We start from the raw sequence: 105,678 nt of genomic DNA, 5'->3' as shown, positions 1-105,678 counted from the left end.
TGTCAATGGCCACGAAGTTCTCCCCGTAGGCGGCCAGTAGTTCTCCCCGCTGGTGGCCACGGGTTCTCCCCGGTGGCGGCCAGTTGTTTTTCCCCACCCGCTTTCTGATTTGGGTTAGCTGAAGGGCTTCACCCCCTTGCCGGTGGTGGCTTCGGTGAGGCGGAAGGAGTCGCCGTCGGTGACGACGACGTGCGCATGGTGCAGGAGCCGGTCAACGGTGGCGGTGGCCAATGTTTTGGGCATGATCTCGTCGAAGCCGGAGGGGTGCAGGTTGCTCGAGACGGCAATCGCTCGGCGTTCGTAGGCAGCGTCGACGAGGCGATAGAATCCTTCGGCGGCGTCTTCAGAGACCGGGAGCAGACCGATGTCGTCGACGATGATCAGGTCGGAGCGGATGATCCTCGTCAGGGCTCGGGCGATGGAGTCGTCGGCACGGTGCCGGCGGACCAGGGCACCGAGGTCTTCGATGGTGAACCAAGACACCGCCAGCCCAGCTTCGACTGCGGCCTGCCCGAGTGCCTCGGTGAAGTGAGACTTGCCAGTTCCCGAAGGCCCACAGACGCAGAAACATTCACGCCGCCCGACCCACTCCAGGGTGCGGAGCGCGTCCTGGGTGGCGCGGGGAATCGACGATTTCGTTTCGTCCCAGTCGCCGAAGGTCTTGCCGGTAGGGAAACCCGCGCGTTTGCGGCGAGTGTGCAGGTTCGCCCGGTCCCGGCCGGCGGCTTCCTCAGCGAGGAGAACCCGCACGACTTCGGCGGGGTCCCAGCGTTGGGCTTTCGCGGTCGGGATGATATCGCTCAAGGACCTGCGGATATGGGGCAGTTTCAGGCGTTTAGTCAGGTCGATCGCCTCGGCCAACGGGTCGCCGTTAGCGCTGGTAACAGTGCGCAAAGGGGTGCTCATCAGGCGTCATCGCTTTCATCGTCAGTAGTGGCTGGGCTGGCCGGCGCTGGTGTCTGGCCGAAGGTGGACCAGGCGGCGGTGCCCGGTTGCAGAGTGTGGTTCTCGCTGCGACGGACCGGATCAGCGTGTTCGTGGGTGACTTGGTAGTCGAGGATCGAGATCAGGTCCCGATCGGCGAACCGGCCGGTCATCGCCGCCGTCCCCAACGCTCTGTCGACTGCGTCCGGGGAGTGCAGCTTCGAAAGGTCCACGGCCTCGGCCATCTTCGCCCTGATGCGGCGCGCTCCCGCGGCGGCAGCCTCGACCAGCCAGCTGTTGGCACCCTGGCCCAACTGTAGGAAGGCGAGCTCGGCGGCGGTACGAGGCTTGGGCACCCGGTCGGCGGCGTCGCGGTCTGGGCGGGGTGGGTAGTGGTCGTTGTCGAGGACCGGTGAACCGGGTTGGCCGCGGCGGTGCCGCGCGACTTCGACTGCACCGCCATCATTGTCGACGGCGGTCACGATCAGCTCCTCACCATGGAAGCGGGCCCAGACCCGAGTGTCGATCAACGTGTGCGGCACCGAATACCGCACCCCTTCCACCGAGATCGTCGACTCCCAGTTCACCCGCCGGGTAGTGCCGAACACCGCGGTGAACGGAGATTTCGGCAGCGGATGCAGCCGCTGCAACTCTTCGGCCAGCCGCTCGACCGGCCGCCGCCGAGTAGAGCTGTGGACGCGGGTGTTGACGTCGGTGCAGAACTGCCGGCAAGCCGACTCGAGCTCACCGAAAGAGTGATACTGCTCGCGCAGGTTCACCTCCTTCGGCAACAGGTCGGCTTTGGCGATCCGCACCGTCGCCTCACTTCCTCCCTTCGACTCCGGATCAGCAGGTAAACACGTCCGCAGCGTCGTGCCGTAATGCCGTGCCACCTCCACGATCTCCGGATTGCGGACCGCGATCCCGGCCACGTGATCGATCGTCGCGGTCTTCTCGTTGTCGGTGAGGACATAGACCGGAACCCCGCCCAAGCGGCGGAATGTCGCATCCAAACACGCCGCCACCGTCGGCAATGTCTTGTCCCAGATCGGGATCACCACCCGAAATCGCGACCACGCCAACCATGCGCAGAACAACGTCGTCTTCCGGCCGGAAATCGTTGGCCCGTCACCGAAGTCGTACTGTAACCACAGCCCAGGTTCGGTTACCCACGGCCGATACACTCGCCGCCGACCAGCCCGAAACTGGGCCTTCGCCTCCGCGACCGTCCGGCGCGTGGTCCGCTCACCGCCGGTGAACCCCAGCGCGACGATCCGTTCGTGGATGACATCCGCGCGGACCTTGCCCTGCGAGCGGACCACCAACTCCTCGATCTTCGGCAGAAAGTCGTCGATCGCCCGCGCTCGATGCCGCCGGCGGTCCGGCGGCTGCCCCGCAGCGCGCATCTGCACATACCGGGCCACCGTGTGGTGATCACACCCAGCCAGCTCCGCCGCCGCCCGATAACTACCCGTGAGGTCGTACGCCTCCAAAATTTCCATGATCTCCCTGCTCGATTTCATCCACCCAGCGTTGCCGGGACCGAATCTGACTCACAGCAGGTGGGGAACTATCTGGCCGTACGCGGGGAGAAACCATGGCCACAAAATGCGCCATAAATGGCCGCCAGTGGGGAGCTTACGATGGCCGTCGACACGCAGTAGCGGATCCAGCACCGTAGTGCTCAGGTAAGTGAGCGCGATCGGAATCCCCACGCCGAGTACCCCCGCCTGAGCGACTCGATAACGAGGCCAGATGCGAGGCAGCGCGAAAATCCCCGGCGGGGGAATCTCATGCAGGAATTCTCGGCGGTGTTCGGGAAAGAACGTGACGCCGGGGAGGAGAACCAGATACAAGAACACCAGGGCGATCGGCACCGCGCTGGCCGCCAACCAGGGATTAACCGGTTGCTGTCCCGCCCCGGTCAGAACCATCGCGCACATCAATCCGGCAAACAGGACGGCTACAGACCGCCACACGACCACTCCGAGTGGCAAAGACGATGAGGCAGGACTGTGCAGGACATCGATGCGAGTCACCGACATATTGGACCATCCCGCTACGACGCAGAGTTAGGTCTGCGACCTCTCCTAACTCCTGGTTCGTGTCTCCTGACCTGCTGATTCGTGTGGTCAGGCTCTCTGCGACGACATCTGTACCAAAGCTGCACTACTGACGTACCCTCGGAGGTATGACAGATGTACGCCACAGGGAGCCGCAGGACGAGAAGGTGCTCGCACAAGTAGCTGCCGGCCCGTCGATCGACGATGCCCAGGCTCAGGCGCTTCTGGACAAGCACATGAGCCGCTGGTCGACACTGCTCGATCGCCTCAAATAGTGGCCACGCACTACCTCACCGTTCAACAGCTGATCGACATCAACGCCGCCCAAGAGGGCGGCGTTGGTGTTTCGAGCATGGCCGGGGTGGAGACGAACGCACATCGACCCCAGTCTGGGTTCGGTGACCGCGACACCTTCCCCGATGTGTGGTCGAAAGCAGCGGCCTATCTGCACGGGATCGCCAGCACCCAGTACTTCACGGACGGAAACAAGAGAACCGCCTGGCTTGCGGCCGTGATCTTCCTCGACGCGAACGGAATGGAGTTGCCGTTCGTCGCCGACATCGAGTCCGAAGCGCTGGTGCAAGCGGTGGCGCAGAAGATCTTCGACACCGACGAAAACCCTGACCGCACCGTCGAGATCGCGGCCGAGTGGTTCCGCTCGAAGTGGGAGCACGCCAACGAGTTCGGGCGCAGCGACCGCGTCGACTGGGCAGTCCTCGGAATGGGATTCACCCCGCACGCCGCATCAGATGGGGCGGTTCTCGATGCTGACATGTTGGGAATTGCACTGATCGGAGTAACCGAGGTGCCCGGCGAATTAGAGGTGCATCTCGCAGTGCGCTGTCACTTCACCCCTGTCGACGTCGGTGTTCCGCAGGAATTCGACGTCAAGATCGAGCACTCCCGTACGGACATCGCCAGTATCACGAGCTATCAGTTCCCCCGCGAATTCGGTGTGCCGATGCCAAGTGGTCACGTCCACCACCCGCATGGGTTGATGCCCGTGACCTTCGCCGGGGGGATCAAATTCGATGTTCGAGGTGAAGGTTTGATTCGATTCGTCGTCACTCGCAACGGGCGGTTGCTGACGAAACTGCCGCTGAGCATCAAACTCGTGCCTGAAATCGAAACCATCGCTGGCAACAAGCCTTTGACTGTCCCGGATTGGCAATAGTCCGCGCGCCGCTACTTCGAGTCAGGGCATCCTTCTCCGTTAGGCGGAAAGGTATGCCCGCGCGGACTGGCGGCGCTGATACTTCTCAAGCCAACGAGCAACTCGAACTGAGGCATTGAGAAACTAGGGGTCGGGGCGGATCACAATGTCGGTCGCTTCTCGATTGGTGTCAATGTACTTTTCTCGTTCGTTTCGCCACTGTGCGAGAACGGCTTCGAGCTCAAAGCGGGAACGTGGTTTTGACAAATAGTCGAGCGTCCCGGCAATCCATGGAAAGTAGTGTCGGTGGGCCTGCCGACTTGTCGCGGTTTGAGGAGCGAAGATGTCTTGGAATGCCAATCCTGCACGGTCGTTCGCAATACGGTCCCTTAATCCCTTCTGATCGACCACCGTAGGCGATCGTCCTTTCCTGGATCTGCCGACCTTCGGTGTACGGCGTATGGCCATCTCACTGCGGTGACCGATGGCATCGACCGTTTCTTCTGCAGCGGTGACATCGAGGCCATCAGGCAGCGCCGCCAGCAATTTCGCGGCTTGCTCTTCAAGGGGGCCGAAGCCTCTGTCTCCCGTGATGTACCAGTAGGTCATAGCCGCTGCATGCTCCCACTGAAAGGCCAGCTGTCGTTCCACGCGGGGAAGACGTAGCGCGGCCGAGAAGAAGTGTGTTCGTGTTTCTTTTGCTCGCATCCGGACGGCAGACCATCGTGGATCCTCCGGGTCGATGGCCGCTGTGACATCGCGGACGTCGATCAGCTGCTCGCGCAGGGTCGCTGAGGTAGCGGCAACATCCACACGTAGTGCGTAACGGCTCGGCTTCGAGCGGAGCATCCAGATCATCTAGCTACCTTATCTTTTGGCCGACATCTGTCTTCTTGTGTTTCACGACTTGTCCTTTGCATACCGATGGGCAATGCGGGTGACGTCGCCGAGTTGGTCGAGGAGGACCGCGAAGCAACCCGCTATCAGTGCGACCGGCGCAGCCGCTGCACTGGGCCATGCCACCGCTCGTCGGTTCATCTGTCCGTCTCCGGGGCGGAGGAAGGTTCATCGTCGGAGGGGACGGGGTCCGTCTCTGCCAGCGGGTCGAGGGGTCGGCCTGCGGACTGTCCGAGGTTGATGACCCGCCCGCCCATCGCCTCGATGGCCGCGGTGTAGTTGCCGCCTACGAAGTCGGCCGTAACCGCCGGGCCGCCCGCTGCTCCTACTGCCGTCGCCGACGAGGTAGGGGACGGAATATGTATCGGAAGTGATCTGGTCGAGGAGTGGAGTTCGCGTAAGGCCTGGCCGGCCACCGCCTGGACGAACGGCGGGGCCGTGGAAGGGAGGACGTCGTTGACGTTGACGGGTGGAAGCAGCCACGGGTGCAATCCCCGGGCTCGAAGCGAGGACGTCTCGACGGGGGCGGGGGTCTCAGCCTTAGTGCGAGTGAAGAGGTGTGTCAGTGAGCGAAAGCGAGATGTCATGTCGGAACTCCTTGTCGAAGGTTTCGGGCATCATCAGCGCGAAAGATGTTCTGGTGGTGGGCAGCGAACTCGGACGGGCGGCGACAGGGCGAGCGTTCACCGGTACTACTTCGGGTTCGCGGTGTCGTCGGTGGTCGGCGCGGTGGACGCTTCCGTCATGGCGCCCATGCTCACGCCGGGGAAACATGCGACGGCCCGTTCCCGGCTTGCACAGATGAGGAGGTACACGACGCCCACCGTTGAGAGGACGGTGAACGCGAAGACACCGAACGGCCACTGTCGCTGGAGAGTGAGTGCCGTTGCCGGTGCACGGCTGATCATGTCGGTCAGGAACCAGATCCACACTGCGGCTGCCAGCATCCCGCCGGCCAGACGCAGCAGGTTCCGGGGGCGACTTACCCAGGGTGCGATCTTGCGCCGGTGCCTGTAGGCGCTGATGATCACTGTCGCGGAGAGTACGACGACCGCCGTGCCCCCGGCCCAGGACGACAGAGTCAGGAGGGTCGGCAACAAGCGCACACCGGTCTGTATGTTCGGCAGAGCGGACGGTGATCCGTTGGGGAGGTTCATGATTCGTCCTTGCGGACGGCCGCGATGCGAGTGATGTCCCCGAGTTGGTCGAGGACGACTGCGGAACCATCGTCGGTCACCAGCCAGGGAACGGCTGCGCCTTCGGTCAGTGAGACAACTTCGCCACGGCCCGTCCACTGCGCACGCACGGTGCTGCTACTGGTGACCAGTGACCCGAAGATGTTGCCGGAGGTGGCATTCGACGGTTTCCAGGCAGGGGCGAAGACGGTTTGCTGTGTGCTGGAGTCCGCGAGGACGGGTCCGGCGCTGAGTAACGTACGGTCTTCGGAGACGACGGTCGGGAGCGGGTTGTCTGTGACTGCGGCCGGTACTTCCTTCGCGGCGAGAACTTCTCCGCTGCGGGCATCGTGGAAAGCGACGATCCGATTCTGCGGATTGTCGGTGTTCCACCACGCGGCCACGACACCGCGCACGGAGGACACCGCGTGGGGCGCACCCACCGCTCCACCCGGAGAGGTGACGCTCACTGTGGCCGGAGGCTGGTCACCAGGGCGCAGGATCGACCAGGGTCCTTCTGCGGGAGATACCACGGCAGTGTCGTCGTCGAGAACCTCGTAGACGGCATTGCCCGCCGGGACGGTGAGAGGGGCGACTGCACGATCAGTGGTCAGTATCGCCGGGGCAGCACCTGCATCGGTGACAAGGATTCCTTCGCCGTTGCTGGTCAACGTCGCGGACGGGGTACTTGGAATCGACGTGGGACTCAGGTGCGCACCAGATCCCGCGAGCGGAAGCACCTCGATCGCCGTGCCGGCTTTTGCGGCCACGATCGCCTTGTCCCCGGATCCTCCGACGACGGGGGCGGCGCTCGCAGCTGTCAGCGGTTGCGATTCCCAAACGAGAGCGCCGCCGTTGGCATTGACCGCCCGGAGTGTCGCTTGCGGTGTCAGATACAGAATCCGGTCCCCGGAGGTGACCGGGGCGAAGTCACCGACGGGGGAGATATCCCAGTTCACGTGAGAACTCCAGCCGTCCGGTGCAATCCGAGCAAGATTCGGTAGCGGCGTCGCAGAACTCGCTGGAGCGGTATCGTTTCCGCCGCTGATCACGACCCCGACAATGCCGAAGGTGGCGAGAGCAAGTGCTCCTGCGACGACGTATCGGTTCCGCAATGCGAGGTGCTGCGTCCACCGCGAGCGAGAAGCAGAGGTGGGGGATCGACGCTGTGCTGCAGCAGGATCGATGACCGGACGCCGCAGGCCCCCGTCACGCAAAGCGTTGATGGTGCTGACGCCGCCGTCCGCCCGGTGAACGCGCACAACGGTATCGACACCGCTGGCCTGAGCCTTCTCGGCGATCTCGGAGAGAATCAGACGCAGCGCAGCATCAGGCGGCCCGTCGAGTTGCTGTCCGTCATGGGTGAGAGTTCCGTCTGCGTTGAGATACACGTCCACAATCGCGGGCATAAGTAACGTCCTTAGAAAGTCGAACGCGCCTGGCAGGAGCGCAAAGCCCCTGCCAGGCGCGAGGGTGAAAGTCAGGCCGGGACGAGCCCTGCCTGTACTGCTGCGAGTGCATCGAACACAGGCGTGCTGACCCCTGCCAGTGCGGTGTTCACATCGGCAGCAGCCTGGTCAGCGGCTGCGACGATCTGCTCCCCGCCAGGCTGATCGAGAACGGCCGCACGAACATCACCAGCAGCCTGCTGGGCTGCAGGAGGAACGTCGGCAACAGCGGTGCGGACGGTCTCGACGACCTCGGTACCACCGGGAACCGATTCCACCTGTGCCACGGTCTGAGCTGTGGCTGCGGTGATTGCCGGTGCGTCGACGACGATCGGTGCCGGTGCCGATGCCGGGGCGGCTGCGGGTTCTTCGGTGAACGGCAACTCGAACTCGATGTCGCCGTTGTTCGTACCTGCACCGAGCGCGGTGGCGGCCGCGAACCCGGTTACGCCGCCAAGCCCTGCCCCGACGACGGCTCCAGCGCCGCCGAGTGTGAGCGCACCGATACCCGCACCGACACCGGCGGCGGGGAGGAACCCGATGGGAGTCAGCACCGGTGCCAAGGGTGCTGCGATCGCAAGTCCGGTGAGAGCTCCTACCCCTGCCAGCGGCGCGCCGACTAGCAGGGCGCCCCCGGCCGCGCCCAACGCTGTCGCTGCCACGGTTGACGCAGCCTTGCGATCGGCCTCACTCTCGATGACACCGGTACTGGTGTAGAAGGTCGCGATCTGTGCGGTCGCTACCGATGCCTGATTGTTGATCTTCTCGGCCTCGGTGGGCGGCACCCAGTACGGGCGCTTGGCGATCGCGTCTCCGAGCCGGATGAAACCTTCCTCGGCCTGGATCGGTACCACTGGTGTGACAGTCGGGTCAGGCAAGTGCAGGGGTCCCTGTTCGGGTTCTGCCGGAGCGGTGTTCTGCGCCGGGACAGACTCCGTGTTCTGCACCGGGGTGGACTGGGTGTTCTGGCTCGGCGCGGGACGCCACTGCTGCGGGTTGTACTCCGGAGCAGGTTCGACGTAGAACGGTCGAGGTGCTGGTGGTTCTTCTACGACCGGAGCAGGTGCCGGTGCTGGTGCCGGTGCCGGTGCGGCCGGGGTGGGTGAGGTCGGTGTCTGGGGGTCGAGGTTCGCCGTATTGGACGGACCCGGGGTCTGGGGGTCCAACTCCGGCGCAGCATTGGCTACTGCTGCGTTGCCGGCAGCGAGCACGACTGCGCTCATTGTGGCTCCCGCGATGACGCGGGCTTTCATCTTCGTTCGCATGAGCTGTTTCTTTCTGTCAAAGCGGAAGGGTGTTGGTGGCTCTGCCACGATCCGGCGGGTCTGCGTCGTCGTGGCCTGTGCGGTTTTCGTTGTGTCGCACCGTCCTCGTCTCACTCACATCGAGTGTATCTAATGAGTGGAGTGTATCGAGTAACTCGATACCTGGCTACCGTGAATGGTCGCCGCGCGATTGCGGCATGCCATCAGGGGGTTCGGATCGAGGGTGCTGATGGCCCCGCTGGGGAGAAGGAACATCAGCACCCTCGTGGGCAGCCGCCGCGCAGGCGGGCGATCTGGGAGTGTGCCTGCGCGGCGGCACGTCATGGGTTCATTCCGGGCCGCCGGCAGGGTTCTCGCTCCACGGTGGGTCGGCGGACGGAAGGAACGGGCTGTTGTTGTGGTGGTCGACCGAACAGCCGTAGAACGGGCCGGTTTCGGAGGAGAGGGCGTTCATGGTCGGGTCGAAGCAGTCGCGGAAGTATGCGGTCATTGCTGCGCCCGGCTCGGTGACAGCCTCGAGCCACGCTCGGCGTAGCGCCCACAGGCGTGTGATGGCTTCGGGGTGTTCGAGCCACCACGGGCACCAGTGAAATCCGTCGCTCGCGCTGCCGACGGTTTTGCGTTGCGCCCAATTGCTGATGTGATCGCCGACCCATGCGTACAGCACCACGACGTCGAGGGGTTCGGGTCCCGGCGGTGGTGCCGGGGCGGGGTCTTCCTCCGGCGTGGCCTGGGCGGCGTCGGAGAACTTCTGCGCCGCGACGGTCAGTTGCTCTTCGAGGTCGTCGAGTCCTTGGACCGCGCGGTTCGCGGTGTCGGCGGTCCGCTCCTGGTTGGTGGCCAGGGTGCTGAACTGGCGGCGCAGGGCCACCAGTTCAGCGGCGAGTTCGGCGACAGGGTCCACGTCGGTCATACCTGCTCGGGCGCAGCGGCTTTGGTGGAGGCTGCATGCAATGCTCGTGCAACAGGATTGTCGTTGCCGAGTTCGGCGATGGCAGCATTGCGCATTTCGGTCGTGGCGATTTTGCTCAACGCAGCGATGTCGCCGGCATCAGGTTCGTTGTACCAGGGGATCAGGTCCATGAGCACAGGCTTGGCGCCGGGACGAATCAGAAGCGCGTTCTCCTTTTTGATGGCCGCGACATCTTCGGGGGGCATGATCGGCTCTCGCACCTTGTGTTCGGAGGTGGAGCCACCACCGCGACCACTCGAATAGGAGTGTTCGGTGATCTTGTGTGTACCGATCAGGCCGGAGAGTTCTTCGGCGAATCCCTTGTCTTGCAGGCCTGCACCGCAGATCTTCACGGTGGCAGCGAGCCACAGGGCCTGGGCGCGGTCGTGGCCCCACACGGCCTGCATCTGGGCTTTGGACTGGAAGATCGCATCGACGCTGATCGACTTCGATCCCAACCACGACGCCAGCTCCGGGAGTTGTTTGATGCGGCAGATGTTGGCGCACTCGTCGAGCACGATCGTGATCGGCGGATCCACACGGCCACCGAGGGCGGAGGAGGTGAGGTTACCGATCTCGAAGATCCGAGTGACCATTGCTGTGAGAAGCGGGCCAGCTGAGCCGGAGCCTTCCTGCGACATCAGGTACAGGGTGGGGACGTTGCCCTCCTCGAACGCGAACAGTGACCACAGATCCAGTTCCTCGATCTCGGCAGCGCCGTCGACGAACTGTTCCCAACTCTGCGGTGGAGTGACCCAGCGCAACGTGTCTTCGTCCTGAATGCATGCCAAGGCTGTGTTCGCTCCGCCGTAGACGCCGCCCTTGGTGGTGTTCGGCAGTTCGAGAACGGTGGTGTACGAGAGAGTCATTCGTTTGAGCCCGTGCGCGCGCAGGATGTCTCGCGGCCGGTCGGAGAATGTGCTGATCCAGATGAGCACATCACGCATCGTGCATCCGGGTTCGATCGCTGCGGCCAGGATCGTCCAGGCGAGAAGATTGCGGGCGGTCGGGGTGAAGAACGCGTCTTCTTTCGACTTGTCACCCCCGCTGGTGTCGTCCATGAACGTATCCGCGAGGGAGACGGCATCCTTGAGTTTGCGGACGTGGCCGAGAATGTTCCACCACCAGGTCTGCGGGACAAATGCGATGTTGCCGGGGTCGAAGGCGTAGACAGGGCCGAGCGCGGCCCGCAGCGCGGACGTCAGAATCCACAGGTCCGGTTTGTTGGAGGTGCTGACCACCGCGCCAGGGGCGGAGAGAATGCGGGGAACAGCGACAGCGGAGGTCTTGTTCGAGCGCGGTCCCATGAAGACGAGCGTGAATTCCTCGAACGACTTGTACAGAATCGTCCGGCCGATCCGGCCGATCACCGACGCCAGTTGCCTCATGTCGACGGACTTGGCGAGCTTGCGCACGTTCGCGTTCGGGACCCCGCCGATCGACGCTCGGAGTTTGACGCCCTTCTCTGCTGCGTCGCGGCCGATCATGTCGCTCAGATTCTCGGTACTACGTAGCTTCGCGTGGGCGCTACTGCGCGGCCAGAACTTGCGGGCCAGCACCGCCAATACGATGAGAACGACCAGAACAGCGACGACGATGACGATCAGCATCCACATCGGGGTTCCGTTGCGGTACATCGTCCGTAGGCGCACCACACCGAGAAACGCGAGGAGCGCGGCGGTGGCCGCGAGCGGGGCGTAGGCGTCGCGGTTCATCGCCGGCCTCCTTTTCCGTAGGTGCCGAGTTCGACGATCGTGGTCGGATGGGCGCATTCGGCAGCGCAGAGGCGCAGCTCTTCGACCAGGGCCGAGGTGATTTCGCGCCACGGCGACGAGACCGGGCGCACCACGTGCACGGTGGCGGCCGCCGACGATGATGCCCCGGCAGGCCCGTGCAGTGTGCCGAACGGTGCGGGTGCGTTCCTGCGGCCGGAACCGGGTCGGGAGAGCGCGTCGAACACCGCGTCGGTTGCCAAAGGGGTCAGCGCCATCTGCATGGTCTCCCACACCGATCCCTGGGTCAGCTCGTCCTGCGCATCGAACGCGAGAACGTCTTCGTAGGCGTCGATTTCGCCCGTTTCACGCAGCGCGTGTGCCGCGTCGGCGGTGTTCTCGGAGCCGACCCACCCGAGAACAGCACCGAACGGCAGACCCGTGCGTGAGGCGGCGAGAAGCATGTTCGCGGTCAGCAGTGATGCCTCAGGGAGGAAGAACGTGGCGAGGCGGTTGTCGAGGACCGGGCGCAACAGATGCTCGGTGATTCTGTCCGCAGCCGGGGCGTCGGTGACCGCGCCGAGCAGATCCCACGAGCATGTGGACCCGACGACGCCGACGGCGTCGGGGTTCCACAACAGATCCGGATCGGACGAGGCGAGGTCGGTGGCCGAGGGCAGATCGTCACTGACGACGAGAACTCTCACAGGTTCCTCCGATGCGACCGAACGAGCATCGCTGTCATGTTGTGCGATAACGGATTTCATGATGATTCCTTTCCTGTGGGAGTGGGATTTCCTACGCTGCATGGTGGCCACCGGATTTGATGTGATCGAACGCGCCGTCGGTGTTGTAGAGCGCGATTTCTTCCGGGTCGAGGGTGACGCTGACGGGCAACCCCATCCGGGATCCGGATTTGATGAGGTACTTGCCACGACCGGGGTGTCGTTGTCCGGGGACCCACGTCGGGGGTGCGGACCAGCGGACGACCATTTCGCGTTCTTTGGAGGTGAACGCGGTGATCGCGTGCAAGCGGTCGACTTCCGCGTCGTCCATGCCGCCGAGCAGTTTGACGCCGTTGCGTGCCGCCATGCCTTTGGCTTTGGCGCGGTCGGACTCGGTAGGCAGAGCTTCGAGGTCGGTGATCGAGTGAGTGGACTGCAAACTGACCACACCGCGGTGCCGGTTCAGGCGTGTGATGCGGTCGGACTTTTCCACCAGACCCGGAGCTGCGCGTAGCGAGCGCCACAACTCGTCCTGGATCTGGAAGACGTTGCGCCGAGACCCGGCGGCCTGGCGACCTTCGATGACGCCGGCCGACCACGTCCAGGCGCAGAGCATCGCGGCCGCGACGACATCGTCTTCGTCGTCCTCGACTGCGGAGAGCGAGAGCGAGAGTGCCGGGCTGCTGGCCCGTGCCTCGAACGAGGACGGGCGGTCGAACATCCCGGAAATAGGGCCGCTGACCAGCAAATCCAAGGTGTTGACGAACTCACGGATTTCGCGGGCGTACTCGAGGTCGGTGTACGCGACCATGATTCTGCGCAGCGGGTCGGGACCGGCTTTGATCACCTCGACCACATCGGGGATCGTGGGGTCGGGAAGACCTGCGCGGTGGTGGCTTTCTTCTGCGATGTCCACGGCTGTGGCCAACAGCAGACGATAGGTCGACGTCAGGGCGGCACCGCCGATGATCGTGACCAGCGATTCGAGCAGAGCCAGTCGTCGACCGCGGGAGATGGAGAGCAGCTGATCTCGTTTGGTTCCGACCGATGACATGATCGCTTCACGCATCGGACCGAGGTCGAGCGGGTTCAACGAGTGCAAGCCGCGCCCGATTCTGAAGACCTCACCGCCCATTTCGTCGACGATGGCGCTGTACTCGTCTTTGAGGTCGCCGGGAATGATGCCGGCGAATCCGTAGGCGACCAGCCCCACCAGCAAGCGTTTGGCAGCGGTGGACTTACCGACACCTGGTTGCCCCTGGACCCAGATTCCGGTGTTGGTGACCAGTCCGTCGACGAGCCACTGAGAGGGGTCCACGCCGATCGGTTCCGCCGTGTGCAGGTGCCGTCCGAACGGGACTCCACGTACTCGCGCGCCTGATGACGCAGGGAACGGATAGATGCCCTTGACCTGAGCGGTGGTGCCCGAGAACAGTTTTCCAGCGTCGACGTTGTGCGCGTAGCCGCCGAACTCGCGCTTGTCTCCGCGAGCGGGCGGTACCGGACCCAGTTCGGTGAACGGCATGAACGGATTGGAATGGGTATAGGCGGGAGCGTCGGGATCGAAGGACTGGGCCTCGATCTCCTCCTTACGCCACGCCGGGACGATACCGAGCTTGGCGAGCCAACGCTCCGCCACACCGGCCTGAGCGGCGGTGCGCTGGTGCTCGCGCACCTCACGATCTTCGAGGCCGATACTCATCGCGTAACTCCCAGCGCCCTGGCCGAGCCGAGGTGTTCGAGAGGGTGTGTCATGTCGTGTCCTTCGAGGAGTGAGGTTTCGGAGGTGTGAGCGTTCGATTTCGCGTGCCGAGGCGCAGGGCGAGAAGGCTCTACCCGAGCCATCTCGTGTTCGCGTTGCGGCTCAGCGCGGATGTCGGATCGATACCGAGACCGAGGGACGCCGCGAACGTCGCTTCCTGTGCGCCGCGCGCTCGGCGGAACCGGAATTTGGTGTTGCCGCACCGTTCTTCGACGTCAGCGCATGCCGCTGCGAGGGTGGCCTCGTTGCGGACTGTGGTGGTGACGTACATCGTGAATTGCCCGAGACCTGCGCCGAGGGATTCTTCCTGAGCTGCCTTGCGGCTGCGGACACGGTCGTCGTGATCGCGCTGTGTCTCGTCCTTTTTCGTCTTGGAGTTGAAGATTCGGCGCAACGTTCCACCGGCGATTTCCTTCTCCACGATTTCCGATGCCTGCGCTGCGCTGAACGGGCGATACACCATCGAGAAGCGGCGGTAGTACTTGCCCGGGGAGACGAGGGGAAGCAGAACATTCTGGCGGACAATGCCATTGGGGACCGAGCGCAGCACCCATGACACCGAATATCCGGAGTCGTGCTTGTAGACGTCGGTCTTCTTGTTGCCGTCGGTGCGAATCGGTCCCGCATCGCGCCACGCGATCAACTCGTCCTCTTCGCTGTCACCTTCAGCGAGGAACATCCGGATGGCGGGGTCGAATGCGGCGCGGATACGGCGGATCAGGAACGGCGTCGTGGCCCTGCCGGTGACCGTTGCCCCGGATGCAGCCAGTGAGGACTCGATGCCGGGGAGCCAGCGCACCACTTCGGCGGCACCTTCGAGAAGTGTCTGCGGTTCCGTGCTCGCTTTGGAGAGGTCGAAGTTGATCGTGACCACGGTGCTCACGTCGGCGGTCGAGGACCGTGATGCCAAGGCCAGGTTGCGCATGATGCGGGTCGCGACCTCGGGGGCGTCGTCCTCGATGCGGTCGAGGACGTACTCGCGCTGGTTCACCCCGCCGGTCGGGGAGGATTCGACAGTGAAGACGATCGAAGAGATCATCGGCCGGTATCCCAGGTCAGCGAGCCAGGCGCCGTATCCGTTCATCCAAGCGATCGCATCAGCTTCGTCGGCGAGAGTGATTCCGACCGGTGAAACCCGCAAGAACGCGGACACGATTCCCGTGCGGCGGTTCCAGACCAAGCACTGTTTGCCACCCAACCCGTCGTCGACGGTGACCGGCTGCAGCGGTGCGAGAACTCCAGGCAGATGATCGTTTCCCGGAACCTCGGTCAGCACGTCGGAGGAGAAAGCGTCGGTATTGGTGGCGTTCCCGCGCCAGCTCTTCCATTCCCACGCCAGATGCCCGACGGCAGTGCGTTCGGATCCACCGAACGGCACCACCGTCAGTGCCAGGACCGGCACCGCGAGAAGAATGAGCCAGACCATCAGCATCAGTGAGAATTGTGAGCTGATTGCGATCGCCATGACTGTGGCGACGATGATCGCTGTGCCTGCGCCACCGATCTTGCCGACTCCGTACCCCCTGATGGGACGGTATCCGCCGAATCCTGGTGCCATGATGTTCTCCGTTCGATAGAGATGAGGGGAAGCCGATGTCGGCTTCGTTGGAGCGGAAAGAGCTTGTGGGGCGGGCGTATCGGGGAGTTACTGCATATCCGGCCCCGTGTCTTGAGACATTTCCGAGGCGGCACCTTCGACGGCGTCGAGAGCTCCGTCGACCGCTTTGAGAGCTGCTCCCGCTGCTAACGTCGCACCGCCCGTCGCGGCGGCTGCCCCGGCTCCACCGGCCGCGGCCGCGCCCTCTCCGGCCCCTGCTGCACCGCCTAGATCCGGGCCGATCGAGCCGGGATCGGAGGGGGTTTGCGGCCCGCTGGCGTCCGGGTTCTCCGTGGTTCCGGGTCCGAGATCGGCGTCCTGTTCCCCGCCGGAGGTGTCGGCTCCGGCTCCGGTTCCGCTACCGGCATCCGAACCGGAACCAGTGGCACCCTTCTCGGCGGGCGCTTCACTGAGACCGCCGCTGTTTCCGGGGCTGGGATCGACTTCGGCAGAAGAGGAATCGGGGCCGGTAGCGTCCATGAAGCTGGACTGCTCGTCACCGCCGGACTTTCCCGAGCCCCCTCCTCCACCCATGTTGTTGGCCAGTGCGGCAGCTCCCAAACCTCCGGCAATTCCGCCAGCGAGCACTGCGCCGGCCCCCGGACCTCCGGCCACTTTTGCTCCGGTGAAGGAGAAGAACGCCATCATCGACGGCAGGGCGATGACGGTCAGAGCGATCACCATCAGCCCGGTGACCAGGGTGGACATGGACTGGTCGGTGCCGATGAGTTTGAAGCCGATCGAGTAGCACATCGCGGCGATCGGCTTGAAAAGCACCAACGCGATACACGCGCCGGCAATTCGGGGGAACCACTGCTTGCCCCAGGTGGTCAACTGTCCGGCCGCGGCGAAGAGGATCAGCGCGTAGAGCACTACGATTCCGGCTTGCCGGATGAAGCCCATCACCCACTGGATGAACGAGAGCAGGGCAGCGAGGAGCCCGAGGAACAGAACACCACCGGGGTTGCCGATGACGGAGGTGCCGAGCATCAATTTGATGCGTTGGCCGAATTCGTTGGCGCCGTCCTCGACCATCTGTTTCGCGAAGTCGTCTCCGGCGTGCAGTGCGCCGGAGAGCACCACCATCGACAGTGAGGAGATCAAAATGTATTTGACTCCGCCGACGAGGATGTCGGCGGCGGGTTCGGTGCGGCGCGAGATCATCATCACGATCGCCATCGACAAGATGCCCGCCATCATGATGAATCCGATGACCTTCTGCACCGGCGCTTTTCCTGCGAGCACGTTCGCGTAGCTGATGTCGATCGACTCGGTTTTGATCCACCAGGTCATCGATTCGACGAGGAAATCTCCGGCGAAGGTTCCTACCGATTCGGCGGCATTGCCGAACGCAGAGTCGGCGGCCTTGTCCAGCATGCGGCCTGGTGTTCCAGCGATGTCGATAGTGGTGTTGACGTCGCTTTCACCGTCGAGGCGCGCCGTGAAGGCGGTGTTGTCCTCTGGGTAGGTGTACGACATGGCGGGGTTCTCTGCGCAGGTGGGGAACTCCGGGTGCTCTTTGCACGAGATGACGCCCTTGGGGTCACGCCAGGTCTTCTGTTCGGCCGTGAGTTCTTCGTAGCTGGTGGGTGGCGTTGCCGGATCGGCCTCTTGCGCGGAGGCGATCGGCGTAGACAGTGCCAGCAAAGCGAACACCGAGAACATCAACAGCACGAGGCGAGTGAGGTAGCGACGGGGCGAAGGTGAAAGGTTCATCGACAGTCCTCAGAAGACGGTGAAGTCGGCAATGGAAGTGGAATTGGGGAGCGAGGGAAGGCCGCTGACAAGTTGGTACTGCCAGTCCTTGCCGTCCCAGAGGACCGCTCGGGCTGTGAAGTCGTAACCGCCGGTGGGGCTTTGGGTCGCGAAGTACATCTGCACGAAAACATCGGAGTAGTGGACGATCTGGAATCCCGCTGGCGCGGTGAACCGTTGCGAGAACTGATCGGCAGTGAGGTTTCGGACGCGGGCCACCTCTTGGCGGACCTGTGTCCGATCCGCTTCCGTGCCTCGAACCTGCGCCGCCATGACTTGCTCGTAGTCGGCACTCGCCGCCAACCGCGTCGAGATCTGCCAGGCCGCGACGACCGCGCCTTGGGGGGTGTGGCTGTATCCGGAAGCGATGGGGCCGGAGACGCGGGCTGGGCCGTCGACCTTGGAGAACGGCAAACGCACGCCGTCGATCAGCTTCCACTCGAGCTTGCCGGGAAGTGCGTTCGTGTCCGGCCCGGTCACTTCACCGCGGGGGGGCGGGGTCGGGGCACTCACGGGGTCGGGACGCGCGATCAGGATCGTGATCAGCGCGAGCACTGCGATCACGGCGGTACCGACGATCACGGGCAGCACCCAACGGGGACGCCGGGAGGCGTTGAATTGGTTGGTGGTCAATGACATCGGTACGTCAACTCCTGAGTCGGCGAGGGAGACGGGTTAGAGGCGGGTGAATGTGGAGAGGTCGGTGGTGTCGGGAAGCTCCGGCGCGCTGCTGGACATGCGGCCGGTGTACTTCCAGTCCCCGCCGGACCACTCCACCGCCGTGCGGGCGATCCGGTAGCTGCCGGTCTGTGTGGGATACGCGAAATAGATGGTTGCGGCAGCGTCGGAGTAGCCACCGACTTTGAACGCCGCAGGTTGCAAGGTGGAGGTGCCCACCGCGTCTGCATCGATACTCGGTTGAGCGCTGCGTGCGGTGAGCAGTTGGCGGCGTTCGTCCTCGCTGACCGACGTCTGCTGATCGACCACAGCCGCGAAATCGGGTGAGAAGATCAGACGCATCGAAATCTGCAGGGCGGCGACGGCCGCGCCTTGCGGGGTGTGGGTGTACCCGGATGCAAGAGCGCCGGAGATGTCGGTTGGCCCGTCCGACGCGCTGAACGGCAACGGGACACCGTCGACCCGCTGCCACGAAATTCCTTGCGGCGGCCGGGTGAGCCAATCCGCATCGGAAGACCAGCGGGCTGGTTCCGGAACCTGAGGAACCAGAGAACCCTTCGCGGCCGTCGAGGCCGGCGACGTCGCTGCTCCGGAGGAAGCGGTCTCGGCCGTGTCACCGCCCTGTGCCGCCACTGGTGGTGGTGGGTTGTCCCCACCGCAGGCGCTCGCCATTACGAATATCACCACCAGGACTGCGACGACGCCGGCGGCGATCATCGCTGGCTCACGCCAGGACTTCTTCGGGGCGAATTGCTTTGTGGTCAAAGGCATATGGTTTCTTCTTTCTCAGCCGGTGAACAGTCGAATGAACGTGTACGCCGCCCCGGAAATGATGGTCGCGACGACAACTGCAGGGAGCCCGTCCACGGCCTTCTTCGCCGCTTCGGAGCGGCCTTTGATACCGATCACCATCAGGGCCGCGACGATCAGAACACCGAGGACTCCGGCGTACCCGGTGAGGGTTTTGAGCCACCCGAGGGTGGTGTCGATGAACGAATCGAGATCCTGGGGTGCTTCGTCGGAGGTACCGCCGAATTCGTCCCAGCGCACTCCCCCGGTCCCCGCATCCTCGCTGGGGTCAGCCTCCGTGGTCGGCGCAGGCTGCTGATGCAGCACCACGGCGTGCTGCGGAACCGGCGTTGCGTGGGCGGGTGCTGCGGAGACGACGAGACCACCGGCGGCAATCATCGTCAGCACCGCTGAGTAGCATCGTCGTCTCCGCATGGTCACTGGAACGCCTGGATCAGACCGGCTGCGCCGCCGCCGAGAACGACTGCGAACAACGCCCATGGCAGGTGTCCGAGAGCGGCTTTCGCGACTTCCGACCGGCCCTTGATGCCGACGACCGCGAGGCCGGCGCAGGCAAGGAAACCGAGCATCGCCAAGATCATGAAACCGGTCTTCGCGTATCCGATCAGATCGTTTCCGCGGTCCCCGAGCTTGCCGGGAAGCGGCTTCGGCGGCGGGTCGGGAACGTCGATCTGGGCCAGGACGTCGACCGTGTGTTGTGCGAGGTAGATCATCATCGGTGGTTGCCTTTCTTGTGTGAGAAGGAGATGAGGCGCGGACAGGCGGGGTGGGGCGGGCTACGACACACGGGCGTGGGGTGGATCGTTGCCCTGCTCGCGGCCGGAAGCCGGAACGCTCGCGTGGGTATCGAGATCAGCGGCGATTTCACTGTCTGAGCGTTCGTACGATTCGAACGGGGCAGGGCGAGAGACCAGTGGCGTGACCGCGTCGAGGATCACACCGCGTTCCTTGCGGGTGGTCAGCGCCCATTTCAGGGGTTTCTGTGCGAATACGTGCTCGACTACGTAGCTCCACGGGTCGTCGCATCCGGCGAGGGCGCTGATCCAGCTGACGCGGGCCACGCCTGGGAGGTTCGGCTCGCACATCTTCAGACGTTGGCGGACCGGCGGGGACCATCCTTCGGGCGAATGCGCCACGACGACCAGGACCGGGCGTACCGGCATCGCCATCGCTGCGCCGATTGCCGCCCGTACTGCCGAAGCGGTCGACTCGGTGACCAGAACGTCGACGACCTGTGAGCCGTCGCCGGCGACGACGCCGACATCGAGGCCACCGATCAGGGTGGCGATCATCGATGTTCCGACTCCCCCGCCGATACCGCCGATGACGGGTTGACGCACGGTGGCGGCGTTCATCGCGGCACCACCTTCGAGACCAGCCACCCTCCGGGCGAATGGCTCAAGACCATCGAGACGACGATGCTGCGATCAGGTAGCGGACCCTGCGCGGTTGCGACCTTCTGCGTGACGGTGAGCAACCGATATGCCGAGGTGGCCGTATCCGGCGGGGCTCCGGTTTCGGATGCGGCCCGAACATCGCCGTCACCGACTGTGAGGACCGCGTTCTGCGCGGTCAGTTCCAGCCAGTCGGAACCGGGACCACTGACCGGCGGGAAGTTCAGAATCGAGTGCCCGAGATCGGATTCCAGAAGAGGTACCGCCCGCACGCGGGCGTCGTAGGCACTCAAATCCACGGTGGTGTCCCAGCTGTACCAGACCTGGGCTACTGCAGCAGCGACCTCGTCGGGATTCTCACTATCGAACGGCGCCAATGGGGGCAGCGCTGTGGGAGCAGGTTGCGGGATGACCGGTGGAGTCGCGGGGACTCGGGAAGTCGTTGCGGTCGGCGTCGTGAAGGGCGTCGACGTCGAGGGTGTGGCGACATCGGTGGGTGAGGGCGAAGTGGACCCGCACGCGACTGCGCTCAATCCGATCGCCGCCACTGCTGTCAGAGTCATGATTGTGGTCGAGAGTTGCGTGTGCTGTGTGGTGTTCATCCGAACCTCCGTACGTACATTTCTTCTCCGGCCCAGCCGGAGAGCGGCATGATCGAGACGACCTCGCCGGACTGTGGTGCGTTGAGGAGCTGGTCTGCTCCGGAAGCGTCCTTGCCGTAATAAATTCCGACGTGGTGGGTACTGCCCCCGGAACCGAAATAGATGAGATCTCCCGGCTGCTTCTGATCGAGCGGAATCTCCTGTCCGCGTGGGTCGTACAGCTGCCCGGGGTTCGAAGTGTCACCGGTGTAGTGCGGCAAGATCAGTTGCCCACCGGATGCTTGCGCCACCGCGTACAAGGTCAGTCCTGAGCAGTCGAAACCGACTTTGTTGAAGTCACCGAGTTGGTCGGCGCGGCCGCCGCCGTCACTGATTCCCTTGGTAGGACCGTTCGCGTCGCCACCACCCCAGGCATAAATCGTTCCCTGCCACTTCAACGCCGCCGCGATCACGTTCTGCCCGAAGGGGCCACCAGGTTTGAACTGCGGACCGTTGGCCCCCGCGCTTCCGATCTGGGTGTACTTCGCGAGCTTCGCCTTCACCCCCGGCGCGTAACCTTCGGTCTCGCCGTTGGTGATGTTCGGGCCGCCGTTGGCGAGCACACAGCCGTAGCCGCAGTTGTAGGCGTTGAGGATGATGTCCGTAAGGTCACCGCTGATCCGTCCCGACGCGATGTCCCTTTTTGCCTGCTCAGCGGTATCGCAGTCGAATTTTCCTTGCGCCATGATCGCGTCCGGAGGATCGAACGGCGAAATTACTCCGTTCCGGTTGGCATCGATGGCGTAGGACGGCCACGTGTAAGGCATGAACTGTGACAAGCCCTGGGCACCTGCCGGCGAAACGGCGGCAGGGTTCCAACCCGACTCCTGTTCGATCTGCGCGGCGATCAGTGGAGGGCTGACTTCCGCGCACATCGAACCGGCTTCGATGACCCACGCCTCGAATTCGGGTGGGACGGTGCCAGTGGCCAATGAGCCTTGGCTGAAATCGGATGACGGCGAGGTGTCTTCGAGCAGCACTGCGATCATGATGATCGGCGCGAGAATGAGCGCGAGAACAGCCGCCACCAGGGTGCCGGTGGACTTCATGAGTTAGTTCCCGGACATCCGAGCTTTGACCGAAGCGACGTACTCGGCGCTTTCACGGTTGAGTCCGCCGGAAGCGTTCGCAGGATCGATACCACCCGCTGCAAGAACACAGCCGTACCCGCAGTTGTAGGAGGCGAGGACGATATCCGTCAGCTCTCCTTTGATGTGACCCGCTGACAGATCAGCGTTCGCCTGTTCCGCTGTCCGGCAGTCCAATTGAGCGAGCGCCATGATCGCATCTGCCGCGTCCAGGGGTGAGCTGACACCGTTGGAGTTCGCATCGACGCCGTGCTCCGCCCATGCTTCCGGCAGGAACTGGGCCAGCCCTTCGGCTCCTGAAACGGATCGGGCACTCGGGTCCCACCCGGAATCCGTGTCAATCTGAGCCGTAATCAACGCGGAATCGATTTCAGGGCACACATTTCCGGCTTTGATGAGCCAGGGGGCGTACTCGTGCGGATTCGAAGAATGAGTGGCAGCGGTGCTGCGCTGATCGACCTGATCGACGGAAGTGGTCAGCCATAGGAATGCAGCGGGTGTGATCACTGCAGCTGCTACGGCACCAGCGATCGCCGCGATCCGGCGAGATGATCTGTCCTTGGTCATGATGAAAGCTCCCCAGCTAGTAAACGAACGAAAAATGTGTCGATCTGGTCGTCCTTGATCCCCCACTCCCATAGGTGATCAAGGACGAAAAGCCAGTTCAGGCGGCTTGCGCCTTAGCGGTAATCCACTTCACGGCCCACTGGGTCGCTGAATCGCCCGCTGCGTCGACGGTGTAGCTGCCGTATGAGCGGTGTGCATCGAGCAACAGGTACGCGGCAACTTCTGTGGCCTGCTGAACCAGTTCTTCCGGATGCGTCAGCGAGACCAACGCATCGAATTCGGGCATGTTGACGACCTTCGCGACGTCGTCGAGCATCGTGGAGGCGAACACCACCCGAGCCAGCTCCATCGGAAGCGTGGCCGGATTTACGGAGGCAGCAACCGTCAACCTGGTGAGCTGCGTGGTGACCGAGGACGCCGCCTTCTTGAGGTCGGCGGGGCTTGCCGAGGCAACATTGCGGACCAGTTCGAGTCCCTTGTTGAGTGCGTAGTCGGGGATGTCCTCCGGTGTCAGATTCAGCAAGGGCACGATCGCGGCGATCGCCTTCGACTTGCCGGACAGCGAGCAGATCGAGTCGTTGGGCGCACAGAAACTCGCGACCCGCTCGGAGAGCACCCCCATACCTTTGTCGCGGGTGCCGAGGACGCCCTGGCCGGTGACGTTGGGGCCGATCATCGTCTCAGCCGTAGGTGCGAGCTTCACCGGATTCGTTGTTGCCGCATCCGCTTCGGGATCAGGGGTCGAGGGGGAACGCGACGGATCGGCGAGCAGGACACCCGCCAGGATGCGCGACGGATCGACAACGCCCTGACGGTTTCCGACTGCGGACAGGAAGTCGCCGGCAATGACGGCGCCTTGCGAGTATCCGAGAATGACGAACTTCGACAAGGGGCACGCCTTGGCGAGCTGTCCGGCGCGAGCCTCCAAAGCTGCTAGACCTTCAGCGCGAGACTCCTTGAGAGTGACCGAGTTTCCCGTCACCACTCCAGCGACGGGGCCCCCGACCTGCGCGACGTACGGGATCTGTTCGGACACAACCCGGATCTCCCGAGCTTTCGCACGAGGTGTCGAAGACGGGGTCGACGGCTTGGACGTCGATGAGGAACCCGAGGAGGTAGTGGGCGAAGCTTTCGTGGTAGTGGTCGTGGTGCTCGTGGAAGGCACGGTCACGACAGATGAAGCGCCAGAGGACAATTCCTGCTCTACCGGACCGGTGATCTGGGCGAGCATCCCCGGCACTGTCTTCCGATCTGCACCCTCATTCGTCTCCCACGTCCCCGGAGCCGCCAGCTGGATGACATCGCCACAATCGCTGGTGTCCACGGACGGGGTTTCAGCCACGGCGAAGGCAGGTGAACCACCTGCCAGAAACATCGCCACGACCGCAGCCACAGCTGCGCTCGTCACCGGCCGCATACGAGTGGAGAACCGAAGTCGGCTCCCCGGTACGTCAGTCGAATTCATAGATACTCGTTCCTTCTTCTCAACCACCACGGGATTCAGCAGAGTCGTGCTGGTCGCGCGACCCCCGAGGGAAAGCGGCCCCAGGTGTGCGCGGGAGTCGCCAAACGCCACCGCACACCTGGGACACGTATTTGGGTCGGACATCCGGCATGCCCAGAAAGCGCAGAGAGACATAGTCATGACTGCTCATCGACGAAGAACCGACGGAAGAATGCTGAAGCCGTCGGGATGCTGGTATGACCCACGGGGCACACACGGAAGAAGCCTGAAACGGCAATGTTCACACAGACGGCACCGGGTGCTCTAGCGGAGCATCGAACTACGCTCGCGAACAAGGGAATACAGCGCGGGGTGGGTGCACCCACCCGCTCTCCGGGCAGGGGGAGCGAGGCGGGTGCTTCACGGACCGCATCATCGAGCAGCACAGGGGTTGCTAGATGAGGGGCCGAGTTTGAGGCGGTAGAGCCGCGCGCAGGTACAACTAGGTGCCCGGTTCCCACGCACGCGGAAGCTTGTACGGTCGCTACCTGGGTTATGCAAGCGGTATGGGTAATTTGAACAGAGCTGTTCCCCATGGATGCCTCCGGCTGGTTGCGGTTTGAACCAGAACGCATAGGCTCGAAGGCCTGCGGTCTGGGCGCCCTAGTGCGTGTCGCACTGCAGGTTGAAAGGGATCCCAGGGGCGGAACGCGACGCCAATCACAAGTCCGCTTCTGGGGTTTTCTGCACGACAAGGACCGGCACGATTCAAATCGGGCCGGTATTCGTCGTGGAGTCGAGTGTCACGAGCAGGCCGAATGCCGCTCTGTCCGTAAGAAATAGTCAAGACGCCTGCCCCTGCCCGGGAGAAATTGGGCACGCCTGAATACGGCTGTGCCACTCGCGTAGTGCTGCATCTGGAACCGACGTCGACAGGATCCAGGAAACCCCCGGGAGGGAGCGCAAAGGCAGCGTATAGCGAACTGCGTGGTATGTGCAACTCCAACACGCTCCAACCCCCCAGTCTTCGGTTCTAGTCCCTCGTGGCCGCCTCGACCATTGCGTACACCGTAGCATGCAACAATGATCCGCACTAGTTGTGGGTATCACTCCAGGGAGGCGCAAGAATGAGCGAGCAAGCAGGCGATCGAACCCCAGGAGTTGATGAAGTGCCATGGAGTGGAGTGCGCGGCTTTCGGGCTGACAAGCTCCGTGAGTTGCGGACCAAAGCGGGATTCACGCCTGACGAGTTTTCGGTCCGTCTTAAAGTGAGCCGCCAGTCCATTTCTCATTGGGAAACAGGCAGATCAGTGCCACCGCCACCAATGCTCAAGCAGATCGCACAGCTCTTGATGGTGTCCATCGTTGTTCTGGTGCCTATACCGGACAACCAGCTGCGTATGGGGGATTTGCGGGTGCGGGCCGGGCTCACGCAGAAGGAGGCGGCTGAGCTCCTCGACTTGTCGTCCTCGACGCTTGCAGAGATTGAAAAAGGCCAGAAGCCGGTCAATGAACAGCGCGTCAAGGCTATTGCGGCGCTCTACAACGTGGAGAAGTCGTTAGTCGTCGCGGCATGGGAGCGCGGTCGAGCGACACGCGAAGCGCGAGCGCAATCCAAGTAAGAAAGTCCGCAACTGCAATCCGGGCCGGTGCACTGATTGGGATCGAAACCCAGCCCTCTACGGCGTGTCGGGTGCAGTGCGAGACGCATTACTGGCACTGTGGGTGGCGAAGCTGTCACAGCATGCAGTTGTGGGCGAGAGGAGAAGGTGAGATGCCGGCCATCAGTAAAGGTGAGCGTGAGCGCTTGACGACTCGGGTCCCGGCCGCTGTACATGCCGAACTGGAACGCCGGCGGTTAGCGGCCGGCGTGAGTTCCGAGAGTCAGTACTTGGCGGATCTACTCTCGATCTTGACCGGCCACAAGGAGCTTGTCGTGGAACTTGATCAGGAGGTATTGCCACTGACTGCGTAACGGGAACTCTTCTCCCGCAGGAGAATACGAGATAATTTCACACGTTTTGCAGTTGCACGAAACCCCCTAGAAATCGAAAATCCCCCGGCGGGCAGGCCGAGGGTTTCGAAGTGGGTGAGATTCGAGTTTGCCGCTCGTCTCTCGGTCGTGCGATTGCGCTTCCCCGAAGGGACTGTCTTGCGTGACAGGTCTCAGGGTACATCGCGTCCTGATGCAAAATCCATAACCGATTTATCGCGTGTCTCAGCGATGGAGCACACGCCCGCACCCATACAGCGCCCGTACTGCGGCAGCAGCCCTACGCGACGCCGCTACGGAACCGCTCGTACACCGCGCAGAATGCAGGGGCACCTGTACGGGCACCAATGCCATGCCCTTACCCCGATGCTGCTCAAAACGCTCGGCAAGGAAGCCGCATGCCGACGCTATTGCAAGGTCGCACTCGAGCTCGAAGACGGCGCATACGGCGGCATCGCTCGATGGCGAGGCGCCCAACACTGGGTCGAGATCGTCGTTCGGTGCGCGTTCACCACTGAATACACGCGGATTCGACCGATCCTTGTTCAGACCTCTGGCGGGGGAATCAGCCTCAAGTCCCTATTGGCAGTTGCCACCGTCATGGCCGAAGCCGCCGATTTCGACACCGGCCGCAACTCACGCATGACCGTGGAAACCATCGCCGAACGCATCAAGGGCGGCGAACGCACAGTCCAACGAGCACGCCAAGCCCTCAAGCTGCTGCGCGTGGCCACAGAAGTGCTTCGCGGCCGACTCCGCACCAAGGACGAGCGGTATGCCTCATGGAGGTTCAACGACAAGGCCCGCGGCTGGGCCTCCGTATGGGCATTGCACCCGAGCAAGCCTGTGGATAAAACCCGCATCATCGTCGCAGGATCCATACAAATGGCACCCCACCCGCGTAGCGGTCACTTTAAGAGCTTTTCCTCTCGTAGAGAGGTTCTTAATACAAAACGATCTGTGGATAAACGAGCCGCTTCGCGGCGCACGGGGTCCAAGGTGGAGGCCGAGAAGGCCGAAGGCGTCCGGAAGGGCCTGTTGCTCGCATCCAAATGGCTCAGCAATCCACGAACTCCCGTCTGGGCGCGGCGGCACACCCCCCGAGGATGGGCACCCGCACTGACCGAACTAGCCGCACACGGTTGGACGGCCGCGGATCTCAACGACACGATCGACGCCTGGAGCAAGGCCACGCGGATGGCACCAGCCCCGAAGCACCCCATCGCGTTCATCCGATGGCTCATGAAGCAACAGGATCTCGCCTTCGCGCCACACGTTCTCGCCCAGATAGCCGCTGACCAGCAAAAAGCCGAACGCGAACGACAGGCAGCAGCGTTCGAGGCGGACCGCGGACGGTACGCAACCGCAGCGCCCGCGGACTCCCCCGGCCGCCGGGCTGCGATGGCTGCCGTTCCCAATGCTGCCGCGGTCCGTCGTCGCCGGCAGATCATCGAGCGGCGTGCTGCCGCCGACGCGAGGGCAGAGCTGTGTGCGAAACAACGTGGCGCTGAAAACAATTGGGGTCACGGCCGATGAAAGCATTCAACGTCATTCGGGAGATCCCACTGGCGATGTGTGCTCCGGGCTTTCTGTGGGGTCAGGATCAAAAGACTCCCCGGCGATCACCATTTCGATGAAGGCAAGGACAGGAGCTCCACCCTGGCGAACCACCGAACCTGTGCAATCGACCACGGTCCAACCACCTTCGACGCGGCGGAGGCGAACTCCCGTCACCTCAGCTCGTTCGCGACCTTCGACAAAGATGCTCTGAACAGCTTGGAAGATGCGAACCACATCGTCGGGATGAGGCGTATCGCGATCGTCCACCGTTCCCTTCCACTGGATTCCTGGAGGAGGGTCCGTCATCCACATCATCAACCGAGCCTTGTGCAGATCGAGGACACACATCGGATGCCGATCTTGAAGCGCCGTGACAGCGGACAAGGCCGCAGCGTCGAAGCTGGGTGAGGGATGTTGATCATCCCGAACAACGTGGATAACGCCGGTCCATCGGTCGACCGCTGTACTGCGGCGGGACATAGACGTCCAAAGATGGACTGCACGACCGCCAATCTCGATTGTCGCTGCTCCAGACCACTTATCGAGATTGCCTACATTCAGGACTGCCATCATCATCCCGAAGGCGTCCGGGACATGGATGTATCGCAGGACCTCGGGAAACGTAATGCCGTTTCTGTCTACGAGTTCGCGTCCGCCCATTGCTTCCACGACTTTCTCGCCAGCATGGAACATCCGGCGATTTGCATCAAAAACGTAACCGCTTGCCGCTGGTGGGGCACCGAGTTCTTCACCCTCAGCTGCCACTCCTACCGAGACACCGCAGACCGCATCGTGGGGACCGAGTACCGGTACGACCGCTACCAATGCACCGGAGGGCACCCGAAAAGTGTTCACGTCCCCGCTGCGCCCCGTGCTGGCTGCCGCAGCCAGCACCTTCATCTGTTCCTCACGCCGGAGCCCTGGCCAAAGATCCTTCGAGGCTCGTTGAGCTGAAACCCACGCCTTTGGGACCCCGTCGGACTGGATCACCAGCGGAGGGCCATCGAATGTGGTGTCGAGCAACAACCAAGGCATGGCGGAGAACATAACGGAAAGGTCACACAGATCAGAGCTTTAGCAGGGCTAATTACACCCTGGAAGTATCCATTCCGCGCGATTACACCTAATTGCCCAAACTGACCTGCAAGGTTGCAAGACTCTGTGTGGCCCAGGACTTTTTGAATGACTGATTGTTGGACTCCTCACATAACTTGAGATTTGTGTAACGTTTCATCAGTACGCGAATGGATTCCATCACCTCGCTCGCGGCCAACGCCGCACCGGGACACGAGTGCCTGCCATAACCGAAAACAACGTCCGGACGTCCCTTTCGACCAGGATCCTCGTTAGCCGATCGCAGTGCTAACACCACCGTTTCCCCTCGTGGAATGGAATGTTCACCTACCTGAAGATCCGCCAGCGGAAATCGGCGCAACGCATAGTTGACGGGAGCTGCGACTTCGATCGCCTCGTCGACAAGCCTGCTCAGCTCAGCGGTGTTTCCCACAATTGCAAGCACTGGTTCGCGAGGCCGGCGCAGGACATCGGCGAGGACAGCTGAAATCAGCGCTGTCACGTTCTCGAAGCCTCCGATGATGGTGGCGAAAGCCAAGGAGATCAATTCCTCCTCAGTGAGTTTGTCAGTTCCATCCCGCGCCGCGATCCAATCGGAAAGCAGGTCAGGCCCAGGATTCCGCCGCTTGCCCTCGACAGCGGCCATTACGAGCATCAACATCTGCCCTAGGGAGTCCCGAATCCCTGCACCGGCCTCCGATGTATCAATACGGAACATCGGTCGCGCGGCTGCCTGGAAAGCTGGCAATTGATCCTCTGGCAGACCCAGCAACCGCCCGATCACCAGCGCCGGAAAGGGCTCGCACCAGTCCTCGACCAAGTCGATCCAGCCGGAATCCGGAAGCGTCGCGACAAGCTCCTCAGCAGTTTTTCGAACGACTTCTCTTTGCGCCGGAAGTCGGCGGGCAGAAAATGCAGATTGCGCGAGGCTCCGCACCCGGCGATGTCGAGCGCCATCCATATTGAGCAAATTCGCGTCTAGCGCGGGCGGGAGGCTTTGTCCGAGGAAACCTGTTGACGAGTCCGCCTTGTCGGCCGACATCAAATTGTCTGCAAGGAGGCGAGTCACCTGGTTGTACCCCCCAACTATCCACACAGGCGAGCCGTCTGGGTAGTGGGATCGATGCACCCCACCTGAATCGGAGCGCAACCAATGATGCACCGTGGAAACGTCAGGGTTCCCGGAAGCAAACGGGCACATGCCAGAACTCATACCGTTCAGTCTGCCAAGGAAGGTTGCACAGTGCCTCAACCAGAAGATGAACGAATGGTGCAAATAGCGAAGTCCGGTCAGCTCACCGTCTGCATTGATGTCCTGGCGCAAGCGTTCTCCGACGATCCCTTGATGGCTTACATCTGGCCAGACGCAACGAGACGCCGCGCGGCTTTATATCGGTGGTTCGCTATCTCGATTCGAGGCCATCATTTTCATTCAGGTCGAGTCGATTTCACCGGGACGTCAGTGAAAGGCATCGAGGCCGTTGCAGTCTGGGATTCCCCTGGCCAATGGCAGACATCTGCGACATCCACGGTGAGGTCTTTCCCGAAATTGCTGTCGGCGTTGCGTACGAGGATTCCCGCCGCACTTCACGTTCGCAAAACGCTCGACGCGCACCATCCTGACAGGCCTCACTGGTATCTGTCCAACATCGGCACATTGTCATCGGCCCGAGGACAAGGGCTTGCTGGCGCACTACTAGAGCACCAACTTGCAGAATGCGATCGCACTGAAACGCCCGCCTATCTTGTTTGCACGATGGATCGCAATATCGGCCTCTACGAACATTTCGGGTTTACCGTCACCGAAGAGTTTTCGCTTGAGCCCGCCACTCCCCTATGGAGTATGTGGAGGGAACCCGCGCACCAGCGGTGATCAACCTAGCTGTCGGGAACGCCCGGAGTTTCACACGACCAAGCCCGCAGCATGCAACAGCCCGCGTTTCCGCTCATCCATCACAGCTCTACCCCGGCGGAGGGCGAAGATGGAGTGACAGTTTTGGGGCCGTCACGGCGCAATGTCCGCCTGCGATCGTTCGATACGCAGCTGTAGAACACGGCCCGATGCATGCAAACGGCGAACGGTCGGTCAGAGGTTCCACCGGAAACTAGTTTTTTCGAACTTTGCGCTCTCAAAGTTTCGTCCCCGGGAGAAGCGTGATTGCCCTCGTTTTTTGAGCAGAGCCTGGAGCTATCCTGGCGTCCTGATCTCCCCGACCAAGCCTTGTGAAGCACTTGAACAGGCATTTTGCATACGTAGATGCGGATGTCCGTATCTACGGAGATCCGCTTAGGGTGGCGACCGAAACGTGGTACAAGTCGGGTATTCACCCCCGCGGCAGCTGGGCCCGCGCAAGCGGGGGCGAGGTGCGGGCTCAGGGACTGAGATGCCTCACTTCGATTTTGCACAGATACGTAGACGCGGCGATGCGGAAATACGGAAATGCGATTATGCGGAAAGTCGTGTACGCTGAAATACGCGTCTCCGCATCTACGGAATAGCGGAGAGGCGCATTTCCGTATTTCAGTGTCTCCGTAGTGATGTGTCACACCATCCGTCTTTGATTTCGACGACTTGAACGCAGCACTTCGGGAATGGTTCGGGGGTCTGCTGCAACCACTCGGAAGGAGTGCAAATGCTTGTATTCACAGTCACGAACCTCAAAGGAGGTTCGACCAAGACCACGACGGCGGCCTACCTGCTGCACGCACTGCACGAGGCCGGCCTGAACGTGTTGGGCGTGGACGCGGACGGCGAGAACGAATCGCTCCTGAACTGGCAAACCCTGGGGGATTGGCCCTTTCCGGTGATCGGAATGCCGGTGAACAACCTGCACAAGCAGCTGCCCGGCATCGCCAACAACAAATACGACGCTGTCGTTATCGATACGCCGCCGATGAAGGAGCAGCGGGGAATCGTGCTCTCGTCGATGCGAATTGCAACCCACGTCATTTGCCCTCTCGCGCCCACCACCATGGAATTCAGCAGGTTGCCCGCAGTTCGGGAACTGCTCGAAGAGGCAAGTGATTTGCGAGGCGACGGAGCAGCAGACCCGATCTTTGCGGTGCTTCTCACTCGCACCATTCCGAACGCCAGTTCGACCGAAGTGTTCCGCGAAATGATCACTGAGGCGGGCGATCGCGTGCTTAAGGCGACAGTAGGCCGGCGAGAACAGTTCGCGCAGGCATTCGGTCTCCCGATCGACAATGCAGCAAACACCGCCTACGGCGATGCAGTAGAAGAGCTCTTGGAAATCGGAAACGAGGATGCGGCATGAGTAACGCCAAGGACCGGATTCGCGCAAGCGCCGAGAGGGCGCAAAGTGCAGCGAAAAGGGTTCCCGAACCAACACCTGGCGTGACCGATGAACGGGAACAGCCCGTTGCGGTGGAAGACGCTCAGGCTGCACCGAGAAAACGCGAGCAAAACGTCGTTCCTCCCTTGCAACGGAGTGTGCGCAAAAACGTGGACTTGTCACCGGACCAGAACGACAGGCTCGGAGACTGGCAGCGCGCCGCAGCCAGAGACTTGGGAGTTGCTCGAGTGACTGCCCAGGAGATTCTTGTCGTTTTGGTTGAACGTCTATTGGCTGACGAAACCCTCAGTAACCGGGTGAAACGTGACGTTCTCGCTCGACGCTGACCCATCTGCGTATTTACGCATATCCGTAGATGCGGATATACGTTAAAGCTGAAAGGAGCCCCACCGGGAGGCAACCCGGCGAGGCCCCAGACCGGGAACCCGTGGAAGACATCTCACGGGGTGTAGGAGTCAAGCCGCGATCGGTAGGGGAGGTGGGAATGCGTGCAGTTCGTCGAAGAGTTCGCGGGTGGTGAGGCAGTGGTGGAGTTGGCCGAGGAATCGGTTGAACAGATGTCGTTGAGCTTGATGGTTCCAATCTCCGCCAGCGCGGCGAGCGTCGAAATGCCGTCTGGCTCCGGGGGATGCTTGGAGGGCGCTGAATGCCCAGATTGTTCCCGCTGCAGCCAGTCTCCGGTTCTTGACGTGCCGGTGCAGGACGAAGGTTTTCTTCCCGCTGGCGCGGGTGATCGGGGCGGCGCCGGCGTACGCCTTGAGGCCGCGGGCGGTGACGAATCGGGTGCGGTCGTCACCGATCTCGGCGAGTACTCGGGCTCCGGCGAGTGTGCCGAGCCCGGGGAAGCTGGTGATGATCTTCGCATCCGGGTGCTCGGCGAAGAGCACGCTGACGTGTTCGGCGAGGGTCTCGGCAGCTGCGCAGGCGGCATCGAATTGCTGCAGCAACGTCATCAGGCTGATTCCCATCGCCGCTTCGATTTGCGGTGGCTGGCGAAGCTCCGGGGCGCGCATGATGCCCCGCAACCGTTCGACGTCGCGGTCGATGTATCGGGAACGTCCGGCCCTCTTGAGCGCCGCCCGAAGTTGGGGCCGGGTCAACGCGGCAGCTGCGGTCGGAGTCGGAGCGGCAGCGAGCACGCTGCGGGCATCGGGGCGGGTCAATCCGTCTTCGAGAGACTGAAACGCGACCAGAGCTGCTGGGTAGTACTCCTTGAGGAGCGAGCGGATCTCGTTTTGGAAGCGTTGCCGAGACCAGACGGCGTCCTGTTGGGCGCGGGCAAGAACCCGAATGGCCAGCGCAGTGTCGGTGTCGGCCGGCAACGGACGGTGTGCGCCGGCGTCGGTGCGCACGATGTTCGCCAGCATGACCGCGTCGGCGGAATCGGATTTCGATCCGGACACCGAATGCCGGGACCGGTACCGCGAGGCGGCCAGCGGATTGATCGGGTAGATGACCCGGCCACTCGCACGGAGCGCGGCGATCCACAGGCCGTGATCGGTTTCGATCCCGACCGGGATCAGATCCTGGGCGGTGTCGCCGGCTTCGGCGAACGCCTCGAGCAGTCGGGCGAACCCGACGGCGTCGTTGCTGACGCGTCCGCGGCGCACGACGTCACCCAGGTCGTCGAGGATCGCGAAGTCGTGATGGTTTTCGGCCCAATCGATTCCGCAGTACAGTCCCACCGCGCCTCCCAATGTCGATGTGCAGGTTGCGAACCCGTGTGGTGCACGCGGCGACCTAATTGCAGGACTCGACGGTCCGTCATCTCACCAGCCGTTCGTGACACCAGCGCACCGCAGGGCACTCGATCTGCCGAAGAGCTCACGGCTCGGGAACACAGAAGAAGAGATCACCCCTGCGGCGGGCTCGTACCACGACATCTCACCACGCCAGAAGGTGCACCGCCCGGCGCTGCCTCTCTTCCAGAAGGCGTCGCATGCGCCGGGAAAACCCTGGAGTCCGCCGGGCAGTGCACCCGCAGAAACACCAGAGCAGCGTGAGCGTTACCGCTCCGTCGGTCCGTGCTTCTACACACCAATTAGGAAAAACCCGATCATGAACGACTTTAGCCTCCGGGCTGCCCGCATCCAGCTAGGCGCATTGCTCGCCGCACTGGCACTCGCGATCGTTATTGCGCTCGGCATCACCACCGGCGCATTCGTACTTTCCTTCGCCGTGCAACGTGACCTTGCCAGGCAAGCACTGATCCCCGAAAACCTGACGTGGATTTTCCCGGCGATCGTCGACAGCGCAATCCTCGGCGCCACCATCGCCATCGTCATCATCAGCAAGCTCAAGATGAACCGACGCGACAGAGGCTTCTACATCGCCCTCGCAGTCAGCGTTGTGGTGATCAGCATCCTGGGCAACGCATTCCATGCCTACAACGCAGCCGTCGACGCCCGCCAGTTCGTCGACGGTGGGGGAGACCTCGGATTCATTCCACTCGCCCCGGCCATTGCAGCTGCCCTCGCAATCATCCCGCCGGCCCTGGTCTTGGCGTTCACCCACGGCATCACCGTCCTCGTGAAGGCTGTCGGAATCGCCTACGCCGCATACCGAGAGCTCGTCGATTCCCATGCTCAGAATCTCCAGCCAGTTGCATCAGCGGAGAGCATTACACCAGCGGAAGGCGCTGTACAAGCCGACATTGCCACGGAAGCCGAGGCTAGCGCCGCAAAGACGCAGATCGACGCCCACCGTAGCTTTCACGCTGTCCTTGTATCCGCATCGAGTCGAAACGCAGTCGCGGGCACAGGGGCACTCGCAACCTTGGCGCTGCTGACGGTCCAAGGACCCATCCAGGCGGCCGGTGCAGGCGCGGCCACGGCTGCGGCATGGTGGCTACTGCGCTGGCTTGCACGACCGGCAACGGCAGTCGCTCAGACCTCGGGCGATGAAGAAACCGGCCTCGACTTTGCGCCCGCTTTCGAGACGGTCAGCAGCAGTGATGCAACAGCAACCAGACCGACAGCCACGCCTACACAAAACCTCAGTGCCTTGAAGAAATTCATCGCAAACTCGGATCTGCCGGAAACCGTGAAAGACACCGCAGTCCGGAAGCTCACGAACCTGAACCTCACGTGGGAGATGATCGCTCAGGAGTCGAAGCCACCAGTTGCGATATCGACAGCATGGCGTCGCTACCAGCAGTTCGAAAAAGAGGCCCGTGCAGCAGGATTCACGAGGCCGCCGTTGCCTGACCTTCGGTCTGCCGAGTATCCGCTGGAGAGTGAACTCGTCAACATTTGACCAGGTCTCACCAATAATGTCCGCCCGTCATCACGATCAGTCAGGGCCGATCGCCATCCGGTGTGATCGTGACAAACAGGCAGAAAAACCCTTGGGCACACGAATATTTGCAAATTGGAGAGGCCTCGCGCCTCAGCGGAAAAGCCAGATACATAAACAGAGGTCCTGGCAGTGCTCACTACACCACCAGGACCGAGCCACAGAAAGCCCTGTGACCATGAGCAATACTAATCGCCCCCACATCGGCCGACCCACCGTTAATACCGCACGAAACACGCAGGCCCGAGCAGTGCGAACACGAGAAGCGATCGTCTCCGCCGCCGCACACCATTTCGATGCTGACGGCTACGGCGCAACTAGTATGAACGCCCTCCTCGCGTCAGGAACAATCACCAAAGGCGCTATCTACCATCACTTCCCGTCCAAAGAAGCCGTCGCACAACAACTTGTCGCCGACTGGAATCACGCCGTCAACGGATCCATCAGCGAGGCAATCGGCACAGGGAGGCCGGCAGTCGACCAACTGACGGCGATCTTCACCTCCCTTGGTGACGGGATCGCCGCGGGTACCAACCTGCGTGCCGGAATGAAGCTCACTCTCGAACCCACCATCGACAACGGGGCAGCGTTCGCACACTGGGTCGATACTCTTAGCGACATCGTCGACACCGCCATCGCAGACGGTGAACTCCCCGACACCCCCGCTGCACACCGACTTGCATGGAACTTGTGCGCCGGCACTGTCGGAGCCGCGCACGCATCAGTGATTCTCCGGGAAGACGTTGGTCTCGGTGATCGAGTCCACGATGTGGTCAGCGCGCACCTGGCCGCATTCTCTGAGGGGACACCTAGCGAACCTCGCTTGTCGAGCTGAAGCTAGCAACTGAAGTTCGGAAACAAGCCGGACCTGGCTTCGTCGTCGCATATCTACTCGGATGTGATTTGGATACAGTGGATGCACATACGTTCCGGTCAGGAGTGAAGTTCGCTCCTGACCGGAACTGGAAAGGGAGCATCCATGGACAGGTCCACGACAGACCGAGGCGACGAATCCCTCGCCGCCGAAGCGGGGAAGGGGGCGAACTGGAAACGCAAGAGGGAAAGTTTCAGCTGCACCAAAGAAATCTGGGACCACGCCAAGACAGCATGGAGCGTGGTGCGCAGCGACTATCCGGCATGGACGGAATGGTTGGAAGCAGCATTGAGGGAAAAAGCAGCTTCAGTGCAAACCCAGCTGACTCCGGGTGACGATTCTCCTCTACCGCGGGCGCCATCACGACTGCCAACCGGGCGACGTGAGCCCGCTCTCGAACCCGTCGACCGCGAGCGCAGGTCCTTCACCTGTGCGCCGGCTGTCTGGTCCGATGCCCGCGCTGCCTGGTGGGCTCAGAGTCCGGACTATCCGTCGTGGTCGGACTGGGTCGAAGAAGCAATCGTCGAAAAGACCAAGAAATCCGACAAGAGCACCACTACCACCACACACTGATCGAGAACAGGATCCCTGTCATGGCGAAACAACCACTACCCCCTCCCGTAGTGCCTCCGTGGATGCAGCAACCCACACCGGCCGCTGAGACTCCCACAGACACGTCAGGTCCTCGGTACCAAGACCTCGATGCGTTCATCAGCGAGGTGACCTCGCCGATCGACTTCGTCGAGGAAGTGAGCCAGCCGTCCGACGCTACAGACGAGCAGCCGCTTATCTCAGACGACGCGTCGAAGGCACCTACACCCGCCTCGCCACCATCCGGTAAGAGCGCACTCATGATGCCGACAGGAGTTTCACCGTCAGCGGTCTGGGCGACCTCCAACGCGGCAGACGTCTTCTCCTCTCACAGCTCAGGCGAAGCGAAATACCGCGCAGCGAGTAGTAGTAACGAGACGAACTGGCGAGTCGACAGAACACAGGCGATAGCCGAATCCGGTTGGCGGCGCTGGTTGTTCTTCGCATCAGCGAAGACCGTGAACCTGGGGGAGAACCCCGCAGACATCGCGCACCGTGAACTCACCCGCCGATTGCAGCGACCGATCGATGCCGATTTCAAACTCGGTATCGTCCAACTCAAGGGAGGTGCAGCGAAAACGACGACCGCCATCGGCGTCGGAAATGCCTTCGCTGAGGTACGCACCGATGCAGTACTTGCCGTCGACGTCAATCCCGATCGTGGAAACCTTGCACGCCGCACCACATCCCGCACCGACGGAAGCGTATTCACCCTTCTCGATGCGCCCCGCCCACAACGCGTGCACGAAATCCGCACACACACCAACCAGACGCCGGCGGGACTGGAAATCCTTGCCTCCGCGCAAGACCCAGCGACTGCACAGTCCTTCTCCGCCGCCGACTACGACCAGATCCTCGATGTCGTCAAAGACTTCTATTCTCTGATCATCGCGGACTGCGGAACGAACATCACCCATCCTGCGACACAGGCCGTGCTCGCTCATTCCGATGCGCTGATCATTCCGCTCGACGCCAAACAGGATTCTGCGGATGAAGCAGTCGCCGCGATCGACTACCTGCACAGTGCCTACGCCAAAGATCCCGACACCAACCTCCCCGTCACGGATGAGAACGGGCATCGTCGTTGGCTCTACCGGCATCTCCTCGCACGCACCATTGTGGTCGTCTCGCATCAACGCCCCGGCAAACGTCCGTTCGACGTCGACAAGTCCCTTGCCTGGTTCCAGGAACGGGTACACGAGGTCCATGTCATTCCCTACGATCCGCATCTCGAGGAAAGTGCCGAAATCTTTCCCGATCGTCTAAACCCCGCCACCACCTCGGCATATCGAGGGTTGGCGGCGAAAGTCGCCGATCTCTTTCCTGTCCACTCGCGGGCGTTGACTCGTGTCGGCTGACCTCGGTGACGGTGCGTCTCCGGTCATCGAAGAGGTTGCCGACGACAGCGGGCTGCGTTGGATGGGGCGACTGTTCGCATCCACCATTTCCGGCGTCACCCCGCAGTCTGTTGGGACCATTGCTGCGCAGCACGAGCACGACCCGGACTGGGTCAAGCTCGCCATGCGAGACGAGGACCGCCGTGTCATTGCAGCTCTGAGTTCACATCTTCCCCTCACCCTCGCACAAGGTGCGGCCCGTTTCGTAGACGAGGACGCCGGATACCAGTTGGCTTTACGGACACGAGTACTCGAACACCTCGCCGTCCATCCGTCACATCGAGGACGCGGTTACGCGCGGGCGCTCTTAGCGAGGGCAGAGGAGCTTCATCGCGGCCAAACCGACGTCGATCTGTGGTTCGGGTTTCTCGACGAACGCGAACGCGGTGCCGCGGCCTTCTACGACGAATTGGGTTTCATCAGAGTTGAAACGCCCGCCGAACTTCCCGCTCCGGCACATGTTCTCGAACACGCCACGCTCGTTCGGCGAGGACAGTGGTTTTACAAACTGCTCATCGCACCCAGTCCGACCACGTAGAACACCGCGATTGTCAGCGGGTGTGTGTCGGTGGACCGCGGTAGAAATTCACAGTGCGGAGTATCAAGTTCGACTCGCAGAGTGCTCGCTGATCCGGTGAACGCCTGCGCCACAGGCACGTAGGAGCGTCATGGAAATCTTGCTGGTCTATCCGATCGTGGCTGCCGGCGTTGCTGTGCTGGTCCTGATCGTCAAGCGCCGAGAGCGTGCCATCCGGCGCGCCACGCCGCCGTGGGTGTACTGGCAACGAGGCCAGTACGTCACCGACCTCAACGCCCGCCGCACCAGACGGAACCGCACAGCTGTCGGCGCAGTGCTCGGTATCGCCATCGTGGCACCGCTGATGGCGCTCGCGGGCTTCGCCGGCACCGCACAACGAACCCGCCGACACTGACCATTCGCTTGTAACCCAGGGGGACTAGATGAATCACGGCATCGCAACTTTGGAGCACGAGGATTACCTGCACCGTGTAGAGGAGCTTTCGCGCGCAGCCGGCCGAAGCGCTCCACCTAACGTCGAATTCGGTGCGATCAAGAAAGACATCTCAGGAAGTTAACAGTCAAGCCGCGAGCACGAGAGGAGGTGGGAAGGCATGGGTTTCGTCGTAGGTTTGTCCGGTTTGCAGGCAGTGGTGGAGTTGTCCGAGGAATTTGTTGAACAAGTGGCGTTTGGCTTCTTGGAGCCAGTCACCTTTGGCTCGGCGCGCGTCGTAGTGCCGCCGCGCTCCGGGCGAGGATTTCAGCGCTGCCATCGCCCAGATCGAACCGGCGGCGGCGAGACGCCGGTTCTTGATGTGCCGGTGCGTAATGACGGTCTTCTTGCCGCTGGCGCGGGTGATCGGCGCGGATCCAGCGAAGGCTTTCAATCCACGAGCGTCGTCGAATTTCGAGCGGTCGTCACCGATCTCGGCGAGCACCCGGGCGCCGACCACTGGCCCCACGCCGGGGAAACTGGTCAGGATCTTCGCGTCCGGGTGTCGGTGAAAAGTCTCGGTAACCGCCTCCGTCAGGTCGGCAACCGCAGTACAGATGGCGTTCAGCTGCCCGAGCAACGCGCTCAGTTGCCGTCCCATCGCTTCTTCGATCATGGCGGGCTGACGGAGGTGCTCGGCGGTGAACACCTCGCGCAGGCGCCCGGCGTCCCGATCGAGATATCGCTGGCGGCCGGCTTTGGCCATCAACTTTCGCAATCGGGCCGGAGTCAATGTGGCCGCCTGGGCAGGGGTGGGAGCAGCGGTGAGGATCATCCGGGCATCGGCTCGGGTGATGCCGCCTTCGAGACCGGCGAAGGCTTCCAACGCTGCCGGGTAGAACTCCTTGAGCAGCGCGATGACCCGGTTGGTGACCTGTTGCCTGTTCCAGATCGTGTCCTGCTGCGCGCGAGCGAGCACCCGCACACTCTGGGCCAGCTCGGAATCATTCGATCGTGGGCGATGCTCGGGCAGGTCGGTGCGCAGGATATTCGCCAAGGTGCGGGCATCGACCGCATCGGACTTCGCTCCGGAGACGACATGCCTGGACCGGTAACGCGAGGCCGCGAGCGGATTGATCGGGTAGACCTGCCTTCCCGAGGCGGTCAACGCCGCGACCCACAGACCGTGATCGGTCTCGATGGCCACCGGCACCGGCTCGTGCGGGTCCTCACCGGCGTCGGCGAGCATGGCCAACAAGGCCTCGAATCCCGAGGCGGTGTTCTCGACCCTGCCGCCGGCCACCAGGCGGCCCGTGTGGTCGACGACCGCGATGTCGTGATGATCAGTGGCCCAATCGATTCCACAGAACAAACTCATTCGTTCCCTCCGTCTGCTCGATACGATGCCCGGCACCGGGCAGGGGCCACGCGGCACCCTAATCGCAGGACTCGACGGTCCGTCATCTCAGTAGCCGTCCGTGACTCCAGCACACCGCAGGACCCCCAGTGCTTTCCGAAGAGCTCTACGGCTCGGGAGAACTCATACCGGGGTGAACCCTGCGGTCGGCAGGGGCAACGCCATCACACCACCGAACACCAGATCACTGCTACCGGGGCGCACCGTTCTTTCGTGAGACATCGAATGTCCGGGCAACAACAGGCGTCGCCCCGACAGCAGCACCAGAACACAAACTGTCCCTATACGGGGTCAGCTCCTATCCCAACTACCGATTAGGGCAACCGGTATGGGCGCTGCGCCGGAGCCAGAGCATCAAGATCGACCCTGGGCGGATAGCAAGCGCCGACAAATACGGAAACGAACACTCCCAAGTGATGCTCGCCCGAGCCTTGTTGTCGTTGGCCCACCGTAGCTGGCCATTTCTCGTTGGCCTTGTCCCCGCAGTTGTGTGTGCTGCGGCAGCGATCGGGCTCCTGCTGTCATATCGGCCGACAGAGTCAGTAGCGTCGAGCTCAGAGCTTCTTTCGATTCATCCACTCGTCATTCCACTGATATGCGCTGCTGTGTTCTTATATGTTCTCGCGGCCTGGGTCGATGACCGCATCAGAGACCGCAACGTCGCGAGCCTTGTCGGTAAAGATGCTGTGGTGCAATGGATTCGTTCATCCGCACCCATGTGGGAGCGCCGGTCGCGAATCATAGCTGTCGGCGGAACGCCGACCATTCGACGTGCTACACACCCGGTTCCGAGGCCCCGCACAGAATTGAGCTGGCAGGCGACGATCGCAGTCATTGCCGTGATCTGGACGGTGCTGTACGCGAATGCGACAGTGGGTGCGATCGGTCAACTCATTGAATCGAGGGTCGGCCCGGACGACACCTCCACGACCTGGGCCGCAGTGCTGTCTGTTACGCGCCTGATCGTCAGTGCGGTTCTGGCTGTGGCGATCCTGGTCGTCGTCAAGAACTGGCGCAACCTCACGTGGACGCAACTCGGAATCCCTTATCAGCGGTGGTTGCACGGCAGGTGGGAGCGCACAGAACTGGTCAAGAGTCGGAGGAGAACAACGAGATCCGCATTCGTCGGATTCTTCGTTGCCGTCGGTGCGGCGGCGTCGATCAGTTTGATTGTCGGCGGTATGGATGCCGATCAAAACATCGGCTCCGGAAATCTTTTCGTCGCTGTCATCCAGTGCATTCGCGCCGGGATATTCGAGGAAATCGGGATGATCGCGATTCCGGCTGCGCTCGTTCTCTACCGAACACAGATCGACCGGCCAGCCGGAAACAAGTGGCCGATCGTAGCGCTTGTCGTCGGGTCAGGAATTGCCCGGGGTGTGCCCCACATCTACTACGGCCCAGGCGCATTGGTTTGGGCGTTCACCTGGGGTGCGGTCGTGATGATCGTCTTTCTGCGCACCCGGCGCATCCTGCCGATCATTGCCGCACACATCACGTGGGACCTCTGCGTTACCGCGATACTTCAGTTGTAGTCGGAAGGCACGAAGGGCGAGTGGACAGCGTCAGGATCGACGACGCACACTGTCCGCGGGATTGGTAACGGTTGCTGAACGCTGGAGCGCGTATCGAAGTGGTGAGGCGAAAAATATTGATTCTCACTACCATTGGGGACGTCAAAGTACACCAACTCGAAGAACGAGACAGACAAGGATGACGACGATGCCCTCTATGCCCAGCATCCAACCCGTAGAACACTGGTACGCAAAGCTGAGAGAAACCAAGAATGCACGCAACACCTGGATCGAAATCATCGGCTGGGAAAGAAATTACGACCAGGACAACAAGCCTGTCGTCTATGCGTGGCTCAATGCCAACCCGCCCGTTCGGAGCGACAAGTTAAGCAATGTCTTGAGCACCCATACGATCGAGGAGTATGAGCGGTTGACTCCGGACAAGCTCGCCAAAACGACAGGATTCAGCGAATTCACCTGGCTGTCAATGGCCACGAAGTTCTCCCCGTAGGCGGCCAGTAGTTCTCCCCGCTGGTGGCCACGGGTTCTCCCCGGTGGCGGCCAGTTGTTTTTCCCCACCCGCTTTCTGATTTGGGTTAGCTGAAGGGCTTCACCCCCTTGCCGGTGGTGGCTTCGGTGAGGCGGAAGGAGTCGCCGTCGGTGACGACGACGTGCGCATGGTGCAGGAGCCGGTCAACGGTGGCGGTGGCCAATGTTTTGGGCATGATCTCGTCGAAGCCGGAGGGGTGCAGGTTGCTCGAGACGGCAATCGCTCGGCGTTCGTAGGCAGCGTCGACGAGGCGATAGAATCCTTCGGCGGCGTCTTCAGAGACCGGGAGCAGACCGATGTCGTCGACGATGATCAGGTCGGAGCGGATGATCCTCGTCAGGGCTCGGGCGATGGAGTCGTCGGCACGGTGCCGGCGGACCAGGGCACCGAGGTCTTCGATGGTGAACCAAGACACCGCCAGCCCAGCTTCGACTGCGGCCTGCCCGAGTGCCTCGGTGAAGTGAGACTTGCCAGTTCCCGAAGGCCCACAGACGCAGAAACATTCACGCCGCCCGACCCACTCCAGGGTGCGGAGCGCGTCCTGGGTGGCGCGGGGAATCGACGATTTCGTTTCGTCCCAGTCGCCGAAGGTCTTGCCGGTAGGGAAACCCGCGCGTTTGCGGCGAGTGTGCAGGTTCGCCCGGTCCCGGCCGGCGGCTTCCTCAGCGAGGAGAACCCGCACGACTTCGGCGGGGTCCCAGCGTTGGGCTTTCGCGGTCGGGATGATATCGCTCAAGGACCTGCGGATATGGGGCAGTTTCAGGCGTTTAGTCAGGTCGATCGCCTCGGCCAACGGGTCGCCGTTAGCGCTGGTAACAGTGCGCAAAGGGGTGCTCATCAGGCGTCATCGCTTTCATCGTCAGTAGTGGCTGGGCTGGCCGGCGCTGGTGTCTGGCCGAAGGTGGACCAGGCGGCGGTGCCCGGTTGCAGAGTGTGGTTCTCGCTGCGACGGACCGGATCAGCGTGTTCGTGGGTGACTTGGTAGTCGAGGATCGAGATCAGGTCCCGATCGGCGAACCGGCCGGTCATCGCCGCCGTCCCCAACGCTCTGTCGACTGCGTCCGGGGAGTGCAGCTTCGAAAGGTCCACGGCCTCGGCCATCTTCGCCCTGATGCGGCGCGCTCCCGCGGCGGCAGCCTCGACCAGCCAGCTGTTGGCACCCTGGCCCAACTGTAGGAAGGCGAGCTCGGCGGCGGTACGAGGCTTGGGCACCCGGTCGGCGGCGTCGCGGTCTGGGCGGGGTGGGTAGTGGTCGTTGTCGAGGACCGGTGAACCGGGTTGGCCGCGGCGGTGCCGCGCGACTTCGACTGCACCGCCATCATTGTCGACGGCGGTCACGATCAGCTCCTCACCATGGAAGCGGGCCCAGACCCGAGTGTCGATCAACGTGTGCGGCACCGAATACCGCACCCCTTCCACCGAGATCGTCGACTCCCAGTTCACCCGCCGGGTAGTGCCGAACACCGCGGTGAACGGAGATTTCGGCAGCGGATGCAGCCGCTGCAACTCTTCGGCCAGCCGCTCGACCGGCCGCCGCCGAGTAGAGCTGTGGACGCGGGTGTTGACGTCGGTGCAGAACTGCCGGCAAGCCGACTCGAGCTCACCGAAAGAGTGATACTGCTCGCGCAGGTTCACCTCCTTCGGCAACAGGTCGGCTTTGGCGATCCGCACCGTCGCCTCACTTCCTCCCTTCGACTCCGGATCAGCAGGTAAACACGTCCGCAGCGTCGTGCCGTAATGCCGTGCCACCTCCACGATCTCCGGATTGCGGACCGCGATCCCGGCCACGTGATCGATCGTCGCGGTCTTCTCGTTGTCGGTGAGGACATAGACCGGAACCCCGCCCAAGCGGCGGAATGTCGCATCCAAACACGCCGCCACCGTCGGCAATGTCTTGTCCCAGATCGGGATCACCACCCGAAATCGCGACCACGCCAACCATGCGCAGAACAACGTCGTCTTCCGGCCGGAAATCGTTGGCCCGTCACCGAAGTCGTACTGTAACCACAGCCCAGGTTCGGTTACCCACGGCCGATACACTCGCCGCCGACCAGCCCGAAACTGGGCCTTCGCCTCCGCGACCGTCCGGCGCGTGGTCCGCTCACCGCCGGTGAACCCCAGCGCGACGATCCGTTCGTGGATGACATCCGCGCGGACCTTGCCCTGCGAGCGGACCACCAACTCCTCGATCTTCGGCAGAAAGTCGTCGATCGCCCGCGCTCGATGCCGCCGGCGGTCCGGCGGCTGCCCCGCAGCGCGCATCTGCACATACCGGGCCACCGTGTGGTGATCACACCCAGCCAGCTCCGCCGCCGCCCGATAACTACCCGTGAGGTCGTACGCCTCCAAAATTTCCATGATCTCCCTGCTCGATTTCATCCACCCAGCGTTGCCGGGACCGAATCTGACTCACAGCAGGTGGGGAACTATCTGGCCGTACGCGGGGAGAAACCATGGCCACAAAATGCGCCATAAATGGCCGCCAGTGGGGAGCTTACGATGGCCGTCGACACCTGGCCTCGACCTTCACAGCTCGCCTCGAAGCTGGCTTCCCTTCCAACGCCTCACTGAACCATCCCCACCGTCCCAACCCGACTGTGCGCCGTATGCAAAGAGCGTGAGGAACCGTGCACCCTGACAACACCGATTCGCGCATTCTCGTCACCACGATGCGCGAGGCCGTCGCCGAAGCTCGCGCGAAGACCGAACAGGCGGTGGCGGTCGAACGCGCCATCAGGGATATGGCTGTGGCGACCTTGGTCAGTCACGGCGAAACCCTCACATCAGCACGCCGAAAAGCCGGTGTGACATGGAGTGAGTCCCTCCAGGAATCGTTGCAACGTAACAGGATGCAGGTGGTCGGGCGAATCAAAAGGCGATTCACCCGTCAAAAGTTCAGGGTATGGAAATTCGATGCCAACGATCCCGCAGAGAAAAGGAGGCGGGACCGTGCCCGAGAGATAAGTGAAGCGATCCACCTCATTTGGACACCGGCAACGGTCTACACCTCGGACTGGTCAGAAGACTATGAGGTGGCGGGGAGCGCGAGCATCGTTCGCTTGCATCAGATACCTCATCCTTTTCGGGCGCATCTCAATGCAAGCGGTGCGCAATTCGTGAATCATCGCACCGGGGAGAAGATCATCGTCTATTCCCTGGATTCGATCAAAGGTGCCAGACTCAACCAGCAGGGTGACCGTCCGCAGGACTGGGATCATCGCGGCGCCTTTCGAGTCGAACGGATCTCGGTCGACGGAACACGATCGCCAATGACCATGCAGGAAATCGGGTTGCCTGAGGGGGTCGAGCAGTTCGGTTACGGTTGGGAACCTCCGCGGCACCCGGAGCGCGAGTCTTTCGCCCGTCTCGATGCGGCGATCCACGCTACCTACCGCATCATCGCGCAAAGCAGCCTGACCTCGGCAAGTCTTGCTTGGGCTCTGCACCGCCGATCCGCTTTCGGTGAACCGGAGAAGCCATTGGACCTGAGACCTCCGCGATTTTGGCGCGCGTAATGGCCAGAGTCTCCGCGCAGCCGGTGTCGCTCAGCTGACGGATAGCATTCCTGCATCGCGTTCCGTGCGGGCCAACTCGATGTTTGCGTACAGCGCGGATCTCTTCAAACCTGTGTTCCTGCACAATGTTTCAATCTTGAACTGCCCGGTCTCATAGGTTTGCAACAGGTACGCCCGTTCTTCCGGGGTGAGTTTGTGCTGGCGGCCCTTCATTTTGCCGGCCGCAGCCGCCGCCGCAACAGCATCCCTCGTCCTGCTTCTTATGAGGTCTGATTCGAATTCGGCCATCAGTCCGAGGACGCCGATGAACATCTTGCCCATCGGATCGGTCGGGTCGTAGATCTTCCCGTCGATCGACAACGCCACGCCCTTGTCCGCCAGTCGCCCCACAGTCTCGTGGAGATCGCCCGCCGACCGAGAGAGTCGATCGAGTTTGGTGACGCAGAAGATGTCGCCTTCGCGGGCAGCGTTGATCGCGTTGTCGAGTCCGGGCCGCCGAGTCTGCCGGCCGCTGATTCCGTGATCGACATACACCCGATTGCGTGCGATGCCTTCCTTGACGAGAAGGTCGACCTGAATCGACGAATCCTGTGCGGCCGTACTCACACGTGCGTACCCGATCTTCATTCCGCTCCCGATTTTCGCCGTTCAGACGTCTCGCAGACAAACTGTCCGCTAGAAACTATGCCATACCGGACAAATCCAACGGACATCTAAATCGGACGAAATCACGAAAATTTCACCACGTCAATTTTGTCAGTTTCAGAAGGTGACTGCACTTTTCAGAAGACGACTGCACGTACAGCGAAGGGCATCGTCACCAAGTCATTCCCGGTCTGACTGCTGAACCACTCGAGCCCGGGATTGATCGGGCATACCTATCGAAGCCGCCGTATCCATCAACCGATCGTTTGGCGGACACGAACCACAGTGACTGAATGTGTGACTCTCGGATGTCATTTTCAGAAGCCGACTGCGCTATCCCTATCAGGCATCGAGCGAACCAACTGCAGCCGGTCGCCGTGACTCCCGTGGATCTCAGGGTTCGAGATCAGATGTAGCGACAAACCTGGTCGGCAGAGCAAGTGCTCGGCTCTGGTTTGCTCGCGTTCGCGTGAAGTTGGGAGATGGTCTCCCTGAGGACGAGAAGCTCTGCGATCTGGGCATCGAGCGCGTCGAGCCGCTCGCCTAGCAGACTCTGGACATGTGAGCACGGCGCTTGGCCGTGCCCACGGATTTCCAGGATCTGCCGGATTTGGGCGAGGGTCAGCCCGGCCGCTTGGCCCCGATGGATGAACCCGACCTGGCCCACGGCGTCGTCGGTGTAGTCCCGGTAGCCCGAGGCCAGTCGTTCCGCGGGAGAGAGGAGCCCGGACTCCTCGTAGAACCGCAGGGTCTTCGTCGTGGTGCCGGTCGCCTCCGCGAGTTGCCCGATTCTCATGTGCGCCGAAGCCCCCATCCGTGATCGCCAGACTTGACCTTCCATCGTACTGGAAGGTTGATAATAGCTGACAGGAGTTCCTGAGTCACGGCGAAGAGGTGTCTGAATGAGCGGCGAGCAGTTCGATTTGGCGATTGTCGGCTCCGGGGGCGGGGCCTTCGCGGCCGCGATCCGGGCCACAGGACTGGGCAAGCGTGTCGTGATGATTGAGCGCAGGACTATCGGCGGGACGTGCGTGAACACCGGGTGCGTGCCGTCGAAGGCTCTCCTGGCTGCCGCGGAGGCCCGCCACGTCGCGTCGGACTCGGCCCGCTTCCCTGGTGTGGCGGCCTCGGCCGGGCCGGTGGACATGCCGGCGCTGATCAAGGGCAAGGATGCTCTGGTTGAGAGCATGCGAGCGGAGAAGTACGTCGATCAGGCCGCCATCCACGGGTGGGACATGGTCGAAGGGGAAGCGTCGTTCACCGGAACCCCGGACGCGCCATTGCTCCAGGTCGCCTCGCCCGGCGGCGCGCTGCGGACGATCGAGGCCGAGCAGTACCTCGTGGCCACCGGCTCTGCGCCCCACGTGCCGCACGTTCCGGGACTGGTGGAGGCCGGGTATCTGACGTCTACCACGGCGATGGAGTTGGACGAAGTGCCAGAGACATTGCTGGTTCTGGGCGGGGGCTACGTCGCGCTGGAGCTGGCGCAGTTGTTCTCCCGGCTGGGCTCCCGAGTGACGATGCTGGTCCGTTCCCGGCTGGCCTCGCATGAGGAGCCGGAAGCGTCCGAGGCGTTGGCCGGGGTGTTCGCCGATGAGGGGATTCGGGTGGTCCAGCAGGCCGCCGTGAACGCCGTGGCACGCGACGAGGACAGCGGAGAGATCGTCGTCTCCGCAACAGTGGACGGCGGGCAGGAGACTTTCCAGTCCGCGAAGCTGCTGGTGGCCACGGGGCGACGGCCCGTCACCGCGGAGCTGAACCTCAACCAGGTCGGGGTGGAGACCGGCACGTCCGGCGAGATCGTGGTGGATTCCCGGCTGGCCACATCCAATCCGCGAGTCTGGGCCGCCGGGGACGTGACCGGACAGTGGGATTTCGTGTACGTCGCGGCGGCACACGGCGCTCTCGCGGTGGAGAACGCGTTCACCGACACCGTCGCCGTGGTCGACTACCGAAACTTGCCCCGCGTCACCTTCACCAGCCCCGCCATCGGGGCGGTCGGGATGACCGAGCAGGAAGCTGTGTCCGCCGGGATCTCCAGCGTCAGCAAGGTGCTACCCCTGGAATTCGTCCCGCGGGCGCAGGCCAACCGGGACACCCGAGGCTTCATCAAGGTCGTCGCCGATAGCGACAGCGGGCAGATTCTGGGCATCTCCGCTGTGGCAAAGGACGCCGGGGAGCTCGCCGCCGCCGGCGTCTACATCCTCGAGGGGGCAATGACGACCGCGCAGGTCGCCGCCGCGTGGAGCCCCTATCTCACGATGACCGAGGGCATCCGGATCGCCTGCAAGGCGTTCACCACCGACGTCACCAAGCTCTCCTGCTGCGCGTGAGCCCGCGACCCCGCCTCTGAAACAAAGGAATCACATGACCGCCATCGACGAGAAGACCCTCGCCTATCTGCTGTCCCCCTCCAGGTCAGGGCTCGACCCGAGCCTGTTCGTGCCGCTCCTGCGGCTGCTGGCCGAGGGCGAGCCCGTCACCATCGCCGAACTGGCCACCGCCAGCGGACGGAGCGAGAACACGGTCCGGCGGGGACTGTCCTCAGTCCCCGACGCCGAGTACGACGACGACGGCCGCATCCTCGGCCTGGCCCTGACTCTGCGGCCCACGCCACATCGCTTCACGGTGGCGGGGCGGCAGCTATACACGTGGTGCGCGCTGGACACCCTCTTCTTTCCGGCACTGATCGGGAAGGCCGCGACGATCGAGTCGACCTCCCCAGACAGCGGGATCTCCGTCCGGGTGACGACAGGCACCGACGGCACGATCACGTCCGTGCAGCCCGACACCGCCGTCCTATCCCTCTTGATCCCGGACCACGACGGCCCCGTTCGGTCCTCGTTCTGCAACCAGGTGCACTACTTCGCCTCCCGCGAGGAGGCCCAACCGTGGCTGGACGCACACCCCGACGGCGAAGTCCTGGACATCGAGGCTGCGCATCGGGTCGGCGCCGCCGTCGCATCCTCGATGCTGGCGCAGGCCGACACCGCTGATCTGGACTCGGTCACGCAAGACGCCTACTCCGCGCCTTGACACCTACCGCGCGGAGGCAGCACACGAAAGCTCCGATAAACCCCGGAGAACGGCGCGATTCGTCTGATGAATGAAGTGACCATCTCCGATGGCTCGGTCGTATGTGCAGAGCAAAACCCTGACCCCGACCGCCTCGCAACCCCCATTGCATAGTTATGCGCCACTTCGGGTCGTCTCTCATTCGTTCGTTTATCGGACACTGCCGGACCCATATCGGCGAGTTCGGCTGACCTTTCGTTATCGAATCGTTGACTGTCGCAAAACCCGTCCGAAAACCTACTGTCTCTCAATACTTACTGTCGTTGAGTTCTGCAACACTGTGCCCTTGTGAGCACACTTTTGGGGTACGCGAGGGTATCGACCGCCGATCAAAACCCAACTCTGCAGACGGACGCTCTGACGGCCGCGGGTTGTTACAAGATATGGACCGACGTCGCATCCGGCTCGAAAGACGATCGCCCGGAACTGGCCGCAGTCATCGAACACCTTCGACCTGGCGACACCTTGGCCGTGTGGCGCCTGGACCGGCTCGGTCGAAGCCTTCCCCACCTATTGGAAACGGTTGCCCGCCTCGAATCGATCGGCGTCGGGTTTACCTCCCTCACCGAAGAAATAAACACCACCACCTCCGGCGGCCGGCTTATCTTCACCATTTTTGGCGCTCTGGCCGAATTCGAACGAAATCTGTTGAGGGAAAGGACATTTGCAGGTTTGGAAGCGGCGAAAAAGCAAGGAAGAACCGGTGGCCGACCACCTGTGCTCGATGATAAACAGAAGGCAATCGCCCGCAAGATGAAAGGTGCCGGCGTTTCCATGACCGCCATCGCCGACACCCTCGGAGTCGCCCGATCAACCCTGTACCGCAACGTCAGCTAGACGGTTCGTGCACAGCACTTCTGAACACGGAATGTCAGAAGACGACTGCACGCGGCATCAAAAATGCAGATCATAGTGCAGTTGTCTTCTGAAACTGACAAATTTCACGCAGAAGCCCGTTTGAGATCGTCCGGTATGACGATGGTCAAAACGCACAACCAAACCCGCAGGAACGACTTGAAAGCGTTGCGGTTGCTGGAATCCCGTCGGGAATCAGGAATCAGGAGTCGGTCGGTCTAGCTTGGGTGCCCGCCGGTGCTTTCTGGCCTATCGCACCACGGCTAGATTCGATCCTCAAGGGAACAGGCTGGCCTATGGAACGGTCCGTTTTGTCGGGCGTGGATACTAATGAGGACCATTCAGCGCCCTTTCTGAATGAATGCAGAACGATCACAGTGGATATAGTTTTCTAGAAGGGTTGTGAGCGGCCGGAGGTGGTCGACCTTAAGGATGGGGATATGCAGGTTGATGTCGAAGTTTGATAGCGAGGATGTTAAACGAGATTTTTCAGGAAATTGACGTTAGCGTCAAGGCTTGTGCTGAAGCTTGAAAATCAAAGCGTTCCGAAGGTTATTTAATATCCGTAAATATCTCGGATGCGGGCATGTGGAAAAATTGAATTTACATGAAAGGATATTCCACATGCCCGACCATTTAGCTGGGAATTACGTCACGAGAGCGATTGAACCCGCACCTAGCAGTGCTACAATTGCTGCAAAAGGCGTTAATATTATAGCCATAAATATATTAAATATGGGCATGTTGAACCGCCTCTTCCGCCTTGGTGCGTGATTGGGCTAGCGCTTTGGATGTTAGCATGATTTTTTCTTCTAGCGATGCTTTTCGTCTAAGATTGATCGACCAGTTTCCGTGAGTTTGGGGATCTTTGCTTCCGTGATCGGGACTCGTTCGGTGGCCCCAAATCTCACTCGTACGTTCGTTTTCCGTGACTTGTCGACCCTCCGCAGCCGGGTTTTGCAGGTCCGAAGGGAAACGCACAGGAATGCTGAGTGAAGAGAGGATCTGTTAGCCGCGACCGATGTCTGCGCTCTCGGTTCCTGCCGGGGCCGGCCCATAAGACGGTCCGGCAAAGCGAGACCACCGCAGGATGTTCATGTCGGTCATGTCATTCAAACGGAGGATATTGCTCAACGAATATTTGTGAGATCATTTTCCGGCAGATAAGAATCTGCGTATCAACTACTCCGGGTCTTTAGAAGATAGCAATCGAAAGTGAATTTCATTAATGCCAATTTTTCGTTACGAAGTAGTCGAGAATCAGAGCGGTTTGGTCACATGGTCCGCCTTGCGGGCTCGATTGTATCTGGACTCGGGACTGATCAATCACGAAGATCTGGATGAGTTCGGGCTCTACACCGATGAATACGACCGGCATTCACAGCATCACATCGTGTATGCCGGATCAGACAGCATCGAGCCGGTCGGAACCTGCCGCGTAATCGACGGCCGCACAACGAACCTGCAGGTGGCGAACCACTTCGAGATTTCGGTGGCGAGCAACGCGTTCGAGATTTCAGGGTTTGCTGTCGCAAAAGAGTATCGGAAGACCTTCATCACTCTGGGATTTTACAAAATCATGTACGCCGTTGCGACGGATCGGAAGTACGAGTTCGCATACATGGAGGTCGAGTTTCCGTTTCTTGACGCACTGCGAGAAATCGGGCTTCCTGTAGAAGTGTTGAGCTCTCCGCGGCACCTCTACAACACAGAGAATGTCGCTGTTCGCATTCGCGTAGCTGATGTGGTCACTTCTTTGAAGTCCGCGGACGCCCGTCGAAACAACCTGACACGATTCGGCGAATTTTTCGAGGAGCCGTTCCAGGGGATCGTGGACACCGCAGACATATTCAGCGAAACCAGAGTGCCGGTTGCACCCCGATGATCGAGGCGTCGCGGGCCTCATGGCTAGACCGTAATTCGGGGCTCATTTCGTCAGAGCAACAAGAGTTACTGGATGCGGCCACCGTTCTGGTCGCAGGTGTCGGCGGAGTCGGCGGCAGAGTCGCTGAAGTACTTGCACGGATGGGTGTTGGCCGACTGAAATTGACCGACCCGGACCACTTCTCTCCAACGAACCTCAATCGTCAGGCTGCATGCACGAGTGAAACGCTCGGGAAGAACAAAGCAGAAGTCGTTGCCGAATTGTGCCGGATTGCGGCACCAGGTGTCATCGTGTTGTCGAATCCCGACGGGGTAACGGCCGAGAACGTGGCAGAACTGCTCGATGACGTGGATGTCGTGATCGACGGGACCGATTACCTGCATCCGGAACTCGGAATACTCATAGCGCAACAGGCACGCCGGCGAGGTATTCCTGTGGTCCTTGGCGTCGAAGTCGGGTACAGCGTCTGGGCGACGTCATACCTGTCCACGGCAAGCACGTTCGAGGAGATGTTCGGCTACAAACGCGACTGTGCTCCTTTCGGCGTGAAAGCGGCGCCGTTGTGGCGGTGGATCGTCTCTGTTCCCCGGTACGTACGCTTGTCCGAGTTGCGGCGTCTGGCGCGTGGTGAAATCCAAGCGCCGGCAATCGCTCCCGCCGTCGAGTTGAGCGCTGCAGTTCTATCGACCATGGTCTGCCAACTTTTGTGGGGGCAGCGTCCCCAAGCGGCGGCTCCGCGACTGTTCAGGATCGATCTGATGACAGGCCGTAGCCGGGTCACCCGGCATTCACGAGTGCGGTTCGCCTTGTCCTTGGTGGCGGCTGTGTTGACGCACTGAGCAGGCATGTCAGCACAGCCTTGGTGTTCTCGTATGGTTAGCCAGAGCCGATTCGATGTGCACGGATGGACTTGTCTACTGGATTCCGGATTCGGTGAGGGCTCTGAACCTGATATTTCGGTCGGAGAGATTTTCCACGGGCTGCAGTAGATGGGGGAGTAAACGGCCAAGGCGGTCCAGGCCGCACCACAGGAGTGTTCCCGTCATCGAAGATGAGAGGGCAGGTCGGTCAGTTGTGGGCGGGTTTCGTCGCGACGCTCGCATAGCCCAAGAGTTCACCCATGAGGCAGCAGCGTTCCAGAACTTACCGGCTACCCATACAATGAACCATTCGTTTTGGACACGAGTTCCGAAACATGCTCTCTCCCAGCTCGCTGAAGATCGTTCCCTGCGTTCATAAAGGGAATGTTTATGACACATCGTGCGGGGATGGCGAAAATCGGGTCCGATCGACTGCCAAGACCGAAATGAGTGTGTTCGAGGCCGCCGGCGGGTGGGCGGTCGGCGCCGGTAGGAGTGTCCTGAATTATCAGATATTGCGGATAATATGAACTGGACATTCATCCAACATGTAACGAAGAGGATTCCTGTGGCCGAAATATTTATTCGTCAACTTATCGACGATCTCGACGGAAACCCATCGACACCGGATTGGGGCACGAAGTCACCTTCTCCTATCAGGGCGCCGACTATCGGATTGATCTTCGACCCGGCAATGCCGACAAGATTGAAGCTGCGTTTGCCCCATATGTAAAGGCAGCGGAGAAGGTCTCTTCCGCAGGCAAAGCCCGTGCGAAGACCTCCTCTGCGACCAAGCCGTCAGGCTCCGGTCGATCAGCCGAGCAACTCAAAGCAGTGCGGGAATGGGCCAGCAAGAACGGCTTCGACGTCTCCCCGCGCGGAAGGGTCAGAGCCGACGTCATCGATGCTTCGACGCCGCACACTGAGGCTTGTGAACAGCATCGTCGTTTGCTGATATCAAGCTAGTTCGAGACCGCCCTCGGCGGCGAAGACCAATCGACCGTCATCGAGGGCGATCGCCCACCGTTTCACCGGTGCCCAATCCCGGCCCAGGTCAGTGTCGTCGATGACGGTATCGGCGAAGTCCTCGACCACGATACCGACCTGCGGTTTGGTATCGCGAGACCGCGATCCGGAGGTCCGGATCACGGTGACCCTGGAACCGACTGCGATGGGATCGGTAGGTTGAGCGTCAGAGTCGGGCATAGACCTGATTCTGGCAGAGACGCCGCCAGGCCGCCGGCATTGTCAAGTTGTTGAGATCCGCTGATCTGGGATGATCTACGGGTGTCGTCAACGTACAAGGGGTTCCGGTTTCCGCGGGAGATCATCGCGCACTGTGTGTGGCTGTACCACCGATTCACCCTCTCGTTCCGCGACATCGAGTTACTGATGGCCGAGCGCGGGGTCGAGGTGACGTACGAGACGATCCGCACCTGGTGCGCGAGGTTCGGGCCCGAGTACGCCCGCCGGCTTCGACGAAAGGTGCCCCGACCAGGTGACAAGTGGCATCTCGACGAAGTGTTCATCAAGATCGGCGGCATGCAGAAGTATTTGTGGCGGGCGGTGGACCAGCACGGAAACGTGCTCGACATTCTGATCCAAGGGAAGCGGGACGGCAAGGCGGCGACCAGGTTCTTCAAGAAACTCCTGAAGCGGCACGCTCGCCCGCCGCGGGTGCTGATCACCGACAAGCACGCTTCGTATCGTGTTGCCCACCGGACGATGATGTCGACAACTGAGCACCGGCAAAACAAATACTTGAACAATCGGTGCGAGAACTCCCACCAACCCACCCGCCAACGTGAACGAGCGATGAAGGGCTTCCGCACTGTCAGCTCAGCACAACGATTCCTCGCAGTGTTCAGCCGGATCTCGCCGCACTTCCGCCCACCCCGGCACCGGATGGCTGCCACCGACCACCGCACCGAACTGGCCATCCGATTCCAGGTATGGGATCAGGTCACCGAACAAACCATCGCTCCCTGACCGACCTCCCCGTGCGATGCCTTGCCGCACCCCAAAACTGCTGTACTCCAGACAACTTGACAACACCATTCCGGGCCGACCAGGTGGAGCTCGACATCGACCTCGGCACGCACCGCGCCCGCGGTCCCGACGACGTCGCCGATTGACCGAGGTTTCATAGTTCATCTTCGCGCGGAATTATGTTCACCCACAGCATCTACAGTCGCGACATGACCACAACGATGAGAACGATGAGCCTCCGCATCCTGACCCTGAACGTCTGGATGGACCCGAGGGATCGAGACAAGCGGAATGCATTGTTGCTGGCCGGGCTGAGACAGCACGATCCTGACATCGTCTTCCTCCAGGAAGTCCTCCGGACCCCTGAGCGAGACGTGTTCGGCACCGTTGCGGCGGATTCTCCGCTGCACTGGCAGCATGTGTCCGACCACCTGGATGTGGATTGGCCGGCATGGGGAACTGCAGTGGGGGTGCGGTGGGCACCCACCAGCACCTCAGTACATCCCCTACCTGCCACGGAGGGGACCCACGTATGGGAGGTCGTGGTCCCACTTCCGATCGGAGTCGACATGTTGTTTCTCGGAGCACGACCGAGTTGGAAGTTCTCTGACGAGGCCGCCCGAGTCGAGCAAGCGCTGTTCATCGCGGAACTCGAGGCAGCTCAACGCCGGACCGCTCCGACCGTTCTTGCTGGAGACTTCGACGCCGCACCCGATCAGGATTGCATCCGCTTCTATACCGGCAAGTCTGCGATCGGTGGGCGCAGCGTCGCATTCCGCGACTCCTGGGCGATCGCGGGAGGCGGCGGTCCCGGATACACGTGGACGACGGACAGCCCCTGGGTGGCACGAAGCGTCGTCGACGGTCAGGGGATCGTCCCCAACAGGTTCGTGCAGGAACCTCACCATCGCAGAATCGACTACGTCTTCGCCGGCTCCACAGAGAACCATCTGCTCGTCGAGAGCACCATCACCGACAGCCGGGTCGTATTCGACGAGTACCCCACGGCCAGTGATCACTATGGCGTCCTGTCCGAGCTCGAGCTCCGCCGACTCGACGAACCCACCGCGCGGTTGATGGGGTAGAGCAGCGGCGCACCCCGAAGCGCGCACCGCGGGTCGGGGCGTGCCGGGAACTGAGGTCACAGCCGGTGGATTTCCTCCGCTCGTGCTGTCAGCGCGGCACCCCGCAGGGTTCGCTCGGTGTTCATCGTCGTGACCGCCGAATAGAGCGCATCGAGCACTGCGAGGTGGATGAAGCGGCTCATCATGGCCTCCATCTGAAATCGCGTCGCCGCTGACCGCGACCAACGCCACTGACGCGGTCGCGGTCAGCGGCGACCGCAAGAAACTGGTGACGACCACCACCGCTGCGCCGTTGTCGCGTGCAGCCTGCGCAGCACCTACGGTCTGTCGAGTCCGCCCGGTGTGACTTATCGCCAAGCACACATCGCGATCGGTGAGCATGGATGCGCAGACGTGCTGAGAGACGGGGTCACCAGACCGTTCAATCGTCAGTCCGGCACCGCGAAAGCGCAATACGGTGTCGATGGCCAACGGGACAGACGGCCCGGTCGACACGACCAGGATTCGTTCGGCGCGATCGAGCGCGACTGCTGCCTGATCGAATTGATCGCCGTCGACCGTCGCTGCCGCAGCTTCGATGGCTCTCGCTGTCGACCTGAAGACGGTCTCGACGACTGAGTCCACTGCCTCGTCGGCTCCGCCCTTCGCCGCGGACACTGTCGGCGACGCCTCCGTGGCGAGCTGGAGCTTGAAGTCATGAAAACCTGTGTATCCCAGATCCTTACAAAAGCGAACGACGGTCGATCCGCGACGAATCGCAGCCAATCGCGATCAACTACACGTCTGGAACGACCGGCAAGCCCAAAGGCGTCGTATACACCCACCGAGGCGCGTATCTCAGCTCTCTGGGCGGCGTAATCCACCAGCGATTCAATGTCGACACCCGCTACCTGTGGTCACTCCCAATGTTTCATTGCAATGGATGGTGTAACGCCTGGGCCGTCACCGCCGCTGCAGGGACCCATGTCTGCATGCGAGCAGTCCGCGGTGATGAGATGTGGCGACTCATCGAGAAATATGCGGTCACGAACATGTGCGGTGCACCGACCGTGATCGACACACTCATCTCCGCCAACGATGCACATCCCCTGTCACAATCCGTAACCTGTGTCATCGCGGGAGCACCACCCCCTCCGGCGACAATCGCCGCAGCACGTGAGCTCAACATCGATGTCCTGCACGCTTACGGTTTGACCGAAACCTACGGCCCCTACTCCGTGTGTGAGCCGCAAAAATCGTGGGACGTGCTCGACGCGCGCGACCGCGCGACAGCGACCGCGCGACAGGGTGTAGGGATGATCACCGCAGAAAGCCTGCGTGTTGTGCGAGAAGACATTGATGAGGCCGGCGCATTGCAAGACGTTGCGGCAGACGGCGCCGAGATCGGCGAACTGGTGATGCGCGGAAATGGTGTCATGAAGGAGTACTTCAAGGACGCCGAATCCACAGCGAAGGCCTTCATCGGAGGATGGTTCCATTCTGGAGATCTCGGAGTGATGCACCCAGACCGTTACGTGCAGATCGTCGACCGCTCGAAAGATATCATCATCTCAGGCGGTGAAAACATTTCCTCGATCGAGGTGGAAAATGCGCTCCGCGACCTGCCATCGATTTCCAAAGCTGCCGTGATAGGCATCTCAGATCAAAAATGGGGCGAGCGTCCAGCTGCTTTCCTTGTGTCACGTTACCCGACGGACGCGGAAGAGGTAAAAGCCGGACTGAGGGCGAAACTAGCGGGATACAAGATCCCATCGGTAATCGTATTCGTAGATGATCTGCCGACGACAGCGACCGGGAAAATCCGCAAAGACACGTTGCGATCTCACTTTATGAACACAAGATAGCGACGCGCATATTCAATAAATATCTTCGAGATAATTCTCAAGATTGAATCGTCATCTTCCCAATTTCGAGGACGGACTCTACATGGTCAACCCAGCAGGCCACTACAAGCTCGGAATAAGGCGGGGCGATTGGCTCTTTGTGGCCGGCCAGACAGGCGAAGACGACAATGGCGATCTCGGTGACTTGACAGAACAGACGCAGCAAGCAATCGCGAATATCTCGACTATTTTGGCGCAGCACGGGGCAAGCCTGTCCGATGTCGTGCGGATGACGTGCTTTCTCACGAAGATCGAGGATTTCAGCGTCTTCGATGCAGCGTATCGTCGGGCGTTGGGCTCTGCGACGCCTGTTCGTACCACCGTCGGAACCACCGGTCTACCATCTGCTGAGCTGGTCGAGATAGAAGCGACAGCCTTCGTTGAAGGCTCTGATGACGCCTGACCCCGAGTACGTCTCACCATCCGTCGGCCGTCCTGAGGCGACGCGTGTCGTCTTCGACGATTTGGTTCGCGCTCACCGTCAGATTGCGCCCCATATCCTCGCGACACCGCTGATTCGCTCCTGGTCGCTGACCGAGACGTGCGGCGTTGACGTCTACCTGAAACTGGAGCATCACCAGATCACCGGCAGCTTCAAGGTCAGAGGCGCCACCAACGCCGTGCTGAACCTGACTAGTGCCGAGCGTGGTCGCGGAGTCGTGGCCGCTACGACGGGCAATCATGGCCGTGCCGTCGCGTACGCAGCACGGTCAGTAGGAAGTCATGCGACCATCTGCATGTCCGACCGCGTGCCCGGGAACAAAGTGACCGAAATCCGCCGTCTCGGTGCGACTGTGGTCATCGGCGGAGAATCGCAAGACGAAGCCTACGCGGAGGCGGAGCGATTAGCTGTCCATGACGGTCTTGTAATGATCCCACCGTTCGACCATCCCGATGTGGTCGCGGGACAAGGCACCCTGGGACTTGAAATCATGGACGCCCTCCCCGAGGTCGGCACAGTGGTTGTTCCACTGTCAGGAGGGGGATTGTCCGCTGGAGTCGGGTTGGCGGTGAGGGGCAACAAATCAACCGCGAAGTTGGTCGGAGTCTCGCTCGACCGCGGAGCGGCGATGAAAGAGAGCCTCGAAGCCCAAAAGCCCGTAGAAGTGACCGAAGTCCCAAGCCTCGGCGACTCACTTGGCGGTGGCATCGGCCTCCAGAATAAGTACACCTTTGACATGTGCCGATCGATGCTCGACGAGGGGCATTGTCAAGTTGTTGAGATCCGCTGATCTGGGATGATCTACGGGTGTCGTCAACGTACAAGGGGTTCCGGTTTCCGCGGGAGATCATCGCGCACTGTGTGTGGCTGTACCACCGATTCACCCTCTCGTTCCGCGACATCGAGTTACTGATGGCCGAGCGCGGGGTCGAGGTGACGTACGAGACGATCCGCACCTGGTGCGCGAGGTTCGGGCCCGAGTACGCCCGCCGGCTTCGACGAAAGGTGCCCCGACCAGGTGACAAGTGGCATCTCGACGAAGTGTTCATCAAGATCGGCGGCATGCAGAAGTATTTGTGGCGGGCGGTGGACCAGCACGGAAACGTGCTCGACATTCTGATCCAAGGGAAGCGGGACGGCAAGGCGGCGACCAGGTTCTTCAAGAAACTCCTGAAGCGGCACGCTCGCCCGCCGCGGGTGCTGATCACCGACAAGCACGCTTCGTATCGTGTTGCCCACCGGACGATGATGTCGACAACTGAGCACCGGCAAAACAAATACTTGAACAATCGGTGCGAGAACTCCCACCAACCCACCCGCCAACGTGAACGAGCGATGAAGGGCTTCCGCACTGTCAGCTCAGCACAACGATTCCTCGCAGTGTTCAGCCGGATCTCGCCGCACTTCCGCCCACCCCGGCACCGGATGGCTGCCACCGACCACCGCACCGAACTGGCCATCCGATTCCAGGTATGGGATCAGGTCACCGAACAAACCATCGCTCCCTGACCGACCTCCCCGTGCGATGCCTTGCCGCACCCCAAAACTGCTGTACTCCAGACAACTTGACAACACCAGGCCGCCTCCTCACCCAACGAACACTGGTGTTTCAAAAACGGTCGTTTATGAAACATCGTTCGACGACGCCAAAAATCACGACCGATCGACTACCGAGACCGCCACTGGCTCGTCCGTGGCCGCTAGCGGGTTGGCGGTCGGCGCGGCGCCGGTAGGAGTGTCCTGAATTATCAGATACTCCGGATAATATGAACTGGACATTCATCCAGCATGAAACGAAGGGGACTTCCCTGTGGCCGAAATATTTATTCGCCAAATCATCGACGATCTCGACGGAAAACCCATCGACACCGGATTAGGTCACGAAGTCACCTTCTCCTACCAGGGTGCCGACTATCGGATCGATCTTCGACCCACTAATGCCGACAAGATCGAATCGGTATTCGCTCCCTATATCAAGGTCGCGGAGGAGGTCTCCTCTGCCGGCAAGGCCCGCACGAAAACCTCGACTGCGACCAAGACGTCGGGGTCTGGTCGATCAGTCGAGCAACTGAAAGCGATTCGGGACTGGGCCGGAAAGAACGGCTTCGACGTTTCCCCGCGCGGACGGATCAAGGCCGAGGTCATCGATGCTTTCGACGCCGCACATTAAGGGGTGTGAACAGCATCTTTTCTTACTGACACCCAGCGCGTAGTGCACCTGCATCCCGTGATTCTGTTCGGTGAGAGACGGAAGCTTCAGGCGAGTTCGAGGCCACCCTCGGCGGCGAAGACCAGACGGCCGTCGTCGAGGGCTATCGCCCACCGCAGCACCGGTGCCCAATCCCGCCCCAGTTCAGAGCTGTCGATGACATTGTCGGCGTAGTCCTCGACCACGGTACCGACCTGGGGTTCGGTGTCGCCGGACTTGGATTCGAAGGTCGGGATCACCGTGACCCGGGAACCCATCCCGATGGGATTAGTGCGTGGAGCGTCAGAATCGGACATAGATCTGATTCTGGCAGAGAATCCGATAGATACACTCATCACCTCGACCATTCCGGACGTTTCATGTTCAGTCGTTTATGAAACATCATTCAGTGACGCCAAAAAATCCTGTGCAATAGACTGCCGAGACCGTCATGGCCCCACTTGAGTCGCCTGCTCAGTAATGCCGGGTGAGGCGTCGGCTCCGAGGCCGCACATCGAGACTCCGAGCAGGAATCGTTTCTAGCTGATGCAGAGTGAGCAGGGTATTCGTCTCCGATCTGTCGCACAAAAAAACTGAGATACAGCTCGGAGGGCCACTATGCCGAAGGTTGTGTCTCGGCCGATTACCACTTCAGTGGTGTAGTCGGTGATAATAGAATAATGCAAGAAATGCTCAAACGCTGCCAAGGTGCTCAAATCCTCGCGATCTTGTGTAACCCTCCCTTGAAGCAACCTTCGCTGACGACCTCCTGGCGTAATTTGCAAACGCTGAAAGAAGTTTTGGGTGCCAAGGAAGTGTTGATCAGCAACATAATTGAGGTTCCATCTCGATCGACAGAAGAACTGCGTCATCTTTCTGGCATGCTTGATCCGGAAGAGCTAAAAATGAGAATTCGATCCGCTGCGGATTCTGCAGACGTCACCGTTGCGGCTTGGGGGGCTGGTGCACCAGCTGGGTGGAAGAAAGGACACTGGGCGAGCATGATCAATTCAGTCCTCGTAGCGATGGCAGATAGCGGGCATGAGGGAGCCATCCATGTTGGTGCCGGGACACGGCACCCTTCACGGTGGCGGCAGTACACAAGTCCTATCCATCAGCGGTATAGCGGTGCTTCCTTCGAACACCGACTGTTGCAGTCTCTGCAGTGGAGCTCAATTGATCTACTGCAGTTATAACTAGTCTGGGATCTGGATCTTTACCTGCGGCTACAGCCTTTGTAGGTTCTCAAGCTATCGGCATTCGTCTTCTTAGTTTTCTTCGAATCCGGATTGCTCAAATTTTAAGGTATTCGCGTTTTCCTGGACGGTGCGACGTTTACTCTCGTCAAATCCTTTCGGCGATTTCGCAGTGATTTCTATTCGTACCTCTACATCAGATCCATCGACACCGGCGAGATGTTGAATAACCTCATTTATGATCTTGGAGAAATCACCAGCGTACCGTTGTGAATTGAGCACTCTGGTACCGAAAAACCGCGTAAATACTGCTTCGTCGGTGCGAGGCTTCGATACGTCAGTGCCGGACCCATCGGTGTGGCGAGTGTTTCCACCTTTCTCAGGCTGATCCTGCTCTTCATCCGTCTCGGATCCATCAGCATCGTCATCCTGCGAACCCCCGCCTGACGTGACTTCCTGCGCTCGCTGTTGTTCGGCAATATCTGGACGGACGAGGAGCAGTGTGTTTCGGACGGTGACCTGTGTGTTATCGCTTGGCAGTACCAAACCTTCGTATGTCCCGTCATCGTCAACAGATTCTGCGACAGCGAAACTATCGGTCTGCCACATCAAGACGTCGCCGAAACGTTGAATGCCCTCGTCAAGAACAGCGCGGTCACGTAACCGAGGCATATATGAGTAGTCGGTGTAGTAACTCCACAGTTCGGCGACCGAGATGTGTCCGGTCTCCCACACGGTCGGGAGTTGATTCTGCAGATCGAGACGAATCAATCGAGCTGCACGCTCGATATTCAGTGTCGATTCGGTGAGCAGGCGTTTGCTTATACGCTCGGCAAGTGAGGAGCCGGCGCCCTCCGACTTCGTCGCAGCGATGGTGAAAGGCTGTCCATGGACGGGTTGCTCCGCAGCGAGCACCCAGTGGTAAGTGCCGAGGAGTCGATCGTCGACGGTCTGTCCGGCTCTGTCACGTTTGTCGACCGCTTGGCGAACTTGCTGTGCTGTCAGATCCAGGTCATCTGATTTCTCGTGAACATGACGCCACCCCAGGTAGTCGCGAACTGCATTGGTCAATTCGCTCAGGCGATCGGTATCGGCAGCGAGAAACACGACCATGTTGCGGTGGGTACGATTCGCAGTACCACGCTTTTCCGTCGCTGCGTGTGCGAATTTCGCAGCCTCGGATTCAGCCCCGTGTTTACGGGAGTAGCTGACTTTCGGATGGACGAGGATCAGCCGAGCCTCGTCGGTATCCGGGATGTCTGCAGAGTTTTCAGGCGCAACCTGCACGCCAGCGAAGGAACCGAGAGCCTTACGCTGTTTTTGCAGCCGCGTGACGATTTCGGCCCACACATCTTCGTTGTGCAGGCGTTCGGCCTGATCTTTCGCAGTACGGCTGATGTTGGCATGGATGTCGTACCAATATCGGCCGGTTCCGGAATAGAAGTATGTCGCTTTGTCGCCGAGCTGATTGAGAGCGGAATGGAAGTTACCCGGAACATCGCCGGGCACCGCCGTGCCGAGAAACACCCGCTGGGTTTCCAGTCCTTTGTGCGGACTCCCGATGGTCGGTGCGGCACCGAAGAACACGGTCCGCGCCAAGCGTTTCGTCAACGACCGCTGCCCAAACAGAGGCTTGGCTTGATCGATCTCAGCCGGCACCGAGCGTTCTCCGTCAACGTCGGCGTCGATGATCGGCTTCCACGAATCACTCAAATACTGGGTCAGTTCCGAATTGACGCTGGAGACGCTCAGCGGGATAGAGCCAGGCAAGATCAGTGGGGACTGATCACCCGCGACCCACAACGCGTGGATGACGGTGTTCATCAATCGCAGCACACCGCGGGTGCGCTGGAACCGTTCTAACGTGGACCAGTCCGCGTAGAGGCGATCGAAGAGCTCCGGATGAATCGGGTAGGACCGCTTGATCCTGTCCTCATAGTCCTTGTCGTGCGATTCACGAGGGAAATCGGCACTGTATTTACGGTACATGTCGCCGAATTCGCGTGCCGTGGCACTGATCAGGGCAAGCTGTTCGCCCTTCGGCTCGACGAACAATCGCTGCCGCACGATCTGGTACGACTCTTCCGATGACGCTGGGCGCCACTGATCAGCCACGCGACGGACGACATTCTGGAGTCGGCGCAGCGCTTCGATACCGTTCGACCCGCCGACCTCCTCGCCGCTGCCGGCAACCACCTCGTCGCCATCGGTGTCGTTATGGGAGGCAGGAATCGAGATCGCAACCAGCACACCGGGGGTGGCTTTGACCGCCTCGGTCAGCGATTGCGCGAAGGTGAACTGGGTATCAAAGGTACCGCCGGCCAGATCGTCTTTACCGTACAGCTGGCGGGCATAAGCGACCCACTCGTCGATCAGAATTACGGCGGGGGAATATTTCCGTAGTAACTCGTGCAGAGCTCCACCAGGCGAGGTCGAGGTGCGATCGGCATCGGCCACCAACTGGTACGCCTCGTGGCCGCCGAGTTGCCACGCGAGTTCGCCCCACACAGTATTCACGCGGGTGCCGTCAGATTTGAGTTCTCCGGAGGCCGCGAAATGGTTGCCGACGATTGCCACCCGATTCACCCCGACCGGCAGATTCTTATAGCCGCTGGCGTCGAGAAGTTCCTGCACATCCTGGGGAAATGCTGTGATAGGAGTGTCTGAGGCGAGATGCCACAACGAGAGCATCGAGTGGGTCTTGCCGCCACCGAAATTGGTTTGCAGGTTGATCACGGGGGATGCGTTCAGATCTCCAGACATCCGTCGTACGGCTCTTCCGATCAAATCCCGTAGACCGTCGGTCAGATAGGTGCGATTGAAGAATTCACCAGGGTCCGTGTAATCACGGCTCTGATCTATGTCCCCCGTAGCGACTTTGAACAGGTCGGCAGCAAACTCGGCAGCCTGAAAATTTCCCGTCGCAACATCCTCGTGCGGCCGGAGTACATCACGCCAAGCAGGTAGTCCCGCGGAGGTTGCGTTGACTACAGCGTTTTTGACGGTCTTCTTGTCATCTTTGTCCGCCGTTACGCGGCGCAGATCCAGACGTAGCTTCTGCACCTGATCCGCGGCACTTCCCGAACTGATTGCTTTGAGGAGACGTTCGGCTGTATCAAGTGCGCGATATGCATCATCGTTGCTGAAGGGGTCATTGTGTGCCCACGAATTACGAACACCGAACAACTCACTGGCCAGGCTCATTTGCGCTTGGCTTAGATGCGCACTGAACGGATACCAACCCTTTTTTACCTGGTTGGCTATCCCCTGGGTGATCATACGTAACTGGACCTGGGGATCCGTCCGAGAATATTGCTTGCCAGTGATTCCCTTCGTCGTATCTCGAAGTTCCACCAGCGAGGTCCAGATGGCATCGGCTGCTATATCCGGACCAACGGACTTTTGTATGAACTCATCCAGCTCCGGCGCCAAGACCTCGAACATTTGTCCGACGCGATCACGATTTGACAGTGCCATTCGTTAGTCCTCGTCTTCGAAGTCAAAGGCCGATTGCTCGCCATCGGACGGTTCAACTTGCCTAGAAATCGTGACGGTTTCGCTCCACGAGGTGGCAATGCTGTTAAATGCGATAGCATCTTTTGTCCATTTATTGCTGTCTGCAATCGAAAAGAGCAGGAACGCAAGCTCTTTGACCAAATCCAGCTCGATTTCGTTACCCGTGCGCTTATCGACGCGAGCGAGAAAAGCGCCTGCCGCGGACAATCCTTCGGAATCAAGAACCCGGATCATATGATGCAAAACTTCCCAAACGCTGATATCGGGGTCGTTGATCGGGTCATATTTTTCCGGAAGATCTGGCGGAGTTATAAGCGTCACCTTACCCGCTCGACTACTCAGTATGCCGGCGCGATCCAGAACATCCATTGAGGCATTCCGTGCCCGTGCCATGTTATCCGCATCGCCGAACTTCCCGGTCATGTATCCATGCTGGCGATACCATGCGATCGCGAACCGCGTGGTCGGGTCGAAATCACCTTCCTGTTCGGATAGCACCTCGTCGAGGACTTCATTGATCCGCGCCAACGCTGACCTCACTCGCATCTTTGATCCGTCAGATTCGATTACCCCTGCATACCGCGAAAAAACAGACATTCCGGGACCGATAGCGGCCTGAGGTAGGTCAACAGGAGCGATCGCCCCTAACTGTAGTTCCCGCAGTGCCTGCGGCAATTCCGCCTGTAGTGCAGCGATGAATCCCCGGCGGTCTGTGGTTCGCGCGTTCTCTTTCCGCGGTCGCAGAGCTAGGACGATGGAAGACGCAAGTGCATTTGTGCCCTGAGAGATCATACGGTTACTGAGTTCGCTGCGCATCGGCCAGGTTGCAGTTATAGCCCATCCTGAACGGATCATGCCCTCTAAGAGGGTTTCCCATCCGGTAGAAGCTTCACCTTGTTCAGTAACTTCTTGCTGCTTAAACGCGTAATATACGGTGATAGGAAAATCGGGGAGCGCAGTTTCACGAGCATTTCGAAACACCTCACGGAATCCATCTTCGAAGAACTTGTGCGCTCCCGCCTTACCTCCGTGACGATAGGGGTTTGCCACAAGTTCTTCTGCTTTGGGCACGAGCATCGTTCCTAGGAGATTCGGGTGAATTGGCCGGAGTGACCGTCGAAGCCAGACGTAAAAAAAGTCGGATAGGTCGGAGTACCCAATATTGTCGTAGTACGGCGGGTCCGTAGAAATGAGAAGACCTGATAGGTTTCGCGACGATGCATCTGCTTGTGCTACCTGTCCCTCGGGTCCGCCTGTGTCGACTATTGCCTTTACAAGGCTTCCTAAGCTGACCTCATAAGCGCCGGCAGCCTTCCCGAAGGGAGGCGCTTCGGCGTAATCCCAAACCATCGGTATTGCTTGGCGCGTAAAAACATGTCGTACCTGAGATTTTGAATTTTCCCAGGCACATAGCGAATTCGCTATATCGGCAAGGCGGCTAATCCCGAATCCCAGGTATGTTGCAACGGCATCGGCGTAGGCTGACGCCCCGTGGCCATTTGATTCCAATCGTTCACCAGCAGGCATTCCAGATTCCAGTGCATCGACAAACACGCGTTCTCGGATAATTGGAATTAAGTCGCTGAAGGTTGTCAAAGCGGTAAGCTGCCGAGGAGTAAACAAATCGGAAAACTTGGTCAGGCCATAATTTGGTGTCTTAAAATCTCTGGGATTCTCCGCAAGTTCTCCGTCGGGTACATCAAGCGGAGTTGCAATTTTTGCCGCAGATTCGTGTTCTGATGTCGGTTTCAGGTAGATTCGTGTCCGGTTGCCATCGGCAACGGTTGCCATTAATTGGGCACCCATTCGTCCGGAACGTCCCTCCGCCCTAATGTATTTCAAATCCACCGCCGATCCGCATCCGATGCATGTCGCGCCGGTTCGGCCTACAGTCCCATCGGTTTCTGGAGTAGGGGACCCAGCCAGCCCATGTCCTATTTCGAACTTCACCCTGCGGTCGGAAACAGTTGGAATTACGTAGGCTTCTTTTCCTGCCTTCTTTGCGAGCCACCAAGAGCGGACCAGGGGTAATGCTATTCCGCACTGTGGGTTCGGGCACGTGACAGTGCGCGCCCAGAGCCATGCAACAACTTGGGCCTTGGATCCGTCGGACAAGGTTGCTTTTGGATAGTAGTGGCCGATGAGCTTCTCGGCCTCACTCTTCATTAATTCTCCGTAGGCCTGAACGTCAGTAGCGAGACCTTCAGCGCCGAACCATGATCGAATCTGAGATTCATTAATTCCAGGATATACGGGTTTGCTTCCGCGAAACTTAGGCGGAATCTCGATTAGTGCCTTGTTAATTAATACTGCGACTGGATTGAGGTCGGACGCGTGGGATTCCAGACCGAGACGTTGGGCCTCCAATGGGATGGTGCCGCCACCGGCGAAAGGGTCAAGGATGGCGGGTGGGTTACCACCGGTCGACTTCAATATTTCGGCGTAGGCCTCATCGAGAAGTTTCTTATCTCGAATATTTTCCCATACGACCAACCGTTCAATAATCCCGTGTAGGCGCTCACGTTCGTGCTTCTGTTCCTCTTGGGTGGGGAACTCCTCGGGATGAGAGGATGGATCATCAACCAATTGGGAGAACAAAATGGCCCGTGCCGCTGCTAGTGGGCGTCGAGCCCACCACAAATGCAGTGTCGATGGATGTCCTCGTCGAATGGATTTTTCTCGAGCAGATTCCTTGTTGATCGCCTCCAGAGGTAGAGCTACTTCGATCAATTTGCGGCGAACAGCGGTCACAGTGGTGCACTTCCTTTGTCCCACATGGGGTTCCAACTCAATCCGATATATGTTTGTTCGAACGTCATTTCGGTACCGGCGAACGCGTCGAGTACATACCGCACCTGATCGGCCTGGGCGCCGTCCGGATGTACCGAGACCATCGCGAGGCGATGATTCGGGCTGGTGTTCTTGCCGGTGAGGACTTCCGTCTTGGTGATATGGAAATCCCTCGAACCTGCAATCCGGCCTTTCACCTCGATGAAGATTGTCTGCCCATCCGATGTAATCGATCGAATATCGTAGCCAGGATTATTGTGCGGCATCTCCTCAGGAATCCTGCCCAATGCCCGCTCAGCAGCCAGGACCGCATCAACGGCACGGCGCTCGACAATGGTGGTGTCGGTCGCGAACGTGTCCGGTGCCAGCGGCCTGACCAACCCGGCAGGCAGGATCAAGGCTGCTCCCGCGATAGTCGGTTGCTTCGCAGCCAAGTGTCCTTCGGCTGTCAGGCGCTTCAACCTGGTCTCGAGCCGATGTTCGAGCTCACGGGCACGGGCTTCGAGGCGATCCGGACCTTGTCGGAGTGCAGACCGTTTGATGTTCTTGCCGGCCGCAATCTCGTCGCGTAGCCGGGCGGCTTCTCCATCGAGATAGTTGATCTGCATCGACAACCGTCGCCGTACCTCGGTGACGGTCTTGTCGACGTAGGCCTCGACCCGGTCTCGAACAGCCTGCAGATGTTCCGGCTGGTCATGTTGGACCGCCCAATTGGTGGCAAGTTGTTCGACACCGCCAGTCAGCCACGATTGCGCCAATACTTCCTCCACGACGCCGGCATCCTCTGTGGGGAGTGGTTCGGCATCGAGATACGGTGCCGGACCACCCCACTGAGCGGTCCCATCAGGGGTAAGGGTGACGAACGCGAATCGTTTGCTGACCGTCGTACCGAGTCCGTCGACGATCTCGGTGGTCAACGCGACGACCAGCCGAGGGGTGGTGCCGGGATCGGTGGAATCGACGAGGACTGCACCACGAGTGAGCGCATCGTGATGTTGTTCTAGGGTTGCATCGAGCACGGTGTCGAGGAGCGGATGCCCCGGGGCGAGAAATTCCGCGAGACGACCGTCGACGTCGATCCGGTCCGGCTCGAACGTGACCCGCTCATAACTCGCAGCCAACGGCAGATGCGCTCCGGGAATCTGGCGGTTCCGCAGCGCGGCGGGCACGTTGCTGATTTGGAATCGGTCCGCTTCCCGCGAGGCCATGCGGCCTCCGAGCTGACCAAAGGCGCCGCGGAAGAAGGCACTGATGTAGTGCGGTTGCAGTTTTCGGGCGCGGGCCTCGTCCATCTGCTGCCGCAACCGGGCCACCTCGAGCGGATCGAGGGATTCCCGGGCGAGCGCACGCTCGTGGAGTAGTTCTTCGAGTCCGTGGGAGACCTCTGCATCGATTACCTGGTCGAGTTCGGCACGTTTGGCAGGGTCGTCGCCGTACCGGATGGCCTCGATCAATAGCTCACGCAGGGAACGCTCGGTGAACGCTTCACCGAGAACATCGAAGAGCCGCCCACCGTAAGCCTTGCGTTGCTGCTCCATCTTCGAGAGCAGCCGGGTGAAGACCTGGCCTTCGCGGGTGTCGTCGGCCACCAGGTTCCACAGGCGGCACACGTGCGGCTGGCCGATACGGTGGATCCGGCCGAACCGCTGCTCGAGTCGGTTTGGATTCCAGGGCAGGTCGTAGTTGATCATCAAATGCGCAGCCTGCAGGTTTAGGCCTTCACCAGCTGCATCGGTAGCGATCAGGACCTGACGGTGCGGTTCGTGGGTGAATTGCTCACGGACCTGACGGCGCTGCTGGCGGCTGGTGCCGCCGTGGATGGTCAGGACCGCCTCGTCGCGCCCGAGCTGATTGCGGATTTGATCGGTCAGATAGTTCAGGGTGTCGCGGTGTTCGGTGAAGATGATCAGTTTGCGGGGGGCGCCGTGCTCGTCTTTGAGGAGGTTCTCGTCGATGAGCAGGGACCGGAGTTGTTCCCATTTGTGGTCCTTGCGGGAATCGCGGACCCGTCGAGCAAGGTCTACGAGGTCTACGAGCAGGTCGATTTCGATCTGTAGTTCCGCGGCGGTGCGTGCTGCGGTGGCGAGGTCGACGACGCCTTCTTCGAGTTGCTCTGCCTCTGCTGCGTCGAGTTCGTCGGAGTCGAAATCTTCGATGCCGCGTTCGCTCAGCAGATATTCGGAGTGCTCGACCGTTGGGCTGTGGCGGGTGGGATCGAGCATTTCGCCACGTTTGGTCTGCAACCTGTCGCGACGACGTTCGAGCGAGCGCACGATCGCATGGGTGCTCGAGGCCAGTCGACGTTGTAGCACGGTCAACGCGAAGCCGACAGTGCGTTTGCGGGGGCTGTCGCTCAATGCGTCCGCCCGGTTCATCTCTGTACGCACGTAGTGAGTGACGGCCTCGTACAGTTCGCGTTCGCCCTCGGAAAGCTCGTACGGGACGGTCTCGGCGATCCGCTCCGGGAACAAAGGTTTGCCCTCGAAGGTCAGCAATTCTTCCTTGACCATGCGGCGCATCAAACCAGTGGTGTCGACGGAGTGCACCCCCTCGCGGTACTGGCCCTCGAACCGGTCTGGATCGAGCAACGCCAGGAATGCCTGGTAGTTCTCTTCGCTGCCGGAGTGTGGCGTAGCGGTCATCAGCAGTAGATGCCGGGTGATGCTGCCGAGTTGTTGCCCCAGTTCGTAGCGCCGAGTCTTGCGGAGTTCGCCGCTCCACCAACTTGCCGACATTCGGTGGGCCTCGTCGACGACCACCAGGTCCCATTCGGAGTTTTCGAGATGAGCGAGAAGTTCCTCCGAACGTGCAAGTTGATCCATCCGTGCGATGAGCATCGGATGGCGAGTGAACGGGTTGCCGTCCCTGGCGGTGACGGACATGTCCTTGGTCAACAGTTCCGTGTCTATCCCGAACTTGGAGGCAAGTTCGTCCTGCCACTGTTCGACCAGACCGCCCGGAGCGATGATCAGCATCCGCTGCAGGTCACCCCGCAGGATAAGTTCCTTGGCATAGAGCCCGGCCATGATGGTTTTACCGGCGCCCGGGTCGTCGGCGAGCAGGAATCGCAGAGGAGTACGGGGAAGGAGTTCACCGTAGACTGCGCGGAGCTGGTGGGGCAGCGGTTGCACGTCGCTCGAGGAGACGGCGAGCATCGGATCGTGCAGGCCGGCCATTCGGATCCGGAGTGCTTCTGCAGCGAGTCTGAAGTCGGTACCGTCCGTATCGAAAGTCCACTGACTGCCGGGGGTGTGCAGGCTCAGTTGTTCAAGGTCTGCGGTGTAGAGCAGGCGTTCACCGAAGTTGCCGTCACTGTCGCGGAAGACGAGATTAACGGTATCGGGTCCCACAGTCGGGGCAGCGACGACAGTCACTGGCCCAGGACGAATGCCGAGGAGGGCGACTCCCGGTTGGAGTTCGTCGATGGACAGGCCGAGGGATGAGCTCTTCGGCACCGAGGCCTCCTCTGTTCTGTGAAAGCCGTGCGGCGCCGAAGGTTGATAGTCCGGTCGGTCCGTTTCTGTGGCGTGTAGTTAGTACATCTACAGGATCAGTCTGTCATTTCACCGCTTGAGGGGATCGGACACGGTCTTCTAGCTATGGATGACGGCGATGAAGGACTACGGCCCGTGATCGGCGCCCGTGGTTTCCTGCATCGACGACACGACCTCAAGGAGAGTCCGGTAAGCCGGAATTTGGTGTTCTCTGTTTTCTGTATCGACAAAGGCGCCGAAGAAAAGTGCTGGTCCGACAGATATCAGACTTGCCTAGCAGGAGAAGTATGCAGTGAAGCCACCGACGTCTTGAAGGGCTGCGGTACATCCCATCCGAAGAGTCGTCCGATGAGCGCGGGGGTTTCGCCGACTGTCAGGGCTTGGTCGCTCCCGGTCGCCATGGCGCCCAACACTTTGGCGGCATTCGGTGCTGCAGACGGCTTTTCTGACGCGATCATGAACAAGAAGGTGTTGACGAATTCCATGGCACGTCTCAACAAGACAGTGGCCAGAGTTGGCAGGTCTGCCACTACAGCTTGATCCTTGGCGGACGGAAAGTCCGATTGGGGTACGTAAATCCCGAGCTCGCGGGTATCGGAAACAGTGTGCGGAAGCAGATCGAGTGTGATGGTGGCCGACCTACTACCGCCGTATGAGCGTGAGTAGGAGTGCACAGATTGGAGAGTGGTGTCATGAATCTTGTTCCGTAGTTCATGAGCAAAATGCATCATCGGTTGAAGTTCGTGCAACCGCGCAAGCAAAGGTGAATCCCCGTAATGCGGGTCGATGATCTTCGTGAAGGTCGTCTGTGACTGGAGAGAGTAGCGGCCTTTCGACGCTACTTCTGTACCAATGCGCGCCGCGAACATTCTCCCGCAACTGTCGAGAACAGCAGAAATGTAGAGCAATTCACGGTCGAAGGCTTCGGCGATTTCCTCTGCTGTGTCATCGTCGAGACGACCCGGTGAGAGACGCGTCATGAAACGGAGAAGTTCGTCAACCGCTCGGGCTGCGCGTTCCAGCCGCGCGATGATCGTGAATGTTCCGTCCACTACTGCTTGGTCTTGCAGAACATGTGCGGCAGCGAAGTTGAGCAGGTGCGCCATCGGCGAGTTCACCTCAACGCACGTGCTGTAGAAACCTTTCAAGGTCTTGAGGGTGTAGCTTCTACGACCACCGTCGGCAATTTTGAAATGTCGCGAACCAGTCATTCGAAGGTAATGACCTATGAGCCCGATTGCATCGTCCGCACTGCAGAGTGCCAACAGATCGTTCTCTCCGACCCCGACACGGCCAACAGTTTTCATGCCTGTGACCAGGGCATGGGCTTCCATTGACGTCGCTGACGCTGCGAAAACGGCAGTCCTGATTCGGTCTGCCATCGTAATCTCGACGTCAGGATGAGCATGTTCATCGAGTTGTTGATAGACAGGAAAGAAATTTGCCGACCGAATGCTCATTGTCGAGCCTTGGATAAATGTCGTCTTTGCACGGAAGCTGACAGAGTCGCCCATCCGACTGCAGGATTCGAGGTCTACGAACCCTATTTCCGTGCTGGCGAATTCGCGGATCGCGTCGCGCCACAGGCGTACGGATTCGGTGTCCCGATCAGCCTTCAGCCAGCACAGATACGGCTCAACTTCAGGGCGGTTTATTACGTCGACGAAATCCGTATCGTTCAAAAGATCCAGCGGGAGTGTCGATGCGTCTATCAGGAGACGTAGTGGAATCGAGGCTCCGTCGCGGGGAAAGAGATGTCCATCCTCGGCGGCTGATCCTCGAACATAACGAAAAAACCTGGATGCAGGTGTGCCCGAAGGTAAGTCTGCTGCATCAAAGTCTGTGGATGGCATGGCTGAGACATTAAGCGCCAGCGCCGACATCTACGAGGGAATAGACCATTGGTCACGTGAAGTCGTGCCATGATGCGTTTCATGTCCTCCGATACGTCTGTTCCGTTCAGCCCTCACGTGATTGTCTATCAGAACGCGGACTTCATCGGAGGGATCCTGCAAGCTGTTCTCAATGACGGTCTCGCTCGTACCGGCGAGGCGGAGTTCGTAAACAGCAGCGAACGCCAGGCGTCTCGTGAGAGTGGAGGTGACGGCGGGGCGCAGTTGAGCGGCGGAATCCCTGGGTTCGGAGAAGCCTCCCTGAATCTCGGAGGAAGTGGCAGCAAAACCGCAACAGACGCCCAGAATCAGGGGCACACACAGCGCTACCAACTCTCCTACGACGGCGCCTTGTATCTTCACCGGTTGCAAGCCGCCTTGGGCGACCGCATTCACAACATCTCGAGTACGTTGGGTCCCGGATCGGTGCAGCCGGGGCAGTTGGTGACGTTCACCGGTCGTTTCCAGCCTGATCCGCTGAGCACGCTCCTCGATCTGGCCACGCCGGAACTAGTCTCTCAGGTAACGCATTTCATCGCCAGGCAATCCGCCCCCATCGACTTCACCGTAGATAACTGGGACATGGAAAAAGTGAAGGGGCAGTGGGCCGAGATTGATCGGGAAGCTGAACGGCGCAGTGCATTGGCCCGCAGCATCGCAGAGACACTCCGAACGGACTTTCGACGGAGCAGCACACTCGAGTTCCACTGCTCAATTGATGACACCCTCACTGCCGTAGTCACCTGTGATGCCGGAAACTTCGTCAGCGAGGACACAGATCGGCTCCTCGATGGACAATTCACGGTCCTCGGCAAGGTCATCACCCCAGTGGAAGAAGATGCCCCGATCCTGCGCAAAAACAAATTCCTGCGTCGGCTCGATACAGACTGGGTGCAGACACTCTTCGACGGTCTAGCCGACCATGTGGAAAATGCGGCCCAGACCGTAACCGACCTAGCTGTAAACGACGAGGATGCGGACGACGAGGCTGTAGACGACGAGCAGACGCCGCCGACGATCGACCTGGAATTCCCGGCCGTCATCGAGGGAAGTTCCTTCGCGGTCTTGCCAATCGCGATATACGTATGAACCGGGGTTTAGCGGTACAGCCAGCCTGCGATGCATCCTTTTGGAGATCGTTAGCGGGTCCTCTTTTTTCTCTGACGGGTGTTGAATTGAAACTCGGCGAGGCGCTGACGAGCTAAGTGGACATGTCGAAAATCGATCGTTTTTCGACACCTTCCTGAAGTTGACGTACGCCTGTGGACTTGAACAATAATTGGCGGCGTTCTGTGATCGCTATTTGGCGTCATCGGCTACCAGGGAGTCATCAACCGCGACTGAACCCGGCAGAAGTCCCAGCCAAGGCGCCGGGCGATAGAACGTCGCTCTGAATCTTCCGAGGCTGCGTAAGACCTCGGCCGCTGTCTGTCCGCTGTGCATGAGGCTTCGGGCATTGCGTATTGGGCTTTCGGTGATGATTCGCGGGCGAGCGCGTCGAGCGCCGAGAATCATCTATCTTGATAAATTAGTTCGAGACGAACGCTGACACTGCTTTTGGAATTCGAACGACATGAACGACCGAAGGTCGATTTACGAGCAGGCATCTCTTCAGCACGACGGGAACTGGTGGAGCAAAGCAGGGCCGATGTTGGAATCTGCTTCCGCTGTGGCTACTCAGCCTACGGCGAGTCCCGCGGCCACGAGGTCGGGCAGGCCGCGCGCGGCAAGCGTTTCCCAGATTTGGTAGTCGTCACTCGGCGCGATCGCGCCAGAGCAGGGTACAGCTATCACGTTCAAACCCGCATCGCAGGCGCTGCGCAGCCCGGCGGGAGAATCCTCGATGGCGACCGAGCCGGATGTGGGCAGATCCAGCCGTTTGAGGGCGAGCACGTACGGATCGGGGACTGGCTTGTGCCTGGTCACCATGTTCGCCGTCACGATTTGAGCGAAATAGGGTCGTGGTAGCTGTTCCAGGATGTCGATGACATTCATCTCGAGCGACATCGTCACCAGAGCCTGCCGGACGCCATTCTGGTGCGCAGTCTCGAGCATTTCTAGAGCCCCAGGCCGCCACAGGACTCCGTCCTGGCGATTCAGGGTTCGCATCCGTTCAGTAAGTGCCGAGGTGAGCGAGCCTAGCGTGCCTGCCGCTCCGCGTTCCCTCAGCATGCCTGCCAGCATCGGGATAGCACGACCGGAGATATCCACCGGTGACGGCCTCCACTCTTTAATACCCGATTCCTCAGCGATCTCCCAGCAGACGGCCGCCCATCGTTGCTCGCTGTCGATCAGGGTCCCGTCGAGGTCCCAGAGCAGGGCGCCTCCGGACTCAGCGGACACGCGATAGCGATCGCTCGATGCGGCGGCCGGTCTCAGCGTCGAAGAGCTGCGCGTCCTCGTCGCCGAAGCTCAGCGACACGGAGTCGCCTCGACGCACGCGCACGCTCTGGTCGGTACGGACTGCGAGTCTGACATCGCCGACCGTGACCTCCAGGATCCGGGTGGAACCTTCGAAGATAGTGGTGTGCACAATGGCAGTCGCATGGTACCGGCCCGTGCTGTCGATTCGCACGTGCTCCGGACGCACTCCGACCCTCACCTCTCGGGCGGTGGTGCGCTCCTCAACGTCACCGAAGATAGTGCGGTAGCCGCCATCGACTGCCGTTCCAGGGAGAAGATTCATCGGAGGAGACCCTATGAAGCCCGCAACGAACACCGTCGCCGGCTCGTTATAGATTTCATCGGGCGTGCCAATCTGCTCGAAGCATCCCTTGTTGATCACGGCAATCCGGTCGGCCAAGGCCATGGCATCGCTCTGGTCATGCGTGACGTGGATCGACGTCGCCCCCGTCGTCCGCATCAGATCGGCGATTTCCTGGCGCAGCGCGATGTGCAGCTGGGCATCGAGCCCGGACAGGGGCTCGTCGAGTAGCACCAAGCGAGCCTGCCGGGCGAGAGCTCGGGCGAGGGCGACTCGCTGCCGCTGGCCCCCCGACATTTGCCGGGGTTTACGGTCGAGTAGATCCTCGATATCCATCCGCTTCGCGAACTCCAGACCTCGCTGACGCGCCGCGGCACGATCCAGACCCAGGCCGTGCCGAAGGCCGAGGGTGATGTTCTCGAGCGCGCTCATGTGGGGGTAGAGCGCGAAGTGCTGGAAGACGATGGCTACATCGCGTTCGTGGGGCGGGAGATTCTGCTGGGGTTTCCCTCCGATTAGCACGTCGCCGGAGTCAAGCGCCTCGAGTCCAGCCACAATGCGAAGCAGGGTGGACTTCCCCGATCCAGAGGGCCCGAGGATGACGAGGGATTCACCGGCGGCGACCTCGATTGAGACGTCGTTGACCGCGGTTACGCCGCCGAATTGTTTGACTAGATGGCGAAGGGAAACCTCAGCAGACATGTTCGTGCTCCTTTGTTTGTTTACTTCGTGAGTGCGCTGATGCGATCGGCGGTGCTGGGAACGACGTCGTTGACGTCTTCGCCCTGGTCGACCATCGACTGCACCATGTCCTGCAGGTACTGGTTGGTGCGTCCAAGGTTTTCGCCAGCCCAGCCAGATCCGGCAACCGGGGTGCCCTCGTATCGCCAGGCGTAGCCGAGCGGGCCGTCGGCCTCGGGGCGCTGGAGCAGTTCGGCTTTGGCCTCGGTGTCGACCGGGATGTAGCTATTGGCCAGCGAGCTCGTCAGGATGACCTCAGGGTCGAGCATGGCGCCGATCAGCTCGTTGCTGAACGCAGCCCGGCAGGCATCGTCGGAGAGCACCATCCAGCCGTTACCACCCGCGGGGAGCTTCGCGGTGCCGCCGTCAGGGATCGGCATGTCCGAGATAGTCCAGTCGAACGAGTCGCCGATGCTGGCAGCCACGCTCGCGCCCACGGCGGGCGTGGCAAAGAAGTAGGCCACGTTTCCCTGCGTGAACTGGGCGATCGAGTCTTGCCAGCTCACCTGGTCTTCGAGCTTTTCGTCGCCGATGGTCTGATAAATCTTGAGCGCTGCCCGCCCTTCCTCGCTGTCGAAGCCCGCGGTGCCGTCCTTGTTTACGAACGTGCCGCCACCACTGCCGACGAAGGCCTGGACAAACCACCAGGCGATGTTGTCACGAGGGATCTGGATCGGGGTGGAGACGTCCGTCTTTTCCTGGATGGCACGCGCGTCCTCGAGGACTTCAGAGTGGGTGGTCGGCAGTGCGTCGATGCCAGCGGACTCGGCGAGGGTGGTGTTCGTGTAGAGCACGGGCACCGAGATCTGGAAAGGAGCGACGTAAGTCGTACCGTCGACCGTGCCGACGCTGAGATAGTCCCGGTCGTAACTGTCGCGGAGCGAATCAGTGTCAATCGCCTGTGGGCTGTATTTCTCCACCCAGAATTTGAGTTGGTCCAGGCCAAGCATGATCACGTCGGGACGGGATCCAGCGGCGATGTCAGCGACGACCTGCTGCGTGAGTTCGTCGTAGCTGGTGCCCTCGGGAGCAGCCTTGAGGTTGACGGTTAGGCCTGAGTACTTCTTCTCCAGCGTCTCCTTGCCAAGCTCGGCGGCGGCTTGACCTTGGCTGGCGTATTGGGCGGAAATGGTGACGCCGCTCGGATCGCAGGAGCTGACGTCGACCTGCGCGCTCGGAGCGGTCTCCTGGGCGGCCGAGCAGCCGGTCAGGGCGAGTGTGGAGGCAATGAGGCCAGCGCCAAAGGCGAGAGCTCTTCTGGGTACGGGCATGGGGATACTCACAATCTGTGCGGAGGAATGAAGAGGTGGTGAGGAGGTGGATAACGGGAGGTATTTGCGAGGCGTTGGACGTCAGCCCGGGAGTTCGCCGCCGGCTATGCCGCTGACGAACTTGCGTTGGGCCACGATGAACAGCACCACTATCGGCAGGGTCACGAGCAGGGCTGCCGCGGCAAGTTCGCCGTAGGAGGTGCCTGTCTCGGCCTGTTGGAACACTGATAGTGCGAGAGGAGGTGTGTAGAGCGAGCTGTCGCGCGCTACCAACAAGGGCCACAGATAGTCGTTCCAGTGCGTAAAAATCGACAGCACCGAGAAGGCCGCGATCGATGGCATCGACGTCGGGACGACGACACGCAGCAGGGTGGAGAACACGCCGAGGCCGTCGGCCTTCGCGGCCTCGAGCAGTGCGTCGGGGATCGTGACCATGTATTGCCTGAGCATGAAGATCCCGATGGCGCTCGTTGTGAAGGGCAGGACGAGGGCGGCGAAGGTGTTTGCGAGCCCCACCGAGCCGATTCCGAGATAGAGCGGAAGCGCGATGGCCTGGGTGGGGATCAGGAGGCACGCGAGCACGATCGCGAAGGCAGCATCGCGGCCACGGAAGCGCAGCTTGGCAAAGGCGTATGCCGCGGGTATGACCGTCACGAGCTGTGCGGCCAGGATGCCAAGGGTGACGAGTGCGCCGTTGAGCATGGCTTGGCCCAGGTTCGCTTGGTCCCAAGCGCGGGTGAAGTTGCCGAGGTCTAGGGATTCGGGAAGCAGCTGCAAGCCATCGAGCACGGCCTCGTCGGCAGGAGAGACCGACATGCGAAACATCCAGACGACGGGAAATACCGAGATCGCGGCGAATACGGTGACCGCCACAATCTGAATGCTCCTGCCTATCAAACGTCGGGTGCGGTGTGTGGTGCGCATTAGAGTTCCTTGTCTCCGAGGAAGGCTCGACGGCGAAGCACGCCAATGAGCACGAGAACGACCAGTAGCAGTGTTGACACTGCAGCCGCTTGACCGAGGTCGAAGTAGACAAAGCCGAGTCGCCAGGTCATGGTCAGGATGGTTTCCGTAGCCCCGAGCGGTCCCCCGCCGGTGAGGACGTTGACTGTGTCGAACACCTGCACCGCCTGCAGAACGGCCATGACTGTTGCAAACACGGTCGTCGGTCGAAGCAGGGGCAGTGTTACGCGACGAAACGTCGACCACGGGCCGAGGCCATCGGCGGCGGATGCCTCGTAGAGCGCCGTCGGGATGCTCGTCAAGCCTGCCAAATAGAAAATCATGACAAACGACGTCAGCCGCCAGATTCCAACCAGTGCCACGGTGATCAACGCGTACCTGGAGTCACCAAGAAAGTTGATCGGGGCTAGGCCGACCAGCGCAAGTGCCTCGTTTACAAAACCGCCACGGTTAGCGAAAATCCAGCGGAACACCACGGCCATCGCGACCATGTTGGTGGCGAAGGGCAGGAATAGGAGCACCTGAAGAAGTGGCCTGGCCCGCCGAAACGAGGCAACCAGAAGGGCCAGGCCCAGTCCGAGGACCAGGCTCGGGATGATCGTCATCGCTGAATACAGCACGGTATTCCAGATCGACTCGACAACCGCGGGGTCGGAGAAGAGAGCCGTGTAGTTCTGCAGCCCAGCCCAGCGCCACACAGTTCGGTCGCCGAGGTCGATTTGGAACAGGCTTCCCACGAGCGCAAGAACGCCGGGCAGTAGCAGAAAGAGCCCGATCAGGATCAGCGCTGGCAGGGCAAGCGCCCAGCCGCCGATTCGTATGCCCCTCACAAGCGTTCCCCCGCGAGCGTGGCGAGCGGGTAGGCCGCGAGAAGACCGTCACGATGCAGCGCGACGGCCGTGCCGTCGTGCACGACCAGCGGAGCCAGGATCGGAACTCCGGTGGCGAAGCGGCCCAGCTCGTCACCCGTGCGCGCGTCTAGCGTGACGATGTCACCGTCGAGCGCCGGGATCAGCAGCCGGTCGCCCACCGTGGTCGCCTGGGCGAAGAGCGGATGAGGACTGCGCCGGTAGGTCAGGAAGCACTCGTCGGAGTCGGCCGCAATTTCCGTGCGCCAAAGCTGCTCGCCCGAGACGGGGTCGAGCATCGCGACAGCGCCGCCGGCGTCGACGACTAACACGCCGTGGCTGCCGAGATTGACCCCGACAGGGTTCCACGGCACTGAGGTCGGGTACGACCAGCGTATTGCGGAACCGGACGCCGAACGCCGGAAGACATTCGTCAGTCCAGTGGCGATCAGGTCGCCCGTTGCAGGGTCAACGCTGGGGGTGCGTATCGGCAGGCCGGCGCCGCTCGTCAAGACATCGAACAAGCCTTCAGCCACCACCTCGTTAGAGTTCGCGATCGTCTCGCCCGTTTTCGGGTCAAGTCGTACGGGCGTGCTCGGCTCGGGAAACCCCGCCCAGAGCACCGTCGTCAGGCTGCCGTTCGCTCCCGATCGGTCGACTACCGGGGCGCTGAGGGTGATGAAGATCTGATACGCGGCGATGTCCGATCGCTCCCACACGATCTCGCCTGTGCTCTGGTCGAGGGCTCGGAGTGCAGCCTGGTCGCCAACCAAAACGAGTCCGTCGACGAGTGTCGGTGGGTAGAAGCCAAAGCGCCGAAGCGGGTCCGATGTCGGCCGCTGCCACAACATCTCACCCGTGCTCGGGTCGTGCGCCCACGTCGTTCCAGACACAGTCGAGCTGATGATAGCCGCGGTCCCGGCACCCGCGGGCGCGCTACGCAGCGGAGCGTCAAGACTGGCCTGCCACAGGGGCTTTCCCGAGCAGGCGTCGTATGCGGCCAGCGCGCCGCGGGCCTCATCATCGAGCGCGAGCGGTACGAGCACCCGACCGTCAGCAACGATGAAAGGTGTGCGCTGTCCAATCGCCGGGGTCGATGTGCTCCAGAGTGCCTGTGTGGTGCGGGCCCAACCTGAACGGGTGTCGGATTGTGGAGGATAGGTTTGGTGTGACCCTGTGGTGATCCGCTCGCCGTCCCACACAACGATGCGATATGTGGCCGGAGAGTTGTCTACACCGCCGAACATGGCCGGAGGGGTGTTCACGTGCAGCGTGGGGCCGCTCGCGACGACCCGGGAGGTGTGCCGGTGGCCGGAGAACGTCGCGATCGGGGCACTGGGCAGCCCGTCGAGAATGGAGCGCCACGGCTGGTCGTGACAGAGCATGATCCACGGAGTCCCGGTCGCGAGCATCTCAAGGTCGGCGCGTAGCCAGGTGTCCTGGGTCTCGTGGTCTAGACCGAGTTCATGCGTGAACCAGTCCACGGCAACGACGTGGAGGCCAGGTAGATCAAACGAATACCACCTGGGCCCCAGGTAGTCTTCGTAATGCCTGGGCTCCCCGGAATGGATGGCATAGCCGTTGCGGCTAACCAGATCCGTCGGATCCGGAACGAGATGGTCGTGGTTTCCCGGGATCGCGTAGACAGCCAACTCGGTCGTTGCGGTCGCAGCGACGAAAGCTGCGAATTCTTCGGGCAGACCACGGTCGGTCAGGTCTCCCGTGACGACGAAGGCCTCGAGTCCCGGATGAGCCGCGGCGATCTCGCGGAAGGCCTGCGACAGGCGTTCGCCGGTCCCGATTTCGGCCGGTTGGGGATAGCCGGCTCCCGTGCCGAGGTGGGTGTCTGTGAGATGTGCAAAACGGACGGGCAGCTGCACCGGAGCTGGGCTGAGGGTGAATACCGGGTCGATCGCGCTTGCGCCGACGTACCATCGGTCGACCCGCCATCCAGCCGGCCGGGTAATGAACACGGGTCCGCGGACCTGGTCAATCCGAAATCGCCCATCCTCGTCGGTGCGAGTGACCCGTAAGCCGTCGCTGACGACGACTCCTGGCATCGGTGAGCCTGCATCACTTAGTACGGTGCCTTGCATAATTTCCCTCTCTGCGTCTCTCGGCCGTTAGATGCGGTGAGAGTTAACGACTGCCTCGGATGCGGCGCGCGCTTCGGGCGCGCCTTCGAGCTGCATAGCCAGGACGCTGTAAATGGCGTCGATCAGTGACAGGTGGACGATTCGACTAGTCATGGCCTCGACCCGATAGCGTGTCTCCGAGCTACCCGCGACGAGCAAGAGGTCAGCGAACTCAGCCAACGGTGAGCTGAGGAAGCTGGTGATTCCGACAACGACCGCCTTTGACCTGACGGCCGTGCGGGCGACGTCCAGCGTCGACGTCGTTGACCCCGTGTGGCTGATCACGAAACAGACGTCGCGCTCATCAAGGCCGCGGGCGATCACCTCTTGGGCAATGAAGTCAGGGGTGAACGCGGCGTCGAGCCCAAGTGTCGTGAAACGGTAGGCAGCGTCTGAAGCGAGCGGGGCCGAAGTGCCCACCGCGGCGAAGCGCACGCGACGTGCCTTCACCAGCGCAGTGACAATAGCTACGACTGTGCTCGGGTCAAGATGCGCCGCAGCATCCTCAAGCGCAGCACTATTCTCGCGCAAGGTCCCCAACACGGTCGCGGTAACCGGATCGTCGTCGTGTGTCGCGGCCGGGCGCTGGGGAAGGACGGTCTCGCGGGAGAGAAGCAGCTTGAATTCCTGAAATCCGTGCAGGCCGAAGCGCTGGCAGAACCGCACTACCGAGCCGACGGACGTGCTAGAGACCTGAGCCAGTTCGGTCACCGAATAGGTCATAACCGAATGAGGGTCAGCACGCACCACTCGCGCGATCTGCGCCTCGGATGGCGAAAACGCAGCCGAATCGCGACGGATCTGCTCGAGGATCGGCTGCTCATCAGAGCGCCAGAGCCTCGACACTGTCTCAGGCTGTCTATTCATGGTGCTCACGCTAAGAATCGCGCGTGACCGGTCAGTGACACCCAATCAAACGGCGGATGAACTTTCCAGATACTCGCTGTTCATGGAAAGAAACTCCAGAGACACCCCTCTGATCATCCCAACGCAGAGTTGCCAGTAGTCGCGCAGGAACATTCAAAATCTTTGGTCACCCGGCCGTGAAGATCACCGTACCGAGGGGCCAGGCAGCCGTCCTGGGCTCCGAAAACGCAGCCACGCCCAACACACCGAGACCCCGGAACCGAGCGCCCAGGGCATTTCATTCTTGATCCTCTTCCAGCTGACGTTCCTTCTAAACACCTTTGTGCTGATCGACACGCTGCACAGTTGGTTGAGCGGTTTCGTCAAAGTCAGCGCGGTCGGTCGCATGATCACGACGGCAAGTTCGCGAGCGATATCTGGCTGGCCCTTACCGACGTCGCCGTGATCGTAGCGATCTCCGCGCGTCTGACCGTATGGGCGTACGTGTGGAAGCCCTAAATGTCAGGGTGCACAACTTCCGTGATGCGAACCCTGACTCAGCGTCGAAATTGGTCGCCTTCAGCCACGCTAAGCGCAAGGCGACTTTTCCGGCCGACACTCTGCCTCGGGAATCTAAAGCTTTTCGAGACACGAGTTACCTCTTGCGCGCCTCTGTAGGAGGTGGCGGATTTCCGGGGCGCCATTTGTCTTGGAAAGATGTCTTACCGTGAAATGTCTTTCACGCGCCACTTCTAGCAGTTTCTGAGGCAGAATGGCCGGGTGAGATATCTCGGGTATACGCGGGTCAGCACAAGAAGCCAAGACGCGAAGTTGCAGGTCGACGCCCTGGTCAAGTCGGGCGTGCAGGAGCGGGACATTTTTGCTGACGTCACCTCGGGCAGTCGGACCGCTATTTCACGTCCTGGGATAAAGAAGCTGCTCGAGTACGCCCAGCCCGGAGACACCGTCGTGGTGTGGAGGGTCGATCGCCTCGGCCGGTCCCTCATCGATGTACTCAACACGGTGAAGCTGCTCCGAGAGCAGGACATCCAAGTGAAGAGCATCTCGGACGGGATCGACCCGTCGACAACGTCGGGCCGGCTGATGCTGAACATGCTCGCCACCTTGGCCGAGTACGAACGCGAGCTGATCACCGAGCGTGTGAACGCAGGAATCACCGCCGCCCGAAATAGCGGCACCAAGTTTGGTAGGCCCTTGTCCGATCCCGCGGTCGTAGCCGACAAACTCAAGCTCGTAACCGAGGCCCGGGCGAAGGGCCGGACCGCGGAGGATGCGGCAAAGCTCGTCGGGTGGAGTCGTGCCACTTTGTACCGGCATCAGCAGGCCTTAGCGGCCCGCGAAAGCTCCACTGTGTAGGTGACTTGTGGACGCGGCCGAGCGGTGGCGTGTTCTTCGGCTGCATGTCGAAGACCAGATTCCGCTCGCGGTCCTTGCCCGGGAAACCGGGATCTCCGCTCGAACTCTGCAGCGCTGGCACCAGCTCTACCGCGCAGGCGGCATCGCATCACTTGACGCTCATGCGCGTATAGACAAAGGTGCCCGACGAACCTCAGCAGAGACGGTCGCGTTCATCGAACGACTGGCGCTCAGTCGGCCGCGCCCGAGTCTCGCCACGCTGCATCGTCTCGCCATCACCGATGCTCAGGCGCGTGAGCTGCCGCCGCCGAGCTATGCGACAGTGAGGCAAATCGTCCAGGCCCTCGATCCGGCACTTGTCACTTTGGCGCTGGAGGGGCCAGTCTCGTACCGAGACAAGCACGAGCTCGTCTTCCGGCGCCGCGCGGAACACCCCAACCAGACGTGGCAGTCCGACCACACTGAACTCGACATCCTCATCGTCGGCGCTGACGGAAAACCTGACCGACCGTGGCTGACGACCGTGATGGACGACTACTCCCGTGCGATCTGCGGATACATGGTGTTCAGCGGAGCCCCGTCAGCTATTAACACCGCCCTCGCCCTCCGGCAGGCGATCTGGCGGAAAACCGACCCGACATGGGCAATGTGCGGCATCCCCGACATCCTGCACGTCGACCACGGCTCCGACTTCATCAGCCACCACCTCGAACGAACAGCTATAGCTCTGCACATCAGGATCATCCACTCGACCGTCGGCAGGCCACAGGGTCGCGGCAAGATCGAGCGGTTCTTCGGCACCGTCAACACGGAACTCGTGAGCGCGCTCCCCGGCCACCTCGGGCCGGGTAGCCGGGCACCAACTCCCGTCCTCGACCTTGCCGGGCTCGACCGTGCGATCGGCGAATTCATCGGCACCTATAACGACCGGACCCATCGCGAGTTGGGGATCTCACCGCGTGACGCCTGGGTCGCTGACGGTTGGCTGCCGCGAATGCCCGACAGTCTTCAAGAACTCGACGGACTGCTCCTTACTGTTCCGAAGAACCGAGTGGTGCAACGTGACGGCATCCACTTCCAAGGCCAGCGCTACCTGGCCCCAACGCTCGCTCCGTTTGTGGGGCACACCATCACGATCCGGTACGACCCCCGCGACATCTCCGAGATCCGCGTGTACGACCGGGACAATTTTATCTGCACCGCAATCGACGAGGCCCACCCCAACCTGCGTCTCAGTCTCCGCGACATCGAAACCGCTCGTCGCGCCCGCCGCAAGCAACTGCGCCGCGCGATCAACGATCGCATCCCGACCGTTGCCACCCGCGAGGAACCTCGCGCCCCTGAACCGACAAAGCGGCGGCCGAAGCTGCGCACCTACGAAGAGGACGAGTGATGAACCAGGCATTCATCGTCACCAAAGAACACCGACGCTTCACCGAGTTCGCCAACGCCGTGCGGAAAGAAAAGACCATCGGCATCTGTCACGGCGCTGCCGGCGTCGGGAAGACGAACTCCGCCCGTCGGTACGCGAACTGGGAAGCGCTCGAGCCCTACATCAACGAATGGGGTCCCAGGGGTGATCACGATGCGAAGCATTACGCCCTCGCGAACCGATCCCGCACCGTCTTCTACACACCGGAAGTGCTCTGCCGCCCTAAAGACCTTATGCACGACATCGATCATTGGCAGGTGAAAGTTGGGATTTGCGCCGACGAGCACCTCCGCTCCCTCATGCCGGAGTCGGAAAGGGTCAGGCAGAACGATGTCACCCGCCTTGTGGAACTCCTCATCGTTGACGAAGCGGAACGGCTCACCCCCACCGCCCTCGAGCTGCTCCGCGACCAGCACGATCGCACCCACCTCGCGATGATCTTGATCGGCATGCCGGGCATCGACGAGCGATTCCGCCACTACCCGCAGCTCTACAGCCGCCTCGGATTCTCACACCATTACCGCGCTCTCGGACGCGACGAACTCCTCTTCGTCCTCGATCGCCACTGGAAACGACTCGGCAAGACTCTCGACCCGGAAGACTTCACCGACGCGCAAGCGATTGCCGCCATCGAGCGCATCACCCGCGGCAATTTCCGCCTTCTCGAGCGACTTTTCCCTCAGATCAACCGGGTATTGAAGATCAACCAGCTCGACACCATCACGGACGACGTCATTGAGGCTGCGGCCAGCATCCTCGTCATCGGCAACTAACGACACGGAGCGATCAAAGAAAACCGCCAAAGAGCGGCAAACTCCACAACGTACGCCCAGCTCATGCTTGTCTGAAACTCGTGTCGTAAAACTATGTCGAAAAACCTTGAGTCTGGGTATTATCGACAGATGTTGTTCGGTTACGCACGAGTCTCCAGTACAGATCAGAATCCAGCTCACCAAGTCGACGCGTTGGCGTTGGCGGGCGTCGAGGTCGAGAACATTCATGTCGATCACGCCGGCGGCGCGAAGGCGTCACGGCCACAGTTGGATGCTGTTCTGCAGCGAATGCGTGGCGGTGACACGCTGGTGATCACCCGCCTCGACAGGCTGGGCCGGTCGGTTTTGCATCTGATCACGCTCGGTGCCGATCTGCGTGGGCGGGGGATCGGGTTGAAAGTCCTCGAGCAGGGAATCGATACCGCCACCGCCGAAGGTCGGGCGATGTTCGGGATGCTGTCGGTACTCGCGGAACTTCAGCGTGAGCTGATTGTGGCGAACACTCGGGACGGCTTGGCCGCTGCGCGGGCGCGCGGCAGAAAAGGCGGCCGCCCATCGAAGCTCACCGACGATCAAATCGCACTTGCTCAACGGCTGTACGACGCCGGAGAGAATACGGTCGCGCAGATTGCGGCGATGTTGAACGTGCCCCGCACAACTGTGTATGGCCATCTCAACAAGAACAAGTCAGCTTCGACCTCCACAGCGCATTCTCCCGGGGACGTTCCTGTGAATTCTGTTGTGCCCATGCGAGTGCCACGCACCTGCCCGACGTGTGGTTACGAGCCGAGTACGCGAGCGGAAGCTGCTCATCAACGCGGCGACCTGGCTGTTGCGTGGCTCCATCCGGATGTCGACGATCCGAATGCGGTCGTCATCCGTTCGCACTGTCGCCATTGCGAACCTGAGCCACCCGCTTTCGACGTCGCGTGCACCGTATGCGGTGACGGTCCAATTCTTGCCGACACCTTCGCACACGCCGCGACAGTCGAAGGTCTCCCGGTTCCTGTTCAACAGTGGCTGACTGCCAGTGGGTGGAATTTGACGCCCACCCTCCTGTGCCCGGACCACCGATGAGAGGCGGCGATATGGATTCATCAGTGAAAATCCAAGCGGACCTGCGTAAACGAATAGTGCACGGTTGGAATACCGACACTCCGCCAGTCGATCGACCCGCCGAGCGGATGGAGGACGCATCGTGAGCGCCGCACTGCACTCCGTCTCGGGTATCACGAACCGCAAGCCTGCCGCAGATGACGATGCCGTAGAGAAGAGGCTACGAGCCATGCTCGCCGCCATCGACGATTCCCTCGCCGGGATCAGTGACGCCCGCGAAGCGCTCCGAGGCATGTACTCAGGTCCCGCAGCATCGGATGCAGTCGAAACGTTCCTCGCGGAGGAAGCCGCCACCGAAGACATCACCACCCATCTCACCGACGCAGCCCGCAGTCTGCGCGCAGCCCTGGCCAGAATTCGCAGTCATCAGCAGTTGACGACACCGCGACTCTGACATGGCTGATACCGGCCACCAGGCCACGAAGGCGGAACAGTGACGCAGCCACAGGTAGTACCCGAGGCGATCGACCTTGTAGGCCCCGACGCCGAGATCGACGACTACAGCATCGCCATGGACGTCGAAGCGCAGTTGTTGTGCTCGTTGCTCTGGGCGCCGGCCGATCGCGCCGCGAGCGCTACCGCAGCTCTGAGCTGCGCCGACTTCTACCGACCCATCCTCGCCGAACTCTTCACCGTCATCGCGGACCTCGTGACCGCAGGCAAACCACACAACGGGGCCTACGTTCTCAGCACCCTGCAACAGGCAGGCCGAGCAGGCGGACAACGCGGCAAACAACTCACCACAGTGTTGACGGACATCACCACCATCGGCATCCCCTCAGGCGAACTCGAACACTACGTCGGTGCAGTGCTCACCCAGGCGTACCGCCGAGGATTCCGCCACGCCGCTCAATCACTGGCGCAGGCTGCTGACGAGCTTCCGGACGATCAACTGTTCGAGCATCTGCTCAGCATCGGCCGCGAGCGCCGCACCGCCTTCGAGCGGCTCAACACCATCCGAGAAGGCCAACTATGACCGACTCAGACCGGCGCGACCACGCACACGCCAAACCTGGAGTGATCCGGCACAGCATCCTCGGCGTCACCGCACTTGCCGTGGCCGCCCTGGATTTCACGATCGGTACCAAACATGTGATCACCGCAGGCATCATCGCCCTCACCGTGTCCGCGTACAGCTTCATCAGAGCTGCCGCGCTCCGGGCATCCGCCACCACGAGAGACCGACCATGACAACCGAGAAGGACACCAGCAGACCGGGCTGGAAAGCGCACACCATCGTCGCGGTGATCAGTCTCGCCGTAGGCATCATCTTCCTCACCGGCGAAACAACCGCTTCCCTGATCGCCGGAACAAGTCTCCTCGGACTCGCGATCTACCACCTGGTCGTAGCCCTGCACCTTCGCCGAGAACTCAACACATCCACCGACGAGAAAGGGAGACCATGAACGACGACGAACACGACGCCTGGCAACTGCACCACCACGGATCGAGTTGGGAAGACATCGGCACCGACATGGGATGTAGTCCGGCAGCGGCCCGCTCACTCGCCGCCGGGTACGAGCGGCGCACCGACACCGCCGCCCAGGCCGAGCAAACGGCTCTCTTCTGACCCGCCGAAACCCTTCGAGGCGCATGAGCGACATGCAGGGGATCGTGAGTCAAAAGGCTCTCGGAGAAGATCCGATCGACGATGGCCGATGTCGTCGCCCAAGGCGGAGACGCCATCTTCTGGCCTGCAATTACCGATCTAGGTCTCACGTTGACGCTTGAGGGAATCCTCGGCGCGGGCGATGAGTTGGCTCAAAGGCATCCCGAAGACACCGGCAATTGTGTGGAGCTGCGATGCGGACGCGTCCCGCGTGCCCTTTTCGATTCGCCGGATGGTCGAATCGGCGAGACCAGTTCTTTTCACCAGTTCGAGCTGCGCCATGCTGCGTTCGACACGTTCGATCCGTATGCGCTTGCCCAATTCGACCGCTAAATCCCTTGCGGTAGGTGCGGTTTCCATTGGGTGGCTCCTGAAGGGTCGTCACTACTTTTTCGGGGGCATTCGGTTCGCCTACGCTGCACTACCTGCCACGAGAAAAGTTGCACCAGCCACGCAATGGGCGGTGCATCTTTCTGTGTTCGAGCCTATTTCGTATCGAAGTGCGTCTGCTCGCACGAGGCAGACGCGCCGGCGCCGGTGATCGTTTTCTCGGTCAGGATTTTGCCGTCCGCGATGATCTTGCAGGTGAGCGTCCCTGTGCCGGGCCGATAGTTGGTGGCTGTGATCGACGCATACTTCACCAGGCCGGTGAGCGTTACGTTCTTGCGCCACGGAAGCGCCGCTGCGGCGAGTTGCTCGGTGGTCGAATTGTCGCCTGTGTAGGTGACCAGGGCGACGGCGGCGTCGCCCGTCACTTCGTATGTGACCACGATTTCTCGCTTCGCATGCTCGTCGACGACGCTGTAAACCGCAGTGCCCACACGAACGGCACAGCCCGCGAAGAATGCCAACACCACCACGACCGCGAGCAGGATCCACGGCCACGCCTTCTTTTTCGGCGGCGGCAGTGGTTGAGGCGGGTACGGCACGTAGCCAGGCTGCTGGGGGTGGCCGTACGGGGGCTGCCAGTTGGGCTGCTGCGGTGGAGGCTGCGGTGGCTGCGTCATCGCCCTTTCACATCCGGTTCGAAGAGGCTCGGGCCGATCGCATCCTCCAGCGCCAGAAACCGATTGCCACGGTAGTTGCGGTACACGCCCACTCCACCGACGAGAACGGAGATCACCAAGAATGGGAAGCCTGCAGTTTCGGAGCCTGCACCTATCCATATGCCGACGAATCCGATAGCCACCCCGACGAGGCAGATGACCGCGCCTTGGGCCACCATCCTGCGTCCCTGACCTGGGTAGGCCGACACGCGAACGGATCCGATCATGCGCGGTGGTCGTCGTTTCACCATCAAGTTCCCTCCCTGTTTTCGCTGCTCACTGTAGTCGGCAGGATTTGTGTGCCGCTGTTAGTAATCACTCGTAGATGCGATGAAGATCGCTCGCGACTCGGGGCTCAGCCAAGCGCTCATCGCCGAGGCAGCGGCGCTGTCCCCTGGTCGGGTGAGTCAGGTGGCCACGTCCGTGGGGGGTCGGTGATGTCGCCTGAATGAGGGATGGACACAACCAGACACATTAGATACAGTCGATACACTGTACGAGACTTTGGGAGGTTCGAAGGTATCCGGAGGGTTCAGTGTCGTGACGTTAGTAGAAGGTTCCACGAAAGGTACTGTTATGCAATTGATTTCAACTGATCCTGACTACAGTGGATACGTCAACGAGGTTCGACGCTACCGAACCGACGCGGCAGGAGTTCTGTACGCGGCGGTCGTTCTTGTGGCGCATGGGCGGTGGTACAGCGGGATGGCTGCCGTCGATGTGAGAGCGGATCTGTTACACACTGTTCGGGCCGCGTGAGCGAGGACGGCATGTTCTTCAGTGAGAGTACGACCGGGGATGCGGTCGAGCGCGCCTATCGATCAGCAATCAAGGACGGACTGCTCGAAGAGCATGCATATGCGGTGATTCGGAACGCGCTTCTTTCCAGCCGCCGAGATGATCTGATCTCCGAGCGGCAGTGGCGCGTATTGCAGCTGCGCCTTGAAGGGTTGTGAGCGATGTCGACACCTGGAATCGACGGCCAACTCGACATTTTCGCCGAGCTGGCGGGTCTCACCGCCGACCAGGACGATTCGATCGTGGGGGATGGTGAACAGATGTGATGTCATCTGTTCGACGAGGACGAATTGACGTCGTGAGAGGCGGAAACATTGAGTACGAACAGCGGCCGGGACGACGATGACTGGACGGCTTGGGAGGTGTTCGAGGCTGGGGCGCGGACGCCGGTGGAGCCGATCTTCACCGGTTCGGAGGAATGGGATTCCGCACCCGTGCTGTATTCCCTTCCGACGCCGACTGGTATCGACTTCAACTCACGGACTGCGCAGGCGCTGGAAACGTGGTTCGACGCCACGGTCGGCCCGACTACGGGCGTCGCCTCCTGGTCGACCTCTGAGGCGGACAGTCCTCTCATCCGCTCGTACGAGCAGATGCGGTGGGTGATGGCTGTGTCGTCCTTTGTCTTGCTTCTTTCGACGGTGGTTGTTGCCGTGGGTCCGTGGATGCTTCAGGACCTGATGTTATGGCTATTCGTGGCAACGATCGGGTCGGCCAGTGCCGCATGGGCGTGTGACAGCAAAGCAAAAGCCGTGCGCCGTGGACAAACGATGAAAACCGCTGGTCGCGACGCCCTCGCTCACGGGCGGATGCGTATCGCGCAGGGAACGCCGAGTCCACCCGAGCTGAAACTGGCCTTGCACGTAGCGCAAACGGCCCATGTCATCGAGACTTCGCCGGCCTTTTCGAGTGGCTATCTGAGCAGTCATCGCCGCCGGATCAATCTTGCCGAAGAAGTCGCAGCCTTGTCCGCTGACGCGGCGGAGTTGTGGAACGTGCGCAAGACTCTCACCAGGAAAGAGGACATACCGGAAGGCAGCGACGCTTCTGCATTGTTGGGCGTACTTGCCGCTCACGAACGCGACTTGATCTCGGTGTGGGACTCGTTGAAAGCGCGCGCGAACGCTCTCGACCGCTACCGCACCAAGGTCGACGAGATGAACGACCGCCTGCGCTACCTCGATCAACTCGAAGCGGCGGCCGGGCACGCGGACCGTATTGTCGCCCTGAAAAATCGCACTGTCGAACATCGACAAGCCGCAGAGGCTACTGACTCGATGAGCGCAGAGCTGGAAGCGGTCCGAGAAGCGATCGACTCCCTGGTCCGAGGTATGGATAAGGACATTGCCGTTCTCGAGGCCCGACCGGCCGACCGTGAAAGTGACTGAGGTCACAAGCAAAAATCCGGGGATCTAAGTCTGTTTGAAGCAAAGGAAGGGGCGCATCACTCGTTTCATAAGCAACACTAGAACCATTAGAGGTAACCGGATTCGGTTGCCCAAAATGGAGGTGAGTTGCCTGTGGCACGAAGGCCGCGCAAATCGCGCGAATCCGAGGGACAGCTGAGTCTGGAAAGTTTGTGGGCCGACCCCGATCCAAGACCGTCGACAACGACCGAGAGGAAGAACAATGAGTACCCCGATCTATCTGGAGCAAGTGCGGACCTACTTTCGGAACTATCTGCCGAGTCGGGTCGCGACGCTGGAGGATCCGGAGAGTTACTTCGCGGAGCTGGCAGAGGCGATAGCCGAGCAGGTGGCAACAGTGAGCGCGCAACTCGAAGTAACCTCACGCCTCCCGGAGGAGAGCTATTTGCAGAGAGTGGGGCGGTTGAACGCGGTGCGGGCTCAGGCCCAGGAGCTGGCGTTGACGGAGATTCTCTATTCGATTCCACCCGAGACATCCCAGAGCGACGACGTGAGCAACGCGCGGGACGTGGAGTTGGCGACGGCGACAGCGGAATCGAACGAAGTCGATCGCCGGTTGGAGATGGAAGAGGAGTCGGCGGAGGCGATCGATTGGGATCGCAGGTTCCCGCACCTGATCGAGGAGGTGCGCTGGATGCAGAGCGATCACGGGAACCTCAGCGAGGAGGAGAAGAGGGCGCAGCTCCAGGCGATCTTCGCAGCTCAGGCCGCCGCCCGACCGAAGGGCTGACCCGGGAGGTACCGAGAGATCAGACTGCGAGGGCCGCCGACGAGCAGAGCCTTACCGCGGACGCGGTTGACGCGCTCTACGCCGGGGACCTCGATGTCGAGGATTCCGAGGAGATTCGGTTCACCCCGTACACAGAGGTCGGAGCTGATGGCCGACTGAATCGGGTCGACGGGCGCAGTGACGCGACGAGTTGGCGGCCGCCGCTGGACATGCCGCCGGTTCCGAGCGGTATCCGCGCCCGCATCTCTGCAAATCTCGATGCGATCCGGACTCTGCACCGGATCGAGGAGCACGGTAAGTCGGCGACCGCAGAGGAGCAGCAGATACTTTCGCGCTGGTCGTCGTGGGGTGCGGCTTCGCAGATCTTCGACGATTCTCGCCAGGACTTGCGTGATGACGCGGCCGAGCTGCGCGCGCTGATCGGAGAGCAGGCCTGGCTCGCCGCTCAGCGCACGGTCCTCAACGCGCACTACACCGACCCCGCTATCGTGGCGGCGATCTGGGACCACCTGGGGGACTTGGGTTTCACCGGGGGAGAGGTTCTCGAACCGGGTAGCGGGTCGGGAACGTTCATCGGGTTGGCTCCACGAGCTGCGCGGATGACGGGGGTGGAGTTGGACCCGACGACCGCCCGCATCGCGGCGCAGCTGTACCCGGCGGCGACGATCCGCACGGAATCGTTCGCGGACACACCGCTGCCGGAAGGCACGTTCGACGCGGTAGTCGGCAATGTGCCGTTCTCCGGGGCGAAGTTGCATGATCCGGTACACAACCTGGGCAATCATTCGATGCACAACCACTTCATTCTCAAGTCGTTGGCTCTGGTCAAGCCAGGGGGAATGGTCGCGGTCATCACCTCTGCCTTCACGATGGACGCGCAGAACCCGTCGGCGCGACGTGAGATCGCGGGCAGGGCAGATTTCTTGGGCGCGATCCGATTGCCGACCGGCGCTCACCGCAGAACGGCCGGCACCGACGCTGTGACCGACGTGCTGATTCTGCGTCGCCGCGACGGCATACCTGTCCCGGTGGGAGGGGATTTCGAGCGGACGCTCGAGAAGTCAGCGACCCGGGCGGGCATGCTGGACGGGGATGTCCCGGAAGTGGCCACGGTGCGGATGAACGAGTACTTCGAACGTCACCCGGAAATGGTGCTCGGCACGGTGGAAGTCGGTCACGGCATGTATTCCTCCGACACGGTGAAGGTCAATGCCGGTGATCGGGATCTAGTTTCGGATCTGCGCGGCGCATTGGCTCAAGTGGCGGCCCAAGCGCGGGGTGCCGGTGTAGTGCATGCGCCACGCGGCATCAGTGCGGATGAGCGGCGGGTGGCCGCTGTCGTCGGGGGTAGCCCAGCACATTTCCCAGGGCACATCAGTCTCTCTCCGGATGGGGAGTTCCGGCGCCGAACGGTGTACGGGACGGACGAACCACTGACGGTTCCGTCGAGTCAGCAGCGCGAACTTCGGGGCCTTCTCGGTATTCGTGATGCGACCGTGGCGTTGCTCGAAGCGGAGGCCGCCTCTGCGCAGGACAACGAGTCGATCGGTGATCTGCGTTCGGTGTTGAACGCACGGTACGACGCATACGTCGATCGGTACGGGCCGATCAACAGATGTTCATGGCATCCGAGCGGGCGCTTGGACGCGGACACCGGCGAGCCGGTGTTGTCGGTGCGACGGCCGCCGGTGATGCGAACGTTCCGCGAGGATCCGCACCAACCGGCTGTGATGGCACTCGAGGATTACGACGCAACGACGGATACGGCGTCGAAGATGGCGATCATGAGTAGACGTGTCGTTGCTCCACGCACACCCCGCCTCGGTGCCGACACTCCAGCGGACGCGTTGGCGATCTGCATGGACACCCACGGCCGTATCGATATCGAAGTCGTCGCGCACCTGCTCGGTGTCGAGGAGCAAAGCGCGCGAGAGCAGTTGCGCGGCCTGGTCTTCGCGGATCCCGAGCAAGGCGGTGCGCTTGTTTCGGCAGCGGAGTATCTGTCCGGTGATGTGCGCGCAAAACTCTCGGCAGCGGAGGCGGCGCTTGTCGACGACCCGCATACCTACTCGGAAAACATTGCGCCGCTGTCGGCTGTCATTCCTGAGGACTTGGGTCCGGCTGAGATCGATGCTCGACTGGGTGCGGCGTGGATCGAAGCGGACGATGTGGAGAATTTCCTGCAGGAGGTTCTTGGTGACACCACGATTCTGGTCTCGCGGGGTGTCGGTTCGGAGTGGCGGGTCAATGGCGGTGTCGGTGGTGTCCTTTCCACCGAGGAATTCGGCACGGAGCGGGTGCCGGCACCGAAACTTGCCGAGTACCGGCTACGGCAGAAGGCGATCCGTGTCTACGACCCGGACGAGGACGGAAACTCGCGGATCTTCAACCCGACTGAGACGGATGCGGCCAACGAGAAGGCCGCGCAGCTCGGCGAGAGGTTCGCGGAGTGGGTGTGGGAGAACCCGCGACGGGCTCAGCGATTGGCGGACGAGTACAACCGCCGGTTCAACGGGATCGTGTTGCGGTCGTATCCGACCGAACACATGACCTTGCCTGGACTGACCAAGGATTTCACTCCGCGGCCGCATCAGTTGAGTGCCGTCGCACGGATGGTGGCCGAGCCGAATGTCGGGTTGTTCCACGCTGTGGGCGCGGGCAAGACGGCCGAAATGGCGATGGGGGTGATGGAGTTACGTCGACTCGGTTTGGTGAACAAACCGGCGATGGTCGTACCGAATCACATGCTCGATCAGTTCTCGCGTGAGTTCCTGCAGGCGTATCCGCAGGCGCGTGTTCTCGCTGCGGGCACTGACGATCTTGCCGGAGACAAGCGGCGCGCTTTCGTCGCCCGTGCCACGACCGGCGACTGGGATGCCATCGTGATGACGCGTGGCAGTTTCGCGCGGCTGGTGGTCAGCAATGAGACCGCGCGCTGGTACCACGACAGGGAGATTGCGCCGAGGCGGGAGTATTTGGCAGCACTCAAACGCAACGGGGGTGCGGGGCGAACGATCAAACGCACCGAGGATCTGATTCTGAAAGCGGAGGAAAAGCTCAAGAGCAAATTGTCGGGTCCGGTGGATCCGGGAATCACCTTCGAGCAGACCGGGATCGACTACCTCGTCGTCGACGAGCTGCACGACTACAAGAATCTGTCCACGGACACCAACATTCAATCGGCCGCGATCGCCGGTTCTCAGCGTGCGCAAGATCTGCACATGAAGATCGAGTACTTGCGGGACAAGCACAACGGGAGAGCGGTCACCGGAGCAACGGCGACCCCGATCGCGAATTCGATCACCGAGGCATACGTCATGCAGCGGTACCTGCGACCCGATCTGATGGAAGCTGCCGGGATCACGAATTTCGATCAGTGGGCGGGAACATTCGCTTCCACGAAGGCGGAGTTGGAGATGTCGGTGGACGGCAACTCCTGGTCGCTCAAGGAACGGGTATCGGGTTTCCGGAACGTGCCCGAGTTGCTGAAGATGTTTCACGTCGCCGCTGATGTGAAGACGGCGGAGGATCTCGACCTTCCGACACCGGCCATCGCGAGGCGGGGCGACGGGCAGCGAGTTCCCGAACTGATTTCCGTCCCGGCGACGCAGGCTCAGCGTGATTTCGTGATCAGTCTCGGTGAACGTGCGGATGCGGTCCGCAAAAAACTTGTCGAGCCGACCGTGGACAACATGCTCAAAATTTCATCGGAAGGGCGCGCAGCGGCGCTGGATCTGCGCTTGCTCACCCGCAAGGCCCACACCGCACAGGAACTAGCCGCAATTGAAGACGGTGACGATTTGTTCGCCGACGCCGGGACGGCGTTGGAGGAGGCACAGGCCGACTCCGGACACAAGATCGGTGCGGCGGCTACGTGGTTACACCGCAATTGGGAGGAGAACAAGGACAACGTCTACATCGGGAAGGACGGCGCTCCGCATCCGCGTCGGGGCGGGTTGCATTTGGTGTTCTGTGATCTGGGAACGCCGGGGGAGGGGTGGAACGTGTACGACGAACTGGCATCGGAGCTCACTACGAAAGGCGTGCCGCGCGAGCAGATCGCGTTCATCCACGACGCCAAGACCGACAAGGCCAAAGCGGCGATGTTCGCTGACGCGAAATCCGGGAAGATCGCGATCTTGGTCGGGTCGACATCGAAGATGGGGGTGGGGACGAATGTGCAGGACCGGGTTGTCTCGTTGATGCACATCGACTGTCCCTGGCGGCCGGCCGATCTGGAACAGCGAGACGGGCGCGGCGTCCGGCAGGGAAATCAGAACGCTGAAATCAGGATCGGGATCGCCATCACCGAAGGAACATTCGATGCTCGGATGTGGTCGACGCAATCACGGAAAGCCACTTTCATCAATCAGTTCATGAGAGGCAGCCTCGACGTCCGCGAGATTGACGACATCGGAGACGCGGCGATGAACGCGAACGAAGCGGTGGCCATCGCTTCGGGCAATCCGCTGGTGCTGGAAAAGGCGGAAGTTGATGCCGAGGTCGGGAAACTGGAGCGTTTGCGAAGATCTCATCAACGCAGCCAGTCCATGCTGGCGTTGCGTGTCCGCGAATCCGAATACCGGATTCCGGAACTCGAAAAGAGCATCGCCACGTTCACCAGCGCGATCGAACAGCGGGTATCGACTCGGGGTGAGAAGTTCGTGATCGAACTCGACGGGAGCACAATCGATTCTCGAATCGAGGCCGGCGACGCGATCGCCGCGCGGTTGTATGCGCTCATCGAAGACAGATCATCGCATTGGAAAGAGATCGACGGCGGTCGTATCGGACGGCTGGGCGGCTTCGAGTTGTACGCGCGCAATGTGCCGAACGGGCGCAGCGCTGACGCCGCGATCGTGTTTCCAGACATCGACGGTCATGCGGTCACGTTCAACGCGGGCACCTTGCGCAACGGTGGTGTCGGTATCGCAGTGAAGCTCGAGAATGCGATCGAGGGAATGGACCGCCGGTTGGCCAATGCCGAACGCGAACTCGCGACCGCAGTCGGAGAGAAGGGACGATCGGAGGCGAGACTCGGGTTGAAATTCGAGCACGAGGAACGGCTGGACGCACTCAAGGTGCGCAAGCGCGCGATCGACATCGAGCTTCGTGGCGATCCGGAACCAGAGGCAGGCGAGGAATCCGAGCCGACCCCGCAGAGCGATTCGCGTGCCGTCGAGCGCTCACGTCCGTCACATCTGGACCGAAGCGGCGGGCCGTCTCCTGGTGTGAACCGTGACCGCTGAGCGATAGGGGCGCACCACGTAGTCGCGCCCTGAACATGGATCTGGCTCCACCCGAGACATCGGGATGGAGCCAGATTCATTTTTTTGTGGATAGTTGCCTGTTGGTTCGTTGTGGTGCCGGTCAGTGGGCAGGGTTGGTGCCCGAAGCGACCGGAGTGGGTGGTGAGGTGGGTGTGGACGGGGAAGCGATGTTCCCCTTCTCCTTGCCTGCTTTTGCTCGTTTGCTCACGGCTGCGAGAGCGGCGGTGGGCTTGAGGTCGATCTTCTCGAGCGCGCTGACTTTCGCGCCGCCTTCACGCGCTGCCTCGTATGCAGCGGCTACGGCATTCTCGGTTGCTTCTTCGCGTGCGATCAGCTCACGTTGACCACGCTCGCGTGCCTCGCGTGCGAGCTTCCATTCACCCATCTTCACCGCGAGGTCACCGACGAGAGTTTCGACCGAGTTTTCGACGAGGGCGGCTCGGTACGCCGATGCAGCCTTCTCGGCGGCGGAATTCTTCGTTGTGGCCATGTGGTCACCGGTCCTTTCAGTTCGAATGAATCTACTGTATCGAATGGTTCGTCGTGTTGTGAATCCGTGCGGGCGAAGCGCGGAGTCTTTGAGTGAGGAGAGGTCGTGGAGTATCGCCGTTGCCGGAGGTGTTGTCCCCGGCCTGGGTGTCCGGGGCGGCGTTGTGTGCAAACCAGACGCGGAGCGGAGGAATCTGGTTTGTGCCCAATGCCGAGTTCCCCGGTGCACAGGTTGGGGGCAACACACCAGGTTCGGATGGGCGTTTTCCGCGCGCAGCGTGGTGGTGTTCGCCGCGTAGCGGCGGCCCGTTGCCCACAGATGGGGATGGCGCATGCCGCTCCTCATGTGGATGCCCGAGATTTTTCCTCTCGCTCCGCTGCGTCTCGGGCACCCACAATCCTCGCGCGCCACCCCCAAGTGTGGACGACGGGATCGGGCGGTCAGCTTCGCAGGTAGACGTCGCGGCTAGTGGGTGGCGAGCAGAGAAGAACGCGAAGGGCGGGGCTGCCGCGAGGCCGCTTCGCGACCTCTTGCCTGATGAAGAATCCGCGCAGACGCGAGTTGGGTGTGGGCCGGCGGGGTTGCTCGGGTGCGTGGTGATCGCGCGTTGTGCATTTCCGCAGGAAGCAGGCAGGTCTAGTGGAAAAGCAGAGCAAGATATTCTAAAACCCAGGGGTTTTAGCTTGCGCCTGCCGCGGGCGTGGTTCAGACTCGAAGGGGTTCGAGGTCTGAGCACCCCGGCGGCGGGGTGGATGTCGCCGGGCGGCCGGCGAGTGAGGTCCAGTCGAGGGTTCGTCTGGACGGTTGAGGAGCTGGGTTGAGCGTGAAGGCGAAGCGAGGTCACCGTTCGCACGGTGTGGTCGTTCGTTCGCGTCGCAAGGAAGCTCTGTTCACTCCGGACGAGTACGCGTTGATCGAGCAGGCTTCGACGATGAGGGGCTTGAAGTCGGGGGCATTCATCGCGGCGTCTGCGGTCGAGACGGCGAAGGCGATGACCACAGGTTCAGGAGAGAACGCTCCGGCGACGGTGCACGAGTTGCGCGGTGTCGCGGCTGAGGTGCGGGAGTTGCGTCGATTGTTGGGGAACGTGGCCGGCAATCTCAACGATGTCGCCCGTCATGCGAATTCGACGGGGCAGCTGGGCGGTAATGCTGATGCTGTCTTGGAGTTCACGCGGCGCACGAACACGAAGATCGATGCCTGGCTGATGGAGCATCTTCGGAGCCTGCGGTGATCGACAAGATCGTGAAGGGTTGGGATGCGAAGGGGTTGGTCCGCTACCTGATGGGGCGGGGCGATCACAACGAGCACACGCGCCCGACGGTGATCGGGGCGTGGCAGTCCGACCCTGGCGCGTTGCAGCCTGATCTGGTGGGGCCGGGAGATTTCGACTTCGATCCGGCGGAGTTCACAGCGTTGCTCGATCACGTGAACGCGACTGCCGAGGCGGCCGAGTTGCCCAGGCGTCAGCCGCAGACAGGTGAGCCGGGGTACACCAAACACGGATACGTGTGGCATTGCTCGCTCAGCCTGTCGGCGGAAGAGGGGAAGCTCTCGCACGCGCAGTGGAACGAGATTGCACGCGATGTGATGGACCGAACCGGGATCGCTCCGGAAGGTGACGCCGGTGGGTGCCGATGGATCGCGGTGCATCACGGTCAGTCCACAGAAGGCAACGATCACATTCACATCGCCGCGGTGTTGGTGCGCCAGGACACGGGTCGTCGCTTCCACCCGAAGAACGATTTCGGAGTGACCCGCACGGTGATGCGGGATTGGGAGGATCGACTCGGTTTGCAGGCGACCGCGATCAACGACGGTTCTGCAGCACCAGCGGCCAGTCGCGGCGAGATCGAGAAAGCGGCGACCCGGATGCGGCAGGGTTACGAGGGGCTGAGCCGGGGAGAAGCCGGTAAGGCCGCGAAGATTCAGTTGCGTCAAGTGGTGACCGAGACCGCCGCGATGAGCGCGGACTCGGAGCAGTTTCTGTCCGAGCTGCGCTCGCAAGGTGTGCTGGTGCACTTGCACCGCAACGACGACGGAAAGATCGACGGATACGCGGTCGCTGATCCCGAGGACCGCGACGCGAAGACCGGCCGCCCGATCTTCTTCGGAGGTAGAAAGTTGGCTCCGGAGCTCTCGTGGGTGAAGTTGTCGGCGCGGTGGTCCGGGGATGCGGCATTGGCGGTACCGGAGACCGGGCGGGCGCATGAGGTGTTGTCCTCGATCGCGGGAGTCGTGCGCGGGAGCGCGGTCGCAGTACGCGGCAGGACCGAGTCGCCAGTGGCGGTGGCGAAGAGCGTGCAGCCGCTGTTGGCGGTATGGGCGAGGGTCGCGGACGGTGCGCAGCGGCGCGGGGAGCTGAGCCGCGCGGCGTGGTCGTTCGATCGGGCAGGACGGATGCCGAAGTCCTTGGAATCACCGCCTGCGGGAGAAATGGCGCGGGCGTTGCGTGCTTCGACTCGTCAGTTGTCGAGAGTAGGACTGGTGTCCGGTCGCGGTATGACCCGTGACGCCGGGCTCGAGTTGGCGTTGGCGTTGTCGGAATTGTTGTTGGAGATCGCGGCGTGGCACGAGGTATCGAAACGCTCGCATCACTGCGCGGCGGCCACCAGGTCGGCTCGTTGCGTGGGACGTTTCGCGGACGAAGCGGGCCGCGGAATGTCGGGTGCTCCGCGCACCACTGCGGCAGTAGTCGACAGTGTTCGTGATCGCGCGCCTTCGCGCGGACGTACACCAAGAGCTCCGGCGTCGAGCACGCCGGAATGGTTGCCGAGGAGAGGGGAAGAGAGGAAGTTGTGATCGCAGGCGCGTGATCCGCCGCGTACAAGTCCACATCGTCGGGAGTCGCCACCCATTGCATGCTGCGAGCTGTGCTCGTGGCACGACCGACGAGTTGGAAAGGGCAGCGATGACTGACCCCACGAACGACAATGTCACCGATCGAGGTTCTACTGTTTTCGCTGTGTCACTGATGTACCGAGCTGTCGACTCGCCGGTCAGTGAACTGCATTCGACACATCCTTCTCTTACCCGAGCTGTGGAGAGTCTTGCCCGCCACGTGCACGCCGCCGCAGTCGATCCGATCGACGACGTGCGTGTGGCCATCGTGGAGGAGCCACACGGGCAAGACGCGGTCGTTGTGTTCGAATACTCAGGTGCAGCGGTGGAGGTGATCCGCGCCTTCGATGCCTTCGCGAGCACAGTCCCTTCATCGTCTAGTCCTGAATCGGTGAAAGTGATCCGTGCATTCGATGCATTCTCAAACACGGAACACTCGGCGACTGCTCCTGCTGCGGCATGGGAACGAGCGGCGCAGACCTTTCTTGCCCCGGCGCCCTCTTCGCCGACAGCGCCGGCGGTCGTATCGGACGGAGAGCAGAGATGAGTGAACACGACGAGGTTCCGACGTTCTCGCTTGGGCGTGGTGACGCGATGCGATGGATGATGGCGATGCGCGCGGGCGCGGATCTGATGCGCACTGTTCGCGAAAGCAGGGGGCGCGCGGCGTTCGAGGACGCGGAGAACGTGGCCCGGATCGAAGCGGTTGCTGCCGAGAACGGATTACGCAAGCTCAGCGCTGACGATACCGAGCAGTGGAATGCGGCGGCAGCGGCCGGCCGTGTCTACGCAGAGCAGCATCCCGAGTCGGGGATGACTGTGCGCATCGCTCCGCTGTCGGGAGGCCGGTACGGAGTGCAGGCGGGATGGGAGGACAACTACACGTCCACGGTGGTCGGTTCAGCCAAGATGGCGGGGGAGCTGAGGTCATGGCTCAACGAGAACAGCAACTACAGCAGCATCGATGACCTCCGCGGCACTGTGGAAGAACTACATCAGCATCAGCTCAACCTTGCGGCGCAGACGGCGCAGGAGCGAGCCACCTTCGAACGCGAAGAATCCCGACGCGTCGAGATAGCACGCTGGTTGCATCAACCCGAACAAGCGCGAGTACGGGCGATGTGGGAAGACACTTCGCATCCGGAGTTTCGCGGCGAGAACGGATTCGAAGAAAGCCGCCGCAAATTCTGGCTCAACGGTGTCTTCCAGCACGCGCAGAAGCACAACGGCGACCTCGCGAAGGCCACAGAGTGGGCACTCGAACACGACAAAGAGTTTTACGGAGACTGGAGGAAAAACGCTCCACGTGTGAACTTCCAGAACTTCGAAGAACCCGAGATGCGCGACGCCGAACGCAACCATGAGCTGGCCTTGATCGGCAGATGGGCGAGCGCCTTTGCCGCGGACAAGGAGTTCGAAGCAGCACAAGCCTGGGCCAGTGAGCACGACCCGGCGCTCTATCAGAACTGGCAGCGGGCACAAGCACAAGCAACTGGTCTGGACGAGACACGGCGCGGAGAGAAGTCGCTCATCGACGCGGTCTCAGTGAGTAAGGAACTCGCGGCAGCGAAAGCGTGGATGAAAAAGGCAGGCAACGAGCAGGTCGCGTTGGACTGGGAGTTCCCGGACGCGCACACCTGGCAGGGCGAGGACGGGGTGCAGGCGCAGTGGCTCCGTGGGCAGTGGCACGCAAGCGAGGCCTACACCGAGGGGTTGCCGGAGGCCGAGCAGATCGAGGAGGCGAACGCCTGGATGGCGTTGCCACGCAACGAGAAGATCGCGGCCGAATTTAATGAGCCGAGCGCACAGACGTGGGAGGACTTCCGGGAGGAATGGCTACGCGGCCGGTGGCGCGATGCGCAGGCGGAGGCTGCGCAGGACGCGCCGCCTCCGCCGACCCTGGCGGATCGCCTCGAGGGACGCGTCGATCAGTCGATCCTCGAGGACAAGAGGTGGGCGACGGCCGAGCGGCAGTTCACCGCGTTGGTGCGCGATGGTGCCGACCCGGACCGGCTCGCGGATGTCGTCGCCGGGATCACCTTCAACGAGAAGATCCGCTCTCCCAGCGCGTTCGCCTCGTGGAACATGCGGGAGGCGGCGACGAAGGGCCGTGTCTCGCAGAAGAGTGAGGACGAAGCCAAACGCGAGGTCGCGGAGGAATGGCTCGCGCAGGCGCAACCCGGCCATCCACTCGATCGGGCGCGGGCAGCGTTGCTCGTGGGCCAGATCGACGAATCGTTCGACGCCAAACTCGCCGAACATTATCCGGGTCTGCTCGACGGAGACCGTATGCGTGAGCAGGCGAACACCCAGGCGGCGCGCCACGACGGAAACGCCGACGCCGCCGAAAGCGAGGCACAGCGCATCGAGTACGCCGAAGCAGACGAGCGTGGACGAACCCGGTCCCGGGCGGCCGATAGCGCACCTGCTCACGACGATTCGCGGTCATCGAGCGATCAGTACGGGGAAGTCGTCGATCTCGACAAGACCCACGGCGGGTGGGACGAGGACATTCCGTTGCCCGATGAACCGGAACCTGACGAGCCGATCTACGACCACGATGTCGGGTCCGAGCGAAGCACCGAGATCCCGTTCTCGCAGGCGACGGCCGAGGAGTCGGAGCGGGCGTTTCCACTCGACGAGGTCGGTGACGGCCGCACCATCGCCGATGCGCGCGCGGAACGGTCGTACGCGGCCGGGGAGCGAAGCGCTGCGAGAGAGGAACGGGCGCAAGGCGAGGCTGCACAGGTACAGCCCACCGAGGCAGCGGCCAGAGCTGCTGGCCCGTTGACGCCACCGACCGGCATCAAACCCACGCATCGCCGGGGACCGCGTAAACCACCGGGGACAGCGCCGTCGACGGCAGCGAGAGTGGCCAAACGCGCGCTGTAGTCAGGTGATCAGGGGTCGGCGCGTTGTCATGACGCGTCGACTTTCTGTATGTGAGGGGATGGTCCTCTTCACCGGATCCAGTTCAGTACCCCATACGAGTCCAAGTTCCCCATCGCATGCGCGACGATGGCCGGCCACAACGACCGAGTTTTCAGGACCAGGGGGAAGAACACCAGCCCGAGCGTGGCGGCCGAGAGTACATTCCACGCACCGAATTCCGCGTGTGAGAAGCCGAACAGCGCAACACTGACGACGACGTACCAGCGCATGACCCCACCGAGAAGTGCTGCGCGAAGTCGCCGGTCACGGACGTGATCGCGAAACTGCCACAAACGGACAGTCCCAGCCCGCGAAAGAGGTCTCCTCGGCGATCACGTGGGCAACAATCGTCAGCGTCATCCACGCCACCGGAACGCCCGCATACCAGTCGTTGCGGTTCTCACCAGTGATCTCCGTGGAGATGCCCGTTACCGACCGCAGT

The 105,678-nt window shown here is 61.4% G+C and carries 100 protein-coding genes and 1 pseudogene; 48 read left to right on the top strand and 53 right to left on the bottom strand.

Annotated elements, in window-relative coordinates; genetic code table 11:
• Positions 1–114: 114 nt before the first annotated feature.
• Genes istB (G4D79_RS34120) through G4D79_RS34110 form a run of 3 tightly spaced genes read right to left on the bottom strand, consistent with a single transcriptional unit; the run spans position 115 to position 2,963 of the window.
• Positions 115–906 (bottom strand): IS21-like element IS1415 family helper ATPase IstB, encoded by a 792-nt coding sequence (gene istB / locus G4D79_RS34120; protein WP_003944771.1) that lies wholly within the window; start codon positions 904–906, stop codon positions 115–117.
• Positions 906–2,447: an IS21-like element IS1415 family transposase gene (gene istA / locus G4D79_RS34115; RefSeq protein ID WP_030538069.1), complete on the bottom strand. Its 1,542-nt coding sequence runs from the start codon at positions 2,445–2,447 to the stop codon at positions 906–908. The genes istB (G4D79_RS34120) and istA (G4D79_RS34115) overlap by 1 nt, the downstream gene beginning before the upstream one ends.
• A gap of 30 nt (positions 2,448–2,477) precedes the next feature.
• Positions 2,478–2,963 (bottom strand): hypothetical protein, encoded by a 486-nt coding sequence (locus G4D79_RS34110; RefSeq protein WP_214515018.1) that lies wholly within the window; start codon positions 2,961–2,963, stop codon positions 2,478–2,480.
• A gap of 152 nt (positions 2,964–3,115) precedes the next feature.
• Here G4D79_RS34110 and G4D79_RS34105 point away from each other — a divergent pair, with 152 nt between their 5' ends.
• Positions 3,116–3,262 (top strand): hypothetical protein, encoded by a 147-nt coding sequence (locus G4D79_RS34105; RefSeq protein WP_157092611.1) that lies wholly within the window; start codon positions 3,116–3,118, stop codon positions 3,260–3,262.
• The gene (locus G4D79_RS34100) at positions 3,262–4,161 is read left to right on the top strand and encodes a type II toxin-antitoxin system death-on-curing family toxin (protein WP_054186977.1); all 900 of its coding nucleotides are present in this window, start codon (positions 3,262–3,264) and stop codon (positions 4,159–4,161) included. The genes G4D79_RS34105 and G4D79_RS34100 overlap by 1 nt, the downstream gene beginning before the upstream one ends.
• A gap of 123 nt (positions 4,162–4,284) precedes the next feature.
• On the opposite strand, the gene G4D79_RS34095 is transcribed toward G4D79_RS34100, so the two are convergent.
• The 21 genes from G4D79_RS34095 to G4D79_RS33995 form a co-directional block, all read right to left on the bottom strand.
• Positions 4,285–4,998, bottom strand: a complete 714-nt coding sequence (locus tag G4D79_RS34095; RefSeq protein ID WP_054186976.1) for a hypothetical protein — start codon at positions 4,996–4,998, stop codon at positions 4,285–4,287.
• A gap of 42 nt (positions 4,999–5,040) precedes the next feature.
• Positions 5,041–5,178, bottom strand: coding sequence for a hypothetical protein (locus G4D79_RS34090; RefSeq protein WP_157092610.1), 138 nt, complete (start codon positions 5,176–5,178; stop codon positions 5,041–5,043).
• A complete protein-coding gene (locus G4D79_RS34085; RefSeq protein ID WP_054186975.1) occupies positions 5,175–5,624 on the bottom strand; it encodes a hypothetical protein in 450 nt (149 codons plus the stop codon). The genes G4D79_RS34090 and G4D79_RS34085 overlap by 4 nt, the downstream gene beginning before the upstream one ends.
• Before the next feature lie 105 nt (positions 5,625–5,729).
• Complete coding sequence (locus tag G4D79_RS34080; RefSeq protein WP_075835959.1) at positions 5,730–6,194, bottom strand: hypothetical protein; 465 nt, start codon at positions 6,192–6,194, stop codon at positions 5,730–5,732.
• On the bottom strand, positions 6,191–7,621 hold the full coding sequence (locus tag G4D79_RS34075) for a hypothetical protein (protein WP_054186973.1): 1,431 nt from the start codon (positions 7,619–7,621) through the stop codon (positions 6,191–6,193). Before G4D79_RS34075 ends, G4D79_RS34080 begins: the two co-directional genes overlap by 4 nt.
• Positions 7,622–7,692: 71 nt before the next feature.
• Positions 7,693–8,925, bottom strand: a complete 1,233-nt coding sequence (locus G4D79_RS34070) for a hypothetical protein (RefSeq protein ID WP_054186972.1) — start codon at positions 8,923–8,925, stop codon at positions 7,693–7,695.
• A 328-nt stretch (positions 8,926–9,253) separates the two neighbouring features.
• Positions 9,254–9,838: a DUF4913 domain-containing protein gene (locus tag G4D79_RS34065; RefSeq protein WP_054186971.1), complete on the bottom strand. Its 585-nt coding sequence runs from the start codon at positions 9,836–9,838 to the stop codon at positions 9,254–9,256.
• Positions 9,835–11,592, bottom strand: a complete 1,758-nt coding sequence (locus G4D79_RS34060; RefSeq protein ID WP_042925504.1) for a type IV secretory system conjugative DNA transfer family protein — start codon at positions 11,590–11,592, stop codon at positions 9,835–9,837. The genes G4D79_RS34065 and G4D79_RS34060 overlap by 4 nt, the downstream gene beginning before the upstream one ends.
• Positions 11,589–12,356: a hypothetical protein gene (locus G4D79_RS34055; protein ID WP_128638051.1), complete on the bottom strand. Its 768-nt coding sequence runs from the start codon at positions 12,354–12,356 to the stop codon at positions 11,589–11,591. Before G4D79_RS34055 ends, G4D79_RS34060 begins: the two co-directional genes overlap by 4 nt.
• Positions 12,357–12,387: 31 nt before the next feature.
• Positions 12,388–14,016, bottom strand: coding sequence for a hypothetical protein (locus tag G4D79_RS34050; RefSeq protein WP_051649738.1), 1,629 nt, complete (start codon positions 14,014–14,016; stop codon positions 12,388–12,390).
• Between the two features lie 130 nt (positions 14,017–14,146).
• The gene (locus G4D79_RS34045; RefSeq protein WP_054186969.1) at positions 14,147–15,634 is read right to left on the bottom strand and encodes an SCO6880 family protein; all 1,488 of its coding nucleotides are present in this window, start codon (positions 15,632–15,634) and stop codon (positions 14,147–14,149) included.
• A gap of 87 nt (positions 15,635–15,721) precedes the next feature.
• Entirely contained in the window at positions 15,722–17,389 is a 1,668-nt protein-coding gene (locus G4D79_RS34040; RefSeq protein WP_143542587.1) for a hypothetical protein, read from the bottom strand.
• Between the two features lie 9 nt (positions 17,390–17,398).
• Positions 17,399–18,067: a hypothetical protein gene (locus tag G4D79_RS34035; RefSeq protein ID WP_075835961.1), complete on the bottom strand. Its 669-nt coding sequence runs from the start codon at positions 18,065–18,067 to the stop codon at positions 17,399–17,401.
• A gap of 36 nt (positions 18,068–18,103) precedes the next feature.
• Entirely contained in the window at positions 18,104–18,877 is a 774-nt protein-coding gene (locus G4D79_RS34030) for a hypothetical protein (protein ID WP_214515017.1), read from the bottom strand.
• Positions 18,878–18,892: 15 nt separating this feature from the next.
• Positions 18,893–19,303, bottom strand: coding sequence for a hypothetical protein (locus G4D79_RS34025; RefSeq protein ID WP_054186966.1), 411 nt, complete (start codon positions 19,301–19,303; stop codon positions 18,893–18,895).
• Positions 19,304–19,332: 29 nt separating this feature from the next.
• Positions 19,333–19,632: a hypothetical protein gene (locus tag G4D79_RS34020; protein WP_223304642.1), complete on the bottom strand. Its 300-nt coding sequence runs from the start codon at positions 19,630–19,632 to the stop codon at positions 19,333–19,335.
• A gap of 60 nt (positions 19,633–19,692) precedes the next feature.
• Complete coding sequence (locus tag G4D79_RS34015; RefSeq protein WP_128638054.1) at positions 19,693–20,271, bottom strand: hypothetical protein; 579 nt, start codon at positions 20,269–20,271, stop codon at positions 19,693–19,695.
• Positions 20,268–20,912 (bottom strand): hypothetical protein, encoded by a 645-nt coding sequence (locus G4D79_RS34010; protein WP_042925518.1) that lies wholly within the window; start codon positions 20,910–20,912, stop codon positions 20,268–20,270. The genes G4D79_RS34015 and G4D79_RS34010 overlap by 4 nt, the downstream gene beginning before the upstream one ends.
• Positions 20,909–22,000, bottom strand: a complete 1,092-nt coding sequence (locus G4D79_RS35180) for an NlpC/P60 family protein (RefSeq protein ID WP_054186964.1) — start codon at positions 21,998–22,000, stop codon at positions 20,909–20,911. The genes G4D79_RS34010 and G4D79_RS35180 overlap by 4 nt, the downstream gene beginning before the upstream one ends.
• 3 nt (positions 22,001–22,003) lie before the next feature.
• A complete protein-coding gene (locus G4D79_RS34000) occupies positions 22,004–22,606 on the bottom strand; it encodes a lytic transglycosylase domain-containing protein (RefSeq protein WP_051649742.1) in 603 nt (200 codons plus the stop codon).
• Between the two features lie 97 nt (positions 22,607–22,703).
• A complete protein-coding gene (locus G4D79_RS33995; protein WP_223304643.1) occupies positions 22,704–24,071 on the bottom strand; it encodes a cutinase family protein in 1,368 nt (455 codons plus the stop codon).
• Between the two features lie 1,106 nt (positions 24,072–25,177).
• Here G4D79_RS33995 and G4D79_RS33990 point away from each other — a divergent pair.
• The 3 genes from G4D79_RS33990 (at position 25,178) to G4D79_RS33980 (ending at position 27,579) form a co-directional block, all read left to right on the top strand.
• Positions 25,178–25,672, top strand: coding sequence for a helix-turn-helix transcriptional regulator (locus G4D79_RS33990; protein ID WP_075835969.1), 495 nt, complete (start codon positions 25,178–25,180; stop codon positions 25,670–25,672).
• A 152-nt stretch (positions 25,673–25,824) separates the two neighbouring features.
• On the top strand, positions 25,825–26,025 hold the full coding sequence (locus G4D79_RS33985) for a toxin-antitoxin system (protein WP_143542588.1): 201 nt from the start codon (positions 25,825–25,827) through the stop codon (positions 26,023–26,025).
• A 384-nt stretch (positions 26,026–26,409) separates the two neighbouring features.
• Complete coding sequence (locus G4D79_RS33980) at positions 26,410–27,579, top strand: replication protein (protein WP_214515016.1); 1,170 nt, start codon at positions 26,410–26,412, stop codon at positions 27,577–27,579.
• Between the two features lie 12 nt (positions 27,580–27,591).
• On the opposite strand, the gene G4D79_RS33975 is transcribed toward G4D79_RS33980, so the two are convergent.
• Both G4D79_RS33975 and G4D79_RS33970 read right to left on the bottom strand, forming a co-directional pair.
• Entirely contained in the window at positions 27,592–28,638 is a 1,047-nt protein-coding gene (locus tag G4D79_RS33975) for a GAF domain-containing protein (RefSeq protein ID WP_143542589.1), read from the bottom strand.
• Positions 28,639–28,726: 88 nt separating this feature from the next.
• Positions 28,727–29,746 (bottom strand): cytochrome P450, encoded by a 1,020-nt coding sequence (locus G4D79_RS33970; RefSeq protein ID WP_214515015.1) that lies wholly within the window; start codon positions 29,744–29,746, stop codon positions 28,727–28,729.
• A gap of 174 nt (positions 29,747–29,920) precedes the next feature.
• Between G4D79_RS33970 and G4D79_RS33965 the strand changes: the two genes are divergently transcribed.
• Together G4D79_RS33965 and G4D79_RS33960 are read left to right on the top strand one after the other, a co-directional pair.
• Positions 29,921–30,550 carry an N-acetyltransferase gene (locus G4D79_RS33965; protein ID WP_223304644.1) on the top strand — a complete coding sequence of 210 codons (630 nt, stop codon included), beginning with the start codon at positions 29,921–29,923 and terminating at the stop codon, positions 30,548–30,550.
• Between the two features lie 760 nt (positions 30,551–31,310).
• Positions 31,311–31,952, top strand: coding sequence for a ParA family protein (locus tag G4D79_RS33960; RefSeq protein ID WP_054186954.1), 642 nt, complete (start codon positions 31,311–31,313; stop codon positions 31,950–31,952).
• Between the two features lie 494 nt (positions 31,953–32,446).
• Here the strand turns inward: G4D79_RS33960 and G4D79_RS33955 are convergent, their stop codons facing one another.
• Complete coding sequence (locus G4D79_RS33955; RefSeq protein ID WP_064113750.1) at positions 32,447–33,676, bottom strand: IS110 family transposase; 1,230 nt, start codon at positions 33,674–33,676, stop codon at positions 32,447–32,449.
• Positions 33,677–34,049: 373 nt separating this feature from the next.
• Between G4D79_RS33955 and G4D79_RS34890 the strand changes: the two genes are divergently transcribed.
• The 6 genes from G4D79_RS34890 to G4D79_RS33925 all read left to right on the top strand — a co-directional run bounded on the left by G4D79_RS34890 (position 34,050) and on the right by G4D79_RS33925 (position 39,079).
• Positions 34,050–35,246, top strand: a complete 1,197-nt coding sequence (locus G4D79_RS34890; protein ID WP_223304645.1) for a DUF2637 domain-containing protein — start codon at positions 34,050–34,052, stop codon at positions 35,244–35,246.
• 289 nt (positions 35,247–35,535) lie between these two features.
• Positions 35,536–36,120, top strand: coding sequence for a TetR/AcrR family transcriptional regulator (locus G4D79_RS33945; protein WP_234552654.1), 585 nt, complete (start codon positions 35,536–35,538; stop codon positions 36,118–36,120).
• 144 nt (positions 36,121–36,264) lie between these two features.
• Complete coding sequence (locus G4D79_RS33940; RefSeq protein ID WP_042925544.1) at positions 36,265–36,732, top strand: hypothetical protein; 468 nt, start codon at positions 36,265–36,267, stop codon at positions 36,730–36,732.
• A 20-nt stretch (positions 36,733–36,752) separates the two neighbouring features.
• A complete protein-coding gene (locus tag G4D79_RS33935; protein WP_087503868.1) occupies positions 36,753–38,108 on the top strand; it encodes a MinD/ParA family protein in 1,356 nt (451 codons plus the stop codon).
• The gene (locus G4D79_RS33930) at positions 38,098–38,685 is read left to right on the top strand and encodes a GNAT family N-acetyltransferase (RefSeq protein WP_075835979.1); all 588 of its coding nucleotides are present in this window, start codon (positions 38,098–38,100) and stop codon (positions 38,683–38,685) included. Before G4D79_RS33935 ends, G4D79_RS33930 begins: the two co-directional genes overlap by 11 nt.
• Before the next feature lie 130 nt (positions 38,686–38,815).
• Positions 38,816–39,079 carry a hypothetical protein gene (locus tag G4D79_RS33925; protein WP_075835981.1) on the top strand — a complete coding sequence of 88 codons (264 nt, stop codon included), beginning with the start codon at positions 38,816–38,818 and terminating at the stop codon, positions 39,077–39,079.
• Positions 39,080–39,245: 166 nt separating this feature from the next.
• Here the strand turns inward: G4D79_RS33925 and G4D79_RS33920 are convergent, their stop codons facing one another.
• Positions 39,246–40,475 carry an IS110 family transposase gene (locus tag G4D79_RS33920; RefSeq protein WP_044480091.1) on the bottom strand — a complete coding sequence of 410 codons (1,230 nt, stop codon included), beginning with the start codon at positions 40,473–40,475 and terminating at the stop codon, positions 39,246–39,248.
• Positions 40,476–41,320: 845 nt separating this feature from the next.
• Here G4D79_RS33920 and G4D79_RS33915 point away from each other — a divergent pair.
• Positions 41,321–42,049 carry a CPBP family intramembrane glutamic endopeptidase gene (locus G4D79_RS33915; RefSeq protein WP_214515014.1) on the top strand — a complete coding sequence of 243 codons (729 nt, stop codon included), beginning with the start codon at positions 41,321–41,323 and terminating at the stop codon, positions 42,047–42,049.
• A 196-nt stretch (positions 42,050–42,245) separates the two neighbouring features.
• Positions 42,246–42,539 (top strand): hypothetical protein, encoded by a 294-nt coding sequence (locus G4D79_RS33910; RefSeq protein WP_214515013.1) that lies wholly within the window; start codon positions 42,246–42,248, stop codon positions 42,537–42,539.
• Positions 42,540–42,624: 85 nt separating this feature from the next.
• On the opposite strand, the gene istB (G4D79_RS33905) is transcribed toward G4D79_RS33910, so the two are convergent.
• Both istB (G4D79_RS33905) and istA (G4D79_RS33900) read right to left on the bottom strand, forming a co-directional pair.
• A complete protein-coding gene (gene istB, locus G4D79_RS33905; protein ID WP_003944771.1) occupies positions 42,625–43,416 on the bottom strand; it encodes an IS21-like element IS1415 family helper ATPase IstB in 792 nt (263 codons plus the stop codon).
• The gene (gene istA, locus G4D79_RS33900) at positions 43,416–44,957 is read right to left on the bottom strand and encodes an IS21-like element IS1415 family transposase (protein WP_030538069.1); all 1,542 of its coding nucleotides are present in this window, start codon (positions 44,955–44,957) and stop codon (positions 43,416–43,418) included. The genes istB (G4D79_RS33905) and istA (G4D79_RS33900) overlap by 1 nt, the downstream gene beginning before the upstream one ends.
• 290 nt (positions 44,958–45,247) lie before the next feature.
• Here istA (G4D79_RS33900) and G4D79_RS33895 point away from each other — a divergent pair, with 290 nt between their 5' ends.
• The gene (locus G4D79_RS33895) at positions 45,248–46,093 is read left to right on the top strand and encodes a hypothetical protein (RefSeq protein WP_147343769.1); all 846 of its coding nucleotides are present in this window, start codon (positions 45,248–45,250) and stop codon (positions 46,091–46,093) included.
• Between the two features lie 30 nt (positions 46,094–46,123).
• Here the strand turns inward: G4D79_RS33895 and G4D79_RS33890 are convergent, their stop codons facing one another.
• Positions 46,124–46,720, bottom strand: coding sequence for a recombinase family protein (locus G4D79_RS33890; RefSeq protein WP_118604463.1), 597 nt, complete (start codon positions 46,718–46,720; stop codon positions 46,124–46,126).
• Positions 46,721–47,144: 424 nt separating this feature from the next.
• On the bottom strand, positions 47,145–47,534 hold the full coding sequence (locus G4D79_RS33885) for a heavy metal-responsive transcriptional regulator (RefSeq protein ID WP_214515021.1): 390 nt from the start codon (positions 47,532–47,534) through the stop codon (positions 47,145–47,147).
• Positions 47,535–47,640: 106 nt separating this feature from the next.
• Here G4D79_RS33885 and merA point away from each other — a divergent pair, with 106 nt between their 5' ends.
• The 6 genes from merA (at position 47,641) to G4D79_RS33855 (ending at position 54,379) form a co-directional block, all read left to right on the top strand.
• Positions 47,641–49,071 carry a mercury(II) reductase gene (gene merA / locus G4D79_RS33880; protein ID WP_214515012.1) on the top strand — a complete coding sequence of 477 codons (1,431 nt, stop codon included), beginning with the start codon at positions 47,641–47,643 and terminating at the stop codon, positions 49,069–49,071.
• 34 nt (positions 49,072–49,105) lie between these two features.
• Complete coding sequence (gene merB / locus G4D79_RS33875; RefSeq protein WP_006898164.1) at positions 49,106–49,774, top strand: organomercurial lyase MerB; 669 nt, start codon at positions 49,106–49,108, stop codon at positions 49,772–49,774.
• Positions 49,775–50,101: 327 nt separating this feature from the next.
• Positions 50,102–50,650, top strand: a complete 549-nt coding sequence (locus G4D79_RS33870; RefSeq protein WP_058228275.1) for a recombinase family protein — start codon at positions 50,102–50,104, stop codon at positions 50,648–50,650.
• Positions 50,651–51,896: 1,246 nt separating this feature from the next.
• Entirely contained in the window at positions 51,897–52,553 is a 657-nt protein-coding gene (locus G4D79_RS33865; RefSeq protein WP_211919123.1) for a GNAT family N-acyltransferase, read from the top strand.
• Complete coding sequence (locus G4D79_RS33860) at positions 52,550–53,392, top strand: ThiF family adenylyltransferase (protein WP_211919125.1); 843 nt, start codon at positions 52,550–52,552, stop codon at positions 53,390–53,392. Before G4D79_RS33865 ends, G4D79_RS33860 begins: the two co-directional genes overlap by 4 nt.
• Before the next feature lie 651 nt (positions 53,393–54,043).
• Complete coding sequence (locus tag G4D79_RS33855) at positions 54,044–54,379, top strand: Lsr2 family protein (RefSeq protein WP_249347815.1); 336 nt, start codon at positions 54,044–54,046, stop codon at positions 54,377–54,379.
• On the opposite strand, the gene G4D79_RS33850 is transcribed toward G4D79_RS33855, so the two are convergent.
• Positions 54,371–54,619 carry a hypothetical protein gene (locus tag G4D79_RS33850; RefSeq protein WP_054827584.1) on the bottom strand — a complete coding sequence of 83 codons (249 nt, stop codon included), beginning with the start codon at positions 54,617–54,619 and terminating at the stop codon, positions 54,371–54,373. The genes G4D79_RS33855 and G4D79_RS33850 overlap by 9 nt on opposite strands.
• 81 nt (positions 54,620–54,700) lie before the next feature.
• On the opposite strand from G4D79_RS33850, the gene G4D79_RS33845 reads away from it, so the two are divergent.
• Together G4D79_RS33845 and G4D79_RS33840 are read left to right on the top strand one after the other, a co-directional pair.
• Positions 54,701–55,402, top strand: coding sequence for an IS6 family transposase (locus G4D79_RS33845; RefSeq protein WP_214515009.1), 702 nt, complete (start codon positions 54,701–54,703; stop codon positions 55,400–55,402).
• 209 nt (positions 55,403–55,611) lie between these two features.
• Positions 55,612–56,487, top strand: a complete 876-nt coding sequence (locus G4D79_RS33840) for an endonuclease/exonuclease/phosphatase family protein (RefSeq protein WP_185981932.1) — start codon at positions 55,612–55,614, stop codon at positions 56,485–56,487.
• A gap of 56 nt (positions 56,488–56,543) precedes the next feature.
• On the opposite strand, the gene G4D79_RS35175 is transcribed toward G4D79_RS33840, so the two are convergent.
• Positions 56,544–56,669 carry a hypothetical protein gene (locus tag G4D79_RS35175; protein ID WP_255450590.1) on the bottom strand — a complete coding sequence of 42 codons (126 nt, stop codon included), beginning with the start codon at positions 56,667–56,669 and terminating at the stop codon, positions 56,544–56,546.
• A gap of 40 nt (positions 56,670–56,709) precedes the next feature.
• A pseudogene (locus tag G4D79_RS35505) lies at positions 56,710–57,252 on the bottom strand (MurR/RpiR family transcriptional regulator); the annotation flags it as partial.
• On the opposite strand from G4D79_RS35505, the gene G4D79_RS33830 reads away from it, so the two are divergent.
• From G4D79_RS33830 to G4D79_RS33815, 4 genes are all read left to right on the top strand, one after another.
• Positions 57,192–58,331, top strand: a complete 1,140-nt coding sequence (locus G4D79_RS33830; RefSeq protein ID WP_214515020.1) for an AMP-binding protein — start codon at positions 57,192–57,194, stop codon at positions 58,329–58,331. The pseudogene G4D79_RS35505 and the gene G4D79_RS33830 sit on opposite strands and share 61 nt — an antisense overlap.
• An 82-nt stretch (positions 58,332–58,413) precedes the next feature.
• Positions 58,414–58,773: a RidA family protein gene (locus G4D79_RS33825; protein WP_214515011.1), complete on the top strand. Its 360-nt coding sequence runs from the start codon at positions 58,414–58,416 to the stop codon at positions 58,771–58,773.
• Positions 58,763–59,602 carry a threonine/serine dehydratase gene (locus G4D79_RS33820; protein ID WP_214515010.1) on the top strand — a complete coding sequence of 280 codons (840 nt, stop codon included), beginning with the start codon at positions 58,763–58,765 and terminating at the stop codon, positions 59,600–59,602. Before G4D79_RS33825 ends, G4D79_RS33820 begins: the two co-directional genes overlap by 11 nt.
• A 17-nt stretch (positions 59,603–59,619) precedes the next feature.
• Positions 59,620–60,321, top strand: a complete 702-nt coding sequence (locus G4D79_RS33815) for an IS6 family transposase (RefSeq protein ID WP_214515009.1) — start codon at positions 59,620–59,622, stop codon at positions 60,319–60,321.
• 144 nt (positions 60,322–60,465) lie between these two features.
• Here the strand turns inward: G4D79_RS33815 and G4D79_RS35170 are convergent, their stop codons facing one another.
• Positions 60,466–60,591, bottom strand: coding sequence for a hypothetical protein (locus G4D79_RS35170; protein WP_284731232.1), 126 nt, complete (start codon positions 60,589–60,591; stop codon positions 60,466–60,468).
• 31 nt (positions 60,592–60,622) lie between these two features.
• Between G4D79_RS35170 and G4D79_RS33810 the strand changes: the two genes are divergently transcribed.
• The gene (locus G4D79_RS33810) at positions 60,623–60,982 is read left to right on the top strand and encodes an Lsr2 family protein (protein WP_214515008.1); all 360 of its coding nucleotides are present in this window, start codon (positions 60,623–60,625) and stop codon (positions 60,980–60,982) included.
• Positions 60,983–61,068: 86 nt separating this feature from the next.
• Here G4D79_RS33810 and G4D79_RS33805 read toward each other — a convergent pair whose 3' ends face one another.
• The 5 genes from G4D79_RS33805 to G4D79_RS33780 form a co-directional block, all read right to left on the bottom strand.
• Complete coding sequence (locus G4D79_RS33805; protein ID WP_214515007.1) at positions 61,069–61,317, bottom strand: hypothetical protein; 249 nt, start codon at positions 61,315–61,317, stop codon at positions 61,069–61,071.
• A 951-nt stretch (positions 61,318–62,268) separates the two neighbouring features.
• On the bottom strand, positions 62,269–65,673 hold the full coding sequence (locus tag G4D79_RS33795; RefSeq protein WP_214515005.1) for a Swt1 family HEPN domain-containing protein: 3,405 nt from the start codon (positions 65,671–65,673) through the stop codon (positions 62,269–62,271).
• 3 nt (positions 65,674–65,676) lie between these two features.
• Positions 65,677–68,463 (bottom strand): DUF1156 domain-containing protein, encoded by a 2,787-nt coding sequence (locus G4D79_RS33790; protein WP_214515004.1) that lies wholly within the window; start codon positions 68,461–68,463, stop codon positions 65,677–65,679.
• The gene (locus G4D79_RS33785; protein WP_308252634.1) at positions 68,460–71,957 is read right to left on the bottom strand and encodes a helicase-related protein; all 3,498 of its coding nucleotides are present in this window, start codon (positions 71,955–71,957) and stop codon (positions 68,460–68,462) included. Before G4D79_RS33785 ends, G4D79_RS33790 begins: the two co-directional genes overlap by 4 nt.
• 302 nt (positions 71,958–72,259) lie before the next feature.
• On the bottom strand, positions 72,260–73,879 hold the full coding sequence (locus G4D79_RS33780; protein ID WP_214515003.1) for a hypothetical protein: 1,620 nt from the start codon (positions 73,877–73,879) through the stop codon (positions 72,260–72,262).
• A 51-nt stretch (positions 73,880–73,930) separates the two neighbouring features.
• On the opposite strand from G4D79_RS33780, the gene G4D79_RS33775 reads away from it, so the two are divergent.
• On the top strand, positions 73,931–74,977 hold the full coding sequence (locus G4D79_RS33775; RefSeq protein WP_214515002.1) for a hypothetical protein: 1,047 nt from the start codon (positions 73,931–73,933) through the stop codon (positions 74,975–74,977).
• Between the two features lie 588 nt (positions 74,978–75,565).
• Here the strand turns inward: G4D79_RS33775 and G4D79_RS33770 are convergent.
• The 7 genes from G4D79_RS33770 to G4D79_RS33740 form a co-directional block, all read right to left on the bottom strand.
• A complete protein-coding gene (locus G4D79_RS33770; RefSeq protein WP_214514734.1) occupies positions 75,566–76,231 on the bottom strand; it encodes an HAD family phosphatase in 666 nt (221 codons plus the stop codon).
• Positions 76,221–77,294 carry an ABC transporter ATP-binding protein gene (locus G4D79_RS33765; RefSeq protein ID WP_045245710.1) on the bottom strand — a complete coding sequence of 358 codons (1,074 nt, stop codon included), beginning with the start codon at positions 77,292–77,294 and terminating at the stop codon, positions 76,221–76,223. The genes G4D79_RS33770 and G4D79_RS33765 overlap by 11 nt, the downstream gene beginning before the upstream one ends.
• 20 nt (positions 77,295–77,314) lie before the next feature.
• On the bottom strand, positions 77,315–78,604 hold the full coding sequence (locus G4D79_RS33760) for an ABC transporter substrate-binding protein (RefSeq protein ID WP_158505496.1): 1,290 nt from the start codon (positions 78,602–78,604) through the stop codon (positions 77,315–77,317).
• Between the two features lie 81 nt (positions 78,605–78,685).
• Positions 78,686–79,477, bottom strand: coding sequence for a carbohydrate ABC transporter permease (locus G4D79_RS33755; RefSeq protein WP_228179087.1), 792 nt, complete (start codon positions 79,475–79,477; stop codon positions 78,686–78,688).
• 50 nt (positions 79,478–79,527) lie between these two features.
• Positions 79,528–80,397, bottom strand: a complete 870-nt coding sequence (locus G4D79_RS33750; RefSeq protein WP_045245719.1) for a carbohydrate ABC transporter permease — start codon at positions 80,395–80,397, stop codon at positions 79,528–79,530.
• On the bottom strand, positions 80,394–82,511 hold the full coding sequence (locus G4D79_RS33745) for a PQQ-binding-like beta-propeller repeat protein (protein WP_084603745.1): 2,118 nt from the start codon (positions 82,509–82,511) through the stop codon (positions 80,394–80,396). The genes G4D79_RS33750 and G4D79_RS33745 overlap by 4 nt, the downstream gene beginning before the upstream one ends.
• Positions 82,512–82,538: 27 nt before the next feature.
• Positions 82,539–83,417, bottom strand: coding sequence for a MurR/RpiR family transcriptional regulator (locus tag G4D79_RS33740; RefSeq protein ID WP_214514733.1), 879 nt, complete (start codon positions 83,415–83,417; stop codon positions 82,539–82,541).
• 759 nt (positions 83,418–84,176) lie between these two features.
• On the opposite strand from G4D79_RS33740, the gene G4D79_RS33735 reads away from it, so the two are divergent.
• From G4D79_RS33735 to G4D79_RS33695, 9 genes are all read left to right on the top strand, one after another.
• Positions 84,177–84,773, top strand: coding sequence for a recombinase family protein (locus tag G4D79_RS33735; protein WP_214514732.1), 597 nt, complete (start codon positions 84,177–84,179; stop codon positions 84,771–84,773).
• A gap of 7 nt (positions 84,774–84,780) precedes the next feature.
• Positions 84,781–86,166 carry a Mu transposase C-terminal domain-containing protein gene (locus tag G4D79_RS35370; RefSeq protein ID WP_214514731.1) on the top strand — a complete coding sequence of 462 codons (1,386 nt, stop codon included), beginning with the start codon at positions 84,781–84,783 and terminating at the stop codon, positions 86,164–86,166.
• On the top strand, positions 86,166–86,978 hold the full coding sequence (locus G4D79_RS33725; RefSeq protein WP_214514730.1) for an AAA family ATPase: 813 nt from the start codon (positions 86,166–86,168) through the stop codon (positions 86,976–86,978). The genes G4D79_RS35370 and G4D79_RS33725 overlap by 1 nt, the downstream gene beginning before the upstream one ends.
• A 129-nt stretch (positions 86,979–87,107) precedes the next feature.
• Positions 87,108–88,055: a recombinase family protein gene (locus G4D79_RS33720; protein WP_118604618.1), complete on the top strand. Its 948-nt coding sequence runs from the start codon at positions 87,108–87,110 to the stop codon at positions 88,053–88,055.
• Between the two features lie 121 nt (positions 88,056–88,176).
• Entirely contained in the window at positions 88,177–88,488 is a 312-nt protein-coding gene (locus G4D79_RS33715; RefSeq protein WP_118604615.1) for a hypothetical protein, read from the top strand.
• Positions 88,489–88,527: 39 nt separating this feature from the next.
• Complete coding sequence (locus G4D79_RS33710) at positions 88,528–89,070, top strand: DnaB-like helicase N-terminal domain-containing protein (RefSeq protein ID WP_238704758.1); 543 nt, start codon at positions 88,528–88,530, stop codon at positions 89,068–89,070.
• Entirely contained in the window at positions 89,067–89,285 is a 219-nt protein-coding gene (locus tag G4D79_RS33705) for a hypothetical protein (RefSeq protein ID WP_118604612.1), read from the top strand. Before G4D79_RS33710 ends, G4D79_RS33705 begins: the two co-directional genes overlap by 4 nt.
• Positions 89,282–89,500, top strand: coding sequence for a hypothetical protein (locus G4D79_RS33700; RefSeq protein WP_118604608.1), 219 nt, complete (start codon positions 89,282–89,284; stop codon positions 89,498–89,500). The genes G4D79_RS33705 and G4D79_RS33700 overlap by 4 nt, the downstream gene beginning before the upstream one ends.
• On the top strand, positions 89,497–89,664 hold the full coding sequence (locus G4D79_RS33695; protein ID WP_176450593.1) for a hypothetical protein: 168 nt from the start codon (positions 89,497–89,499) through the stop codon (positions 89,662–89,664). Before G4D79_RS33700 ends, G4D79_RS33695 begins: the two co-directional genes overlap by 4 nt.
• 138 nt (positions 89,665–89,802) lie before the next feature.
• Here G4D79_RS33695 and G4D79_RS33690 read toward each other — a convergent pair whose 3' ends face one another.
• The 3 genes from G4D79_RS33690 to G4D79_RS33680 form a co-directional block, all read right to left on the bottom strand.
• A complete protein-coding gene (locus tag G4D79_RS33690; protein WP_118604605.1) occupies positions 89,803–90,063 on the bottom strand; it encodes a helix-turn-helix domain-containing protein in 261 nt (86 codons plus the stop codon).
• Positions 90,064–90,188: 125 nt separating this feature from the next.
• Positions 90,189–90,710 (bottom strand): MmpS family transport accessory protein, encoded by a 522-nt coding sequence (locus G4D79_RS33685; protein WP_118604602.1) that lies wholly within the window; start codon positions 90,708–90,710, stop codon positions 90,189–90,191.
• On the bottom strand, positions 90,707–91,000 hold the full coding sequence (locus tag G4D79_RS33680; RefSeq protein WP_118604599.1) for a hypothetical protein: 294 nt from the start codon (positions 90,998–91,000) through the stop codon (positions 90,707–90,709). Before G4D79_RS33680 ends, G4D79_RS33685 begins: the two co-directional genes overlap by 4 nt.
• A gap of 325 nt (positions 91,001–91,325) precedes the next feature.
• Between G4D79_RS33680 and G4D79_RS33675 the strand changes: the two genes are divergently transcribed.
• The 5 genes from G4D79_RS33675 to G4D79_RS33655 all read left to right on the top strand — a co-directional run bounded on the left by G4D79_RS33675 (position 91,326) and on the right by G4D79_RS33655 (position 98,953).
• A complete protein-coding gene (locus G4D79_RS33675; RefSeq protein ID WP_118604596.1) occupies positions 91,326–91,508 on the top strand; it encodes a hypothetical protein in 183 nt (60 codons plus the stop codon).
• Positions 91,505–91,705, top strand: coding sequence for a hypothetical protein (locus G4D79_RS33670; RefSeq protein ID WP_118604593.1), 201 nt, complete (start codon positions 91,505–91,507; stop codon positions 91,703–91,705). Before G4D79_RS33675 ends, G4D79_RS33670 begins: the two co-directional genes overlap by 4 nt.
• Before the next feature lie 156 nt (positions 91,706–91,861).
• A complete protein-coding gene (locus tag G4D79_RS33665) occupies positions 91,862–92,935 on the top strand; it encodes a hypothetical protein (protein WP_147343779.1) in 1,074 nt (357 codons plus the stop codon).
• Between the two features lie 241 nt (positions 92,936–93,176).
• Positions 93,177–93,704 (top strand): hypothetical protein, encoded by a 528-nt coding sequence (locus G4D79_RS33660; RefSeq protein WP_118604587.1) that lies wholly within the window; start codon positions 93,177–93,179, stop codon positions 93,702–93,704.
• Positions 93,605–98,953, top strand: coding sequence for a helicase-related protein (locus G4D79_RS33655; protein ID WP_238704760.1), 5,349 nt, complete (start codon positions 93,605–93,607; stop codon positions 98,951–98,953). The genes G4D79_RS33660 and G4D79_RS33655 overlap by 100 nt, the downstream gene beginning before the upstream one ends.
• A 121-nt stretch (positions 98,954–99,074) precedes the next feature.
• On the opposite strand, the gene G4D79_RS33650 is transcribed toward G4D79_RS33655, so the two are convergent.
• Positions 99,075–99,464 carry a hypothetical protein gene (locus G4D79_RS33650; RefSeq protein ID WP_118604579.1) on the bottom strand — a complete coding sequence of 130 codons (390 nt, stop codon included), beginning with the start codon at positions 99,462–99,464 and terminating at the stop codon, positions 99,075–99,077.
• Positions 99,465–100,287: 823 nt separating this feature from the next.
• Between G4D79_RS33650 and G4D79_RS33645 the strand changes: the two genes are divergently transcribed.
• The 4 genes from G4D79_RS33645 (at position 100,288) to G4D79_RS33630 (ending at position 105,197) form a co-directional block, all read left to right on the top strand.
• A complete protein-coding gene (locus G4D79_RS33645; RefSeq protein WP_223304641.1) occupies positions 100,288–100,698 on the top strand; it encodes a hypothetical protein in 411 nt (136 codons plus the stop codon).
• The gene (locus tag G4D79_RS33640; RefSeq protein WP_042925476.1) at positions 100,695–102,266 is read left to right on the top strand and encodes a relaxase/mobilization nuclease domain-containing protein; all 1,572 of its coding nucleotides are present in this window, start codon (positions 100,695–100,697) and stop codon (positions 102,264–102,266) included. Before G4D79_RS33645 ends, G4D79_RS33640 begins: the two co-directional genes overlap by 4 nt.
• 109 nt (positions 102,267–102,375) lie before the next feature.
• Complete coding sequence (locus G4D79_RS33635) at positions 102,376–102,852, top strand: hypothetical protein (RefSeq protein WP_042925479.1); 477 nt, start codon at positions 102,376–102,378, stop codon at positions 102,850–102,852.
• Positions 102,849–105,197 (top strand): hypothetical protein, encoded by a 2,349-nt coding sequence (locus tag G4D79_RS33630; RefSeq protein WP_075835957.1) that lies wholly within the window; start codon positions 102,849–102,851, stop codon positions 105,195–105,197. Before G4D79_RS33635 ends, G4D79_RS33630 begins: the two co-directional genes overlap by 4 nt.
• Before the next feature lie 68 nt (positions 105,198–105,265).
• Here G4D79_RS33630 and G4D79_RS33625 read toward each other — a convergent pair whose 3' ends face one another.
• On the bottom strand, positions 105,266–105,466 hold the full coding sequence (locus G4D79_RS33625; RefSeq protein WP_214515001.1) for a CPBP family intramembrane glutamic endopeptidase: 201 nt from the start codon (positions 105,464–105,466) through the stop codon (positions 105,266–105,268).
• Between the last annotated feature and the right edge of the window lie 212 nt (positions 105,467–105,678).

Origin of the sequence: Rhodococcus sp. WY5 (genome assembly GCF_018588185.1) — a bacterium.
GTDB lineage: Bacteria > Actinomycetota > Actinomycetes > Mycobacteriales > Mycobacteriaceae > Rhodococcus_F > Rhodococcus_F qingshengii.
The sequence above is the reverse complement of the archived record's forward strand: the minus strand, read 5'-3'. Positions and strand labels throughout refer to the sequence as shown.

Coding starts and splice junctions, on each gene's coding strand:
- istB (WP_003944771.1), bottom strand. CDS start 906: ATGAGCACCCCTTTGCGCACTGTTACCAGCGCTAACGGCGACCCGTTG.
- istA (WP_030538069.1), bottom strand. CDS start 2,447: ATGAAATCGAGCAGGGAGATCATGGAAATTTTGGAGGCGTACGACCTC.
- G4D79_RS34105 (WP_157092611.1), top strand. CDS start 3,116: ATGACAGATGTACGCCACAGGGAGCCGCAGGACGAGAAGGTGCTCGCA.
- G4D79_RS34095 (WP_054186976.1), bottom strand. CDS start 4,998: ATGATCTGGATGCTCCGCTCGAAGCCGAGCCGTTACGCACTACGTGTG.
- G4D79_RS34090 (WP_157092610.1), bottom strand. CDS start 5,178: ATGAACCGACGAGCGGTGGCATGGCCCAGTGCAGCGGCTGCGCCGGTC.
- G4D79_RS34085 (WP_054186975.1), bottom strand. CDS start 5,624: ATGACATCTCGCTTTCGCTCACTGACACACCTCTTCACTCGCACTAAG.
- G4D79_RS34080 (WP_075835959.1), bottom strand. CDS start 6,194: ATGAACCTCCCCAACGGATCACCGTCCGCTCTGCCGAACATACAGACC.
- G4D79_RS34075 (WP_054186973.1), bottom strand. CDS start 7,621: ATGCCCGCGATTGTGGACGTGTATCTCAACGCAGACGGAACTCTCACC.
- G4D79_RS34070 (WP_054186972.1), bottom strand. CDS start 8,925: ATGCGAACGAAGATGAAAGCCCGCGTCATCGCGGGAGCCACAATGAGC.
- G4D79_RS34065 (WP_054186971.1), bottom strand. CDS start 9,838: ATGACCGACGTGGACCCTGTCGCCGAACTCGCCGCTGAACTGGTGGCC.
- G4D79_RS34060 (WP_042925504.1), bottom strand. CDS start 11,592: ATGAACCGCGACGCCTACGCCCCGCTCGCGGCCACCGCCGCGCTCCTC.
- G4D79_RS34055 (WP_128638051.1), bottom strand. CDS start 12,356: ATGAAATCCGTTATCGCACAACATGACAGCGATGCTCGTTCGGTCGCA.
- G4D79_RS34050 (WP_051649738.1), bottom strand. CDS start 14,016: ATGAGTATCGGCCTCGAAGATCGTGAGGTGCGCGAGCACCAGCGCACC.
- G4D79_RS34045 (WP_054186969.1), bottom strand. CDS start 15,634: ATGGCACCAGGATTCGGCGGATACCGTCCCATCAGGGGGTACGGAGTC.
- G4D79_RS34040 (WP_143542587.1), bottom strand. CDS start 17,389: ATGAACCTTTCACCTTCGCCCCGTCGCTACCTCACTCGCCTCGTGCTG.
- G4D79_RS34035 (WP_075835961.1), bottom strand. CDS start 18,067: ATGTCATTGACCACCAACCAATTCAACGCCTCCCGGCGTCCCCGTTGG.
- G4D79_RS34030 (WP_214515017.1), bottom strand. CDS start 18,877: ATGCCTTTGACCACAAAGCAATTCGCCCCGAAGAAGTCCTGGCGTGAG.
- G4D79_RS34020 (WP_223304642.1), bottom strand. CDS start 19,632: ATGATGATCTACCTCGCACAACACACGGTCGACGTCCTGGCCCAGATC.
- G4D79_RS34015 (WP_128638054.1), bottom strand. CDS start 20,271: ATGAACGCCGCCACCGTGCGTCAACCCGTCATCGGCGGTATCGGCGGG.
- G4D79_RS34010 (WP_042925518.1), bottom strand. CDS start 20,912: ATGAACACCACACAGCACACGCAACTCTCGACCACAATCATGACTCTG.
- G4D79_RS35180 (WP_054186964.1), bottom strand. CDS start 22,000: ATGAAGTCCACCGGCACCCTGGTGGCGGCTGTTCTCGCGCTCATTCTC.
- G4D79_RS34000 (WP_051649742.1), bottom strand. CDS start 22,606: ATGACCAAGGACAGATCATCTCGCCGGATCGCGGCGATCGCTGGTGCC.
- G4D79_RS33995 (WP_223304643.1), bottom strand. CDS start 24,071: ATGAATTCGACTGACGTACCGGGGAGCCGACTTCGGTTCTCCACTCGT.
- G4D79_RS33990 (WP_075835969.1), top strand. CDS start 25,178: ATGAGCGAGCAAGCAGGCGATCGAACCCCAGGAGTTGATGAAGTGCCA.
- G4D79_RS33985 (WP_143542588.1), top strand. CDS start 25,825: ATGCCGGCCATCAGTAAAGGTGAGCGTGAGCGCTTGACGACTCGGGTC.
- G4D79_RS33980 (WP_214515016.1), top strand. CDS start 26,410: ATGCTGCTCAAAACGCTCGGCAAGGAAGCCGCATGCCGACGCTATTGC.
- G4D79_RS33975 (WP_143542589.1), bottom strand. CDS start 28,638: ATGCCTTGGTTGTTGCTCGACACCACATTCGATGGCCCTCCGCTGGTG.
- G4D79_RS33960 (WP_054186954.1), top strand. CDS start 31,311: ATGCTTGTATTCACAGTCACGAACCTCAAAGGAGGTTCGACCAAGACC.
- G4D79_RS34890 (WP_223304645.1), top strand. CDS start 34,050: ATGAACGACTTTAGCCTCCGGGCTGCCCGCATCCAGCTAGGCGCATTG.
- G4D79_RS33940 (WP_042925544.1), top strand. CDS start 36,265: ATGGACAGGTCCACGACAGACCGAGGCGACGAATCCCTCGCCGCCGAA.
- G4D79_RS33935 (WP_087503868.1), top strand. CDS start 36,753: ATGGCGAAACAACCACTACCCCCTCCCGTAGTGCCTCCGTGGATGCAG.
- G4D79_RS33925 (WP_075835981.1), top strand. CDS start 38,816: ATGGAAATCTTGCTGGTCTATCCGATCGTGGCTGCCGGCGTTGCTGTG.
- G4D79_RS33920 (WP_044480091.1), bottom strand. CDS start 40,475: ATGAGTTTGTTCTGTGGAATCGATTGGGCCACTGATCATCACGACATC.
- G4D79_RS33910 (WP_214515013.1), top strand. CDS start 42,246: ATGCCCAGCATCCAACCCGTAGAACACTGGTACGCAAAGCTGAGAGAA.
- istB (WP_003944771.1), bottom strand. CDS start 43,416: ATGAGCACCCCTTTGCGCACTGTTACCAGCGCTAACGGCGACCCGTTG.
- istA (WP_030538069.1), bottom strand. CDS start 44,957: ATGAAATCGAGCAGGGAGATCATGGAAATTTTGGAGGCGTACGACCTC.
- G4D79_RS33895 (WP_147343769.1), top strand. CDS start 45,248: ATGCGCGAGGCCGTCGCCGAAGCTCGCGCGAAGACCGAACAGGCGGTG.
- G4D79_RS33890 (WP_118604463.1), bottom strand. CDS start 46,720: ATGAAGATCGGGTACGCACGTGTGAGTACGGCCGCACAGGATTCGTCG.
- G4D79_RS33885 (WP_214515021.1), bottom strand. CDS start 47,534: ATGAGAATCGGGCAACTCGCGGAGGCGACCGGCACCACGACGAAGACC.
- merA (WP_214515012.1), top strand. CDS start 47,641: ATGAGCGGCGAGCAGTTCGATTTGGCGATTGTCGGCTCCGGGGGCGGG.
- merB (WP_006898164.1), top strand. CDS start 49,106: ATGACCGCCATCGACGAGAAGACCCTCGCCTATCTGCTGTCCCCCTCC.
- G4D79_RS33865 (WP_211919123.1), top strand. CDS start 51,897: ATGCCAATTTTTCGTTACGAAGTAGTCGAGAATCAGAGCGGTTTGGTC.
- G4D79_RS33860 (WP_211919125.1), top strand. CDS start 52,550: ATGATCGAGGCGTCGCGGGCCTCATGGCTAGACCGTAATTCGGGGCTC.
- G4D79_RS33850 (WP_054827584.1), bottom strand. CDS start 54,619: ATGCCCGACTCTGACGCTCAACCTACCGATCCCATCGCAGTCGGTTCC.
- G4D79_RS33840 (WP_185981932.1), top strand. CDS start 55,612: ATGACCACAACGATGAGAACGATGAGCCTCCGCATCCTGACCCTGAAC.
- G4D79_RS35175 (WP_255450590.1), bottom strand. CDS start 56,669: ATGAGCCGCTTCATCCACCTCGCAGTGCTCGATGCGCTCTATTCGGCG.
- G4D79_RS33825 (WP_214515011.1), top strand. CDS start 58,414: ATGGTCAACCCAGCAGGCCACTACAAGCTCGGAATAAGGCGGGGCGAT.
- G4D79_RS33820 (WP_214515010.1), top strand. CDS start 58,763: ATGACGCCTGACCCCGAGTACGTCTCACCATCCGTCGGCCGTCCTGAG.
- G4D79_RS35170 (WP_284731232.1), bottom strand. CDS start 60,591: ATGTCCAGTTCATATTATCCGGAGTATCTGATAATTCAGGACACTCCT.
- G4D79_RS33805 (WP_214515007.1), bottom strand. CDS start 61,317: ATGTCCGATTCTGACGCTCCACGCACTAATCCCATCGGGATGGGTTCC.
- G4D79_RS33795 (WP_214515005.1), bottom strand. CDS start 65,673: ATGGCACTGTCAAATCGTGATCGCGTCGGACAAATGTTCGAGGTCTTG.
- G4D79_RS33780 (WP_214515003.1), bottom strand. CDS start 73,879: ATGTCGGCGCTGGCGCTTAATGTCTCAGCCATGCCATCCACAGACTTT.
- G4D79_RS33775 (WP_214515002.1), top strand. CDS start 73,931: ATGTCCTCCGATACGTCTGTTCCGTTCAGCCCTCACGTGATTGTCTAT.
- G4D79_RS33765 (WP_045245710.1), bottom strand. CDS start 77,294: ATGTCTGCTGAGGTTTCCCTTCGCCATCTAGTCAAACAATTCGGCGGC.
- G4D79_RS33760 (WP_158505496.1), bottom strand. CDS start 78,604: ATGCCCGTACCCAGAAGAGCTCTCGCCTTTGGCGCTGGCCTCATTGCC.
- G4D79_RS33745 (WP_084603745.1), bottom strand. CDS start 82,511: ATGCAAGGCACCGTACTAAGTGATGCAGGCTCACCGATGCCAGGAGTC.
- G4D79_RS33740 (WP_214514733.1), bottom strand. CDS start 83,417: ATGAATAGACAGCCTGAGACAGTGTCGAGGCTCTGGCGCTCTGATGAG.
- G4D79_RS33725 (WP_214514730.1), top strand. CDS start 86,166: ATGAACCAGGCATTCATCGTCACCAAAGAACACCGACGCTTCACCGAG.
- G4D79_RS33720 (WP_118604618.1), top strand. CDS start 87,108: ATGTTGTTCGGTTACGCACGAGTCTCCAGTACAGATCAGAATCCAGCT.
- G4D79_RS33705 (WP_118604612.1), top strand. CDS start 89,067: ATGACCGACTCAGACCGGCGCGACCACGCACACGCCAAACCTGGAGTG.
- G4D79_RS33700 (WP_118604608.1), top strand. CDS start 89,282: ATGACAACCGAGAAGGACACCAGCAGACCGGGCTGGAAAGCGCACACC.
- G4D79_RS33695 (WP_176450593.1), top strand. CDS start 89,497: ATGAACGACGACGAACACGACGCCTGGCAACTGCACCACCACGGATCG.
- G4D79_RS33690 (WP_118604605.1), bottom strand. CDS start 90,063: ATGGAAACCGCACCTACCGCAAGGGATTTAGCGGTCGAATTGGGCAAG.
- G4D79_RS33685 (WP_118604602.1), bottom strand. CDS start 90,710: ATGACGCAGCCACCGCAGCCTCCACCGCAGCAGCCCAACTGGCAGCCC.
- G4D79_RS33680 (WP_118604599.1), bottom strand. CDS start 91,000: ATGGTGAAACGACGACCACCGCGCATGATCGGATCCGTTCGCGTGTCG.
- G4D79_RS33675 (WP_118604596.1), top strand. CDS start 91,326: ATGCAATTGATTTCAACTGATCCTGACTACAGTGGATACGTCAACGAG.
- G4D79_RS33660 (WP_118604587.1), top strand. CDS start 93,177: ATGAGTACCCCGATCTATCTGGAGCAAGTGCGGACCTACTTTCGGAAC.
- G4D79_RS33650 (WP_118604579.1), bottom strand. CDS start 99,464: ATGGCCACAACGAAGAATTCCGCCGCCGAGAAGGCTGCATCGGCGTAC.
- G4D79_RS33635 (WP_042925479.1), top strand. CDS start 102,376: ATGACTGACCCCACGAACGACAATGTCACCGATCGAGGTTCTACTGTT.
- G4D79_RS33630 (WP_075835957.1), top strand. CDS start 102,849: ATGAGTGAACACGACGAGGTTCCGACGTTCTCGCTTGGGCGTGGTGAC.
- G4D79_RS33625 (WP_214515001.1), bottom strand. CDS start 105,466: ATGCGCTGGTACGTCGTCGTCAGTGTTGCGCTGTTCGGCTTCTCACAC.